This is a genomic window from Klebsiella sp. JN_Kp122 (genome assembly GCF_040062085.1).
Classification (GTDB): Bacteria; Pseudomonadota; Gammaproteobacteria; order Enterobacterales; family Enterobacteriaceae; genus Klebsiella; species Klebsiella aerogenes.
The window spans coordinates 230687-312417 of record NZ_JBEAHW010000048.1; the positions used below are offsets into that span (position 1 = coordinate 230687).

The 81731-nt window shown below is 56.4% G+C and carries 69 protein-coding genes (1 of these 69 cut by a window edge); 46 read left to right on the plus strand and 23 right to left on the minus strand.

Translation table 11 applies throughout. The features are described 5' to 3' along the window. The 3 genes in view from ABLU78_RS23645 to manX are tightly spaced (at most 55 nt apart) and all read right to left on the minus strand, a layout consistent with a single transcriptional unit that may run on beyond the window. Positions 1-372 carry the 5' portion of a PTS mannose transporter subunit IID gene (locus ABLU78_RS23645; RefSeq protein ID WP_015366038.1) on the minus strand. Its footprint begins 480 nt before the window's first position, so only the first 372 of its 852 coding nucleotides appear in the window; the start codon lies at positions 370-372; its stop codon lies off the left edge, out of view. A gap of 12 nt (positions 373-384) precedes the next feature. Continuing rightward, a complete protein-coding gene (locus ABLU78_RS23650; protein WP_015366039.1) occupies positions 385-1185 on the minus strand; it encodes a PTS mannose/fructose/sorbose transporter subunit IIC in 801 nt (266 codons plus the stop codon). Positions 1186-1240: 55 nt separating this feature from the next. Next, complete coding sequence (gene manX, locus ABLU78_RS23655) at positions 1241-2206, minus strand: PTS mannose transporter subunit IIAB (RefSeq protein WP_015366040.1); 966 nt, start codon at positions 2204-2206, stop codon at positions 1241-1243. A gap of 445 nt (positions 2207-2651) precedes the next feature. On the opposite strand from manX, the gene yoaE reads away from it, so the two are divergent. Then, positions 2652-4211, plus strand: a complete 1560-nt coding sequence (gene yoaE, locus ABLU78_RS23660) for a CNNM family cation transport protein YoaE (RefSeq protein ID WP_032711921.1) — start codon at positions 2652-2654, stop codon at positions 4209-4211. A 16-nt stretch (positions 4212-4227) separates the two neighbouring features. Here yoaE and ABLU78_RS23665 read toward each other — a convergent pair whose 3' ends face one another. The 4 genes from ABLU78_RS23665 to pabB all read right to left on the minus strand — a co-directional run bounded on the left by ABLU78_RS23665 (position 4228) and on the right by pabB (position 9419). Beyond that, positions 4228-5823 (minus strand): EAL domain-containing protein, encoded by a 1596-nt coding sequence (locus ABLU78_RS23665; protein WP_015366042.1) that lies wholly within the window; start codon positions 5821-5823, stop codon positions 4228-4230. A 130-nt stretch (positions 5824-5953) separates the two neighbouring features. After that, a complete protein-coding gene (gene sdaA, locus ABLU78_RS23670; protein ID WP_015705929.1) occupies positions 5954-7318 on the minus strand; it encodes an L-serine ammonia-lyase in 1365 nt (454 codons plus the stop codon). Positions 7319-7481: 163 nt separating this feature from the next. Then, on the minus strand, positions 7482-8060 hold the full coding sequence (locus ABLU78_RS23675) for a CoA pyrophosphatase (RefSeq protein ID WP_045387499.1): 579 nt from the start codon (positions 8058-8060) through the stop codon (positions 7482-7484). 3 nt (positions 8061-8063) lie between these two features. Further along, complete coding sequence (pabB, locus tag ABLU78_RS23680; protein ID WP_045387497.1) at positions 8064-9419, minus strand: aminodeoxychorismate synthase component 1; 1356 nt, start codon at positions 9417-9419, stop codon at positions 8064-8066. A gap of 85 nt (positions 9420-9504) precedes the next feature. Here pabB and ABLU78_RS23685 point away from each other — a divergent pair, with 85 nt between their 5' ends. Continuing rightward, a complete protein-coding gene (locus tag ABLU78_RS23685; protein ID WP_015366046.1) occupies positions 9505-9690 on the plus strand; it encodes a YoaH family protein in 186 nt (61 codons plus the stop codon). On the opposite strand, the gene ABLU78_RS23690 is transcribed toward ABLU78_RS23685, so the two are convergent. Next, positions 9691-10035, minus strand: a complete 345-nt coding sequence (locus ABLU78_RS23690; protein WP_015366047.1) for a RidA family protein — start codon at positions 10033-10035, stop codon at positions 9691-9693. It lies immediately after the preceding gene. 131 nt (positions 10036-10166) lie between these two features. Here ABLU78_RS23690 and ABLU78_RS23695 point away from each other — a divergent pair, with 131 nt between their 5' ends. From ABLU78_RS23695 to rnd, 5 genes are all read left to right on the plus strand, one after another. Then, positions 10167-12077, plus strand: coding sequence for an ATP-dependent DNA helicase (locus tag ABLU78_RS23695; RefSeq protein ID WP_015705926.1), 1911 nt, complete (start codon positions 10167-10169; stop codon positions 12075-12077). 145 nt (positions 12078-12222) lie between these two features. Further along, a complete protein-coding gene (gene tsaB / locus ABLU78_RS23700; protein ID WP_045387494.1) occupies positions 12223-12918 on the plus strand; it encodes a tRNA (adenosine(37)-N6)-threonylcarbamoyltransferase complex dimerization subunit type 1 TsaB in 696 nt (231 codons plus the stop codon). Positions 12919-12956: 38 nt separating this feature from the next. Beyond that, positions 12957-13538 (plus strand): Slp family lipoprotein, encoded by a 582-nt coding sequence (locus ABLU78_RS23705; RefSeq protein ID WP_015366050.1) that lies wholly within the window; start codon positions 12957-12959, stop codon positions 13536-13538. Positions 13539-13746: 208 nt separating this feature from the next. Continuing rightward, the gene (fadD, locus tag ABLU78_RS23710; RefSeq protein WP_045387580.1) at positions 13747-15432 is read left to right on the plus strand and encodes a long-chain-fatty-acid--CoA ligase FadD; all 1686 of its coding nucleotides are present in this window, start codon (positions 13747-13749) and stop codon (positions 15430-15432) included. An 81-nt stretch (positions 15433-15513) separates the two neighbouring features. After that, positions 15514-16629, plus strand: coding sequence for a ribonuclease D (gene rnd / locus ABLU78_RS23715; RefSeq protein WP_162182289.1), 1116 nt, complete (start codon positions 15514-15516; stop codon positions 16627-16629). Positions 16630-16725: 96 nt separating this feature from the next. Here the strand turns inward: rnd and minE are convergent, their stop codons facing one another. The 3 genes from minE to minC are packed head-to-tail and all read right to left on the minus strand — an operon-like array spanning position 16726 to position 18536. Then, on the minus strand, positions 16726-16995 hold the full coding sequence (minE, locus tag ABLU78_RS23720) for a cell division topological specificity factor MinE (RefSeq protein WP_015366053.1): 270 nt from the start codon (positions 16993-16995) through the stop codon (positions 16726-16728). 3 nt (positions 16996-16998) lie between these two features. Next, positions 16999-17811 carry a septum site-determining protein MinD gene (gene minD, locus ABLU78_RS23725; RefSeq protein WP_015366054.1) on the minus strand — a complete coding sequence of 271 codons (813 nt, stop codon included), beginning with the start codon at positions 17809-17811 and terminating at the stop codon, positions 16999-17001. A 23-nt stretch (positions 17812-17834) separates the two neighbouring features. Next, entirely contained in the window at positions 17835-18536 is a 702-nt protein-coding gene (gene minC / locus ABLU78_RS23730; protein WP_015366055.1) for a septum site-determining protein MinC, read from the minus strand. Between the two features lie 126 nt (positions 18537-18662). Here minC and ABLU78_RS23735 point away from each other — a divergent pair, with 126 nt between their 5' ends. The 3 genes from ABLU78_RS23735 (at position 18663) to ABLU78_RS23745 (ending at position 20161) form a co-directional block, all read left to right on the plus strand. Then, positions 18663-18944, plus strand: coding sequence for a YcgL domain-containing protein (locus ABLU78_RS23735; RefSeq protein WP_026612271.1), 282 nt, complete (start codon positions 18663-18665; stop codon positions 18942-18944). A 17-nt stretch (positions 18945-18961) separates the two neighbouring features. Continuing rightward, positions 18962-19621, plus strand: coding sequence for a fumarylacetoacetate hydrolase family protein (locus ABLU78_RS23740; RefSeq protein ID WP_045387489.1), 660 nt, complete (start codon positions 18962-18964; stop codon positions 19619-19621). A gap of 93 nt (positions 19622-19714) precedes the next feature. After that, positions 19715-20161, plus strand: coding sequence for a YcgN family cysteine cluster protein (locus ABLU78_RS23745; RefSeq protein WP_045360614.1), 447 nt, complete (start codon positions 19715-19717; stop codon positions 20159-20161). Between the two features lie 521 nt (positions 20162-20682). Here ABLU78_RS23745 and ABLU78_RS23750 read toward each other — a convergent pair. The 3 genes from ABLU78_RS23750 to nhaB all read right to left on the minus strand — a co-directional run bounded on the left by ABLU78_RS23750 (position 20683) and on the right by nhaB (position 23360). Beyond that, positions 20683-21027, minus strand: a complete 345-nt coding sequence (locus ABLU78_RS23750; protein ID WP_015366061.1) for a DUF1971 domain-containing protein — start codon at positions 21025-21027, stop codon at positions 20683-20685. Positions 21028-21146: 119 nt separating this feature from the next. Next, entirely contained in the window at positions 21147-21677 is a 531-nt protein-coding gene (gene dsbB / locus ABLU78_RS23755; RefSeq protein ID WP_015705844.1) for a disulfide bond formation protein DsbB, read from the minus strand. Positions 21678-21809: 132 nt separating this feature from the next. Continuing rightward, entirely contained in the window at positions 21810-23360 is a 1551-nt protein-coding gene (gene nhaB / locus ABLU78_RS23760; protein ID WP_042893438.1) for a sodium/proton antiporter NhaB, read from the minus strand. A gap of 235 nt (positions 23361-23595) precedes the next feature. Here nhaB and fadR point away from each other — a divergent pair, with 235 nt between their 5' ends. Continuing rightward, a complete protein-coding gene (gene fadR, locus ABLU78_RS23765) occupies positions 23596-24315 on the plus strand; it encodes a fatty acid metabolism transcriptional regulator FadR (RefSeq protein WP_015366064.1) in 720 nt (239 codons plus the stop codon). A 52-nt stretch (positions 24316-24367) separates the two neighbouring features. On the opposite strand, the gene ABLU78_RS23770 is transcribed toward fadR, so the two are convergent. Next, entirely contained in the window at positions 24368-25900 is a 1533-nt protein-coding gene (locus tag ABLU78_RS23770) for a SpoVR family protein (protein WP_015705842.1), read from the minus strand. Positions 25901-26221: 321 nt separating this feature from the next. On the opposite strand from ABLU78_RS23770, the gene ABLU78_RS23775 reads away from it, so the two are divergent. Further along, a complete protein-coding gene (locus tag ABLU78_RS23775) occupies positions 26222-27520 on the plus strand; it encodes a D-amino acid dehydrogenase (protein WP_015705841.1) in 1299 nt (432 codons plus the stop codon). 9 nt (positions 27521-27529) lie between these two features. Further along, on the plus strand, positions 27530-28600 hold the full coding sequence (dadX, locus tag ABLU78_RS23780; RefSeq protein WP_015705840.1) for a catabolic alanine racemase DadX: 1071 nt from the start codon (positions 27530-27532) through the stop codon (positions 28598-28600). 16 nt (positions 28601-28616) lie between these two features. On the opposite strand, the gene ABLU78_RS23785 is transcribed toward dadX, so the two are convergent. Both ABLU78_RS23785 and ldcA read right to left on the minus strand, forming a co-directional pair. After that, positions 28617-30350 (minus strand): potassium/proton antiporter, encoded by a 1734-nt coding sequence (locus ABLU78_RS23785; RefSeq protein ID WP_015366069.1) that lies wholly within the window; start codon positions 30348-30350, stop codon positions 28617-28619. Positions 30351-30440: 90 nt separating this feature from the next. Next, positions 30441-31355, minus strand: a complete 915-nt coding sequence (gene ldcA, locus ABLU78_RS23790) for a muramoyltetrapeptide carboxypeptidase (RefSeq protein ID WP_048228922.1) — start codon at positions 31353-31355, stop codon at positions 30441-30443. A 95-nt stretch (positions 31356-31450) separates the two neighbouring features. On the opposite strand from ldcA, the gene emtA reads away from it, so the two are divergent. Beyond that, positions 31451-32062, plus strand: a complete 612-nt coding sequence (gene emtA, locus ABLU78_RS23795; protein ID WP_015366071.1) for a membrane-bound lytic murein transglycosylase EmtA — start codon at positions 31451-31453, stop codon at positions 32060-32062. 46 nt (positions 32063-32108) lie between these two features. Here the strand turns inward: emtA and ABLU78_RS23800 are convergent, their stop codons facing one another. The 3 genes from ABLU78_RS23800 to ABLU78_RS23810 form a co-directional block, all read right to left on the minus strand. Next, positions 32109-34229: a TonB-dependent siderophore receptor gene (locus ABLU78_RS23800; protein WP_045387483.1), complete on the minus strand. Its 2121-nt coding sequence runs from the start codon at positions 34227-34229 to the stop codon at positions 32109-32111. Positions 34230-34451: 222 nt separating this feature from the next. Continuing rightward, positions 34452-36185: an alpha,alpha-trehalase gene (locus ABLU78_RS23805; RefSeq protein WP_047079653.1), complete on the minus strand. Its 1734-nt coding sequence runs from the start codon at positions 36183-36185 to the stop codon at positions 34452-34454. Positions 36186-36308: 123 nt separating this feature from the next. Beyond that, entirely contained in the window at positions 36309-37079 is a 771-nt protein-coding gene (locus ABLU78_RS23810; RefSeq protein WP_048228920.1) for a helix-turn-helix transcriptional regulator, read from the minus strand. 91 nt (positions 37080-37170) lie between these two features. Here ABLU78_RS23810 and ABLU78_RS23815 point away from each other — a divergent pair, with 91 nt between their 5' ends. The 7 genes from ABLU78_RS23815 to tdcG all read left to right on the plus strand — a co-directional run bounded on the left by ABLU78_RS23815 (position 37171) and on the right by tdcG (position 47290). Continuing rightward, positions 37171-38307: an MFS transporter gene (locus ABLU78_RS23815; RefSeq protein WP_047055898.1), complete on the plus strand. Its 1137-nt coding sequence runs from the start codon at positions 37171-37173 to the stop codon at positions 38305-38307. Between the two features lie 592 nt (positions 38308-38899). Then, positions 38900-39838 (plus strand): transcriptional regulator TdcA, encoded by a 939-nt coding sequence (gene tdcA, locus ABLU78_RS23820; RefSeq protein ID WP_048228919.1) that lies wholly within the window; start codon positions 38900-38902, stop codon positions 39836-39838. Positions 39839-39931: 93 nt separating this feature from the next. After that, positions 39932-40921 (plus strand): bifunctional threonine ammonia-lyase/L-serine ammonia-lyase TdcB, encoded by a 990-nt coding sequence (gene tdcB, locus ABLU78_RS23825; RefSeq protein ID WP_015366079.1) that lies wholly within the window; start codon positions 39932-39934, stop codon positions 40919-40921. Between the two features lie 21 nt (positions 40922-40942). Beyond that, complete coding sequence (tdcC, locus tag ABLU78_RS23830) at positions 40943-42274, plus strand: threonine/serine transporter TdcC (RefSeq protein WP_020078491.1); 1332 nt, start codon at positions 40943-40945, stop codon at positions 42272-42274. Positions 42275-42303: 29 nt separating this feature from the next. Then, entirely contained in the window at positions 42304-43512 is a 1209-nt protein-coding gene (tdcD, locus tag ABLU78_RS23835) for a propionate kinase (RefSeq protein ID WP_048228917.1), read from the plus strand. Positions 43513-43545: 33 nt separating this feature from the next. Continuing rightward, complete coding sequence (gene pflB, locus ABLU78_RS23840) at positions 43546-45840, plus strand: formate C-acetyltransferase (RefSeq protein WP_048228916.1); 2295 nt, start codon at positions 43546-43548, stop codon at positions 45838-45840. Positions 45841-45925: 85 nt separating this feature from the next. After that, the gene (gene tdcG, locus ABLU78_RS23845; protein WP_045387476.1) at positions 45926-47290 is read left to right on the plus strand and encodes an L-serine ammonia-lyase; all 1365 of its coding nucleotides are present in this window, start codon (positions 45926-45928) and stop codon (positions 47288-47290) included. Between the two features lie 4 nt (positions 47291-47294). Here the strand turns inward: tdcG and ABLU78_RS23850 are convergent, their stop codons facing one another. Continuing rightward, positions 47295-47981, minus strand: a complete 687-nt coding sequence (locus ABLU78_RS23850; protein ID WP_048229304.1) for an RluA family pseudouridine synthase — start codon at positions 47979-47981, stop codon at positions 47295-47297. Between the two features lie 191 nt (positions 47982-48172). Between ABLU78_RS23850 and ABLU78_RS23855 the strand changes: the two genes are divergently transcribed. The 21 genes from ABLU78_RS23855 to tssJ all read left to right on the plus strand — a co-directional run bounded on the left by ABLU78_RS23855 (position 48173) and on the right by tssJ (position 72218). Then, positions 48173-48961 carry an ABC transporter ATP-binding protein gene (locus ABLU78_RS23855; protein WP_098949183.1) on the plus strand — a complete coding sequence of 263 codons (789 nt, stop codon included), beginning with the start codon at positions 48173-48175 and terminating at the stop codon, positions 48959-48961. Positions 48962-48976: 15 nt separating this feature from the next. Then, entirely contained in the window at positions 48977-49933 is a 957-nt protein-coding gene (locus ABLU78_RS23860; protein WP_032708449.1) for an ABC transporter substrate-binding protein, read from the plus strand. Between the two features lie 8 nt (positions 49934-49941). Further along, positions 49942-50937 (plus strand): iron ABC transporter permease, encoded by a 996-nt coding sequence (locus tag ABLU78_RS23865; protein ID WP_072206526.1) that lies wholly within the window; start codon positions 49942-49944, stop codon positions 50935-50937. Positions 50938-51415: 478 nt separating this feature from the next. After that, entirely contained in the window at positions 51416-51694 is a 279-nt protein-coding gene (locus ABLU78_RS23870) for a hypothetical protein (RefSeq protein WP_045360639.1), read from the plus strand. A gap of 15 nt (positions 51695-51709) precedes the next feature. Next, the gene (gene tssK / locus ABLU78_RS23875; RefSeq protein WP_032714779.1) at positions 51710-53053 is read left to right on the plus strand and encodes a type VI secretion system baseplate subunit TssK; all 1344 of its coding nucleotides are present in this window, start codon (positions 51710-51712) and stop codon (positions 53051-53053) included. Further along, a complete protein-coding gene (tssL, locus tag ABLU78_RS23880; RefSeq protein WP_048228915.1) occupies positions 53050-53715 on the plus strand; it encodes a type VI secretion system protein TssL, short form in 666 nt (221 codons plus the stop codon). Before tssK ends, tssL begins: the two co-directional genes overlap by 4 nt. Further along, positions 53712-55394 carry an OmpA family protein gene (locus ABLU78_RS23885; protein ID WP_048228914.1) on the plus strand — a complete coding sequence of 561 codons (1683 nt, stop codon included), beginning with the start codon at positions 53712-53714 and terminating at the stop codon, positions 55392-55394. Before tssL ends, ABLU78_RS23885 begins: the two co-directional genes overlap by 4 nt. A gap of 200 nt (positions 55395-55594) precedes the next feature. Continuing rightward, a complete protein-coding gene (gene vgrG / locus ABLU78_RS23890; RefSeq protein ID WP_048228912.1) occupies positions 55595-57973 on the plus strand; it encodes a type VI secretion system Vgr family protein in 2379 nt (792 codons plus the stop codon). A gap of 39 nt (positions 57974-58012) precedes the next feature. Next, on the plus strand, positions 58013-58270 hold the full coding sequence (locus ABLU78_RS23895) for a PAAR domain-containing protein (RefSeq protein WP_015366096.1): 258 nt from the start codon (positions 58013-58015) through the stop codon (positions 58268-58270). After that, a complete protein-coding gene (locus tag ABLU78_RS23900; RefSeq protein WP_048228910.1) occupies positions 58267-59427 on the plus strand; it encodes a hypothetical protein in 1161 nt (386 codons plus the stop codon). The genes ABLU78_RS23895 and ABLU78_RS23900 overlap by 4 nt, the downstream gene beginning before the upstream one ends. A gap of 2 nt (positions 59428-59429) precedes the next feature. Continuing rightward, complete coding sequence (locus tag ABLU78_RS23905) at positions 59430-60188, plus strand: DUF4123 domain-containing protein (RefSeq protein ID WP_048228908.1); 759 nt, start codon at positions 59430-59432, stop codon at positions 60186-60188. A gap of 56 nt (positions 60189-60244) precedes the next feature. Next, complete coding sequence (locus ABLU78_RS23910) at positions 60245-60814, plus strand: DUF3304 domain-containing protein (RefSeq protein WP_048228906.1); 570 nt, start codon at positions 60245-60247, stop codon at positions 60812-60814. Beyond that, positions 60787-61038 carry a hypothetical protein gene (locus ABLU78_RS23915; RefSeq protein WP_048228905.1) on the plus strand — a complete coding sequence of 84 codons (252 nt, stop codon included), beginning with the start codon at positions 60787-60789 and terminating at the stop codon, positions 61036-61038. Before ABLU78_RS23910 ends, ABLU78_RS23915 begins: the two co-directional genes overlap by 28 nt. Before the next feature lie 203 nt (positions 61039-61241). Then, on the plus strand, positions 61242-61814 hold the full coding sequence (locus tag ABLU78_RS23920) for a DUF3304 domain-containing protein (protein WP_048228903.1): 573 nt from the start codon (positions 61242-61244) through the stop codon (positions 61812-61814). Then, positions 61787-62206, plus strand: a complete 420-nt coding sequence (locus ABLU78_RS23925) for a hypothetical protein (protein WP_348820669.1) — start codon at positions 61787-61789, stop codon at positions 62204-62206. Before ABLU78_RS23920 ends, ABLU78_RS23925 begins: the two co-directional genes overlap by 28 nt. Positions 62207-62369: 163 nt before the next feature. Next, positions 62370-62939, plus strand: coding sequence for a DUF3304 domain-containing protein (locus ABLU78_RS23930; protein ID WP_045387464.1), 570 nt, complete (start codon positions 62370-62372; stop codon positions 62937-62939). Then, positions 62912-65338, plus strand: a complete 2427-nt coding sequence (locus ABLU78_RS23935) for a DUF2235 domain-containing protein (RefSeq protein ID WP_048228899.1) — start codon at positions 62912-62914, stop codon at positions 65336-65338. The genes ABLU78_RS23930 and ABLU78_RS23935 overlap by 28 nt, the downstream gene beginning before the upstream one ends. Before the next feature lie 97 nt (positions 65339-65435). Continuing rightward, positions 65436-68819: an ImcF-related family protein gene (locus ABLU78_RS23940; RefSeq protein WP_048228898.1), complete on the plus strand. Its 3384-nt coding sequence runs from the start codon at positions 65436-65438 to the stop codon at positions 68817-68819. A 72-nt stretch (positions 68820-68891) separates the two neighbouring features. Continuing rightward, a complete protein-coding gene (tssF, locus tag ABLU78_RS23945) occupies positions 68892-70652 on the plus strand; it encodes a type VI secretion system baseplate subunit TssF (protein WP_047057961.1) in 1761 nt (586 codons plus the stop codon). After that, complete coding sequence (gene tssG, locus ABLU78_RS23950; RefSeq protein ID WP_048228896.1) at positions 70616-71701, plus strand: type VI secretion system baseplate subunit TssG; 1086 nt, start codon at positions 70616-70618, stop codon at positions 71699-71701. The genes tssF and tssG overlap by 37 nt, the downstream gene beginning before the upstream one ends. After that, entirely contained in the window at positions 71679-72218 is a 540-nt protein-coding gene (gene tssJ, locus ABLU78_RS23955; RefSeq protein ID WP_045413530.1) for a type VI secretion system lipoprotein TssJ, read from the plus strand. Before tssG ends, tssJ begins: the two co-directional genes overlap by 23 nt. A 94-nt stretch (positions 72219-72312) precedes the next feature. Here tssJ and ABLU78_RS23960 read toward each other — a convergent pair whose 3' ends face one another. Both ABLU78_RS23960 and ABLU78_RS23965 read right to left on the minus strand, forming a co-directional pair. Next, the gene (locus ABLU78_RS23960) at positions 72313-73578 is read right to left on the minus strand and encodes a Y-family DNA polymerase (protein WP_015366112.1); all 1266 of its coding nucleotides are present in this window, start codon (positions 73576-73578) and stop codon (positions 72313-72315) included. Positions 73579-73580: 2 nt separating this feature from the next. Next, complete coding sequence (locus tag ABLU78_RS23965) at positions 73581-74000, minus strand: translesion error-prone DNA polymerase V autoproteolytic subunit (protein ID WP_015705808.1); 420 nt, start codon at positions 73998-74000, stop codon at positions 73581-73583. Between the two features lie 653 nt (positions 74001-74653). Between ABLU78_RS23965 and tssI the strand changes: the two genes are divergently transcribed. The 4 genes from tssI to ABLU78_RS23985 form a co-directional block, all read left to right on the plus strand. Next, positions 74654-76870, plus strand: coding sequence for a type VI secretion system tip protein TssI/VgrG (gene tssI, locus ABLU78_RS23970; RefSeq protein WP_048228894.1), 2217 nt, complete (start codon positions 74654-74656; stop codon positions 76868-76870). 12 nt (positions 76871-76882) lie between these two features. Beyond that, a complete protein-coding gene (locus ABLU78_RS23975) occupies positions 76883-78436 on the plus strand; it encodes a hypothetical protein (RefSeq protein ID WP_047042034.1) in 1554 nt (517 codons plus the stop codon). Continuing rightward, positions 78433-78561: a hypothetical protein gene (locus tag ABLU78_RS23980; protein WP_015366119.1), complete on the plus strand. Its 129-nt coding sequence runs from the start codon at positions 78433-78435 to the stop codon at positions 78559-78561. The genes ABLU78_RS23975 and ABLU78_RS23980 overlap by 4 nt, the downstream gene beginning before the upstream one ends. Before the next feature lie 10 nt (positions 78562-78571). Continuing rightward, on the plus strand, positions 78572-81731 hold a 3160-nt coding region (locus tag ABLU78_RS23985; protein WP_348820670.1), incomplete at its 3' end, for a DUF6531 domain-containing protein.

Genomic DNA, 81731 nt, shown 5'->3' on the forward strand with positions numbered 1-81731 from the left:
CCAGAAGATCGGGTCGCCGACGCCTGCCAGCGGCCCCATCAAACCGACTTTGATACCGTTGATTGCGCCATCGTCGATTTCCGCGCCGTTAGCACGCTGCTCTTCCATCGCCAGCGTTACGCCGAGTACCGGCGCCGCGACGTACGGATGGGTGTTGAAGAACTCAAGGTGACGCTTAATCGCCTGCTTACGCGCATCGTTGTTCTCAGGGTACAGGCGACGGATTGCCGGAACCATAGAGAAGCAGAAGCCCAGCGCCTGCATACGTTCGAAGTTCCATGAACCTTGGAACAGGTTAGAACGAATGAACACGCCACGAATATCACTCTGAGTGAGTTTTTTCTCGGTGGTATTTTTAGTCATATCAACCATTTCGCTCACCTGTTAGTCCAGTTCGTTATCGAGATCGTTGTTACCAGCCGCCTGAGCCGGGGCACCCGCTACGCGGTTATATTTCGGGCTCAGCTGAATGTAGAGAATGGCCATAACGGCACCAATCACACCCAGCGCAACCAGGTTGAAATTGGTGAAGGCCGCGGTGACGAAACCGAGATAGAAGAACGGCATCAGATAGCCCGCGCGCATCATGTTGATGACCATCGCGTAACCGACGACGACGATCATGCCGCCCGCGATATTCAGACCGCCAGTCACGACTTCCGGAATGGCATTCAGCAGACCCTGAACTTCGCTGGTACCGACAGAGATGGCTACGATAACCGCCGGGATGGCGATACGCATTGCCTGCAGGAACAGCGAGGAAACGTGCAGCCAGGAGATGGCCGTCAGGTTACCGTTTTCAGCGGCTTTATCCGCCGCGTGCTGGAAGGCAACGGTGATGGTACGAACGATAATGGTCAGAACCTGGCCTGCCGCCGCCAGCGGGATAGCCAGAGCGATACCGGCGCCAATGCTTTGGTGACCGGCGATAACCAGTACGGTAGAAATAATGGATGCCAGCGCGGCATCAGGCGCAACTGCCGCACCGATGTTCATCCAGCCCAGAGCGATCATTTCCAGCGTACCGCCGATGATGATACCGGTTTTCATATCACCGAGAACGGCGCCAATTAACGTACAGGCGACCAGAGGACGGTGGAACTGAAATTCATCAAGTACCGACTCCATACCCGCAATACACGCGACGATGAACACCAGCACAATCTGAAGAAGGGTAATCTCCATTGTACTTCTCCTGTTGATTAAGTCTTAAAGTGAAGGTTGGCTCGCGAGCGCCGGGTTAATTACCCACCTTGGCGATCAAATCCATCATTTTCAGTTTCTGGTCGGTGGAAACTTTACGCGCTTCCAGTTCAATACCGCGGGCATTCAACTTTTTGAATGCTTCGATATCTGTCGCATCGACCGAAATCGCGTTATTGACCTGCGTTTTACCCTGACGGAAAGCCATACCGCCGATGTTGACGCTGGTAATTTTTACGCCGCCTTCAACAATACGTTCAACGTCCGTTGGGTTAGTGAACAGCAGCATGACACGCTCGCCGGCGTATTTCGGGTTGTTGTAGACGCGAATCATCTTCGCGACATCAACAACGTGAGCGGTCACGCCCGGAGGAGCCACCTGGGTCAGCAGCGTCTTGCGCACCGTGTCGGCGGCAACTTCATCGCTGACCACGATAATGCGGGTGACGTTGGTCTCTTTGGTCCAGCGGGTCGCAACCTGGCCATGGATAAGACGGTCATCGATACGCGCCAGGCCAATCACCATGTAATCATTTGGACCCATCGGTTTAGCGGGCGTTGCCGCTTTCGGCGCGGCAGCCTGAACCGGCGCCGCTTTTTCAACCGGTTTGGCTTTCAGCGCTTTCACGCCTTCGCTACCGGTTTCCACCGCCAGCGCCACCAGCTCATCAAACGACGGATCGTCATCGCGAGCCATGAAGGTTTCAACCAGCATCGGGACGTTGACGCCAGCGATCACTTCATAGTTTTCTTTATCAACAACAATGCGGCTTGCCGCGTTAAATGGACTACCGCCCCACGTATCAACGAGGAACAGCACGCCTTTTGTGGTATCCAGTTTTGCCAGCTGTGCATTGTACTTTTCGATCAGCGTTTCGGCATTTTCGCCAGGAACGAAATCGATCCAGCCAACGTTTTCCTGCTCGCCCAACAGCATTTCTGCGGTTTTCAGCAGTTGTTCTGCAGCCCAACCATGTGTGCCTATTACAATAGCAATCGTCACTTGCTACCTCCGTTATTATGGTGAATGCATCATCTGGTCTGATACATCCTGAATCACTCTTGTGGAAAAATCGATTCAGTAAGGGTGTAAGATCTAAATTAATTACTACCGGGAATTATTTTAGATAGTGAAAAAATAATTAATGTGATGGAGCTCCGTAAATTACGCTTCAATAATCAATAATTTCGCAGCGCAAAAAATAGCCTTAGCTATTGCAAAGACAGGTAAATTTTTGCCAATTCTGCGCTATATTTTGCTATGTTTAGCTTCCGTTTAATTACTCAGGAGTATAGGGCATAGCCCGCCGTATGGACCGTCATCGACGTCTTTTCACCCTCAGGCACTCGTCTGCCGTCTCAACCACACACGCTTTTTTACCAGCAACCATTGTTTCGCCGGTGCATGACATCGCGATGACTACCGCTGTCGTTAACGGGAGCCGCTCATGGAATTCTTAATGGATCCCACCATCTGGGCTGGCCTGCTGACGCTGGTAGTCCTCGAAATTGTTCTGGGTATCGATAACCTGGTCTTTATCGCCATCCTTGCCGATAAACTGCCGCCAAAACAGCGTGATAAGGCACGTATAATCGGCCTGTCGCTGGCGCTGATTATGCGCCTGGGGCTGCTCTCGGTTATCTCGTGGATGGTCACGTTGACCAAGCCTTTGATAAGCATAGGCGATTTTTCGTTCTCCGGGCGCGATCTGATCATGCTGGTCGGCGGTATCTTCCTGCTATTCAAGGCGACGACAGAGCTTCATGAACGACTGGAAAACCGCCAGCATGATGCCGGTCACGGCAAAGGCTATGCCAGCTTCTGGGTCGTCGTGCTACAAATTGTGGTGCTGGATGCCGTCTTCTCGCTTGATGCGGTGATTACCGCCGTTGGCATGGTAAACCATTTGCCGGTGATGATGGCTGCGGTCGTGATCGCGATGATCCTGATGCTGCTGGCCTCGAAGCCGTTAACCCGCTTCGTGAACCAACATCCGACGGTTGTCGTGCTGTGTCTGAGCTTCCTGCTGATGATTGGTCTGAGTCTGGTGGCAGAAGGCTTTGGCTTCCATATTCCGAAGGGCTACCTGTACGCGGCGATTGGCTTCTCGATTACCATTGAGTTCTTTAACCAGGTGGCGCGGCGTAACTTTATCCGCCACCAGTCGACGTTGCCGCTGCGTGCGCGTACCGCTGATGCGATTCTGCGCTTGATGGGCGGTCGCAAACAGGCGACCGTGGCGCACGATAGCGATAGCCCGGCGGCAGTGCCGGTGCCGGAAGGGGCGTTTGCTGAAGAAGAACGCTATATGATTAACGGCGTACTGACCCTGGCGCAGCGCTCATTGCGCAGTATCATGACTCCGCGAGGCGAAATTAGCTGGGTGGATGCTGAGCAGAGCGAAGACGAAATTCGTCGCCAGCTGCTTTCTTCCCCGCACAGCATGTTCCCGGTTTGCCGCGGTGAACTTGATGAAATCATCGGTATTGTACGCGCCAAAGAGATGCTGGTGGCGCTGGAGGCGGGCGAGAACGTTGCCGCGATGGCATCCGCTTCCCCGGCGATTGTGGTGCCGGAAACGCTGGATCCGATCAATCTGCTGGGCGTGCTGCGCCGGGCGCGCGGCAGTTTTGTCATCGTCACCAACGAATTTGGCGTGGTGCAGGGTCTGGTGACGCCGCTGGACGTCCTGGAAGCCATCGCTGGTGAGTTCCCGGACGCCGACGAAACGCCGGAAATTGTGCAGGATGGCGAAGGTTGGCTAATCAAAGGGTCAACCGACCTCCACGCGCTGCAGCAGGCGCTGGGGCTGGACGACCTGGTCAACGAAGACGATGATATCGCGACCGTTGCCGGGCTGGTTATCTCCGCGAACGGTCATATCCCGCGGATAGGCGATGTTGTCGAACTGCCGCCGCTGCAGTTCACCATCGTTGAAGCCAATGATTATCGCGTCGATCTGGTACGGGTCATTAAAACCGTCCACGATAACGACGAAGAAGAGTAATGCCGAACCCGCCGGGCTAAACTTGCCCGGCGGGTTGTTTTTTACCCCCAGTCGCCGCCAGACGGTGCTTCTCTTCCGCCAGCCAGCGCGGAAAATCCTCCACCGGCAACGGGCGGGCATAATAATATCCCTGTAGTAAATCCACGCCGTGGCTACGCATGTAAATCTTCTGTTCCTGAGTTTCGACGCCTTCGGCAATGGTGACGATTTTGAGCCGGTGCGCCAGGGCGATAATCATATCGGTCACCGTCGCGTTGACCCCATCAATGCCAATAGCACCGGTATAAGATTTATCAATTTTCAGTACATCCGGGCGAAGTTTTTCCAGCCAGGATAGCGAACTATTACCGGTGCCAAAGTCATCAATGGCCAGCTGGACGCCTTTAAAATGCAGGTGCTCCGCCATGTGATGATCGCCTTCACGCAGAACATCGCGTTCGGTCAGCTCGACCACCAGCTGCTGTACCGGATTAGCGCTGAACCAATAGGTGTGCAGATCGCGCAGCAGCTCGCCGTTGCTGAAATGACGCGCCGCCACGTTAATACCAATATGAAAATTGGCATCCTGCGGGAAATAATGCAGCCGGCGGGCGGTTTCAGCGATGACGTAGCGGGTCAGGGGGACTATCAGGTTGTAGCCTTCAGCAATCGGGATAAAAACATCCGGCGAGATATTTCCGCGGCGCGGATTGTTCCAGCGCAGCAAAATTTCCACGCCACAACACTCCTGAGTACGTAAATCCTGCAGCGGCTGGCACCATACCTCGAACTCGTGGGCGGCGATACCCAGGGTTATTTCGCGCGAGAAAGTCATTCGTCCTGCGGTCGTCAACCAGGCGATACCGGTCATCAACAGGCTGAACATCAGCGCCAGCGGTAATTCGGCGGGCAGCTCTTCTAAGGCTACCGCGGAGGCTCCCGGGCCGCTGATGTTGATGGTAAAGGGAAACTGGCTGGAGCTTTGCCGGTAAATTATCGGCAGACCCGGCAACCGATCGCTTGCAACGACGCCAACATCGCTGAGAAAACTCTTGTTGCCTACCGTGAGGCTGATGTCGCTTATCAACGATGATTTTTCTTTGAGAATCAATTCGCCAAGCAGCTCAATATTGATAATTAACAACGCGCCGTCGGCACCGCTTACGGAAGAGGGATACCACTGAATCAGTACCGGTGTGCCTTTGAGCAGCGAGTTATCGGTTGAAAAGGCCAACAGCGGGTTGACTGCCGGCAACGTTGGCTGCAGCTGATGAATGGCCACATGGCGTGGGCCAAAAATACTGGAGCAGTAGGCCATCCCGGATTGAACAAGGATGATTGAGCGTACGGTCTGCAGTGTGGCCGCGGTTTTACGCAGCTCAAGATGCACATCCTGACAGGGTTTGCCCACCATACTCAGCAGGGTAGCGTGTTTTGCCGCCAGCGGCTGCAGGATATTGTCCATCGCGATCACCATATTGCGGGTCACCGTCTGGATGCGCTGTTGATTTTGGCTACGCTGTGAAATAAATCGGATTGTCAGGGTGACGGCAAGGGTCAGAAATGCAACGGCCAGGCACACCAGAATGCGCTTGCGGCGGTATGTCGAAATGACCTTCTGTGCATTTTGCATGCGAGGCGCCCTGTCGGCTAAATAGAGGAATAAGAGTAACAGCCGGCTTAAAGCAAGTGTAGTGGGTAAGATAAGTTGGTGGGAGAAAAAGAAAAATGCGCCCGGAAAGGGCGCATTTCACAGACGTGTTTTAGTCACACTGGACTTTGATCGCCAGGCCGCCGCGAGAGGTTTCGCGATATTTGGCGTTCATGTCTTTACCCGTTTCGTACATGGTCTCGATAACTTTATCGAGAGAGACGCGCGGTTCGCTGGTGCGGCGCATCGCCATACGCGCGGCGTTAATCGCCTTCACGGAGGCGATAGCGTTTCGCTCGATGCACGGCACCTGAACCTGGCCGGCGACCGGGTCGCAGGTCAGGCCGAGGTTATGTTCCATGCCGATTTCCGCCGCCACGCAAACCTGCTCCGGGCTGGCGCCAAGCAGTTCAGCCAGGCCCGCCGCTGCCATTGAACAGGCGACGCCGACTTCGCCCTGACAGCCGACTTCCGCGCCGGAAATGGACGCGTTCATCTTGTACAGCGCGCCAATCGCGCCGGACGCCATAAAGTAGCGAATATAGATATCCGGGCTGACGGACTCGATAAAGTGATCGTAGTAGGCGAGCACTGCCGGAACGATACCACAGGCGCCGTTGGTCGGCGCGGTAACAACGCGGCCACCTGCGGCGTTCTCTTCGTTGACCGCCAGCGCGAACATGTTCACCCAGTCGACAACGTTCATCGGGTCATTAGACAGCTTATCGCTGGCGACCAGCAGACGACGCAGCGCCGAAGCGCGACGCGGCACGCGCAGCGGCCCCGGCAGCACACCTTCGGTGTTCATGCCGCGATCGATACAGGCGCGCATGGTTTGCCAGACGTTTTCAAAATAGGCCTCGATCTCTTGCTTGCTGTGCAGCGCCAGTTCGTTTTGCATCACCATGCCGGAGAGCGACAGACCGGTTTCTTTGCAGTAGCCCAGCATTTCCTGTGCCGATTTAAACGGATACGGAACCTGCAGTTCGCTCGCGTCTTCTTTGCCGAAATGCTCTTCGTCGACGATAAAACCGCCGCCGATTGAATAGTAAGTCTTGCTGTAGATTTCTTTCTCGCCGGCCCACGCATGGATAGTCATGCCGTTTTCGTGCAGCGGCAGGTTGTCGCTACGAAAACGCATGCCGTCATCCGCCGGGAAGTCGACTTCGTGTTGCCCGTTTGCCAGCAGCAGACGGCCGCGGGTTTCTACGTCGCGGATAAATGCCGGGATCGCGTCAATATCGACCGTCGCAGGCAGATTGCCCGCCAGTCCCATGATAATGGCGATGTCCGTGTGGTGGCCTTTGCCGGTTAATGAAAGCGACCCATAGACGTCAACGGCGACGCGCGTCACTTCATTAAGCAATCCCTTTTCGACCAGGTCATCGACGAACTGTTTACCGGCCTTCATCGGCCCTACAGTATGGGAAGATGAGGGACCAATCCCCACCTTGAACATGTCGAATATACTAATCACGATAACACTCCTGACAGGGTTACCGCGGTTGCGGTAACGATGTAATAACTGCGCATAGTGTAAGAGGGAACCGGGTTGTCAGCTTAACTATTCACATGAATTAAACTAATGGATAACCTTGGTTTTACTAATAGTGAGAGCGGCTTCTCATTACTTATTATAGCTAAGGGCGAGTGCCGATTTGCAGCGCCAGCTCGCGAATAATGCCGGCGGTCATTCCCCAGACAAAATAATGTTGGTACCACGATAGCCAGACGCGATGTGAATTACCGCGCCGATGGATGTCCAACGGGTGGTAACGACCCAGGCGCAACGCCTCTTCCAGCGGCATTTCAAACACCGCAGACACCTCGTCCTGACTGGCATGATAGTGCAGGTCCGGGGGGATTATGCCAACAACCGGCGTTACCTGAAAGCCGGTGACGCTGTCGACAGGCGGCAGCACGCCGATCACTTCAACGGCTTCCGGCGGGATCGCCACTTCTTCCTGCGCCTCGCGCAGCGCGGCGGCAATCAATGTAGCGTCGGTGTTATCTACTGCGCCGCCGGGGAAGGCGACCTGGCCCGCGTGCTTGCGCAGCAGCGGCGAACGCTGGGTCAGCAACAGTCCCGGCTGCGGCCGACGGACAATCGGCACCAGTACCGCCGCCTGGCGCTGGTTCAGCGCCTGCGGCGAGGGCTGCGGGCGCAGCAGTTGAAAACGGGATAGAAAGTCGTCCAGATCGAGGGCGTTAGCCGCCATGTTCTAGCTCTCCAGTTGATGCAGGATACGGTTAACTTTATCAAAAGTTTCCTGATATTCCGCGGCTTCTTCGCTGTCCGCCACGATACCGCCGCCCGCTGAGCAGTACAGTTGGCCCTGCCAGGCGGTGATCGTACGAATAGTAATGCTGGTATCCATATTGCCGCACAGGCTGAGATAACCAATGCTGCCGCACCATGCGTTGCGTCGCTGCGGTTCAAGTTCATCGATAATCTCCATGGCGCGAACTTTTGGCGCTCCGGTAATGGAACCGCCAGGGAAGGCCGCGCGCAGCAGATCGCTGGCATCAAGCGTAGCAGGCAATCGTGCGGTGATGGTGCTCACCAGGTGATGCACCGCCGGGAACGGTTCGACCACAAACAGTTCCGGTACGCGAACGCTGCCCGGTACGGCGACGCGGCCGATATCATTGCGCATCAGATCGACAATCATTAAATTCTCGGCGCGGTCTTTCGGCGAGTGGGCAAGCGTTGCCGCCTGGCGCGCATCTTCTTGCGGGGAATCGAGTCGCGGCAGCGTGCCTTTAATGGGGCGCGTCTGGATGTCACCCTGATGCAGTTGAATAAAACGCTCCGGAGACAGGCTTAAAATCGCCCCTTCCGGCAGGCGAATGAAGGCGCTGAACGGCGCGCGGTTGGCGGCATTAAGCTTACGAAATGCCTGCCATTCATCGCCGCGGTAGCGGGCCTGAAAACGCTGCGCCAGGTTGACCTGATAACAGTCGCCGCTGCGCAGGTACGCCTGTACCTGGCGGAATTTTTCGCCGTACTGCTGGCGGCTCATATTTGACTGCCAGCAGGAGGTCAGGGAGAAAGGTTCAGCCGGCTGGCATGTTTGCGATTCCAGCCACTGTAGGCGCCGTTGCGGATCGTCATAGCTCAGCAGCGACACCTGCTGGCGTTGATGATCGACGATCAGCGCCCAGTCATAAATGCCTACCGCCATCTCCGGCATGGCAATATCAGCCTGCGCTTGCGTCGGAAGACGTTCAAAGCGGCGGCCAAGATCGTAGCCGAATAGCCCCAGCGCGCCGCCGAGAAACGGCAGGTTATCATCGGCCTGCGGCGTTAACTGACAGCGATCCAACTGCTGTTGCAGCAGCTGCAGCGGATCGTCCTGCGAGACAAATTCGCCTTCACCGTCGTTGACCCAGGTTTGCTCGCCGCGGGTAACCAGCGTCGCGCGCGGTTCGGCAACGATAATATCGAAACGGCTATACGGATGGTCGGCGAAGCCGGAATGCAGCAGCATCGCCCACGGCGTGGCGCTTAACGGCGCGAAATAGCATTCGGCGGCATCCGGGCGCCAGGGCAGGGTGATAATAGCGGGGGACAACATTAACCTCGATCCTAATGTGCCGCCCACTGGCGAAATGGCGGACGGCGTGAAATAATTACGCCCCACAATGTAGCAGGAGTGAGTGATGTTTGCAGGTTTACCTTCGCTGAGCCATGAGCAACAGCAAAAAGCGGTCGAACGTATTCAGGAATTGATGGCGCAGGGAATGAGCAGCGGCCAGGCAATCGCCCTGGTGGCCGATGAACTGCGCGCCACGCACACCGGCGACCGGATCGTAGCGCGCTTCGAAGATGACGACGAAGACGAGTAATTACGCCGCGGCGATGATTTTAATCTCAACTTTATACTGCGGCTTCATCAGGGTCGCCTGTACGGTGCAGCGCACCGGCGCGTGACCGGCGACTACCCAGGCGTCCCAGGCTTTATTCATCGCCGCAAAATCATCTTTATTGGCGAGGAAAATGGTGGCATCAAGAATACGTGACTTATTGCTGCCCTGTTTTTCCAGCACCGCGTCAATTTGCGCCAGGGTGTTGGCAGTCTGCTCAAACGCGTCGGCGTCGAGGTTTTCCGGCACCCCGGTGTAGTAGATGGTCTGGTTGTGAATCACCACATCAGACCAGCGGGCTTCGGCATCAATACGCGTAATTGTCATTTATCTTTCCTCTTTGTTCTATCCATTTGGCTGCGGCAAGACTGCCACAATGTTCCGCCCGCGTCACTACCCGGGCTGGCGAAACGCCGTCCTCCCTGACATAATCACTGTCCAAATAACCAGGGGGCAACGTGATCGACGATTTTGCAGCAGACGGCCAGCTGGCCATGGCGATACCGGGATTTAAGCCGCGCGAACCGCAGCGCCAGATGGCGATAGCGGTGAGTGAAGCCATTGACGCCTCCCGGCCGCTGGTGGTGGAAGCAGGGACTGGCACCGGTAAAACCTACGCCTATCTGGCGCCCGCGCTGCGCGCGAAGAAAAAGGTGATCATCTCCACGGGTTCGAAAGCGCTGCAGGATCAGCTCTACAGCCGCGACCTGCCGACCGTCGCTAAAGCACTTAAATTCACCGGCAAACTGGCGCTGTTAAAGGGGCGCTCAAACTACCTGTGCCTTGAACGCCTTGAACAGCAGGCGCTGGCGGGCGGCGATCTGCCGGTACAAACGTTAAGTGACGTAATTCTTCTGCGCTCCTGGTCTAATCAGACGCAGGATGGCGATATCAGCACCTGCGCCAGCGTCGCCGAAGATTCTCAGGCCTGGCCGCTGGTCACCAGCACCAACGATAACTGTCTCGGCAGCGACTGCCCGTTATATAAAGATTGCTTTGTGGTGAAAGCGCGTAAGAAGGCGATGGATGCTGACGTGGTGGTGGTCAACCATCACCTGTTCCTGGCCGATATGGTGGTGAAAGAGAGCGGCTTTGCCGAACTGATCCCCGAAGCGGAAGTGATGATCTTCGATGAAGCCCATCAGCTGCCGGATATCGCCAGCCAGTATTTTGGCCAGTCGCTCTCCAGCCGCCAGCTACTGGATTTGGCCAAAGACATCACCATTGCCTACCGTACTGAACTGAAAGATACCCAACAGCTGCAAAAATGCGCCGATCGTCTGGCGCAAAGCGCGCAGGATTTCCGTCTGCAGTTGGGCGATCCGGGCTATCGCGGCAACCTGCGCGAACTGCTGGCGGATAGCCACATTCAGCGCGCGCTGCTGCTGCTCGATGACGCGCTTGAACTGTGTTATGACGTCGCCAAACTCTCGCTTGGCCGCTCGGCGCTGCTCGACGCCGCCTTTGAGCGCGCAACGCTCTACCGTGGACGCCTGAAGCGGCTCAAAGAGATCAATCAGCCGGGCTATAGCTACTGGTATGAATGCACGTCGCGGCATTTTACCCTCGCCCTGACGCCGTTGACCGTCGCGGAGAAGTTTAAAGAGGTGATGGCGCAAAAGTCAGGAAGCTGGATCTTTACCTCGGCGACGCTGTCGGTTAATGACGATCTCCACCACTTTACCGCCCGCCTCGGCATCGATGACGCACAGACGCTGTTGCTGCCAAGCCCGTTTGATTATCAACATCAGGCGCTGCTCTGCGTACCGCGCAATTTACCGCTGCCGAACCAGCCCGGCGCGGCGCGCCATCTGGCGGCCATGCTGAAACCGCTGATCGAAGCTAACGACGGCCGCTGCTTTATGCTGTGTACCTCGCACGCCATGATGCGCGACCTGGCGGAGCAGTTCCGCGCTACCATGACGCTGCCGGTACTGCTGCAAGGGGAGACCAGTAAAGGTCAACTGCTGCAGCAGTTTGTTAGTGCCGGCAATGCCCTATTAGTGGCGACCAGTAGCTTCTGGGAAGGGGTCGACGTGCGCGGCGACGCGCTGTCGCTGGTGATTATCGATAAGCTGCCCTTTACCTCACCGGACGATCCGCTGCTCAAAGCGCGAATGGAAGACTGTCGACTGCGTGGCGGCGACCCGTTCGATGAAGTGCAGTTGCCGGATGCCGTCATTACCCTCAAACAGGGCGTCGGGCGCCTGATCCGCGATATTGACGATCGCGGCGTTCTGGTTATCTGTGACAACCGGCTGGTGATGCGCCCTTACGGCGCCGTGTTCCTGGCCAGCCTGCCACCCGCGCCGCGTACCCGCGATATCCGCCGGGCAGTGCGCTTTCTCGCTGTACCGCCGGCAAGGTAATCCGTCGCAAAATGTGGTAAGCTGCGCGCCATTTTGTAAATCAGCTATCCCCAATGGATTTCGGGCGGTGCGGCGGCGGTGAGTCCGTCAGTCGATGAATTTACCGCCCTAAAGCCTGGAATATGTAACGAGAGCGTGACCACCCATGCGAATTTTGGCTATCGATACCGCCACGGAGGCGTGCTCCGCGGCGCTGTGGAATGATGGCGCCCAGAGCGCCCATTTTGAAATTTGTCCTCGCGAACACACCCAACGTATCCTGCCTCTGGTGCAGGAGGTCCTCACTGAAAGCGGCACTACGCTGAATGAACTGGACGCGCTGGCCTTTGGCCGCGGTCCGGGCAGCTTTACCGGCGTACGTATTGGTATCGGTATTGCGCAAGGACTGGCGCTGGGCGCTGAGTTGCCAATGATCGGCGTCTCTACGCTGGCGACGATGGCCCAGGGCGCGTGGCGCAAAACCGGCGCTACTCGTGTGCTGGCGGCTATTGACGCGCGTATGGGCGAGGTCTACTGGGCCGAGTATCAGCGCGACGAAGATGGCGTCTGGCACGGTGAAGAAACAGAAGCGGTCCTCAAACCGGCTGCGGTTGCCGACCGTCTGGCGCAGCTTTCCGGCGAATGGGCTACCGTCGGCACCGGCTGGCAGGCGTGGCCGGATCTGGCGAAAGAGAGCGGGCTGACCTTGAGCAGCGGCGAGGTCGAACTGCCGGCGGCAGAAGATATGCTGCCGCTGGCCATTCAGCTGCTGGCGGCGGGAAAAACCGTGGCCGTTGAGCATGCGGAACCCGTTTATTTGCGAAACGAAGTGGCGTGGAAGAAACTTCCTGGCCGCGAGTGAATCTCAGTAGAGAGAAGACTGAGAGAAGGAGTCGCATTATGGCGGGTCAAAAACAGGGCGTTCGTTGGCTGTTAGCCGCGGCGGTTGCCGTTGCGCTAAGCGGCTGCGTATCGGTGCCGGATGCTATTAAAGGCACCAGCCCTACGCCGCAGCAGGATTTAGTGCGGGTGATGAACGCGCCGCAGCTGTATATCGGCCAGGAAGCGCGTTTTGGCGGTAAGGTTGTCAACGTGCAGAACCAGCAGGGGAAAACCCGCTTAGAGATTGCCACCGTACCGCTGGATAGCGGCGCGCGACCGGAACTGGGCGAACCTTCGCGCGGCCGTATCCTCGCCGACGTGAGCGGTTTCCTCGACCCGGTCGATTTCCGTGGCCAGTTGGTCACCGTGGTTGGGCCGATTAGCGGCGTTGTCGACGGTAAAGTTGGCGCAACGCCGTATAAATTCATGTTGATGAACGCCACCGGCTATAAGCGCTGGAACGTGGTGCAGCAGGTGGTGATGCCGCCGCAGCCCATTGACCCGTGGATGCTCGGCCCTCGCCCCTGGGGCTACGGATACGGTGGCTGGGGTTGGTATAATCCGGGCCCGGCTGAGGTCAGAAATGTCGTAACGGAATGATTTTGTTGTTTTTATAATGGAATAGAAACAGCGGCTAGCCCGCTGTTTCGTGTTTTTAAGTCTCATAAGAAAAATAAATAGTGACGCGCTTCGCAACCTGAAAAACGCCTAATTAATAAACTGGTACGCTGAGTTAATATAATGTTAACAAAATGTTTGTTGATCAGGGGCTGTGATGACGACGAATAACTATTTCAGAGGTGAAGCAGTGAAAAAGGTTTGGCTAAACCGTTATCCCGCCGATGTTCCGGCGGAGATAAATCCTGACCGCTATCAATCCCTGGTTGAATTGTTTGAACACGCCACCACCCGTTATGCCGATCAGCCGGCATTTATCAACATGGGCGAGGTGATGACCTACCGTAAGCTGGAAGAGCGCAGCCGCGCTTTCGCCGCTTATCTCCAGCAAGGTTTAGGGCTACAGAAGGGCGATCGCGTCGCGCTGATGATGCCTAACCTGCTGCAATACCCGGTGGCGCTGTTTGGGATCCTGCGTGCCGGAATGATTGCCGTCAACGTCAACCCGCTGTATACCCCGCGCGAACTGGAGCACCAGCTCAATGACAGCGGCGCGGCGGCGATTGTGATCGTTTCCAACTTCGCACATACCCTGGAGAAAGTCGTTGATAAAACCCAGGTAAAACACGTCATCCTGACGCGGATGGGCGACCAGCTCTCCACCGCCAAAGGGACGTTGGTCAACTTTGTGGTGAAGTACATTAAGCGGCTGGTGCCGAAATATCATCTACCGGACGCCATCTCATTTCGTAGCGCCCTGCAGCATGGCTACCGTATGCAGTACGTGAAGCCGGAAATCGTCACGGACGATCTGGCCTTCCTGCAGTACACCGGCGGTACCACCGGCGTGGCGAAAGGGGCGATGCTGACCCACCGCAATATGCTGGCTAACCTTGAACAGGTGAATGCGACCTACGGTCCGCTACTGCACCGCGGTAAAGAGCTGGTGGTGACCGCGCTGCCGCTCTATCACATCTTCGCTTTGACCATGAACTGCCTGCTGTTTATCGAACTTGGCGGGCAGAACCTGCTGATTACCAATCCGCGTGATATTCCGGGTCTGGTAAAAGAGCTGGCAAAATATCCTTTCACCGCGATGACCGGGGTGAATACCTTGTTTAACGCGCTATTGAACAATAAAGAATTCCAGCAGCTTGATTTCTCTTCGCTGCATCTTTCCGCCGGCGGCGGCATGCCGGTGCAGCAGGTGGTAGCGGAGCGCTGGGTGAAACTGACCGGCCAGTATCTGCTGGAGGGCTACGGCCTGACGGAGTGCTCGCCGCTGGTGAGCGTTAACCCGCATGATATCGACTACCACAGCGGTAGCATCGGCTTGCCGGTGCCATCGACCGAAGCCAAGCTGGTCGATGATGACGATAATGAAGTCGCGCCGGGTGAGCCGGGCGAGCTTTGCATCAAAGGGCCGCAGGTGATGCTGGGCTACTGGCAGCGTCCGGATGCCACCGATGAAATCATTAAAGATGGCTGGCTGCATACCGGCGATATCGCGGTGATGGATGATGAAGGCTTTCTGCGGATCGTCGATCGTAAAAAAGATATGATTCTGGTTTCCGGTTTTAACGTCTATCCGAATGAAATCGAAGATGTTGTGATGCAGCACTCCGGCGTACAGGAAGTGGCCGCCGTCGGCGTACCCTCCGGCAGCAGCGGTGAAGCGGTGAAGATCTTTGTGGTGAAGAAAGATGCCGCGTTAACCGAAGAAGCGCTGATTACTTTCTGTCGTCGCCATTTGACCGGCTACAAAGTGCCGAAGCTGGTGGAGTTTCGTGATGAACTGCCGAAATCCAACGTCGGCAAAATTTTACGACGAGAACTGCGTGACGAAGCCCGTGCTAAAGTAGACAATAAAGGCTAAGCAACGAGTGAGTCGCCCTGCGCCGGCTAAGCCGGCGTTTTTTATGGGCGCAAGTTAAGAGAGTATGATTTGAACTATCAGATGATCACCACCGACGATGGCCTGCGCGCTATCTGTGAAGCGGCAAGTTCGGCGCCTGCGGTTGCGCTGGATACCGAGTTTGTTCGCACCCGCACCTACTATCCGCAGCTTGGTTTGCTGCAGCTGTTCGACGGCAAACAGGTTTCTCTGATCGATCCGTTGACCATCAACGACTGGGCGCCGATGCGCGAGCTGCTGCTTAACCAAAATGTCACCAAATATCTGCATGCGGGCAGCGAAGATTTAGAAGTCTTCCTCAACGCGTTCAACCTGATGCCACAGCCGCTGATCGACACCCAGATTCTGGCCGCTTTCTGTGGGCGTCCGATGTCGTGGGGCTTTGCTTCGATGGTTGAAGAGTATTCCGGCGTCGCGCTGGACAAAAGCGAATCACGCACCGATTGGCTGGCCCGACCGCTGACCGAGCGTCAGTGCGAATACGCGGCCGCCGATGTCTGGTATCTGTTGCCGATCGCCAGCAAATTAATGGCGGAAACCGACCATGCGGGCTGGCTGCCGGCAGCGTTGAACGAGTGCCACCTGATGCAGCAGCGCCGTCAGGAAGTCCTTGACCCGGCGGAGGCGTGGCGGGAAATCGGCAATGCCTGGCAACTGCGTACACGTCAGCTGGGCTGCCTGCAGTTGCTGGCGGAGTGGCGTCTGCGCAAAGCGCGCGAGCGTAACCTGGCGGTGAACTTTGTGGTACGCGAAGAGCATCTGTGGAGCGTGGCGCGCTATATGCCGACCAGCCTTGGCGAGCTTGATAGTCTGGGTTTATCCGGGAGTGAAATTCGCTTCCACGGCAAAACGTTGATTAGCCTGGTTGAGAAAGCGCAGGCCTTGCCGGAATCGGCGCTGCCTGAGCCATTGCAAAACCTGATCGATATGCCGGGATACCGCAAAGCCTTTAAAGATATTAAAGCGCTGGTACAGGAAGTGAGCGCTGAGAAGGGCGTGAGCGCCGAACTACTGGCGTCTCGCCGCCAGATTAACCAACTGCTGAACTGGCACTGGCAGCTGAAAACGAAAAACGGCGAGCCGGAGCTGGTTTCCGGCTGGCGCGGTGAATTGATGGCCGAGCGTCTGAACGCGCTGCTCAACAACTACCCGCGCTAATCCTGAGCGCCCTTCAGGCCATAAAAAAACCGGCCGCGCGTTGCGTGACCGGTTTTTTTAATACTACGGCGAGATGCCGTTAATGCGACAACAGGGTCAGGGTTTCGACTCTTCAGCTTCTGGCAGGGTCACGTTCAGCTCGAGAATCGAAATATCACCATCGCGCTGTTCCAGCTGTACGCTGACCATCTCTGGGTCTATCTGCACGTATTTACAGATGACCTCCAGGATATCTTTGCGCAGCTGCGGCAGGTAATGCGGTTCCGCGTCGCCGCGGCGGCGCTCCGCGACGATGATTTGCAGGCGTTCTTTCGCAATGTTAGCCGTGTTCTTTTTTCGCGAGAGAAAAAAGTCGAGTAATGCCATAATTTATCCTCCGAACAGGCGTTTGAGGAAACCTTTCTTCTCTTCTTCGATGAAGCGGAAAGGACGTTCTTCTCCGAGCAGACGATCCACAGTATCCGCATAGGCTTTACCCGCATCTGAAACGGTATCCAGAATCACCGGCTCGCCCTGGTTCGATGCGCGCAGTACAGACTGATCTTCCGGAATCACGCCCACCAGGTTGATGCGCAGAATTTCCAGCACGTCTTCCATGCTCAGCATGTCGCCTTTGTTCACGCGGCCTGGATTGTAGCGCGTCAGCAGCAGGTGCTCTTTAATCGGCTCGTCGCCATTTTCCGCGCGACGGGATTTGGAGGCCAGAATGCCAAGAATACGGTCGGAGTCGCGTACGGAGGAGACTTCCGGGTTAGTGGTGATGATGGCTTCGTCAGCGAAGTACAGCGCCATTAGCGCGCCGGTTTCGATGCCTGCCGGGGAGTCGCAGACAATAAAATCGAAGTCCATCTTTTTCAGTTCTTCCAGAACTTTATCTACGCCTTCGCGGGTCAGCGCGTCTTTATCACGGGTCTGAGAAGCCGGAAGGATATAGAGATTTTCAGTACGCTTATCTTTGATTAGCGCCTGATTGAGAGTGGCATCGCCCTGGATAACGTTGACGAAATCATAAACCACCCGACGCTCGCATCCCATAATCAGGTCGAGGTTACGCAGGCCGATATCGAAGTCGATAACGACAGTTTTCTTTCCCTTCTGGGCCAAACCAGTAGCGATGGCCGCGCTGGAGGTGGTCTTACCAACGCCCCCTTTACCCGAAGTCACAACAATAATGCGTGCCATAGAAATTCCTTGTTAAAAAGGGATTAATTGAACGGTTGAATTGTCAAAGCACCGTCGCCTAAACGCAGGCGCGCCGCTTTGCCATAAAATTCAGCTGGGATGTTATCGCTCAGCCAATATTCCCCTGCGATGGACACCAGTTCCGCCGAGAGGTTAGTACAAAATATTTGGGCATCTCTGTCGCCGCTTGCGCCAGCCAGCGCACGTCCCCGCATCATGCCATACACATGGATGTTACCATCAGCGATAAGTTCCGCTCCGGCACTCACATGGTTTGTAACAATTAGATCACAGTGTGGCGCATAAATGCGCTGACCGGAACGTACCGGCAGATCAATCAAACGCGTTTTTGTGATCGGCGTAGCAACTGGTGGCGGTTCAACGGGTTCCGGCGGCGGCGCCTGACGAACGATTTTCTCTTTTCCTTCCGTCAGTAGCGGGATCCCGGCGCGGTCGATTTCCGTTTTCAGGCGGGAAATTTTACAACCGCTCACCCCCATGATGCGTAAACCGGTGGCGACGATAGCTTCATGCATCGGGCGCCAGTCGACGCTCTCTTCAATACTGCTGATGTTGACCACGACCGGTGCATGACGTAAAAAAGCGGGAGCCTGGGCGATTTTGTCTTCTAACGCCTGACGAATAACCTCGGGATTTGCATCGTGCAAATGAACGACAGATAAGGTGAAGCTACTGCCCTTAAGTTCGATTGGCGTATTTGACATCCTGGCCTTACTCAATTTGCTGTTTATCATCCGCCGAAGTGCGGTGATATTCCGAAGACTAAAAGGCATGTTATAGTCACTCATATATTGAGGCAAGTGACCACGGGTCTAATTCCGAGTAAAACTATGTTTTGTGTGATCTATCGAAGTACTAAACGTGAACAAACCTATTTATATGTCGAAAAAAAGGACGATTTCTCGCGCGTCCCGCCGGAACTGATGGCAAGCTTCGGCACCCCGCAGATGACCATGTTGCTGCCGCTCGACGGGCGCAAGACGCTGGCTAACGCTGACCTCGAAAAAGTAAAACAAGCGCTCGTCGATCAGGGCTATTACCTCCAACTTCCTCCCCCTCCTGAGAATCTACTTAAGAAACACCTCGCGGAACAGGGGAATAAATCCGATTAACCCATTGAGGGAAAATAATGTACCAACATCATAACTGGCAGGGTGAGTTACTGGATTATCCAGTGAGCAAAGTGGTTTGCGTTGGCAGTAATTACGCAAAACATATTAAGGAGATGGGCAGCGCGATGCCGGAAGAACCGGTGCTGTTTATTAAACCTGAAACGGCGCTATGCGATATCCGCCAGCCGTTGGTACTTCCTGAAGGATTGGGCTCGGTGCACCATGAGGTTGAACTGGCGGTGCTGATTGGCAGTACTCTGCGTCAGGCCAGCGAAGACCACGTACGCAAGGCGATTGCCGGTTATGGCGTAGCGCTGGATCTCACCCTGCGTGATATTCAGGGCAAGATGAAAAAGGCCGGGCAACCATGGGAGAAAGCCAAGGGGTTCGATAACGCCTGTCCAATCTCCGGTTTTATTCCTGCCGCCGAGTTCAACAGCGATCCGCAAAATATGCCGCTAAGCCTGAAGATTAATGGTGAAGTTCGCCAGCAGGGGACGACTGCGGATATGATTCATAAGATCGTACCGCTCATTGCCTATATGTCGCGCTTCTTTACGCTGAAAGCGGGCGATATCATTCTGACCGGGACCCCGGAGGGGGTCGGGCCGCTCGCCAGCGGCGATGAGCTGGAAGTCCGCTTCAATGGTTTGACGTTATCCACCCGCGTGCTGTAACGTCCGCTTGCCGCCTTTTGGGGCGGCAAAACTTGCATCGGCGTGCCAGACTGGTTATAAGGTGCACCCTGAATTGTAATGACGGACATCCCAATGAGCGAACAACCTTTCTGGCAACAAAAAACACTGGATGAAATGACCGACGCGGAGTGGGAATCACTGTGCGACGGCTGCGGACAGTGCTGCCTGCATAAGCTAATGGATGAAGATACCGACGAGATTTACTTTACCAACGTCGCCTGCCGTCAGCTCAACATTAAAACCTGCCAGTGCCGTAACTACGAGCGTCGCTTCGAGTACGAACCGGACTGCATCAAACTCACGCGTGATAATCTGCCGACCTTCGAATGGCTGCCGCACACCTGCGCCTATCGCCTGCTGGCGGAAGGTAAAGCGCTGCCGCACTGGCACCCGCTGCTGACCGGCTCAAAAGTGGCGATGCACGGCGAACGTATTTCCGTGCGCCATATTGCGGTAAAAGAGTCCACCGTCGTCGACTGGCAGGACCATATTTTAAACAAACCAGGCTGGGCGCAGTAAACTCATCAAAATATTAGAACCGGGCATTCCCTGCCTGCGCGGCCCGGTTCTTTATTCGCATTAATATCCCATCATTCTCAATGCCAGCCAGATAATCCCTGCCCATAATAAAGCGCATGGGAAAAAAACAACACTAAGCGAACGCCAGCCGTTTCTACTCATCGGAAACCCCACATTTAAGTCATCATCACCAGGTGCGTTTGGCATTTCATCATCGGCGCGGGGGCGGGGAACTTTAGGAATATTTGTAAAGCAGATGTAGAAAAAAATAGACCCGGCGCGGTGGCCGGGCTGAAAGGGAGTTGACGAGCTGCCAGGTCTCCCCGGCGCGATGACTGCTTGCGGCGATCAGATGGGCAGGAAACTCATCATTAAATACGCGACGACAATGCAGATTAGCGTCATATACCAGACTATGCTCATGGTGACTTATCCCATTTCAGACTCAAACAAGACGAGCCTTTCGGGTAACGACTTTAAACATCCGGACGTCGATGATCAACCGCTTGCGCATCAGGGGATTAGCTTTTCTTTGCGTGGAACAGGCCGTCTTCGCCGTGGCTTTCATCCTCAACCCAGAAGTTAATATTGAACTGGGCATCATCGCTGAGCTCGATACGGTGCCAATACTGCGGTGGGCTGGTGGCGAACTGCCCGGCGTTAATGACGACCTTCACCTCCGGCTCGGTAGCCTGCTCGTCATGAAAACCGTAGTAAGTTACCGTTCCTTCCATGACGCACAGCTGACCGAAAACGTTAGCGGCAGTATTGTGATGGGTGAGCAGCGCCGCCGGAACATTTTCCTTAGTGAAGAACGGAGTGGAGCGTTTAACTTTCCAGTTAGCCGGGATACGCAGGTGAGACATGGTGAGCTCCTCAGTGGATGCATATAAGATGTATTTAATATGCATCTTTTAAGGGGCATCGTCAACTTACAGGCATAAAAAACGCCCCCGAAGGAGCGTTTACTATCTGGCAGGATAACTTAACGGCCGAACAGATCGCGTTTTTTAGCCTTAAATGGCTGAGCGATCAGCACCAGCAGACCGATGACCAGATAAGCGGCAAAGATGCCTACCAGCCACTGCGGCATCTCCAGCGTCAGGAATTCCCACTGGCGCACAGAACAGTCGCCGGTGGCGACGAATACCTGCGGCAGCCATTTATCCAGCGGCAGCCACGTCGGGAAACGCGCGGCGAAATCGCAGGTCTGGAACGGAGAAGGGTGCAGCTGAATCATGGTGTGCTCCCAGGCTAACTGTAGACCGCGCAGGGCGCTGTACAGCCAGATCAGCAGCGCGACGTAGCGCAACGGGGTTTTCGGCGCGATAGCGCCCACCAGTCCGGCGCCCATAATGCCAAACAGGGCGCAGCGTTCATAAATACACAACACACAGGGCTGCAGCAGCATCACGTGCTGGAACCACAGCGCCACTAATTCAAGTATAAAAGCGGTTAACGCCATCAAGAGCCAGGCGCCGCGTCCCCGTGAGCACTGGTTTAAGTATTGCAACATAATCATTTCCCTGGAACATGCTAAATCATGGCAGTGTAAACGAAAACTACCGCGACGCCATCCGCTAGTCGGAAAATATTACGTAAATGAATATTCGTTACCCGGGGTGAACCCGGGTAACGGGCTGCGCAATTACGGCAGTATTGGGGTGGTCAACCAGCCGTGGCTGAGCATCCACTGGGTGGCCGGCATCAACAGGGTTTCGACGCACAGCAGGCCGACCAGCGTTAACACGATGGTATAAGGCAGCGCCATCCACACCATTCTGCCATAAGAGAGGCGGATCAGCGGCGCCAGCGCCGAGGTCAACAGGAACAGAAATGCGGCCTGGCCATTGGGGGTGGCGACGGAGGGCAGGTTAGTACCGGTATTAATGGCGACCGCCAGCATTTCAAACTGCTGCAGGCTGATAACGCCATGCTCCAGCGCCGCTTTTGCTTCGTTGATATACACCGTACCGACAAAGACGTTATCGGAGATGGACGACAGCAGGCCGTTAAACAGATAGAACAGCGATAGCTGAGCGTGAGGCGAAGCCTGCAGGACGAACTCAATCACTGGGGCAAACAGATGCTGATCGATAATCACCGCCACGATGGCGAAAAACACCGTCAGCAGGGCGGTAAACGGCAGCGCTTCGGTAAAGGCTTTACCGATGGCGTGCTCGTCGGTCACGCCGGAAAAGGTGGTCGCCAGCACGATGACAGAGAGGCCAATCAGGCCAACTTCCGCCAGATGCAGGGCGAGGGCGGCAATCAGCCACACGCCGATGATCCCCTGGGCGATAAGGCGCATCCGATCCTGGCGGCTACGGCTCTGGCGGCTACGGTCGTCGAAATCCTGCAGGACTTTGCGCACGGGTACCGGCAGCGGCTCGCCATAGCCGAACAGACGAAATTTTTCCAGCAGCAGGCAGGTTATCAGGCCGCACAGGATAACCGGCAGGGTTACCGGCGACATACGAATGAAGAACTCACCGAAGTGCCAGCCGGCGGCTTTGGCGATAATCAGGTTCTGCGGTTCTCCGACCATGGTCATCACGCCGCCGAGGGCGGTACCGACGCCGGCGTGCATCATCAGACTGCGTAAAAAGCTGCGGAACTGTTCGAGCACGTCGCGGTAATGCTGATCGATGTGGCTGTCATCAAGCATGTCGTTATCATCAGGCCGCGCGGAGGCGACGCGATGATAAATGCCGTAAAAGCCTACTGCCACGCTAATGACCACCGCCACAACGGTGAGCGCGTCGAGGAAGGCGGAGAGAAAAGCGGCCGCAAGGCAGAAGGCCAGCGACAGCAGCATCTTGCTGCGGATCCCCAGCAACAGACGGGTAAAAATAAACAGCAAAAGCTGCTTCATGAAATAGATCCCGGCCACCATAAACATCAGCAACAGCAGGACTTCGAGATTATTGGCTATCTCTTCGCGGATATGTTCGGGGCTGGTCATACCAATCAGCACCGCTTCTATCGCCAGCAGGCCGCCAGGCAGTAGCGGGTAGCATTTGAGCGCCATCGCCAGGGTGAAGATAAACTCCACCACTAACAGCCAACCGGCAACAAATGGTTGCAGATAAAACGCCAGCGGGTTAACCACCAGGAAGATAATCAGGAGAAGCTTGTACCAGTCTGGCGACTGGCCAAGAAAATTGCGCCACAGGGCGCGGCCATAAGACATTTCCACGACAGAGGTCCTTCCGTCAAACAACATGATTTTATGCGTAACTATTGCAAGATTACCAGTTGAGTAAAAAGGGAAGCAACTTTCTTCGCGGCGCATGACAGGTAATGGAAGGCGTTAAGCAAAAGCTGAAAATGAAACAGCGATCCCCTTTTAATTACTTTCAGATGCTATCTGGCGTATGACTGCTCTGGTATGATGAGTGCAATTTGCAACGCTGTGTAATGGAAATCTTACTATGGTCATTAAGGCGCAAAGCCCTGCGGGTTTCGCGGAAGAGTACATCATTGAAAGTATCTGGAATAACCGTTTCCCGCCTGGATCTATTCTCCCTGCTGAACGTGAACTTTCTGAACTGATTGGTGTGACCCGAACAACTCTGCGCGAAGTGTTGCAACGTCTGGCCCGTGATGGCTGGCTGACTATCCAGCACGGTAAACCGACGAAGGTGAACAACTTCTGGGAAACCTCCGGACTGAATATTCTTGAGACGCTGGCGCGCCTCGACCACGATAGCGTACCGCAACTGATTGATAACTTGCTGTCGGTGCGAACCAATATCTCGACGATTTTTATTCGTACCGCCTTCCGCCAGCACCCGGACAAAGCGCTGGAGGTACTGTCTACCGCCCGTGAAGTTGAAGATCATGCCGACGCTTTCGCCGAACTGGATTACAACATCTTCCGCGGTCTGGCGTTTGCCTCCGGCAACCCCATCTACGGTCTGATCCTCAACGGCATGAAGGGGCTGTATACCCGCATCGGCCGTCACTATTTTGCTAATCCGGAAGCGCGTAGCCTGGCGCTGGGTTTCTATCACCAGTTGGCGAAAGTGTGCGAAGAGAGTCAGCACGATAAAGTGTACGAAATCGTCCGCGCCTATGGCCACAACAGCGGCGAGATCTGGCATCGGATGCAAAAAACGCTGCCCGGCGATTTAGCCATTAATATGCGCTAAGTACGGCTCACTCTATAAAAATGCCCGGATAATCCGGGCATTTTTTTCAGCCTTACAGCGCGTTCTGCCGCGGCGGCGTGCGATCCAACAGCTCAACGCTGCCGTCGGCATTCTGCTGCTCAAGGATCACGTCAAAGCCCCACAGGCGGTGAACGTGTTTGAGTACCTCGCGGCGGCTCTTATCCAGCGGCACGCGGTTGTGCGGCACATAGCGCAGCGTCAACGAACGGTCGCCGCGCAGGTCAACGTTCCAGACCTGAATATTCGGTTCGAGGTTGCTGAGGTTATACTGCGCCGACAGCTTAGAACGAATTTCCCGATAGCCTTCCTCATTATGAATGGCGGAAATCTCCAGGTAATTATTGTGGTCGTCGTCGAGTACGGTGAACAAGCGGAAATCGCGCATCACCTTCGGTGACAGGAACTGGCTGATAAAACTCTCATCTTTAAAATCGCGCATGGCGAAATGCAGCGTCTCCAGCCAATCGGAACCGGCGATATCCGGGAACCAGTAGCGATCTTCTTCCGTTGGCGACTGGCAGATACGTTTAATATCCTGGAACATGGCGAAACCCAGCGCGTAGGGGTTGATCCCGCTGTACCACGGGCTGTTGTAGGGCGGCTGGAACACCACGTTGGTGTGGCTGTGCAGAAACTCCAGCATAAAGCGCTCTGTCACTTTTCCTTCGTCATACAGATGATTGAGGATGGTGTAGTGCCAGAATGTCGCCCAACCCTCGTTCATAACCTGAGTCTGCTTCTGCGGATAAAAATACTGGCTGACCTTACGCACGATACGCAGGATCTCGCGCTGCCAGGACTCAAGCAGCGGCGCGTTCTTCTCCATGAAGTACAGCAGGTTCTCTTGCGGTTCGGAAGGATAACGGCGGCTCGCCTCGATGGCTTTTTCCTCTTCCCGTTTTGGCAGAGTACGCCACAGCATGTTCACCTGGCTTTGCAGATACTCTTCGCGGCTTTTCTGTCGCGCCTTCTCCTCCTGCAGCGATATTTTCTGCGGGCGTTTGTAGCGGTCGACACCGTAGTTCATTAGCGCATGGCAGGAGTCGAGCAATTTTTCGACTTCATCGACGCCGTAGCGCTCTTCACATTCGGTAATGTATTTACGCGCGAATATAAGGTAGTCGATGATTGAGCTGGCATCGGTCCAGCTGCGGAACAAATAGTTGTTTTTAAAGAAGGAGTTGTGCCCATAACAGGCGTGCGCCATCACCAGCGCCTGCATGGTAATGGTGTTCTCCTCCATCAAATAAGCGATACAAGGGTTGGAGTTAATGACTATCTCATAGGCCAGACCTTGCTGACCGTGTTTATACGCCTGCTCGGTTTCGATAAATTTTTTGCCGAACGACCAGTGGGGATAGTTGATCGGCATCCCGACGCTGGAGTAGGCGTCCATCATTTGTTCGGAGGTGATCACCTCGATTTGATGCGGATAGGTGTCAAGACGATACAGCTTCGCCACCCGATCGACCTCGGCGAGATAGGTTTCCAGCAGTTCAAAAGTCCAGTCGGGTCCATCGCTTAACCGGGTGGTGTCCCTGTTCATGGAATCAATCGTAGCCATTAGCGCGCCCTCGTTGTTGGTGGTTCTCTCTTTGTGGAGAACCTCTTATCAAGCATAGAACACGCCATAACAAACTGCGTCTGCGGGTAATTTCTTTTCTTCGCGATTTCACAATCCTAAAGGCCTTAATTTAACATTTGTGCAGCATTTTATACTGAGGAAAAATAAAGCGCAGCAGGAGATCGTAAATCTCTGGTGTCAGTGCTGGTGCGGTTTGGTGTGAGATAAGTCACCATAAATAAAGCGTATGTTGAATAATATTTTCATCTGGGTTATCAATTTGTAATTAGATGATTGTTCTTTAACTATTACGGAGTGGCTATGCGAGTCGTCATACTGGGAAGTGGGGTGGTTGGGGTAGCGAGCGCCTGGTATTTAAGCCAGGCGGGACATGAGGTGACGGTTATCGACCGTCAGCCAGGGCCCGCTGAAGAAACCAGCGCCGCCAACGCCGGGCAGATCTCTCCCGGCTACGCGGCGCCGTGGGCGGCGCCGGGCGTGCCGCTGAAGGCGATTAAATGGATGTTCCAGCGCCATGCGCCATTGGCGATTGGCCTTGACGGCACGCAGTTCCAGCTCAAGTGGATGTGGCAGATGTTGCGTAACTGCGATACCCGCCACTATATGGAAAACAAAGGGCGTATGGTGCGCCTGGCGGAATATAGCCGTGATTGCCTGAAAGCGCTGCGTGAAACCACCGGTATCCAGTATGAAGGCCGCCAGGGAGGCACCCTGCAGCTTTTCCGCACCGAAAAACAGTATGAAAACGCCACTCGCGATATCGCCGTGCTGGAAGAGGCCGGTGTGCCGTATCAACTGCTGGAAGCCAATCGCCTGCGCGAAGTCGAACCGGCGCTGGCGGAAGTCAGTCATAAACTGACCGGCGGCCTGCGCCTGCCAAACGATGAAACCGGCGATTGCCAACTCTTCACCACCCGTCTGGCGGCGATGGCCGAGGCGGCAGGGGTGACTTTCCGCTTTAATACCGCCGTCGATGCGCTGCTTTACGAAGGCGATCAAATCGCCGGTGTGAAATGCGGCGAGGAAATTATTAAGGGCGACGCCTACGTGATGGCGTTTGGTTCTTACTCCACCGCGATGCTCAAAGGGCTGGTGGATATCCCGGTCTATCCGCTGAAAGGCTACTCGTTGACTATTCCGATTGCCGAAGAGAGCGGCGCGCCGGTATCGACTATCCTTGATGAGACTTACAAAATCGCGATTACCCGTTTCGATAAGCGTATTCGCGTTGGCGGGATGGCGGAAATTGTCGGCTTCAATAAAGAGTTGCTGAAGCCGCGCCGCGAGACGCTGGAGATGGTGGTTCGCGATCTGTTCCCGCGCGGCGGCTACGTTGAGCAGGCTACCTTCTGGACCGGCCTGCGGCCGATGACGCCGGATGGTACGCCGGTGGTTGGCCGTACGCCGTACAAAAACCTGTGGCTGAACACCGGGCACGGTACGCTGGGCTGGACCATGGCCTGCGGGTCCGGGCAGCTTCTGAGCGACCTGATCTCCGGGCGTACGCCGGCGATCCCTTATGATGATCTGGCCGTGGCGCGTTACAGCCCGGGCTTTACGCCGGCTCGCGCTCAGCATCTGCACGGCGTGCATAACTAAGGAGCCTCCATGTCTCGTCCGGTAAAAGCCAGCATTGATCTGTCGGCTTTACGTCAGAATTTACAGATTGTTCGCCGCGCCGCCCCTGGGGCGCGCGTTTGGGCGGTGGTCAAGGCGAATGCCTATGGCCACGGCCTGGCGCGGATGTGGCAGGCGCTGAACGCCGCAGATGGATACGCATTGCTCAATCTCGAAGAGGCAATCCTGCTGCGGGAAAAGGGCTGGAAAGGACCGATTCTACTGCTGGAAGGGTTCTTTCACGCCGATGAACTGGCGCTGCTTGATAAGTATCGTCTGACCACCAGCGTACACAGCAACTGGCAAATTAAAGCCCTGCAGCAGGCTAAACTGCATGCGCCGCTGGATATCTATCTTAAAGTGAATAGCGGTATGAATAGGCTGGGCTTTATGCCCGAGCGAGTGCATACCGTCTGGCAACAGCTGCGATCGCTCGCCAACGTCGGTGAAATGACGCTGATGTCGCATTTCGCTGATGCGGAAAACCCGGAGGGCATCGCGGAGCCCATGCGCCGTATCGAACAGGCGGCGGAGGGGCTGGACTGCCCGCGTTCGTTGTCGAACTCAGCGGCCACGCTGTGGCATCCGGAAGCGCACTTTGATTGGGTGCGTCCGGGAATTGTGCTGTATGGCGCATCGCCGTCGGGCCAGTGGCGGGATATTGCCAATAGTGGCCTGAAACCGGCGATGACCCTCAGCAGTGAAGTGATTGCCGTACAGACGCTGAAAAGCGGCGAACGGGTGGGCTATGGTGGGCTGTATCAGACATCCGGCGAGCAGCGCATCGGCATTGTCGCCTGCGGTTATGCCGACGGCTATCCGCGCGTCGCCCCGAGCGGCACGCCGGTGCTGGTCGACGGCGTACGCACCACCACCGTCGGGCGTGTTTCGATGGATATGTTGGCGGTAGATCTGACGCCTTGCCCGCATGCGGGTATTGGCGCGCCGGTCGAGTTATGGGGACAGGAGATTAAGATTGACGATGTCGCTGCGGCCAGCGGCACCGTCGGTTATGAATTAATGTGCGCCCTGGCGCCACGCGTGCCGGTAGTGACAGTGTAACTTTGTGTGAGGCGGATCACTCCGCCTCATCTTCCGCGACCCGCACACCCACCTTCAGTACGTGATCGTCCTCTTTTTCCGCGACCGTCCACACCATACCGGCAAACTCCACCTGATCGCCAACGACCGGCGCGGCGCCTAACAGTTGCTGTATCACATCACCCAGCGACTGCTGATGCTCGCGAAACTCCTCGCCGCCGTCGAGGCCGTAGATCTGCGCCACGTCGGCGAATTTAGCTTCCGCATCGAGGATGAAGTCGCCAAAGAATCGCTGATCGAGAGAAACCGGCGGCGACTGGCTAAACATTTTACCCAGCGCCGGCAGGTCGCGCTCGCGGCCGATAACACAAAGAATATCGCCATCCATCAGCCGCGTGCTGCCGGTAGGATGCAGCAGTACGTTGTCGCGGAAGAGTGCCGCGATGCGCGTCTCCGGCGGCATGTGGAGGTCGCGCAACGCTGCGCCAACGCACCATTTATCATCACCCAACTGGTAGACAAACTGTTCCCACGGATTTTCCGGATGGATATCCAGCCCGACGCGTGAGATAGGCCAGCCGACCGGTGGTACTACGACTTTCGCTTTTTTCGCCGCCCAGGAGAGTGAGGTGCCCTGAAGTAGCAGTGAAATCAACACCACGAAAAAGGCGACGTTAAAGAACAGCCGCGCGTTCTCAAGCCCGGCCATCATCGGGAAAACAGCGAGGATAATCGGCACCGCGCCGCGCAATCCGACCCAACTGATAAACACTCGCTCGCGCAGATTAAAACCGCGGAACGGCAGCAGGCCGGCGAATACCGACAGCGGACGCGCGATGAAGATCATCCACATTGACAGCAGTAGCGCCGGAATCGCGATCGGCCACAGGTCGGACGGCGTCACCAGCAGACCAAGGACGAGGAACATGGCGATTTGCGCCAGCCACGCCAGGCCGTCAAAGTTTTGCAGAATGCCGTGGCGGTTGCGAATGGGTTTATTACCGAGCAGGAAACCGCAGAGATAGACCGCGAGGATACCGCTACCGTTAAGAGAGGTGGTGACGGCGAAAATCATGATCCCGCCGCTTAGCGCCAGTAGCGGGTAGAGCCCGGTGGGCAGGACAATACGGTTAATCATCTGCAGCAGCAAATAGCCGCCGCCAAGACCAATAGCGATGCCCAGACCAAACTGTTGAATGATATGCACCACAAACATCCAGCTCAGACCGGCTTCATGCTGCTGGATCATTTCAATCAGGGTAATGGTGAGGAATACCGCCATCGGGTCGTTACTACCGGATTCAATTTCAAGGGTCGAGCCGACGCGCTCGTTAAGCCCTTTACCGCCGAGCAGCGAGAAGACCGCTGCCGCGTCGGTGGAGCCGACAATGGCGCCGATCAGCAGCCCTTCGATTAAATCGAGCTTGAATAGCCATGCCGCCATCATCCCGGTAAGGGCGGAGGTTATCAGCACGCCGACCGTCGCCAGCGATAGCGCTGGCCAGAGCGCCACGCGAAACGAACTGGCCTGGGTGCGCATACCGCCGTCCAGCAGGATCACCGCCAGCGCGAGGTTACTCACCATATAGGCGAAGGGATAGTTATCGAAAGGAATGCCGCCGATACCGTCAACGCCTGCCAGCATACCGATAGCGAGGAAGATAACCAGAATCGGGATGCCGAGGCGCGAGGAGAAAGAACTCAATAAAATACTGCAGGTTACTAAAACAGAACCCAGGATAAACAGACTAATGACCGCAGCGGCGTCCAATGTTCACGTACTCCTTGTCAGCGTGAAGGGGTGAAAATTACACCATTTTAACAATCCGCGCGTTTTCAGGATACTCGCGGAGAGGAATTTTTATTCCGCCAGCACCGGATGGCCGCTTATCGTTAACGTTGCGACAGAGGCGTTGTTGACCAGCCGTGCCCGTGCGCCGAGAGGCAAAGTCACGGTGCGCTGTTCATGACCGAATTCGAGTCCGGTGAGCAGCGGGATGGCGAGTTGCTGACGTAGCCAGGCGTAGACGGTGGGTAGATCGTAACCGTCGTCGTAGTCGTTGGGTTGCGCCCCGGTAAAGCTGCCGAGCACAATGGCCCGTTGGCGAGCAAGGATCCCGCTGTTGAGCAACTGCAGCAGCATACGCTCTACGCGGAACGGGTGTTCGTTGATATCCTCAAGCACCAGAATACCGCCGTCAATCTGCGGTAGCCACGGCGTGCCGATGAGCGACGTGACCATCGCCAGATTGCCGCCCCACAGGGTGCCTTCGGCGCGGCAGGTTGGGCCATCGCTTTGCCATTCGAGGGTAAACTCCGGTTCGCGCAGCGCCTGCCAGAAGTGATGTTCAGTAAACGCATTCAGGGTTTCAGCGCCGAAATTGCCCGCTAACATCGGCCCACTGAAGCTGATAGCGTTGGCTTTAGCCAGCAGTCCCATCTGGATGGCGGTGAAATCACTGTGGCCGCAGATAAGCAGCGGATCCTGCCGCTGGCGCGCGGACAATGCCTGCCAGTCGATTTGCGGTAGTAACCGGGTGGCGCCATAGCCGCCGCGTACCGCCAGCACGATGCGGTTGTTTCCCTCGAGGGCCGCAAGTTGGTTAATATCGGCCAGGCGTTCGCTGTCGCTGCCGGCGAAACGCTGCTGTCGACGGGAGATCGCCTGTTGGTTCAGTACCTGATGACCGGCCTCCTGCAGACGGGCCACGCCAAGGGCCGCAGCCTGTTGATTGATACAGTAACCGGAAGGGGCGACCAGATAAAACTGAGACATGGCAATTCCTTGCAAAGAATGAAAGGGTTATCATGCCGCCTGGAACGTTTATTGTCATCTCCGTGCGGCAAACTTCAGCCAATAAGGATAGATGTGTGAAATTGAGATGGTTTGTTTTTTTATTTGTATTGTTGGCCGGTTGTAGCTCGAAGCACGATTACACCAATCCGCCGTGGAACCCGGAAGTCCCGGTGAAGCGGTCAATGCAGTGGATGCCGATCAGCGAAAAAGCCGGCGCCGCGTGGGGGGTAGACCCGCAGCTGATAACGGCGATCATCGCGATTGAGTCCGGCGGTAATCCTTCGGTGGTCAGCAAATCCGGCGCGGTAGGACTGATGCAGTTGAAGCCGTCGACCTCCGGGCGTGATGTCTATCAACGGATGGGGTGGCGTGGTCAGCCTTCGGTAAGCGAACTGAAGAACCCAGAGCGCAATATCTCGATGGGGGCCGCTTACCTGAGTATTCTGGAAAACGGCCCGCTGGCGGGGATTAAGGACCCGCAGGTGATGCGCTATGCGGTGGTGGTCTCTTATGCCAACGGCGCGGGCGCGCTGCTGCGTACTTTCTCGTCGAATCGCCAGGACGCTATTGACGAGATTAACGATCTCGATGCCGATGAGTTCTTTGAACACGTGGCGAAAAAGCATCCTGCCCCACAGGCGCCGCGCTATATCTGGAAACTGCAGAAAGCGCTGGACGCGATGTAATTCCTATCCTTGCGTTGCCTCCGGGAGGTGCCCGGAGGCAACGTTGTCAGAAATCGTAGCCCACGGTTGCCGTGACGCTACGTTCAGCCCCCCAGTAACAGTTGCCGGTGCCGTAGCAGCCGGAAAGATATTCACGATCGCCGATATTATTCGCGTTAACCTGAATATAGGCGCCTTTCATCGCTGTCGACCACGCTCCGAGGTCGGCGCGCGCCATCGCATCTATCAGGGTGACTGACGGTAAACGTTCGGTATTGGCGTCATCAGCCCACTGTTTACCGATATAGCGCACGCCCGCGCCAACAGTAATGCCCGCCGGCAATTGATAGCGCGCCCAGAAAGAGGCCATCTGATCTGGCGACAGCTGCGGCGTATTACTATCGGTGCCGTCTTTCGTGTCCTGGAAGCGCAGGCGATTCCAGGTATAAGAGGCAATAGTGCTCAATTGCGGCGTAATCTGGTTATGTGCTTCCAGCTCTACGCCCTGCGAATGCACTTTCCCGGCGGGAATATAGGTGGCGGTGGCAATGTTCGGGTCGCGGGTGGCGACATCCTTTTGCATCAAGTCGTATATCGCGATGCTATACAAATCGCTGCTGCCCGGCGGCTGGAATTTCAGGCCTGCTTCCACCTGTTCGGCGGTGGTAGGTTTTAATAACGTACCATCGGCGCCCGGCAGCATCGCCGGGGTAATCGCCTGGCTGTAGCTTAAGTAGGGCGAAAGGCCGTTATCGAGCGCGTACAGCAGCGAGGCGCGGCCGCTGATGTGATCGTCGGAGCGGCGGTTCGACGTGCCTGAGGTGTCGCTAACCTGCTGTGAAACGATGCGGTCGTAGCGCCCGGAAACATCAAGATGCCAGCGGTTCCATACCATCTCATCCTGCAGATAAAGCCCGGTCTGGTAATAACGGCGATTATTATTATCGCTGTAGGTGATGGTATGCCCCGTTTGCGGCGTATAGCCGGTGAACGGGTTGAGCGGCGCCGCGTTGCCGGCGCCGGTCCACAAATCGTTGCGGAAGCGATGATACTCAGCGCCGAGGATTAGCGTATGCGTCAGTTCACCGGTGGCGAAATCGGCGCGCAGGCGGTTATCGGTTGACCAGGCGTCCAGCGACCCGCGGGAACCGCTGTAGCCGCGGGAAAGCATGTCGCTGTCACCTACCCAGCCAACCTGATAAACCTGATCCAGCGAGACATTTGTATGGGTATAGCTGCCCGCGGAGTAGGCCGACCAGACATCGCTAAACTGGTGGTTGAACTCGTAGCTGTAGATCTGTTCGCGGCGCTGGTAGCCATCGCCCGGATCGCCTTCATTGGTGCTGGGTGAAAGTTTACGGCCGTTGTGCGCGTAACGGGTGCCATCCAGCGGCAGAGAGCCGTGGTAGCCGCCTGAGGGATCTTTTTGCAGGTAGGCGCGCAACAGCAGTGAAGTATCGCTATCCGGTTGCCACAGCAAGGAAGGCGAAATCGCGTAGCGCTCTTCGCGGGTATGGTCATACTGCGTATCGCTGCTGCGGGTCATGCCGATGAGCCGCCAGGCCCACTGGTCATTGATGGCGTCGGTATAGTCAAAGGCCGCGCCCTTGGTATTTTGCGTGCCGCCGGTCAGGCGAAAGTGACCCTGCTGGCTGAACTGCGGCCGTTTGGAGGTCAAATTGACCACCCCGCCCGGTACGCTCTGACCATAAAGGGCGGAAGAGGGGCCGCGGATGACGTCGACGCGCTCAATAAACCATGGATCGATCTGCAGCACGTTATGGCTGCCGCCGTCGCTCATCAGGCGCATGCCGTCAAGGAACAGGTTATCGACGTCACCCCCGTGGTAGCCGCGCAGCGAGATGGTATCAAAGCGCGTCGCGCCGCCGCCAAAACTGGAATAAACCCCCGGCGTATACTGGAGCGCCTGGCTTACGGTATTGGCGCCCTGATCGGCGATCTGCTGGCGGGTGATCACCGATACCGACTGGGCGGTAGTTATCAACGGCTGATCGGTTTTCGTGGCGCCGGTTGACGTTTTGGCGCTATAGCCTTGTGTCTGCGCGCTGGCGGAGTCGTCAGGCTTTGCGGTAACGATTAGAGTATCTTCCGCCTGCGCGGCGAGAGGGAAGGCGGCCGCGAGGGCGCACACCAGCGCGGAGCGTTTGAAGTAAACAGAGGAGATCATGCCATAATCCTGAATAGCGCGGTCTGGCACTCCTGTGCGCCGCCGCGGAAATAAACGAAATGCTTTTTCGTTAAAAATAATGCGAATTATTATCGTTTGCTTTTGCATGATCAAGCAAAATAGTCCTCCTCAGAGCAAGAAGACATTTTGCTGGCTGTCGAGCGGATGATGGGGTGACGTCGATGGAAAAGCGCGGCGAAGATATCGCCGCGCGCAGGGGGATTACTGGGCTTTTTTCTCCGCAGCCGCCACGGCATCGTTCGCGGCTGGCTGTTGGCCGGTGGCGCTTTCTGCCGGTGTCGGCCGGGTCGCCGGCAGGGCATCGCACGGTTTTTCCTGCGGGCAAACCAGGTCGAGCATCTTTAACGTCACGCCATTGGTCCAGCCAAAGCCGTCCTGCAGCGGGTATTCACCGCCGCCGCCGCCGGTACCTGTTGAACTCACGTCATATTTCTCTACCAGCTTCTGCTTGCTGTCATAGGTGTGCTGGACGTTGCTGAGGAAGCGCCAGGTGACCTCCATGGCCACCTTTTTCTGACCGTAGTTCTGCAGGCCTTCCACCGCCACCCACTGCAGCGGCGCCCAGCCGTTTGGCGCGTCCCATTGCTGGCCGCTATTGACCGTGGTCGTGGTGAGGCCGCCGGGCTTCAGCAGGCGGCTTTCGGCGGCGGCGGCGACTTTCGCGGCGCGTTCGCTGGAGGCCGCTTTGACGTACAGCGGGAACAGCGCCGCGGCGGTCAGCTGATTACGGACTTTATGGCTCTTCAGATCGTAATCGGCATACCAGCCTTCTTTATCGTTCCACAGATATTTTTCCAGCGCTTTCTGACGGGCGTTCGCCAGCGCATCGTACTGTCCGGCTTTGGCGCTGTCGCCAGCGGCCTTACTGGCGCGGGCGATGGTTTTTTCCATGTGGAACATCAGCGCATTGAGATCGACAGGAAGGATGCTGGTGGTGCGGATAGTCCCCAATTGCTGCGGATTATCCATCCAGCGAGAGCTGAAGTCCCATCCGGAAGCCGCGGCGGAACGTAGGTCGCGATAGATTTCGGTGGCCGGGCGGTTAGGATTGTTTTTGGCGGTGGTGACATCGTCCAGCCAGGACTCCGGGCGCGGCGTATCGTTATCATCCCAGTAGCGGTTAAGCAGCGCGCCATCTTCCATACGCACCACGCGTTTATTGGCTTTGCCGGGCGTTAGCGCATCGGCGCCTTCCATCCAATAGCGATACTCTTTTTCCATCTGCGGCAGCCAGGTCTTCAGCGCCCGATCGCCATCGTGGCTGGCCAGCAGCTCAACCATAAAGGAGAAGAACGGCGGCTGCGAACGGCTCAGATAGTAGCTGCGGTTGCCGTTTGGAATATGGCCCCAGCGGTCTATTTCGGCAGCGAAGTTGGCCACCATGTCTTCCACTTTATCCCAGTGCCCGCTTTCGGCGAGGCCCAGCATGGTGAAATAACTATCCCAGTAATAAACCTCGCGGAAGCGTCCACCGGGTACCACATAAGGTTTCGGCAGCGGCAGCAGCGAATCCCATTTCTCGACCTCGACGGTGCTGCGGGTTAAAACTGGCCATAGCCCATCGATGTGTTGACGCAGGGTTTGTCCTTTCGGCGGCACGTATTGATCGTTATCACGCGGCAGGGTGAAGTTGATCTCAACGAAATGGCGCAGATCGAAGCTGGCCTGGCTTTTTTGCATTCGATAGTCGGCAAGGATCATCAGCGGATCGCTGTTCGGTACCGCATCAGCGAAGGTTTTTTGGTCAGGGAATAGTTTCGCGCTCTGCACGTCGTTAAACAGCGGGCCTAATAGTTCATCAGGCGATTGCGGTACCGGGGAGGTGTTGTCATCTGCCTGCGCGGCGAATGTCGCCAGGCTTAATATTGCGCCTCCCAGTGCCAGTTGAATAAGGTAGGTCAGGGTTTCCGGGCGACGTAGAACCGATCTCGTCATCGATAATTCTCCATTTTTGCGTTTTGCTGACTTCGCGCCACTGCGAACGGCCATCAGAAAACCTTAGCCGAATATCGGCCGCTTCGCGTGTTGGAGTTAACATTTTGGCCGAAAACAGACTATTTACCTTGCGATGTATTGTCCGGGGGTTTTGCCGGTCTGGCTGCGGAAAAAGTAGATAAAGGCGCTATCGCTGGCAAACTCCAGCGCCTGGGCGACATCCGTAATGCGTTGACCGCTGGCCAATAGCTCAACGGCTTTCATCAACCGCCACTGTTGGCGCCACTGCTGATATGACATGCCGGTTTCACGTTGAAACAGGCGGCTGATGGTCTTTTCTCCGGCGCCGCATTGCGCCGCCAGTTGCTGAAGCTGCGGCGGGTGCCCATGGCCGTTGAGATGGCGCAGACGTTTATCCTGCGGCAGCGTTAGCATCATCGGCTCATGTTTTGCCGCGCCGATTTCCGCCACGCAGAGCGCCGCCAGGTGCCGGGCCGGACCCTGTTGCCAGTCAGTATCCCACAGGCTGGCGCTAATGCGTTCGAGCAACTCGCGCAGCAGCGGGGTAACGTTGAGGATGGCCGGGGCGGCGGGTAGCTCGGGATAATGCGTTTTGGCGAACCACACCGAACGGTAATCAACGATGTGCTGCATTTGGGCGCGGTGCGTCACGCCTGCGGGGATCCACGCCGCGCGGGTCGGCGGTAACATACACAATAGCGCGCCATCATTTAGCGTCAGCCGGATACAACCCTGACGGGTAAATAACATCTGCCCCATTTGATGACGATGCAGACCGTCGTCATGATCGCCGTTAAGCGTGGATTGCACGCCAATCAGCGGCGCACTGAGTGTATCAGGGTCAAAGGATGCATCCGCGCTGAGCCATGCCATAATGTCTGATTCTCGATGTTAAATGTCATTATATTTATAATCGCCGTTTTTGCCGCTCCCTACAATGGCGCCTTTGACGAGGGAGGTGGATATGTTAAGTCGTTCGGCGATGGCGCTGGTTACCGCATTACTCATGTTTCCGCAAATCGCGGAGACGATCTATAGCCCGGCGCTGACTGATATCAGCGCACATTTTTCCGTTAGCGCCGCCGATGCGGCGCAGACGCTGGCGGTCTATTTTATCGGCTTTGCCGTTGGCGTGCTGTTCTGGGGCTGGTTCAGCGACCGGCGCGGGCGGCGGCCGGCGTTATTGCTCGGTCTGGCGGTGTATACCGCAGGTTGTATGCTGGCGCTGGCGGCGCCAGATTTTAGCGTACTGCTGGCGGCTCGTATCGTGGCGGCTTTCGGCGCGGCAATCGGGTCGGTGGTTGGGCAAACGGTGCTGCGGGATGCGTTTGATGGCCGGAGGTTGGCGGCGATCTTTTCTTTTGTCGGCATGGCGCTGGCTATCAGCCCGGCAATTGGCGTTTATCTTGGCGGCGTGCTGACGGCCTGGCGCGGAATGAACGGCGTCTTCGGCGCACTGGCGTTGCTGGCGGCGGCGCTGTTGCTGCTGTGCGCGGTGATCATGCCGGAAACCCGGCCGCCGCGAACGGGGGATCAGGCGCTCTGGCCGTTAATGCTGCGCATGCTGGCGGATGCGAAAATCCGTTTTGCGGTGGCGCTGGTGGCGGCATTGAATATCGGTTTGTTCAGCTATTACAGCCAGGGACCTTTCCTTTTTGCCCGCCTGGGACTGGATGCGCGGACCTTTGGCTATAGCGGCATGGCGCTGGCGGTAGGGGCGTTGGTTGGCGCGCAGGGCAATCGTTTGTTGCTGCGACGTGGAGCAGGGCAGCGGCCTATTTTTATCTGTGCCGGTCTGCTGTTATTGCTCGCCAGCGCAGGCGTATGCCTGTTAGCGGATTCATGGTTCTTTTTGCTGCCGATGATCGCAGTGGCGACAGCCTATGCCATGGCGATCCCCGTAGTGCTGGGAACGGCGCTTAGCGACTACGCTGATTGTCGTGGTAGCGCCGGAGCGCTGTTCGGCCTGACCTATTATTTGGTTATCGGCTTGGGGCTGGCATTGGTGGGGTGGGGGCAATCGCTCGGCGTTGCGTTGGCAATCTGTGCGGTGATTTGCGCGTTAACCGGTTGGCGTTATCTGCGATACATTGATGATTAGTTTCTGGATTTGTGATGATTAGCACAAATCACTATTTAGCAGGTTTGTGAGTGGATGAAAAATCGATATTGATTTTAATCAAGGAATTACCTGCTGCAAAATAGCCAAAAAGCGAGGTTAAAATAATGTTGTAAATGATGCTTTATTGTTTGTTTTTGTTTTCATCTAGATTAATGAAATATATCTTTACATACAAATAAAGCGAAAAATTGTGACCTCATCCCGTAATAAATCGAAATAAATACAGTTTTCTCATTTTATTTGATTGTTTACACCTGAGTTTTAATCAAGAATTAATGTGAAATATCTCCTTTTATTGCTTGAAAATTACCCTTTCCCTGCTCGCATTTGGCTTAAAAATTAACCTTTTTTATCCCCATAAATATTTTTTATCCCCTCATATTTCTTTGACTAAAATCATGCTTAATTTCATGTTTTTGTTTTTATCTTGTTGATTTTAATTTCTTTGTTTTGTTTCATGGATGAGGTTGATTATAGGTGAAAGTGCTTTGTGAGTGGTCTCACACAACCATCGGATCATCATTTGATACACTTTCCGCCGTCAACAAAGTCATTAACGTGGATAACCAATATGAATACTATTCCGCTCCCTAAAACTCAGCACCTGGTTGTATTCCAGGAGGTGATCAGAAGTGGTTCGATTGGTTCGGCAGCGAAAGAGTTAGGATTAACTCAACCTGCAGTCAGTAAAACGATTAATGATATTGAAGACTATTTTGGCACTGAGCTTATTGTCCGTAAAAATACCGGTGTTACGTTGACGGAGGCCGGACAGGTGCTGTTGAGCTGGTCGGAGTCGATTACCCGCGAAATGAAAAATATGGTTAACGAAATGAACAGCATGACCTGCAGCACCGTCGTTGACGTCTCTTTCGGTTTCCCGTCGCTAATCGGCTTCACTATTATGTCGGATATGATCCATAAATTCAAAAAGTTATTTCCCAAAGCACAGGTCTCGATGTACGAAGCGCAGCTTTCATCGTTCCTGCCAGCGATTCGCGATGGCCGTCTCGATTTCGCCATCGGCACGTTGAGCGATGAGATGAAGCTGCACGATCTGCATGTCGAACCGCTATTTGAATCGGAGTTCGTGCTGGTGGCCAGCAAATCGCGAACGCGCAGCGGCAGTGCCACGCTGGCATCGTTACAGCACGAACAGTGGGTATTGCCGCAAACTAATATGGGTTACTACAGTGAACTCCTCGCCACGCTTCAACGCAGCGGCATCAACAATGAAAACATCGTTAAAACAGACTCTGTCGTTACTATTTATAATCTTGTTCTCAATGCTGATTTCCTGACGGTTATTCCTTGTGATATGACCGCACCTTTTGGCTCTAATCAATTTATTACCATTCCTGTCGAGGATGCGTTACCGGTGGCGCATTATGCTGCAGTGTGGTCGAAAAATTATCGCATTAAAAGCGCGGCCTCGGCGTTAGTTGAATTAGCGAAAGAATATTCAGCCCATAGCGGCTGCCGACGACGACAATTAATTACCGTGGACTAATTGTTTTTTATATTAATTGAAACTTAAGCTGCGATCTGTTTATCAATCGCTGCCCATTAACGCTATTTTTTAATTCCAGGTTAAGAGGTTCTCATGCATATTACATACGATCTTCCGGTTGCTATTGAAGATATCCTCGAAGCGAAAAAAAGATTGGCAGGTAAAATATATAAAACGGGGATGCCGCGCTCAAATTATTTCAGTGAACGATGCAAAGGCGAAATATTCCTTAAGTTTGAAAATATGCAGCGCACCGGTTCTTTTAAAATTCGCGGCGCGTTTAATAAACTCAGCTCGCTGACCGATGCCGAAAAGCGCAAAGGCGTGGTGGCGTGTTCCGCCGGTAACCATGCGCAGGGCGTTTCGCTCTCCTGCGCTATGCTCGGTATTGACGGCAAAGTGGTGATGCCGAAAGGCGCGCCAAAATCGAAAGTTGCCGCCACCTGCGACTATTCGGCGGAAGTAGTGCTACATGGCGATAACTTTAACGACACCATCGCCAAAGTCAGCGAAATTGTCGAAATGGAAGGGCGTATATTTATTCCTCCCTACGATGACCCGAAAGTGATAGCCGGCCAGGGGACTATTGGTCTGGAAATCATGGAGGATTTATATGATGTCGATAACGTTATTGTGCCGATTGGCGGCGGCGGTTTAATTGCCGGTATCGCGGTGGCGATTAAATCGATCAACCCGACTATTCGTATTATTGGCGTACAGTCGGAAAACGTTCACGGCATGGCCGCCTCGTATTACGCCGGAGAAATTACCAATCATCGCACTAATGCCACCCTTGCTGACGGTTGCGACGTTTCTCGTCCGGGAAATATTACCTATCAGATCGTGCGTGAATTAGTCGACGATATTGTGCTGGTTAGCGAAGACGAAATTCGCAACAGTATGGTCGCACTTATTCAACGCAATAAAGTGATTACCGAAGGGGCCGGGGCGTTAGCCTGTGCCGCATTATTAAGCGGTAAGCTGGACAGCTATATTCAGAACCGAAAAACCGTCAGCATTATTTCCGGCGGTAATATCGACCTGTCTCGCGTATCGCAAATTACTGGTTTAGTTGACGCTTAATCTTTTTGATGAGGATAGGATATGAGTACTACAGATAGCATTGTATCCAGCCAGACAAAAGAGTCGTCCTGGCGCAAATCGGACACCACCTGGACCCTGGGCTTATTCGGCACCGCCATTGGCGCCGGGGTATTATTCTTCCCGATCCGCGCCGGCTTCGGCGGCCTGATCCCCATCTTACTAATGTTAGTGCTGGCCTACCCGATCGCCTTCTATTGCCACCGGGCGCTGGCGCGGCTGTGCCTTTCCGGCTCAAATCCTTCCGGCAACATCACCGAAACGGTAGAGGAGCACTTTGGTAAAACCGGCGGGGTGGTGATTACCTTCCTTTATTTCTTTGCGATTTGCCCGCTGCTGTGGATTTACGGCGTGACAATCACTAATACCTTTATGACCTTCTGGGAAAACCAGCTGCAGTTGCCGGCGCTGAACCGCGGTTTTGTCGCGCTGTTCCTGCTGCTGCTAATGGCGTTCGTCATCTGGTTCGGTAAAGACCTGATGGTGAAAGTGATGAGCTATCTGGTATGGCCATTTATCGCCAGCCTGGTGCTGATTTCGCTGTCGCTGATCCCTTACTGGAACTCCGCGGTCATCGATCAGGTGAATTTAAGCGAGATCTCGCTGACCGGTCACGATGGCATTCTGGTGACCGTCTGGTTGGGTATTTCGATTATGGTGTTCTCGTTTAACTTCTCGCCTATTGTCTCTTCATTCGTGGTTTCCAAGCGCGAAGAGTATGAAAAAGAGTTTGGTCGCGAGTTCACCGAGCGCAAATGTTCACAGATTATCTCTCGCGCCAGCATGCTGATGGTGGCCGTGGTAATGTTCTTTGCCTTCAGCTGCCTGTTTACGCTGTCGCCGCAGAATATGGCCGATGCCAAGGCACAGAATATCCCGGTGCTCTCATACCTGGCGAACCACTTCGCCTCGCTGTCCGGCACCAAATCCACCTTTGCCACGGTGCTTGAATATGGCGCGTCAATCATTGCGCTGGTGGCGATTTTCAAATCCTTCTTCGGCCACTATCTCGGCACGCTGGAAGGCCTGAACGGTCTGGTGCTGAAGTTTGGCTACAAAGGCGATAAAACGCGCGTTTCCAGCGGCAAGCTCAACACCATCAGCATGATTTTTATCATGGGCTCAACGTGGATTGTCGCCTACGCCAACCCGAACATTCTCGACCTGATTGAAGCGATGGGCGCGCCGATTATTGCCTCGCTGCTGTGCCTGCTGCCGATGTACGCCATTCGTAAAGCGCCATCGTTGGCGAAATATCGCGGCCGCCTGGACAACGTCTTCGTCACGGTAATCGGTCTGCTGACCATTCTGAACATCGTTTACAAACTGTTTTAATTAAGCTCAGGACGAGCGGAGTGATCGACATGAATGAATATCCGGTAGTACTGGTCATTAACTGCGGCTCGTCTTCAATTAAATTTTCAGTACTTGATGCCGCCAGCTGTGAAGTATTAATGGCTGGTATTGCAGATAGCATTAATTCTGAAAATGCGTTCCTGTCAATAAATGGTGGAGAGCCGGCTAAGCTGGCTCACCGCAGCTATGAGGGCGCATTGAAGGCGATCGCATTTGAATTAGAAAAACGCGATTTAGTTGATAGCGTGGCGTTAATTGGCCACCGTATCGCGCACGGCGGCAGTATATTTACCGAATCGGTGATCATTACCGATGACGTTATCGACAATATTCGCCAGGTGTCGCCGCTGGCGCCGCTACATAATTACGCCAATCTCAGCGGTATTGAATCAGCGCAGCAGTTATTCCCCGGCGTACTGCAGGTGGCGGTGTTTGATACCAGCTTTCATCAGACGCTGGCGCCAGAGGCATTTCTTTACGGCCTGCCGTGGGACTATTACCAGCGCTTGGGCGTGCGTCGCTATGGTTTCCACGGCACCTCGCACCGTTATGTGGCTCAGCGTGCGCTGGCGCTGCTTGATTTACCCGAGCAGGATAGCGGGCTGGTCATTGCTCATCTTGGCAACGGCGCGTCGATTTGTGCGGTACGCAACGGCCACAGCGTGGACACCTCGATGGGCATGACGCCGTTGGAAGGCCTGATGATGGGTACCCGCAGCGGGGATGTCGATTTTGGCGCGATGGCGTGGATTGCCAGCGAAACTAACCAGACGCTCAGCGATCTGGAACGCGTGGTGAATAAGGAGTCCGGATTGTTGGGGATATCCGGATTGTCATCCGACCTGCGGGTGCTGGAAAAAGCCTGGCATGAGGGGCATGAACGCGCGCGGTTGGCGATTAAAACCTTTGTGCATCGTATCGCCCGCCACATTGCGGGTCATGCCGCCTCGCTACGCCGCCTTGACGCGATTATTTTTACCGGCGGCATCGGCGAAAATTCGGTATTAATCCGCCAACTGGTGATTGAGCATTTAGCGGTATTTGGCGTCAGCCTGAACGATGCGTTAAATAAACAACCCAACTCCGCCGGTGAACGCATTATCTCTTCCCGCGAGGCTCGAGTGATATCTGCAGTCATACCCACCAATGAAGAGAAGATGATTGCGCTCGATGCTATTCATTTAGGCAAAATTAATGCATCCCTGGAATTTGCTTAATTACGTTGTTGTCCTGTAGAGAGATTATTTTTCATGAAGGTAAATATCGATACCAGCGATATGCTGTACGCCGAAGCATGGCACGGATTTAACGGTACGGACTGGAAAGAAGAAATTAATGTCCGTGACTTTATTCAGCACAACTATACGCCATATACCGGGGATGAATCGTTCCTCGCACAGGCGACGCCGGCGACGACCGCGCTGTGGGAAAAAGTGATGGCCGGCATTCGCGTAGAGAACGCCACCCACGCGCCGGTTGATTTTGATACCAATATCGCCACCACCATTACCGCTCACGATGCCGGCTATATCGACCAGGCGCTGGAGAAAATTGTCGGTCTGCAAACGGATAAACCGCTCAAGCGCGCGCTACATCCGTTTGGCGGCATTAACATGATTAAAAGCTCGTTTGATGCCTATGGCCGGGAAATGGATAGCCAGTTTGAATATCTGTTTAGCGAGCTGCGTAAAACCCACAATCAGGGGGTATTTGACGCCTATTCGCCCGATATGCTGCGCTGCCGTAAATCCGGCGTGTTGACTGGCCTGCCGGACGGCTATGGCCGCGGGCGTATTATTGGCGACTACCGCCGCGTGGCGCTATACGGCATTCGCTACCTGGTGCGTGAACGTGAGCTGCAGTTTGCCGATCTGCAGGCAACGCTCGAGCGCGGGCAGGATCTGGAAGCCACTATTCGTCTGCGTGAAGAGCTGGCGGAGCACCGCCGCGCGCTGCTGCAAATGCAGGAGATGGCGGCGAAATATGGCTGTGATATCTCCCGCCCGGCGCGCAACGCCCAGGAAGCGGTACAGTGGTTGTACTTCGCCTATCTGGCGGCGGTGAAATCGCAAAACGGCGGCGCGATGTCGCTTGGGCGCACCGCCTCTTTCCTCGATATCTATATCGAGCGCGACTTCCACGCCGGGATCCTCAATGAACAACAGGCCCAGGAGCTGATCGACCACTTCATTATGAAGATCCGCATGGTGCGTTTCCTGCGTACGCCGGAATTCGACACGCTGTTCTCCGGCGATCCCATCTGGGCAACCGAAGTGATTGGCGGGATGGGGCTGGATGGCCGCACGCTGGTGACTAAAAACTCTTTCCGCTATCTGCATACGTTGCACACCATGGGCCCGGCGCCGGAACCTAACCTTACCGTATTGTGGTCTGAAGCGCTGCCGATTGCCTTTAAGAAATACGCCGCCCAGGTTTCGATCGTCACTTCCTCGCTACAGTATGAAAACGATGACCTGATGCGCGCCGATTTCAACAGTGATGATTACGCCATTGCCTGCTGCGTCAGCCCGATGGTCATCGGCAAACAGATGCAGTTCTTCGGCGCGCGCGCCAACCTCGCCAAAACGCTGCTGTACGCAATCAATGGCGGGGTGGATGAGAAACTCAAAATCCAGGTCGGGCCGAAAACCGCGCCGCTGATGGACGACGTGCTGGATTACGACAAAGTGATGGCCAGCCTCGATCATTTTATGGATTGGCTGGCGGTGCAGTACATCAGCGCGCTGAACATCATTCATTACATGCATGATAAATACAGTTATGAAGCCTCGCTGATGGCGCTGCACGACCGCGATGTATACCGCACCATGGCCTGCGGGATTGCCGGTCTGTCGGTGGCGGCGGATTCGCTTTCGGCTATTAAGCACGCGAAGGTGAAACCCATCCGCGACGACAGCGGCCTGGCGATCGATTTTGAGATTGAAGGCGAGTATCCGCAGTACGGCAATAACGATCAGCGCGTCGATAGTATTGCCTGCGATCTCGTTGAACGCTTTATGAAGAAAATTAAGGTGTTGCCGACCTACCGTAACGCGGTGCCGACGCAGTCGATTCTGACGATTACCTCAAACGTGGTGTACGGTCAGAAAACTGGTAATACCCCGGATGGCCGCCGCGCCGGTACGCCGTTTGCGCCGGGGGCAAATCCGATGCATGGCCGCGATCGTAAAGGGGCGGTCGCTTCGTTGACTTCCGTGGCTAAGCTGCCGTTCACCTACGCGAAGGATGGAATCTCTTATACCTTCTCGATCGTCCCGGCGGCGTTAGGCAAAGAGGCGAGCGTCCGGCAAACCAACCTTGTCGGTCTGCTTGATGGCTACTTCCACCACGAAGAACGGATCGAGGGCGGCCAGCATCTGAACGTCAACGTGATGAACCGCGAGATGCTGCTGGACGCCATAGCTCATCCGGAAAATTATCCGAACCTGACCATCCGCGTCTCTGGCTATGCGGTGCGCTTTAATGCGCTGACCCATGAACAGCAGCAGGATGTCATTTCGCGAACCTTCACCCAGGCGCTGTAACGCACGGGGCGACGATCATGGTCGCCCCATTTTTTTCGTGGCTATGAAACCTGGTCTTCACTACACGGTAAACCGAGGTGTGAATATGATTAGCGCTTTCGATATTTTCAAAATTGGTATTGGCCCTTCGAGCTCCCATACGGTGGGGCCGATGAATGCAGGAAAAAGTTTTATCACCGAGCTGGCGACCCGCGGCAACCTGGCGCAGACTACGCGCATTGTCGTCGATCTGTACGGTTCGCTATCGCTCACTGGCAAAGGGCATGCGACCGATGTCGCCATCATCATGGGGCTGGCCGGAAATAGTCCGCAGGATGTCGATATTGACGCCATCCCGGGATTTATTCAGCGGGTGACAGAGAGTGGCCGTCTACCGGTGGCGAAGGGGAGCCGACAGGTCGATTTCCCGCTGCCGGAGAGCATCGTATTTCATGATAGCGCGCTGGCACGCCATGAGAACGGTATGCGCATCAGCGCTTGGGATCATCAGCAACCGCTACTCAGTAAAACCTATTACTCAATTGGCGGCGGGTTTATCGTTGAGGAGGCATGTTTTGGCCAGACTCACGATGTTGCAACGCCGGTCCCCTTTGATTTCCGCTCCGCCCATCAACTGCTTCAGCTGTGCGAGCACAATGGCCTTTCCATCTCTGGCCTGATGATGCAAAACGAGCTGGCGCTGCGCGATAAGGGACAAATCGAGGCCGGTTTCGCCGCCATTTACGCGGTGATGCATAACGGTATTGAGCGGGGAATGAATACCGAGGGCGTGCTGCCGGGGCCGCTCAACGTACCGCGCAGAGCAGCTGCGCTGCGCCGACAGCTGGTGGCCAGCGACAGCCTTTCCCGCGACCCGATGAACGTTATCGACTGGATCAATATGTTCGCGCTGGCGGTGAGCGAAGAGAACGCCGCCGGCGGCCGGGTCGTCACTGCGCCGACCAATGGCGCATGCGGGATTATTCCGGCGGTTCTGGCCTATTACGACAAGTTTCGCCGCCCGGTCAATGCCAACTCGATTGCCCGCTATCTGCTGGCTGCGGCGGCTATCGGTTCACTGTATAAGATGAATGCCTCTATATCTGGCGCAGAAGTTGGCTGTCAGGGCGAAATTGGCGTGGCCTGCTCTATGGCGGCGGCAGGGTTGACAGAACTGCTTGGCGGCAGCCCGGCGCAGGTATGCAACGCCGCGGAAATTGCGATGGAACATAACCTCGGTCTGACCTGCGATCCGGTGGCCGGACAGGTGCAAATTCCCTGCATCGAACGCAATGCCATCAATGCGGTGAAGGCGGTAAACGCCGCGCGGATGGCGCTCCGTCGTACCAGCGAGCCGCGGGTCTGTCTCGACAAGGTTATTGAGACGATGTATGAAACCGGCAAAGATATGAACGATAAATATCGCGAAACCTCGCGCGGCGGGCTGGCGATAAAAGTGATTTGCGCCTGACGAATCAAAAAGGACTGGGCTGGCACGCCGCTATCGCTTTACCGCTGACCGGATGATGAAAATGCAGTTCACTGGCGTGGAGCATCAGGCGTGAGGCCTGATGCTCCACCAGCCCTCCGTAGAGATCGCAGCCGAGAATCGGATAGCCGAGATGCTGGCAGTGGATGCGTAGCTGATGGGTGCGTCCGGTTTCCGGCAGCAGCCGCACGCGCGTTACCGCCAGCGAACCACCGGCTATTGGCAACCATTCCCGTGATAGCACCTGATAGCGCGAGCGCGCCGGTTTACCATTACGCGCGCTAATCGCCATGCGCGGAAACAGCGCCGGATCCTTGGCAATCGGCGCGTCTATAATCCCTTCATCTTCCTCTGGATGTCCGCATAACAGGGCGTGATAGACCTTGCTTACCGCCCGCTGGCTGAACTGCTGACACAGCGCGGCGTTGATCGTTTTGTTACGTGCGACCACCATCAGCCCGGACGTCCCGAAATCGAGTCGATGCACCAGCGTGCATCCCGGAAAATCCCGCACCAGGCGATGATGAACTGAATCCTGGTTCTGCGGGTTCTTACCCGACAGGCTGAGCAGGCCGCTGGGTTTGTCGATCAACAACAAATGCGCGTCCTCGTAGAGGATCTTAATCTGCGCGGAACAAGGTGGGGCGATAAAGGTATCAATGACGGTGGACATGGGCAGGCGCTGCATAAGGGGGAGGGGGGATGATAGCGAATCTCTGTCCGGAAGGCGACCTGGGAGTGTACGCTCCGGCACTGAAGACCTTTTTTAAAGTATTGCGATAACAAATTATGCAACCCCCTTTGCAGAGACGAGCTGGCTGTGGTACATAGTTGTTATGTTATAACATAATAAAATCGATAAGTATGCTTAAGAGTGATACTGAAATACTTAGCATCAAGGGGCTGAGTCTGACTGTCAAAAAGGGGACGGTAATACTTGACGGTATTCATTTCTCACTCCGAGCCGGGGAAAAGTTGGCGGTTATTGGACCTAACGGCAGCGGTAAGTCGAGCCTATTAAGAGCCATTATTGGCGAAGTCAATCCGGATAAAGGAACGCTGTACTGGCAGGGGTGTCAACTACGGCATCTGTCGCCACAAGCGCGCGCGCGGAATATTGCCTTCCTGTCGCAAAACGATATCCCCGATTTGCGCCTGACGGTGGAAGAGTATGTTCAATTGGGCCGTTTACCGTATCGCGAATCACCGTCCTCGGCGCAGGGACGGCGCATCGTGGATAGCGTTATTAGTGATACGGGTCTGCAGCCTTTACGCCATCGCCCGCTGGGCAACCTCTCCGGTGGTCAGCGTCAGCGCGCCGCGCTTGCCCGCGCGCTGGCGCAATCCCCCGAATTACTATTGCTGGATGAGCCGACCAATCACCTCGATCCGCTGGCGAGAAGCGAGTTGCTTACCCTGGTAAAGCGCACAGAGGTGGCGGTGATTGCGGTGTTACACGATCTTGCCGCGGCTGAAGCCTTTGCCGACCGAATGCTGGTTATCCACCACGGCAAGCAGGTGATTTGCGACGTACCCGAGGCTGCGCTGCACCCCAGCGTAAGCTATCCGGTTTTTGGCATGACCAGTTTTCGCGTGGCGCATCCCGTGAGCGGTAAAGCGCTGCGCATTTTTGAAGTTCCTCATCACGCTTAATGACCTCGAGTAAATATGAATAGACTTTTAACTATTTTATGGCTGCTGTTAAGTAGCCCGTTCGCGTTAGCGAATCCATTTCCCGTTACCGTGGACAGCTGCGGTAAACCCATCACCTTTAATCAACCCCCACAGCGTGCGGTAATTAACGATCTTAATATGGCGGAAATGGCCTTCGCGCTCGATCTCCAGGATCGGATTGTGGGGCTAACCGGCATCACCGGCTGGTATAAACTAACACCACAGTTCAAAGCAGCGATGGGGGCCATCCCCGAGCTGGCGCCTAAATACCCGTCGCTGGAAACGCTGCTGGCGGTCCGGCCGGACTTTTTCTTCGCCGGCTGGAACTACGGCATGAAAATTGGCGGCGATGTGACGCCGCAGACGCTGGCGCCATATGGGATTAACACGTTGGTATTGAGCGAGAGTTGCGTACAGGCCGGTGGGCAGGCAAAGAAAGCCGACATGAGTTTGCTTTATAACGATGAACTCAAGTTGGGTAAGATTTTTGGCAAGCAACAACAGGCCGAGGCGCTGGTGGAAGGGTGGAAACGTCGGCTGGCGAACCTGCCTGTCAGGCCAGCAAATACGCTGCCTCAGCGGGTCTTTGTCTATGACTCCGGCGAGGATAAGCCCTTTACCAGCGGCAAGTACGGGATGCCGACGGCCATTATCGAGGCGGCCGGGGGACGCAACGTGATGGATACTCTGGACGCGAACTGGACCACGACGAGCTGGGAGGCGGTGGCGGCCAGCGAACCACAGGTGATTATTCTGCTCGATTACCAAACCGGCACGGGAACCGCGGCGCTGCAGCGTGTACTCGAATCTCATCCCCTGATGAAACAGACGCCCGCCGTCCGGCAGCAGCGTTATCTTAATCTACAGTATGCTGAATTGACTCCGGGTCCGGCGAATATTGCGGCGGTTGAGAAGCTGGCGCACCTCTTATATGCCACGGACGTGAAATGAGGCCGTCAATGCAACGTTTTGTTCTATGGACGGCGCTGGCATCCGTCGTTTTATGCGGCATGATGATAGCGAGTCTGCAGTGGGGGAGTGTGGAACTCTCGTGGCGACAGGTGCTATCCGCGTTGGGCCTGGCATCCGCTCCCGTTGCCGAAATAGTGAAAACTATCGTCATTGACTTACGCCTACCGCGAGTCCTGCTGGCGGCGCTAACCGGCGCGGGGCTGGCGATCGTCGGCTTGCTCTTACAGACCACGACACGCAACGAACTGGCCGATCCGTTTTTGTTTGGCCTGTCTTCAGGCGCTTCCGCTGGCGCGGTGCTGGTGATCACCCGCTTCGGCGATGTACTGGGGCCACTCACGCTGCCGGGCTCGGCTTTCGTCGGCGGGATATTATCCGCGCTGGCGGTGATGATATTGTTTCGCGTCAACCAGCTAAGGCGAGCGGAACAGTTAATCATCTGTGGCCTGGCGGTGTCGTTTCTTTTCAGCGCGCTGACCAGCTATCTGGTCTTTTCCGGCGACCAGCGGGCGGCTGGTTCGTTGCTATTCTGGTCATTGGGCGGTCTGGGACTGGCGCGATGGGACAACCTGTTCATTCCCTTATTGAGCCTGGCGTTGTTGAGTGGATTTACCCTGCGCCGCTGGCGGGCGCTGGATGCGCTGTTGGCGGGGGAACAGACGGCCTGCTCGCTGGGCGTCGAGGTTGAGCGGTTGAGAAGCGAAACCTTCCTCTGCTGCGCGTTGGCTACCGCTTTGCTGGTTTCTATAACCGGGGTTATTGGTTTCGTCGGCCTGATGGTGCCTTACCTGGCGCGTCGGGCCGTTGGCGTCAGGCATCGAATGGCCGTGCCGATGTGCGGTTTGCTTGGCGCGATATTGCTCACTGGCGGCGATATACTCAGCCGAAGCCTGATAGCGAATCAAGAATTACCGATTGGTATTATCACTGCCGGGCTTGGCGGCGCGTTTATTGTCGGGTTGCTGATGCGGGCAATAGGATAAGCCGAGTCAAGGGAAAAAAAGAGATTGACCCATTATTGCGCGTAAATAATGGGTTCTATTATTTAAATGAATATTACTTGCCGGTAATAAAATCATTCTCCACTGTAGAAGGGAGATTTCTCCGGCTAGTGCGCTTTAAGACGAGGTAGAGTGTTTGTAAATAATTCGCCAAAAATATAATTGTGACAAAAAGCCTTTCAGGCCAATATTGCTGCGGCCTGGCGATAAGTGATGATTTATATCAATGGAATAGGCATCATTGGCGCATGCCCCGTCCGTTAGTAAGTTTCTGGTTTAATTTACCGCGAAAAGCACCTATTGCAACGCATTATATTGTCATATTGCAATTGTCAGTTGCTTTGTTTTTTATTCTCGCGGTGAATATTCTTGATATCAATCTAAATATAGTTCATTAATCTGGGTGGTTAACTAAAACCAGCGATTCATTCTGAAACGGTTCGGATATATAAGGAATGTAATGAACGACGCCTTTCCGGGTGAGCGACTCAGTGCCCGTATTCATTCACAATTGGCACTGCATAACGAAATTGAACAGAGGGTTGTCGAGCTGTTGCTTAAATCCCTGAGCGTGAGTCGTTTCAGTAATATTAAAACCCATCCGCTAATCATTCAAGAAAAAATAAATATCAATAATAATAATTCAACTTTTCTCTTTCGAAATACCGTTCGCCAATCAGTTAGCGTGGTGAAATTAAATATCGGATTGATGAACACCTTATTGAAGAAGCAAGAGTAACGCACAGGAGGTGCGATGAAGACATTACGACCACTGTGGGGCAGGGGCCAGATGATCTCCCCACAACATTTTCAACAACAGGTGAATCAGGCGGCCTGGCAAAGCGAATGTATCGCCCGTCTGGGCGTGATGAATCCCTGGGGGATTATCCGCGTCGAATTTGACGCCGCATTGCTAAAACAGGGGAAGCTGAAGGCCAGCCACCTCTACATACGCTTTCCTGATGGAACGCTTATCGACAGCGATAATGCTGATGCGCTGCCTGAGGTCATGGTGTTGCCGCAAGCGGAAAGCCGCGAATTAACGGTGGTGCTGGCGCTGCCTCATGAGCATGAAAACGGCGGCAACTGCCTGCAGATGGAACAACGCGCAGAGCGGCCGGTACGTTGGCGTTTGGCCTGGCGAGAAGTACGCAACAGATACGGCGAAGACAGTCGACAAATTGCGGTGATGCTTGCGCAACTGACGCTGCGCACAGCGGATGACAATAACGGCGATTATCAAACCGTCGCCGTCGCCAGATTACGTCGCGACAGTCAGGATTGCTGGTCGTTGGATGAGGACTTTATCCCGCCGCTGCTGAAAGTGTTGGCCAGCCGCTGGCTGCACGAACAAACGGAACAGCTGACGAATCAACTGGGTGTGCGCCTGCAACGCCTGATGGCCATGCGTAGGGAAAGCAACGCCAGGATGGCGGATTTTGCGGTAGCGGATGTATCGCTGTTTTGGCTGCTGAACGCGCTTAACAGCGCGGAGCCGGTGTTGAACCATTTCCTGCGCCATCCGCAGGTACATCCGGAACGGCTGTATGAAGCGCTGGCCAGCCTGGCGGGCAGCCTGTTGACCTTCTCCCTTGACCATACCACGGCGGATATTCCGCCCTATCGCCATCAGGCGTTGACGGAAGTCTTTCCACCGCTGTTCAAATTACTCGGCGTACTGCTCGAAGCCAGCCTGCCATCCCGGGTTGTGGCGATTGAAATGACGCACGATGACCGGCGTAAGCGCTGGCATGCCCGTCTGCACGATCCAAGGTTGCGCGAAGAGGCCGATTTTTATCTCTCGGTGCGTTCCGCGCTACCTGCGGCGCAACTGCTGGAGCAGTTTCCGCAACAGTGTAAAGCCGGTAGCCCCGATGAGGTTGACCGGGTGGTCAACGGTTCGCAGCCCGGCATTCCGCTGAAAGCCATGAGTCATGTTCCCGCCGCTATCCCGCTGCGCCTGGAGAATCAGTATTTCACCCTTGATATGACTCATCCGGCGGCGCAGGCGATGCTGGCGGAAGGGAGTTGCGTCTTTTACGTGCCCGGCCTGCTGGGCGACCCTGAACTCGAACTCTATGCGGTGCTGCGCTCATGACCCAGGATATCAATATTGATGCTCTGCTGGCGGATAGCTGGCTAACGGTGACGGAACTGCGCCTTGGCGCCAAACTGGCCGAGGGGGAGGGGAAACATCTCTGGCAGCGTTGTGTAGACAACATTGAACAGGTGATGGCGCAGCTGGTGACCGCTGATATCAGCGAGGCGAACCGTCAGCATATCCTCTATGCGTGGTGTGCGCTGCTGGATGAAACCGCGAAAGGGCGCAATGAGGAAGATGACGCCTGTATCGCCTGGTACGATCGGCCGCTTGAGGTTAAATATTTTGGCGGCATGGAAGCCGGAGATGCGCTCTATGAGCGCATCCGCCAGGTGCTGCGCGAGCCGGCGCCGGATAACGCCGTTCTGACTTGTTTCCATCGGGTGCTGGCGCTGGGGTTTAAGGGGCGGTATGGCCTCAATGATCCGGCGCGCACAGCGCTCGTCAGCGCGCTTGGCGAGCGGGTACCGCCGTTTGCGGGCGATCCTCAGCAGCCGATTCTGGCGAATCTATCCGGCCGCCGCGGTCTGGCAGACTGGTTGCGCCGTTGGCCGATTAGTATTGGCGTGTCGCTGGTGCTGGTGGCCGCGTTGTGGTTGGGGTTGAACTACTGGCTGGATGGCCTGGTCGCGGCGTTGCGACAGGGAGGCGGACAATGAGCGCGCGCTATCAGCGCCTGCTCTGGCTGTGGAGCGGTCTGCTGGTGGTGTTGATGATCCTGCTGTTTCTGCCGTTATCCACCGGTAGCCGGGTGCTGGCTGTTGGGTTGACGGCGGCGGGCGTAGCGGCCGGGCTGGTCTACGTCGGGCGCCAACAACGTGAACGGCCTGCGGATGCCGACTGGCTGGTTGAGCTACCGTCGGCGCCGTATCGACTGCCGATTGTGCTGGTTTGCGGCGACACGGCGGACTGGCCGGGAGAAGGAGCGGTTTACCGTACGGCTCAGGGGTGCTGGCTGAGAGTCGCCACCGCCGCGTTGCAGCAGACGGTGCGTTATGTGCGCAATGAGCGCCCGGCGCTCATCGCGCAACTGGCGGTGATGTTCTGCATGCAGCCGCAACAACATGATGATGACGCGGTGCTGGCGACGCGGCTACGCGAGTTGCGCTGGCAGCTTGCCCAGGTGCGGGGCGATACCCGTCGGGCGATACCGTTACTGCTGAACAGCTCTCTGTCCGGCGCATCGCTGGAACCGTTATGGCAGACAGCGCGTGCTGGAGAGACGTTGCAGGTGTGGCTGCCTGACGGCGTGCCGTGCAGCAGCGCAAGCTGGTTGATGCAGGCTGATGGCGCTCATCGCCTGGCGGCGCAGCTTAGGATAAATGCGCTTGCCCGCTTTACGCAGCAGATAGCGTTGAGCGTACTGACGGCGGCCACCGACGATGTTCCCCCGATCGCTCCGGCGGTCGTACTGTATCATTTCACGCCAGCCGGGGCGCCTGCCGTGGCGGATAATCTATGGCAGCGTTGGCTGTCTGAGCATACTTCCCTCAACTCACTACCGGGCTGGTTACCGGAAATTGCTGCAGAAACGCGGAAACTGCCGGATTTCATTTTACCGATACTGCCGCAGGGCGGCGGCACCACGCCGAAAAGCCGTGCTCTACGGCGGGCATTCTGTCTGTTCTCCCTCGCGGCCCTGATTGCGCTGTGCTGCAGCGCATGGAACAACCAGCAACTCCTCCAGCGGGTTGGTTTTGATGTTCAGCGCTATGAACGGACGGCGATGGACGACCATGCCGCAAAAGCCCGCGCCGTACAGATTTTGCGTCAGGATGCGGCGCAACTGGACGCCTTCGCGCGTGATGGCGCGCCGCTGGCGCTGGGCCTTGGGCTCTATCGCGGCGAGCGTCTGCGTCAGCCGGTACTGGCAGCAATTCGTTCCTACGTCCCTCCGCCTCCGCCGCCGAAAGCGGTAGAAAAAATCGTACCGAAAATTGTCCGTCTCGACAGCATGTCGCTATTCGACACCGGCAAGTGGACGCTTAAACCGGGGTCCACCAAGCTGCTGGTGAACTCGCTGGTGGGGATCAAAGCCAGGCCCGGTTGGCTAATCGTCATCGCCGGACATACCGACAGCGTAGGCGATGATAAATCCAACCAGACACTCTCCCTGAAGCGTGCCGAATCGGTGCGTAACTGGATGCGCGATACCGGCGACGTGCCGGAAAGCTGTTTTGCGGTGCAGGGTTATGGCGAAAGCCGTCCGGTTGCCAGCAACGATGCGCAGCAAGGCCGGGCGCTGAACCGCCGGGTCGAAATTAGCCTGGTGCCGCAGGCCGACGCCTGTCAGGTTTCGACGAACTCCGCTTCAACTCCGGCGGATGGCGCTTTCTAAACCGACCATCTCATGACTCTTCGTACGGACAGGTTTTCCTGTCCGTCGTTTTTGTTGCCGGGTACCGGGGTCAACACGATCTGCCCAACCTTGTGCGCTTTTGGGCTCCTTATCAACAGGAAACAGCGATGGGCGGTAGCGTGGCCGAAGGCGACGGAAGGGAGATAAAGAGCATGGCGTTTGATACAGGAAAATAAATCATGAGTGACATAAAGCCTCTGTTGTTCAACCACAGCCATCATCTGTTACAGGTGCATGGTTGTAACTCGTTGCTGGATGTTCTGTGCTTTGAAGGCGAGGAAAACTTAAGTGAGCCTTTCCGCTATACCATTGAATTTACCAGCAGCGATAAAGCTATCACCCCGCAGCAGATGTTGCTGCAAAACGCCTCGCTGACCTTGCAGGCGCCGGTTGACCAGGGATTTGGCATTAAGATCCAGCAGCCGGTGCGCGTTCTTCAGGGAGTGATCACCGCTTTTGAACGGCTTTCCACCGCAAAAGAGGAAACGCGCTACGCCTTGACGTTACAGCCGCGTCTGGCGCTACTGTCGAAGAGCCATCAGAACCGGATTTATCAGGATATGTCGGCGCCGCAGATTGTGGAGCACATTCTCAGAACCCGTCACCAGATGCGCGGGGAAGATTTTGTCTTTCAACTGGCGCATGAATACCCGCGCCGTGAACAGGTGATGCAGTACGGCGAGGACGATCTGACCTTTATCTCCCGCCTGTTGGGTGAAGTGGGGATCTGGTTTCGCTTTACCGCCGATACCCGGCTGAATATTGATGTGGCGGAGTTCTACGATGACCAGCAACACTACGAGACGGGACTGTTGTTGCCTTCGGTCGCTCCCTCCGGGCAGCATGACGGCGGGAGCGAATCGGTGTGGGACTTACAGAGCCGACACCACGTGGTTGAGCGTTCGGTCTTTACTCGTGACTATAACTACCGTAACGCGCCAGAGGATATGAATCTCAACGTCAATGTCAGCCGTGGCGATAGCACCACCTATGGTGAAGCCTATCACTGGGCGGACAACTATCTGACGCCGGGTAATCGCTTCCAGCATACTCCGGACCCGGAGAGCGGGGCCTTTTATGCCCGTATTCGTCATGAGCGTTATCTCAACCAGCAGACGCGGCTGAATGGGGAAACCAACTGCGCGGCGCTGGCTCCCGGCCAGCAGCTAAAAGTGAGCGGCGGCGAAGAGGTGACGGACGTCTGGCGGCAAGGGGTGGCGATCGCTGCGATTCACTGTCGCGCCCGTCGCGACCGCAGCTTCGTCATGACGTTTCAGGCTATTCCCTGCGTAGAGACTTACTGCTTTCGCCCGGCGGTCATCAGCAAACCCAGAATGGCCGGGACGCTGCCGGCGCGCGTCACCAGCACCAAAATCAACGATCTCTATGGCCATATCGATCGCGACGGACGTTATCGGGTGAACTTATTGTTCGATCGCGATCGCTGGCAGCCGGGGGAGGAAAGCCTGTGGGTGCGCCAGGCGCGCCCTTACGCCGGTGAAACCTTTGGCCTGCATCTGCCGTTGTTAGCGGGCACCGAAGTGGCGATCGCTTTTGAGCAGGGGGATCCCGATAGGCCCTATATTGCCGGCGCGCTGCACGACTCCACGCACCAGGACCTCGTGACGCTCTACAACTACAAGCGTAACGTGCTGCGCACGCCGGCGAACAACAAGATTCGCCTCGATGATACACGGGGTAAAGAGCACGTTAAGGTCAGCACCGAATATGGCGGCAAGAGCCAGCTCAACCTCGGCCACCTGGTGGATCATCAGAACACGCCACGCGGTGAGGGATTTGAGTTACGCACCGACAGCTACGGCGCGATCCGCGGCGGGAAGGGAATATTTATTACCGCCGATGAACAGCTGAAAGCGATGGGCGCGACCGTGGAAATGGATCCCGCGAGTCAATTGCTCGGCAGTGCCGTTGTTCAGCTCAACGACTGGCAGGAGATAGCCCGCACCCACTACAACACCCCGCCGGATGTCAGCACGTTAAAGCAGTTCGTCGGCAAAGCCGTCAACCTGGCGAGCCCCGTCCTGCTGATGAGCGCGCCGAAAGGCATCGGCATCGTGACGGCGGAAACGACGCTGCTACAGAGTGGTAAAGGGTTGTACCTGCAAAGCGCCAGCGATATTGCGCTGGCCGGCGGCAACCGGCTGTCGGTGAATAGCAAAAACGCAATCTCGCTGCTTTCCCACCGCGAAGGGATGCGTATGGTATCGGTGAAAGGACCGCTGGAGATAGAGTCGCACGGCGACACACTGGCGCTCACTTCACTGAAGGATATTACCGTTCAGTCAACGCAGGGACATCTGCAGCTTACCGCCAAAAATGGCATCACCCTGGGCTGCGGCGGCGGCTACATTCGCCTGACGCCGCAGGGAGAAATCCATCTTCACAGCCCGAGTCTGCTCAGTTTTAAAGGCACGCATAAGATGCAGGGGCCGGCCGGCGAGACGTTTCCGCTTCCCGATCTTCCCACATCGATATGTAAAGACTGCCTGATTCGTGCGCAAGAGCTGGCTCAGGCTTTTGTACCACGTGCCGCCTGACAATCGCTCATTGATATAACTTACCCGGAGGAACAGATCTTGAAACCCATTATTCGGCAGGGTGATACCTTGCGTGAGCATGGCGGTACGGTGATCGGCGGCCATTATCTCTGTTTTGGTAAAGGCATCGCCTGCAAAGGCGACCAGGTGAGCTGCAATGAACATGGCCTGACGGTCATAGCCGAAGGAAGCTCGCTGTATGAAGTGGATGGTTCTCCGGTGGCTCTTGACGGGCATCATTGCGCCTGCGGCTGTACGCTGGTGAGTTCACGCCCTGATTGCGAAGTCGCGCTATGAGACAGCTAACCGACTATCTGCCTTACAAAACCGCCACGCCGCCCCACAACGGACGGTGGTTGTCCGTCGGCGCGGGGATGACGCTTATCAGCGGAGGAGGCGCGGCGTTAATGCCTGCCGAAGCGCGTGGCGGGGCGTTAATAACCGTCGCAATCGTTAGCGCCATGCTTTTGGTCCTCATCATCTGGATGCTGCGTCTGCTTTATTACCGCCTGTCGGTTCACTACACCCAGTACTACCAGCGGTTGATCGATTTCGATCATCAAACGTGGTGGGCCCGGCATCAATATAGCGTTGGGCTGGTGGAAACGGTGCTGCTGGGGCCGGTGGGATGTGAACCCGAGCGCTGGCAGACGCTGCTGAAGCGAGAACATCAGCCGCCAAAAGAGAAACTGGAGTCCGGTGCGCGGGCGCTGCGACTGATCCACTCGGACATCGTCGATATCGACCTGCGTGAACAGCAGCTAGCCCGAATGCTGGCGCAACAATGGCTGGCGCAACGTGGCGAACATCAACTTCCCGGCCTGAGCGGCTGTTACTGGCAGGGCAGCGAACCGGCGTGGCGAGAATTTTGCGCCGAGCTGCGCAAGCGCTGTCCCACCGCTCAGTTGCCGCATATGGCGGAACCCTGGCAGGGCGAGGCCAGCTTATCGGAGATTACCGCGCGCATTAATGAGTCCGGCGACGAATGTTTCATTCTGGTGGCGGGGTGCCAGTCGGTGGCGGCGACGGCGGATTCGGCGAGACCGGCGGGGGAATCCGCCGTGCTCTGGTTACTGGCCCGGGAGGGGGAGGCGCGGCTGACCCGCGGCGAGGTTTATGAAGGCGCCGCGGTGGAAAATATCCAGCAGGTCTGTCAGCGGGCAATGCAGCAAAGCGGGGCTGAACGTCCGCCCGATCCCTGTATCGCATTCACACAACCGCAAATCCCGGAACTGGCGCAAAGCGGCTGGAACAGCAACCAACTGCTGCAGGATGAAAACTGGGGTGAGACGGGGCAGATGGAGCAGCTCATCACCATCGCACTGGCGGCGATATTTGCCCGCCACTTTCATCAGCCTTGCGGCTGGATCGCCCGCGATCCGCGTCACCCTCTCTCACTAGGCATCGTCACCGCAGCAGTCCCGTCACCGCAACCTCAAGACAAGAAGGAATGAACATGTCGTTAATGAATCAGGAATGGATGAGCAAGCTGGAACAATTTGCGCGCAAACTCGCGCTGCGCGACGTCTATCTCATTGCCGATCAAGGCGTTTTAGACAACCCGTTATTGGATGGCTTAAATAGACTTTCTCCTCCGGTGCAGTGGTTCTCACTCTATCAGGGGCAACCGGAAGAGCCGCTGCTGGAGATGGCGCCTTTATTGATGCGGCTGGAGCCAGCCTGCTGGCAGCATCGTCAGTGGATCGCCGATCTGATCGCCGCATTTTCCTGCAAGCCGGGTCTGCTGATCTTCCTCTCACCGCTGAGTTTTTCAACGCTCGCCGCCCACCTGCGCAACCTGGCCGACGGCGCATGGGAAGACCGTTCTGGCCTGGTGCGTTATTACGATACCCGTATGTTCCCGTTGCTGATGCAGCATGTGCTCACTGAAGAGCAAAAAGCATGGTTTTTAGAACCGGTTTATGTCTGGAGCTATCGCGATAGAGACAACAAGATCTGCTGGCTGGAAGGCGAGTGCTCGCCTGTTCAGGCAACGATCCCGGAGGCGATCAAGATTAATTTCAGCGATGAGCAAATGATGAAACTGGATGTCGCTATCGATGCCCAGCAATTTACGGTTTCTGAAAAATTCAGCACCTTTTTTACCACCCAGGAGGACAAATTTAACACCCTTTGGCAGCTCGGCTGGCAGGCGCATCAGCAGAATTTTATCGGCGATTTAGCTTCCTGGTTCGAAAGCCACTTTAAGGAATGAAATATCCTCCCTTTTGATCATCAATAGGCGATTATCAGTTCTGTAAGGACACATTAATGATAAAGCATATCCGTATTTTGCCCAGCGGGCTGGCGGTGCTGGCCGCCGTTTTTCTCTACCTGCTGACGGCCTGTCGCGATCACAGTCGCGACGGCATGAGCGCCGCCGACATAGCTGTCTTAAACCACGGTCCGGACGCCATCGTTTCGGTGGAGGTCAACGGCTACGGCGGGCCAAGAGCGAACTCCTACGGCGGCGGCGGCGGCTTCTGCTGTGTGATGGTGCCAGATGTCTGGCGTCCGGGCCTGACGGCAAAAATCACCTGGACCTCTGACCCTAACTCCTGGATGAAATCCAGTGAGATGCCGGATGATTATGAAACTCACTATCAGAAACATGGGCCGATTACTGTCCCTATCGAACGTTGGGATAAAGAACAAGGATGCGGCTTTGATGTGCATATTTTCCCCTGTGATAAGGTGCGGATAGTGCGTTCCTGCTATGGTCGAGCGGCCCCTGAATATCCGATACAGCCTGAGACTGACGGACTAAAAAAAGCGCAAAACGTGCTTATAAATCATATCAAGGAGGAGATCGTATGTCCGACACCGCAGACTCCACGCTGAATGCCCTGAAGGCGCTTATTGCGGCCTTCCAGACCGGTGCCACTCCGGTCGCTGTTAAAACCTCCACCGCAGAAGCGGCCAGCTTACCACCGAAGTTTCCCGGGCCGGATGATGAAAAGGAGAAAACGCCCGCGGATAACTCCACGCAGCAGAAAACCGAATACAACAAGCGCGGCCGTCTGCCGGCGAGCAGAACGCAGACCGAAGGAAACTATGCCTCTTAGCATACACAATTCGCTGTTGACTAATATTGCCCGGCTCTAGCCTCTGGAAAACCGGTATTAATGTCTGTAGCGGCCCATTTTATTTGACCGCTACAAATATCATTACCAGTTATATATGGGGGTTCATCTATTAGCATAAATACAAGCATTTAATGACGTCATTTATTAATAAGTCATCACTTTAAATTTGTAAGGACACATCAATGATAAAGCATATCCGTATTTTGCCCGGCGGGCTGGCGGTGCTGGCCGCCGTTTTGTTCTGCCTGCTGACGGCCTGTCGCGACCACAGTCGTGACGGCATGAGCGGCGCCGATTTAAACCTCTACAATCACGGTCCGGATGCCATCGTTTCGGTGCAGGTGAATGGCTACGGCGGGCCAGGCGCTAACTCCTACGGCGGCGGCGGCGGCTTCTGCTGTGTGATGGTGCCTGATGTCTGGCGCCCGGGGCTGACGGCAAAAATTACCTGGACCTCCGATCCCAATTACTGGATGAAATCCAGTGAGATGCCGGATGATTATGAAACTCACTATCAGCGCCATGGGCCGATTATTGTACCTATTGAACGTTGGGAAAAGGGACAGGCTTGCGGCTTTGACGTGCATATTTTCCCCTGCGATAAGGTGCGGATAGTGCGTTCCTGCATCCCGCCGGGACAGCCGGGATATCCGGTACCCCAGTCGCCGCCAGACTGGAAGGAAAGAGCCAAAAATATACTTTATAAACATATCAAGGAGGAGATCGTATGTCCGATAACGCAGACTCCACGCTGAATGCCCTCAAGGCGCTCATTGCCGCCTTTCAGACCGGCGCCACTCCGGTTACGGTTAAAGCTTCCACCGCGGAAGCCGCCAGTTTACCGCCGAAGTTTCCCGGACCGGATGACAAAAAGCCCACGGATAAAACCATGCAGCAGAAAACCGAATACAACGAGCGCGGCCGCCTGCCGGCGAGCAGAACGCAGACCGAAGGTAACTACGCCAGGCAGTACCTGGAAGGATATGTCGGGGAGTCAGAAGATCCCTCGGACAAAAAAACGGAACCGGGCTGCCCGGCCAGCCTGCATATCAGCCTGTTCTTCGACGGTACCTGTTGTAATGAAGAAGGGGCTGATGAGGTCTACGGTTCGCGAAACCCGCCGCTGACCAATATTGCTCGGCTCTAACCTCTGGAAAACTGGTATTAATGTCTGTAGCGGCCAATTTTATTTGACCGCTACAAATATCATTACCAGTTATATATGGGGGTTCATCTATTAGCATAAATACAAGCATTTAATGACGTCATTTATTAATAAGTCATCACTTTATATTTGTAAGGACACATCAATGATAAAGCATATCCGTATTTTACCCGGCGGACTGGCGGTGCTGGCCGCCGTTTTGTTCTGCCTGCTGACGGCCTGCCGCGATCACAGTCGCGACGGGATGAGCGGCGCTGATATAAACGTCTTAAACCACGGTCCGGATGCCATTGTCTCGTTGCAGGTGAACGGCTATGGGGGACCAAGGGCCAATTCCTACGGCGGCGGCGGCGGCTTCTGCTGTGTGATGGTGCCTGATGTCTGGCGTCCGGGACTGACGGCAAAAATTACCTGGACTTCCGATCCTAATTCCTGGATGAAAATAAGCGATATGCCTGACAACTATTCACAATACTATCAGCGCCATGGACCGATTACCGTGCCTATTGAGCGCTGGGAGAAAGGGCAGGGTTGCGGCTTTGAAGTGCATGTCTTTCCCTGCGATAAGGTAAGAATTGTACGTTCCTGTTACGGTCGTTCATCTCCGGAATATCCGATACAGCGTGCGCCCGATGAGGATAAAAAAGCAGATAACGTCATTTTTAAACATATCAAGGAGGAAGTCGTATGTCCGACACCGCAGACTCCACGCTGAATGCCCTGAAGGCGCTTATTGCGGCCTTTCAGACCGGTGCCACTCCGGTCGCGGTCAAAACCTCCACCGCAGAAGCGGCCAGCCTACCGCCAAAGTTTCCCGGGCCGGATGACAAAAAGCCCGCGGATAACTCTGCGCGGCAGAAAACCGAATACAACGAGCGCGGGCGCCTGCCGGCGAGCAGAACGCAGACCGAAGGCAACTACGCCAGGCAGTACCTGGAGGGATATGTCGGGGAGTCCGAAGATCCCTCGGACAAAAAAACGGAACCGGGCTGCCCGGCCAGCCTGCATATCAGCCTGTTCTTCGACGGTACCTGTTGTAATGAAGAAGATGGTGATGAAGTGTACGGCTCGCGAAACCCGCCGCTGACCAATATCGGCCGCCTCTACCATGCGGCAAACTGGTTAGATAAGGCGGAGGATGATGGTTACTTCAGTTATTACTTTCCCGGCTGTGGAGCGCGCTTTCCGGAGATTGGTGAAGAGCACTACTCGCTGGACGGCGAGCTGTTTGCCAACGGCGGTGAGGACCGTATCAACCAGGCGCTGCTTAAAACCTACAGCAGCATCTGCTATGCGGTGAATAAAAAGGCAATTGAGGACAGCGAACTGGATATCTTTCGGCCTCAGATGGCCACCGTCTGGCCCTTCTCGCGGCTGACCCAGAAGTTCAACCGTAAAAGCGCGCTTGACAAATTCTGCGACGACCATCTGGGGGCTGTGGTCAACCAGTGGCCGAGGCAGCCGACGCGGCTGCATATCCAGCGCTCGCAGCGGCGCATCGCCAAAATCAAGCTCTTTGTCTACGGCTACTGCCGGGGGGCCTCCACCGCCCGCGCCTTCGCCCGCGGGCTGGAGTCGCTGCTCGATGATGCAAAGATGCCGCTCGATGCGACAAATATGCTGCCGGCGGGCACCGTGGTACCCGGCGGCCCGACCCTGATGGGCATCCCCATCAGTATCGAGTTTATGGGGCTGCTGGATTCGGTCTCCGCGGTTGGCGTGCCGCATATCCTGCCGTCGGCCACCGGTCATCTGGGCTGGGCGGCCAACAGCCTGCGGCTGCCGGCCACCAAAGGCTTCTTAAAAAGCTGCTACCACTTTGTCGCCGGCCACGAGCAGCACGGCGACCTGCCGCTGGATTCCATCCGCGGTCCGGACGGTAAATATCCTGCCGGGGCGGTGGAGGTGGTCTACCCCGGGATGCATGCCGATATCGGCGGCGACTGTAAACCCACAGAACTCGGTAAGGTGCAGACCGATGCCGCCAGCCTGCTGTCAAAGATTGTGCTGCACGATATGTATGCCGCCGCCTTCGATGCCGGAGCGCCGCTGAGCGTACCTGAGGAGGTATTGCCCGGCGGCGCCAAAGGTAAAAAATATCGGGTAATGCAAGGGGATGTCGCAGATCAATTCAAAATCTCCGCCCAGGCGATCGCCCTGTTTAACGCCTGGCAGCAGGCCGGGGCGCAGCAGGCGGGGGCGAAGAGCGAAACGCCGGCCGTCAACGAAGCAGAGGTGGTGGCCATCGCCGTAGCTCAGGGCCGGGATCCGGTCGCCGCGCTGAAGGCGGCTCACGACAAGGCGGATGGCGATAAGGCGAAAGCCGCGGCCGCCGCCGCGAAGCCGCCGGAGAACGGCCCGCTGGGCAAGCTGCCGGATCCGGTGTATGTGCCGCTGAAGGCCAAAGCGCTGGAGGTGATGCTGGCGGACCAGCTGAGCTGGATTACCGCCTGGCGCACCGAGCGCTTTGCCAGCCCGCAATACGCCGATAAGTATTATCAGCGTAAGCCTTTTTATCAGCAGGCGCTGAATGAGCAGACCGGCGCGCTGCCGTCGGCGGCGGCGCCCGCGGAAAGCGAAGGGCCGCGTGAAGTGCCGTTTATCGATAAGGATCGGCTGGACCGCGCGGCGTGGGGCTATGACTTTGCCCATACCGGTATCGTGGCGCTGCTGGCCCAGGTGCTGCTGGATGTGATCCCCACCACGCAGACCAACCAGCTCGGTGGTCCGCTGGTGGCGGCGCAGGAGTCGGAATATATCCAGATCAAGAAAAGCGGCGATGCCCGGCGGGCGGCGCTGATGGGCTCGCCGACGATGCTGGATTTTTACGATAACTACGTGCATGACACGCTGGCTAAATATAATCACGACCCGCTGCACTCCTCGTTTTCACACGGTTATTTTGCGTCGCGGACGATTTACGATAACGATGACGATACGTGGGATTCGGTGAAACAATTTGGCCAGCGGGTAAAAGCGATTATAGATATTAATGTTGGCGATATATTAGTGCAGGCGCGAACGGATATGAAAGATCTGAATACGGTATCGGGCGTGTTGGGTAAAATATATCGCGATATAAAAAGCGAGGCTTTTAAAATACTGCTGCCTTAATTCGTTATCGCCATATTCATTATATCCGCTAAGTATCCTTAATAACGCTATACGGGCGTGATGATGCACGCCCGTGGCTAAGGGAATCATCAATTTTATGTTCAAGGAAAAAAATGCCGCGGTAATGACCGTAGCGGCTACCGCGACCCTGTGTCTTGCCGTCTGGACAATTGTGGTCCTGCTGAGCGGTCTGGGATGGTGGAACTGGCACGCCAACCGCACGCTGCAGTGGACGGCGATCCGCGAGATAGTGACCGTCTGTGGCCTGATCTGGGCGTATGGTCTCTGTCTCTGGATACTGGGCTTTATTGCTTTCCACCTGTTTATCAGGCAAAAAGCCGATGGGCAACAGCGTCAGACGCGGACTTTTATTAGCCAGCAGACAAAACCGGCGCAGCCGTTTGCGTCCTTAAAGCACTTTCTCCGTCGCCGCTACGGCCGATTGTGGCGCAATAAGGTCCGCCTGCTGTGGGTCGCTGGCGAGGCGGCGCAGATTGCCGCCATCGCTCCAGGCCTTGCGCAACAGCAATGGCTGGAGGGCCGCGGTACGGTGCTAATTCACGGCGGTAGCCTGTCGGCGACTGTGGATAACGAGCGGCTCAGCGCCCTGCGTCGGCTGCGCGGCCGCCGGCCGCTGGATGGTATCGTGCTGGCGCTGGACAATGCTCAGGCCACCGCCGCGACCCTGGACGGGTATTTGCGTACGCTGGAGCAGGTTACGCAGGTCCTGTGCTACCAGCCGCCGGTCTATCTGTGGCAACTCCACGACAGCGACTGGCCGCAGGATACGCGCATTACCCAGACCCTGGGGGCGTTGTTCCCGCCGCGGGCCGTCCCGCAGGATGTTGAACGGCAGCTTCGCGCCATTCTGCCCGCCATGCTGGCGCAGGGGACCCAGCAGTTGTGCGCTGATTCGTCCCACGATTACCTGCTGCGTGTCGCTAAATGGCTGAAGGAGGGCGGTATCAGCGGCTGGAAGACGCTACTGACGCCGTGTCTTACCGGGCATCTGCAACAGATCCCGCTCCGCGGTCTGCTGTTCAGCCCCTCGTTAAAGGCGGAAGAAGCGGTGGACAATGGACTCTATCCCCACCGTTGGCCGGCCCCGGCCGTCTGGCAGGGGATCATCGCAGACTGCGGCCGCGCGCGCGGCGTGCCGGTGGGGGTGGCGTGGCGCCGCTCCCTCGGCGTCGGCCTGCTGACGCTGATTGCTCTGTGGGCGGCGGGAAGCCTGCTCTCTTTTATCGTCAACCGCCAGCAAATTGTCAGCGCCACCCAGCGGGTACAGCTGCTGCGGCAGCCCGTCGTTAACGACCAGCAGCTGATCGATTTGCAGGTGCTGCGCAACGATATCGGCCGTCTACAGAATCAGCTCGCCAACGGCGCGCCCTGGTATCAGCGCTTTGGTCTTAATCATAATGCGCCGCTTTCTGCCGCGCTGCTGCCGTGGTATGGGCGGGCTAACCAGCGTCTGATCCGCGACGCCGCGGCAGAAGCGCTCACCCGGCAACTGACGGTGTTGGTCAACCTACCGCCGCGCAGCCCGCAGCGGGCGCAGCTGGCGAAAGCGGGTTATGACCAGTTAAAGGCCTATCTGATGATGGCGCGTCCGGACAAAGCCGATGCGGCGTTTTACCGCCAGGCAATGACCGCCGCGCAGCAGACGCGTCAGGGAGTCGCCCCGGCGCTATGGCAGAGCATCGCCCCCGATTTATGGGGCTTCTATATGGACAACTTGCCATCGCAGCCGACGTGGAGAATCACCCCGGACGCCGCGCTGGTGACGCAAGCGCGTCAGGTGCTGCTGGCGCAAATCGGGCGGCGCAACGCCGAAAGCACGCTTTACGAGAACATGCTGCTGCAGGTGCGCCGTAACTATGCCGACATGACGCTGGAAGACATGACGCCGCAGACCAATGCGAGCCGGTTGTTTACCACGGAAGAGGTGGTGCCGGGGATGTTTACCCGTCAGGCGTGGGAGGGCGGCGTGCGCGAGGCGATCGATAAGGCGGTGGCGACCAGGCGCGATGAGATCGACTGGGTGCTGAGCGATAGCCGCCAGACCGTCAGCGGCGACGTCTCCCCGGAGGCGTTGAAACAGCGGCTGACCGATCGCTATTTCACCGATTTCGCCGGGGCGTGGCTGGGTTTTCTCAATAGCATCCGCTTGAATCCGGCGCGCAATATTGCCGATGTGACCGATCAGCTGACGTTGGCGGGCGACGTTCGTCAGTCGCCGCTGATTGCGTTGATGAATACCCTTACCTGGCAGGGGCAGACCGGGCAGCAGCGTGAGGGCGTGGCGGATTCGCTGGTGAAATCGGCAAAAAATCTACTCGATAAGGATAAGCAGCCGTTTATCGACCAGCAGGCCGGCGGCGCGCGCGGCCCGCTGGAGAGTACCTTTGGGCCGCTGCTGGCGCTGATGGGCAAAAATCCCTCTCAAAGCGTGGTCGCCGCAGACAGCACCCTCAGTTTACAGACCTGGCTGACGCGCCTGACCCGCGTACGCCTGCGGCTCCAGCAGGTGGCAAACGCCCCCGACCCGCAGGCGATGATGCAGCAGCTGGCGCAGACCGTGTTCCAGGGTAAAAGCGTCGACCTGACCGACACCCAGGAGTACGGCAGCCTGGTGGCGGCCAGCCTCGGCGAAGAGTGGAGCGGTTTCGGCCAGACCATGTTCGTCCAGCCGCTGACGCAGGCCTGGGAAACGGTGCTGCAGCCATCGGCTGCCAGCCTGAACGAGGCGTGGCAGCGTTCTGTGGTCGCTAACTGGCATTCGGCTTTCGACGGCCGCTATCCGTTTGCCGCGGGCAAAAACGATGTCTCGCTACCGATGCTGGCGGCATTCATCCGTCGCGATAGCGGGCGAATCGACCAGTTTCTTGCCCGACAGTTGGGCGGCGTGCTCAACCGGGAGGGTAGCCGCTGGGTGGCCGATAGCGCGCACAGTCAGGGGCTGACTTTCAATCCGGCCTTCCTGAAGGCGATTAATCAACTGAGTTCCTTGTCCGACATCCTGTTTACCGACGGCAGTCAGGGAATGGGGTTTGAACTACAGGGGGTGGCGACGCCGGGCATTGTTGAAACGCAACTCACCCTCGACGGCCAGAATCTGCACTACTTTAACCAGCTTGCCGAATGGAAAAGTTTCCGCTGGCCGGGGACTATCAACAAACCCGGCGCGATGCTGAGCTGGAGCTCAGTGGCGGCGGGCGCCCGGCTATTGGCGAACGACAGCGGCCCGTGGGGCACGCTGCGTATGCTGGAGAGAATGAAGCGCCAGCAGATCGGCGATGGGCTGTTTCGTCTGACGGTCAATACGCCGGATAACCGGCAACTGCAGTGGCTGCTGCGTACCGAACTCGGCGATGGCCCGCTGGCGTTGCTGAAACTGCGAAACTTCACGTTGCCGACACAGATTTTCATCGTGGAGGCCCACCGAGCAGAACCGTTTGCCGACGGTGACGTAGAGGAATAAGGGGCGACATTCACTCTGCAAGCGCTGCTTTACAAGCAGCGAGTTTTTCAATTCTGACATCTGAGATATTCCATGGACGATTTAACTCTGCGTTATTTTGACGCTGAAATGCGCTATCTGCGCGAGGCCGGCGAGGAGTTTGCCCGCGCCCATCCCGATCGCGCCGCGGCGTTAAACCTCGATAAAGCCGGCGCCCGCGATCCCTATGTTGAGCGCCTGTTCGAAGGTTTTGCTTTCCTGATGGGGCGGCTGCGCGAAAAGCTCGATGACGACCTGCCGGAGCTGACCGGCGGGCTGGTGAGTATGATTTGGCCGCATTATCTCCGTACCATTCCGTCATTGGCGATGGTGGAGTTCAGCGTCGACTGGCGGGAGATGAAAGAGCCGCAGCGGCTGAAGAAGGGAACGGAAGTGATCTCCCGGCCCATCGGCGAGACGGGCACCCGCTGCCGTTACACCACGACCCAGCCGCTAACTTTACAGCCGCTCGCGCTCTCCCGCGCCAGCGTCAGGGCGCAGGCCGACGGCCGCCAGGCGATTTGTCTGCGTTTTGACTGTAGCGCGCTGGTGGACTGGCGGGTGCTCGACCTGAGCCGTATTCCGTTGTATCTGAATGCCGACGCGCCATTGGCCTGCGCGCTGCATGAAGCGCTGACCCTGAATGTGGCGCGCATCGGCATACGTCTGGCGGGGGAGGCCGATAGCAGGCCGCTGGCGGCCCATTTTGCCGTTTGCGGTTTTGGCCATGATGATGCGCTGCTGCCCCAAAGCGGCGGGTTCAGCGGCTACCAGTTGCTGCTGGAGTATTTCAGCTTTCGTGAAAAATTTATGTCGGTCGCGCTGTGCGGGCTGGAGAATATGACGTTTCCTGATGCGCCGGGATGGTTTGAGATCGAGGTCGTGCTGGATAAACCGTGGCCGCAGGAGTATGCGTTGTCAGAGAAACATCTGCGTTTACACTGCAGCCCGGTTATTAACCTATTCCCGCTGGAGTCGGATCCGCTGCATCTGGATTCACTACAAAGTGAGTATCTGCTGCGCCCCATGCGCGTCCAGGATGGACACACCGAAATCTATTCGGTGGAGTCCGTCACCTCTTCACGTCTTTCCGGCACCCAAGTGTATGTGCCGTTTACCAGTTTTCGCCACAAAGGCGGCATGTTGCGCCATGATGCGCCGGAATATTATTACCACACGCGCGTTAAACGTGGCCCGTCCGGGCTGCATGATACCTGGCTGACGCTGGGCGGCGAGGCGTTTGACCAGCATCGCGTGCCGCAGAATGAAACCCTGTCATTGAGCCTGATCGGCACCAACGGCCAGTTGCCGCGGCGGGCGCTGCAAAGCACGCTGCTGGACACGGTGGTCAAATCCACGACGTCGCGACTCCAGGTGCGCAATCTCAGCGCGCCGACGTTGCCGTGTTATCCACCGGATCGCGACCGTTTTCACTGGCGGGTACTGAGCCATCTCGGTAGCAGCTTCCTGTGGATGATGGATAACGCCGAGGTGTTGCGCGGCGCGCTGGCGTTGTACGACTGGACGGACAACGAAATGAACCGCCGTCGCCTGCAGGCGATCGTCGACGTGAGCCACTGTGAGGTGGAACGTTTTGCCGAGGGGCACTTTCTACGCGGCGTGCAGATAGAGGTGACGCTCGACGGTAACGGCTTCGCCGGGCACGGCGACATCTGCCTGTTTGGCGAGATGCTCAACCGCTTCTTTGCCCTGTATACCGACATCCATCTGTTTAATCGTCTGATTCTGATACTGCAACCTACCGGAGAGCGTCTCGAATGGCAGGAGAACCACAAACGCCGCATTCCCGGCTGAGCCCGCGGCTGGAGCGGGATATTCAGCGCATCAACTTTTACCGCTTCTGCCAGCTACTGGAAAAATCGCGACCTGGCGCGCCGGAATTAGGCCGCACGCTAAACCCGGCGGATGATCCGGTACGCTTTCGCCCGCATCCGGGGATGGGTTTTCCGGTCAGCGAACTCAAAGCGGTGGAGTATGATGAGGCGCATCCCGACGCGCCGCCGACGCTGCGCACCACCTTTATGGGGCTATACGGTGTCGATTCGCCGTTGCCCACCGCCTGGCTGGATGATATTGCGCAGCAAAGAGAAGGGCATGAGGCGCAGGAAGCATTTCTCGATATTTTTAACCACCGCATTCTGAGCCAGTTTTATCGCATCTGGCGCAAATACTCGTATCCGGCAACCTTTGAAGACGGCGGTCGCGATCGTACTTCACAGAGCCTGCTGGGGCTGATCGGGCTTGGCATTCCCGGCACCGCTCAGCATATTGCCGCGCCGGTATCTCGCTTTCTGGCATTACTCAGCGTGATGCGCCTGCCCGCGCGTACCGAAGAGGGGATTCAGGCGCTGGTACGATTGTTGGCGCCCCATACGCGGGCGGAAGCGTCGCCGCACTGCCCACGGACGGTGTACCCGGCGCAGCCGCTGGGTTTTTACGGCGATAACGATTTCCTGCTTGATGGCTACACGGTGCTGGGCGATGAAACGACCGAGATTGCCAGCCAGTTGCTGATCGCGCTGTACACCGATGATATCGCCGAGGCCGCAGGCTGGATGCCGGAGGGGCAAATCTATGCGGACTTTCTGGTTCTGCTGCGGGTTTATCTCGGCTGGCGCTATAAGGCCAAAATCACCTTAACGCTTCCCACGCCGCTGTTACCCGCGCCGGTACTCGGTGAATCGCCGTTTATGCTCGGCATAAGCGGCGTTCTGGGCATGGAGGGGGACGCGGTTCCGCCGGATTTACCGGCCACGTTTACCACGGAACTGGGCGGCTACCGCGGCATGCCGCTTGCATCATTATCACAAGGAAACCAACGTGTTGCATATCACTTCGCTTAAACTATCCGCACTGATTCTTCTGCCATTCATGCTGGCGGGTTGCGGGCTAACACAGAAAATCAGCGACGGCGCTTCGTCCGCCGTAAAGTCAGTATTTTATCGCCAGGTGAAAACGCTGCGTCTGGATTTTAGCGCGCGCAATGCGTTAAACACCGATAACCGTGAGGATAACAGCGCCTCCCAGCCGGTGATGGTGCGGGTCTATGTGCTGAAGGATCGCAAGACTTTCGATAAGACGGTTTACCAGCAGCTGGCGGCGGAGGGGGAGGAGATATTAAAAGACGACCAACTGGCCAGCCGCAGCCTGGTGCTCAAACCGGGAACGGAGATGAGTCTCACCATGCCGCTGGATGAACAGGCGCAGTATGTTGCCGTGGTGGCGCTGTTCCGGGCGCCGGATCTGACGAAAAACGACTGGAAGCTGGTGCTTGCCCGTGAGGATCTTGACCCGGACCGCGCGCGCGTCATTGAGGCCAGCCATCATCAACTTGTTCTGCAACCGCGGAAGGACAAGTGAGAAACGCGCTGCGCAATTTTATATTCCATAAATACCCTCACGGACGCCATGATGGCCAAACCTGATTTTATTTAAGGTTTGGCCTGTCGGGGAATCATTTAACCGTGGGCAGATCGCTATATCGGGTGGTGTATCGCGGGGAGAGCATTTCCCGCTTCATCTGCCACGGTTGCTGGATACCCTGGCCGGCGAAGTAAAGCGTCCCACGTCCGTCCTCAGCATTCAGGCGGTCCAGCACCTCCATCAGTTTTTGGCTATTTTTTCGCGGCGCATTTTCGTCAAACAGATTAAGTTGCGCGACGCCCTGGCTATAAAAATCGCCCAGCATCACCCCGGCTTTCTGGTACCGACAGCCACTTTGCCAGATGGCATCCAGACAACGCGTCGCGGCGGCGATAATATCTCTGCTGTCCTGCGTTGGGGTAAGCAGGGTGACCGAGGCATTATTGGCGTAATACCGTTCATCAGGCGCGAAGGGCGACGTTTTTACAAAGACGGAGATAAACCGGCAGTATTGATGTTCCTGACGAAGTTTCTCTGCGGCCCGGGAAGCGTAACTACAGATGGCCTGGCGCATTTCTTCGTACTCGGTGATGCGATGGCCGAACGAACGGGAACAGATAATCTCTTGCTTTACCGGGGCAAACTCTTCCAGCTCGAGACAGGGCTCGCCGCGTAATTCACGGACGGTTCTTTCCAGTACGACATTAAAGTGTTTCCTGATGAAGCGGATATCCGTGTCAGCCAGCTGCAATACCGTCCGGATCCCCATCGTTTCAAGCCTCTTCGCTATGCGTCGACCCACTCCCCAAACCTCTTCCACCGGTAGCGCCGCCATCAATTTTCTTTGCCGCTCCGCATTCGACAGGTCAACCACGCCTCCTGTCTGCTGTTGCCAGCGTTTTGCCGCATGATTCGCCAGTTTAGCCAGCGTTTTTGTCTGGGCTATTCCGACGCCCACCGTCAGGTGTGTGCGTTGCCGCACCGTGGCTCTGAGCTCATGTCCAAATTCGGTAAGAACGCGGCAGTTACGCACGCCGGTAAGATCGCAAAAAACTTCATCAATGGAGTATTTTTCACAGCGAGGCGACATCTCTTCAAGCGTCGTCATTACCCGGTTGGACATATCGGCGTAGAGTTCATAGTTGCTACTGAAGCAAACCACGCCATGATGTCTGAAGATATCTTTTTGTTTAAAGTACGGTTCACCCATTTTCACAAACGGTTTGGCTTCCGCAGAACGTGAAATCACACACCCGTCATTATTGGACAAAACAACCACCGGGCGGCCGCGTAAGTCCGGGCGAAAGACGGTTTCACAGGAAGCATAGAATGAGTTCACATCACACAGGGCAAACACGATCAGCCCGCCGATTTCACGATGTAGGTCACCACGCCAAAAATTTCCAGACACTCTTCACTGCCTGGCATAATCGGCTGGTAGGCGGGATTATCAGGTTTGAGCATGACAACAGGATGTAACTGGAGGCGCTTAACCGTGAATTCTCCATCCACTGCGGCAATAACGATGCTGCCATGGACGGCCTTGCGGGAGCTATCCACCACCAGTAAATCACCATCGCCAATGCCAGCGCCAATCATTGAGTCACCGCTTGATTTCACAAAGTAGGTGGCGCCTGGATGCTGAATCAGCAGTTCATTCAGGTCGATACGCCGTTCAACATAATCCTGCGCGGGGCTAGGAAAACCGCAGGGAACAAGATCGCTGAACAGGGGGAGTGCCACGATCTGGCGTAGTTCGGTTAGTGTGAAAAACTGCATGATGATCACCGATTATCTTTACTGTATGTATATACAGTATTGTAGATCGATGGCAGAGATCAAGAGGGTCGTACATTATCAAAACCTGCGCCAGCGCCCGGCAGGCGGGGGTTTTATGTCTGAAGCCGATTGATAAACAATAGATTATCTCATCGCTAATATTAGCGACTGCGCCGTTTAGCGGGCGAAAATAGCGCGACGATTTTATGTAAAAACAATCTGAATATGACTGAGGTAAAGGATCTGATATTAACGAGACAGGGGATGTCTGAGCGATTAACGACCAGGGATTGCTCACCGGCCGACCGTATGCAAGAGCAGGCCGGTGAGCAAATGGCTGTGATGGCAGTTCGCAGCCGCGGTTATTTTAAAGCGTCCGGGCCGGTTTAAACATATTTCTTCGCGCCAGGAGACTATTTTCAGACTTACCTCATTACCGTTTCTAATAAGTCAAACCAGTAATTAACGCCTGTTAAGAAAGCTCCACTACTAATAATGACGGTATAAAGATGAACAAAAGCACAGAGTTGAATAATTAAGAGTATTCCTGGGTGAAATCTCGGGCAGAGAGATGACTTCTGATAAATATTCAGGATAATTTATTAATCTTAAGGAATTAGCCCCGCGGCTGCCTGCACCATAAAGGAATCCATATGGTTAATCGGATATCGATCCTGTCATCTGTCGACAGCTCCTCGTTATTATTCTGGAAATTCAGCGGGCAGGAGAAATTGTCCGAACCTTTCCACTTTCAGGTCGATTTACTCAGCCAGGATTTTGCTATCGACCGTCAGGCCATGCTCGGCAAAAACATGACGGTGGCGGTTCCCGGCCAATGGGGACAGGTGCGTTATCTTTCCGGCAAAATCACCGCCGTTACCGTACGCGCCGAAGATCTTGGCGAGACGCGCTACGCCGTCTATCAGACCACGCTGGAACCCGATTTCTGGCCGATGATGCGCGACCGCAACTTCCGTATTTTCCAGCAGCAGCGGGTGCCGGATATCGTGGCCAAACTGTTTAGCGAGCATAACGTTAAGTTTGAGGACAAACTTACGCGTAGCTACCGGCAGTGGGATTATTGTGTGCAGTATGCGGAAAGCAGCTTCCATTTCATCAGCCGTTTGCTGGAGCTGGAAGGTATTAGCTATCTGTTCCGCCACGATAAAGACGGCCATACCCTGGTGCTGATGGATGACTATCAGCAGGCTGAATCCTTCCCCGGTTATGAAACTATTCCCTGGCATGCGCAGCCGGGCGGCGGCGCGGTCGGCGAAGAGGGCATTAGCCAGCTGATGGCGAGCCACGTCGTCACGCCGGGGCTTTACAGCACCGATGACTATGATTTTCGCAAGCCCCACGCCTGGATGCTGCAAACGCTGCAGAATCCGGTCTCGCCGACACCGGGCAAAATCGACGTTTACGACTGGCCGGGGCGCTTTATGGAGCACGGCGACGGCGAAGCCTACGCCCGTATTCGTCAGCAGTCCTGGCAGGCCGAACAGCAGCAAACGCAGGGTATCGCCACCGCGACCGGTATCGTCCCGGGACACACGTTTACCCTGACGCATGCGCCTAACATGGCTGATAACGCTAAATGGCTGGTGGTGGGCGCCCGCTATGATTTTGAAGAGAATCAGTATGCCTCCGGCGGCGGAAATACCGCGCAGCACCGCATCGCATTCACCGTTATTCCCGCCGCGACGCCATTTGTCCCCGCGTCAAGGACCGACTGGCCGCGCACCTACGGGCCGCAAACCGCCCGCGTGGTAGGGCCGAAAGGAGAATCGATCTGGACCGATAAATATGGCCGGATTAAGGTGAAATTCCACTGGGACCGCGAAAGCCAGGGCGATGAAAATAGCTCCTGTTGGGTGCGCGTTTCCAGCGCCTGGGCCGGCCAGGGTTACGGCGGGGTGCAGATCCCACGCGTCGGTGATGAAGTGGTGGTGGACTTTATTAACGGTGAGCCGGACCGGCCGATTGTCATTGGCCGCGTCTATAACGAAGCCAGTATGCCGCCGTGGGCGCTACCGGCGGCAGCCACGCAGATGGGTTTTATGAGCCGTTCAAAGGATGGTTCGCCGGACAACGCCAACGCCCTGCGTTTTGAAGATAAACCCGGCGAAGAGCAGCTCTGGCTGCACGCCGAGCGCAACATGGATACTGAAGTCGAAAACGACGAGACCCATGATGTCGGCAATAACCGCACCAAAACCGTCGGCAAAGACGAAACCAGCCATATCAAACAGAACCGAACCCGCACGGTGGATGGCAATGAAAGCGTTACCGTCGGCAAAGATCGCAGCAAAACCATCAATGGTAATGAAACCACCACCGTTGGGCAGAACCGTACCGAAAGCGTGAAGGGGAATGAGACCCTAAGCGTTGAGCAGAACCGCGATGAAACCATCAGCGGCAACCATACCACCACGGTGAAAAGCGACCATACCGCGACCGTCGAAGGCAAGCAGTCACTGACGGTCGTACAGGATCGCACCCGTCAGGTGCAGGGTAACGAAAGCGTCAGCGTCCAGCAGAACCGTAACGTGCAGGTCACCGGCAACCAGACGCTGGGAGTGACCGGCAATCACGATATTTCCGTGACCGGTAAGCAAACGCAGACCATCACCAGTAAGCAAGAGGTGACGATCGGCGCCGGGCGTACCCTGAGCATCACCGGCGGTGATACCCGCTTTACGCAAGGGAGCGTAACCGACAGCGCTACCGATACCGTACATATCAACGTGGGCGAAAGCGGCATTCTGATAAGTAACGGCAGCGTGGAGATTACCGCTGGCGGGTCGACGATCACCATTAACGCCGCTGGCGTGATGGTGAATGGTAAAAAGATTGAGCTCAATGCCTGACAGGGAAAGGGAATGAACGCGGCGAAGAATCCGACCGAAAAAGTAATGAGCGAGCTTGAGCTTAGCTGGCTGGACGCCAGCGAGCAGGCGGAGCAGATCCGCTTATTTATCTGGCGGACGCCTGCCGGCGGCGAGTCGCTGCTTGATGGTTTTATCGCGCTGCAGCAGCATCCTGAAGGCCGCTCGCTGCCGGATCTGCTGCTGGGGTTAACCACGCCGTTCGAGACCGGCTATGGCTACAGCGAGGCGCTCGGGCGCGAGTTTGTGGAACACTACGAAGCGACGCCGGATGCCGCTATATGGGATGCCGAACGCTTTCTCCCAACCTATAGCCCGGCGCAGTTGCGGCAGATGCTGCAGGATTTTGCGACGACATTTCATGACGATTTACGATATCTGGTATTGGTGCTGAAACCCTCCGCCGTCAGCGATGAAAAGGCGTTGAACCGCTGGTTGAACGGCTGGCTGGCGCAGGAGGCGTGCAACGCCAGACTGTTACTTATCGACACGCTTGAGCAACCGATTTGGCAGCCGCTGTATGAGGCGCATCCACGCAGGGTACGGCTGCTGACCGATGACGTCGACAGTATGAAAGTGATGCATCAAACCGCGCGCGGGCAGAGCGATCCGAATCCCGATCGCCTGTTGTTTCGCCGCTATCTGGCTGATGCCATGCTGCTGCTGGAAAAAGGCAGCGCCGCGCAGGTGGCCGCGCGCGGCGGTATGGCGCTCGGCGTCGCCCAGCGCTGCGGTTGGGCTGACCAGCAGGCGATGATGCATAACCTGATCGCCGGCGGTTGGTTGAAAGGTAACGATCATCAACGGGCCGTCGATAACTACCGCCAGGCGCAAACCATCAGTGGCGAAATTGCCGACCCGGCGCTTAAAGGACAACTGCGTACCCAAAGCACTTTTGGCGAGGCCGGCGCCTGGTTCGCGCGTAAAGAGTATCTCCAGGCGGCGAAAGGCTATCGGCGGGCGGCGGGCGAAGCGCAAACCATTCCACACCCGGTATTTGCCGTAGAAGGCTGGCGGATGTCCGGTTTTTGTCTCAACCTCGCCGGGCACCGGGCAAAAGCGATGGAGGAGTATGCCCACGCCATCCAGGCGGCGGAGCCGATCCCACGCCAGGAGCGCGCCCAGACCACGCTGCCGCTGGCATTCCAGGATCTGCTGCGCATCCATGATAAACGACGGACCGAGGCGCTTGAGGCCTGCGCGACGCGCTGGCAAAGCGAAAAACAGCGCTTAATCCAACAGGCGGAAGACCGCTTGCCGCGGGAACCCGCCGTCGAACAGGTAAAACGCGTGGACCGGCAGTTACAGCTACAGCTGGAAGCCGCGTTCGCGCTGATCCGCGAAGCGCGGGAAAAACTGATCCGCGGCGGCGATGACAGCTTTCGCCGCGTGATCCGCCTGGCGCGGGAGAAGCTGCATCCGCACTGGAACGGCCTGCCGGAGATCGCCCACCCCTTTGATGCCCCGCCGGGTGAATGGCAAAGCCTGCCTGCCTGGGGAAATACCGATGCATCATCCACTGAAAATGCAGGGAGCAACCCGCTATGAAGACCCGGATTATTATTATTGTTGCCGTGACGCTGCTGGCAATCCTGTTTTTAAGCCTTTCGGACGGCGGGTTCGCCACCGAAGTGCGCACCTTCCTGCGCGCGCTGCTGCGCGCCATGTTCTGAGGCGCGTCTGATGCACTCCGGGGCTCACTTCGACCCGCAGCTTGGCCTGGATATCCATACTTATCCCTGGCCGCTGCCGACGCCGCATATCGGCATCGTTTTCGACGTGTTTGATTATCTGCCGCTGCTGGGCACTACCGTACACGTCAACAGCATCAAACGCGCCAGCGCGGGGACCGGCGGTATTGCGGTACATATCCCGGTCGGCGGCGTGTGGGTGCCGCCGCTGCGCGCGCCCGGCGGCCCGCAGATGGAAGACGAGCTGTTTATGGGCAGCAAAACCGTCGCCGTCGATGGTGAACCGTTTTCCCGCATCGGCATGCCGGTACTGAGCTGTAACATCCTCGGAATGGTGCCGCCGTTCCGCCTGAAGCGGCTGAGCAAACCAAAGCCGCTCTCGCTGACGCTGCCGCTGACGTTTAACCTCGCGATTCCCAACAACGTGATTGTCGGCGGGCCGCCAACCATCAACCTGATGGCGCTGCTGATGCGCGCCGGGTTAAGCGGGTTGGGCAAGGGGTTGAAGAAAGTTAAAAAAACGCCGCAGTGGCGGCTGTTTATGCGGCGGTTTAAAAAGCTGCGCCAGAAGCTGTTTCGCAACATGGATCCCGGCGTCCTGAAATGCCGGGTGCTACGCGCCGAACCGGTTGATATCCGCGACGGTAGCGTGAGCCTGGAACATGAGGATTTTCTGTTACCCGGCCGCCTGCCGCTGGCGTGGACGCGAAGCTACTCGTCGGCGGATCTCGATGAAGAAGGGCTGTGCGGTTACGGCTGGTCAACCCCGGCGGACACCCGCCTTGAAATACTGGCCGATGAAGGCGTCGCGGTGCTGACTCAGCCGGAAGGGATGACGCTGTTTGCGGCGCTGCCGCAGTCCGACGGGCGCGAGCAGGGTATTGTCGGCCTGCCGGACGGCAGCCGCCTGTGGCGGGAAACCCGCAATGGCGAATGCTTCTGGCATGTTGAGCAGGAAGGGAGCGCGCGGCTGCAATTTCGCGGTAAGCGCGGGCGGCTGGCGATTTACCGGCTGGCGGACCGTAACGGTAACGGCTGGCAGTTCGACTGGCAGGGGCGCGAGCTTGAGCGTATTCGCGAGTTCAGCACGCGAGGCATGAGCGGCAGGGAGATCCTCGTCACCTGGCAGGATGGCCGCCTGCGGGCGCTACGCCTGCGCAACGCGCTGGATGACGAGATCACGCCGCTGACCCGCTATGAATACGATAGCGATAATCAGTTGAGCGCGGAGATCGATGCGCTTTCGCATCCGCGGCGCTTCTACTATCAACTGCGCCATATGACCAGCCATGTCGACCGTAACGGCCAGGGCTTTCACTACCAGTTCAATGACGAGTGGCGGGTGGTTCACGCTTGGGGCGACGGCGGCGTATGGGATTACCATTTCGCCTGGCACGACTTGCTCAACGAAGTGGAAATCACCGATTCCAACGGCCATGTAACGTCTGTCAGCTTTGATGATAACGGCCTGCCGGTTTCGGAGATCGATCCGACCGGCGGCAATACCGTCTTCCACTACGATGATTTTGGCCGCACCGTCGAACTCATTGAGCCGGACGGCAGCACGCGTCGTTGGGAGTATGATGAACAGGGGCGAATGATCGCCGAACATCTGCCGGACGGTAGCCAGATTCAGGCGGCCTACAATGAAGACGGCGATGTGCTGGCGCTGATTGATGAGAAAGGCGCCTGCTGGCGTTCGGACTATGACGAACGCGGCAACCTGCTGGCGGGAACGGACCCTACCGGCGTCACCTCGCGCTATCAGTATGATGAGTACGGGCAGCTGAGCGCGGCGGACGTGCCGGGTTCCGGGCAGAGTCGCTATCGCTATGATCGGTTTGGTTTTTTGCAGGCGCTGAGCCAGGCCGGCGCGGGAACCACTCAACTGCGGCATTCCGCGCGCGGCACCCTGCTGGAGCGTATTGACGCAGGCGGCGGCAGCAGCCGTTTCCACTGGGACAGCAAGGATCGGCTGGTGGCGATGGTCAATCCGCAGGGCGGCGAAATTCGCGTCGCTTACGACCGGGAAGATTCACCGCTTCACTTCACCGATGAAGCCGGCCAGATAACCCGTTTTCGTTATAACCGCACCGGAATGCTGGCCGCCTGCGAGACGCCGGATGGCGCGACGCTTGGCTATCAGTACGACCTGGAAGATCGCCTGCTGGCGGTGATCAACCAGAACGGTCAGCGCTGGCAGCTGGACCGCGACGTGCTGGGGCGCATCGCCGCGGAGACCGATTACTGGGGACAGGTAACCCGTTATGGCTGGGATAAAGGCAACCGGCTGATCAGCCGTGAGGATCCGCTGGGGCGGCTGGTGCGCTACGGTTACGACCGCGGCGGGCGGCTAAGCGAGCGGCGCAGCGGCGATACCCTGCAGGCGAAGTATCATTACGATCCCTGCGGACGGATGGTGCTGTGTGAGAATCCGTGGCGGCGGCTGGCGTGGCGCTATGATGACGCCGGGCGGGTGCTGCTGGAGGAGCAGGACGGTTTTCAGCTGCATTATGGCTATAACGAGCGCGGCCTGCTGGTCTCCCGGCGCAGCGACAGCGGTCATCAGGTGCGTTACGCCATGGATGAGTATGACCGGCTGAGCAAGATCCAGCTGAATGACGATGCGCCGATCGTGCTGGGTTACGATGAGGCCGGGCGGCGGGTCAGCGAGCAGCTGTCGGCGGAGGTGACGCGTCATTTCACCTACGACCGGCTCGGCCAGCTGACGTCGCAGCAGGTGTTGCAGAATGATTTACCGCTGTTCGCCAGCGGCTTCAGCTGGGATAGGCTGGGTAACCTGACCCGGCGCGATGACAGCCTGTGGGGCAGCGATCGTTACGCTTACGATCCGGTGGGGCGCTTGACGGCCCATACCGCGCCGGACGGTACGCTGCGGCAGTTTGTGCAGGATGCGGCGGGCAGCCACCTGCAGACGCAGACCCGGGCGGTGAATGAGAGCGCCGGGGGCTGGTTCCGCGAGGGGCAGCAGCACGGGATGCGTTATGTATTCGATCGCGCGGGCGAGCTGCGACAGCGGCGCGATGTCCGGCATAACGGCGAGAAAGAGGATTTCAGCTGGGACGATAACCGCCAACTGGTGGCGGTGCGCAAGGGCGAGCGGCTGGTGCGTTACGGCTATGACGGGCTGG

What these genes read in the sequence shown, in the direction of transcription:
- tssI (WP_048228894.1), top strand. Translation starts at nt 74,654, where the DNA reads ATGGTTAATCGGATATCGATCCTGTCATCTGTCGACAGCTCCTCGTTA.
- ABLU78_RS23665 (WP_015366042.1), bottom strand. Translation starts at nt 5,823, where the DNA reads ATGCAAAATGCACAGAAGGTCATTTCGACATACCGCCGCAAGCGCATT.
- ABLU78_RS23775 (WP_015705841.1), top strand. Translation starts at nt 26,222, where the DNA reads ATGCGAGTCGTCATACTGGGAAGTGGGGTGGTTGGGGTAGCGAGCGCC.
- ABLU78_RS23980 (WP_015366119.1), top strand. Translation starts at nt 78,433, where the DNA reads ATGAAGACCCGGATTATTATTATTGTTGCCGTGACGCTGCTGGCAATC.
- vgrG (WP_048228912.1), top strand. Translation starts at nt 55,595, where the DNA reads ATGAGTGACATAAAGCCTCTGTTGTTCAACCACAGCCATCATCTGTTA.
- tdcB (WP_015366079.1), top strand. Translation starts at nt 39,932, where the DNA reads ATGCATATTACATACGATCTTCCGGTTGCTATTGAAGATATCCTCGAA.
- pflB (WP_048228916.1), top strand. Translation starts at nt 43,546, where the DNA reads ATGAAGGTAAATATCGATACCAGCGATATGCTGTACGCCGAAGCATGG.
- tssL (WP_048228915.1), top strand. Translation starts at nt 53,050, where the DNA reads ATGACCCAGGATATCAATATTGATGCTCTGCTGGCGGATAGCTGGCTA.
- ABLU78_RS23810 (WP_048228920.1), bottom strand. Translation starts at nt 37,079, where the DNA reads ATGGCATGGCTCAGCGCGGATGCATCCTTTGACCCTGATACACTCAGT.
- tsaB (WP_045387494.1), top strand. Translation starts at nt 12,223, where the DNA reads ATGCGAATTTTGGCTATCGATACCGCCACGGAGGCGTGCTCCGCGGCG.
- ABLU78_RS23885 (WP_048228914.1), top strand. Translation starts at nt 53,712, where the DNA reads ATGAGCGCGCGCTATCAGCGCCTGCTCTGGCTGTGGAGCGGTCTGCTG.
- dsbB (WP_015705844.1), bottom strand. Translation starts at nt 21,677, where the DNA reads ATGTTGCAATACTTAAACCAGTGCTCACGGGGACGCGGCGCCTGGCTC.
- yoaE (WP_032711921.1), top strand. Translation starts at nt 2,652, where the DNA reads ATGGAATTCTTAATGGATCCCACCATCTGGGCTGGCCTGCTGACGCTG.
- dadX (WP_015705840.1), top strand. Translation starts at nt 27,530, where the DNA reads ATGTCTCGTCCGGTAAAAGCCAGCATTGATCTGTCGGCTTTACGTCAG.
- ABLU78_RS23800 (WP_045387483.1), bottom strand. Translation starts at nt 34,229, where the DNA reads ATGATCTCCTCTGTTTACTTCAAACGCTCCGCGCTGGTGTGCGCCCTC.
- ABLU78_RS23925 (WP_348820669.1), top strand. Translation starts at nt 61,787, where the DNA reads ATGTCCGATAACGCAGACTCCACGCTGAATGCCCTCAAGGCGCTCATT.
- tssG (WP_048228896.1), top strand. Translation starts at nt 70,616, where the DNA reads ATGGCAGGAGAACCACAAACGCCGCATTCCCGGCTGAGCCCGCGGCTG.
- ABLU78_RS23915 (WP_048228905.1), top strand. Translation starts at nt 60,787, where the DNA reads ATGTCCGACACCGCAGACTCCACGCTGAATGCCCTGAAGGCGCTTATT.
- ABLU78_RS23855 (WP_098949183.1), top strand. Translation starts at nt 48,173, where the DNA reads ATGCTTAAGAGTGATACTGAAATACTTAGCATCAAGGGGCTGAGTCTG.
- ABLU78_RS23650 (WP_015366039.1), bottom strand. Translation starts at nt 1,185, where the DNA reads ATGGAGATTACCCTTCTTCAGATTGTGCTGGTGTTCATCGTCGCGTGT.
- ABLU78_RS23930 (WP_045387464.1), top strand. Translation starts at nt 62,370, where the DNA reads ATGATAAAGCATATCCGTATTTTACCCGGCGGACTGGCGGTGCTGGCC.
- ABLU78_RS23770 (WP_015705842.1), bottom strand. Translation starts at nt 25,900, where the DNA reads ATGGCTACGATTGATTCCATGAACAGGGACACCACCCGGTTAAGCGAT.
- ABLU78_RS23920 (WP_048228903.1), top strand. Translation starts at nt 61,242, where the DNA reads ATGATAAAGCATATCCGTATTTTGCCCGGCGGGCTGGCGGTGCTGGCC.
- ABLU78_RS23905 (WP_048228908.1), top strand. Translation starts at nt 59,430, where the DNA reads ATGTCGTTAATGAATCAGGAATGGATGAGCAAGCTGGAACAATTTGCG.
- ABLU78_RS23865 (WP_072206526.1), top strand. Translation starts at nt 49,942, where the DNA reads ATGCAACGTTTTGTTCTATGGACGGCGCTGGCATCCGTCGTTTTATGC.
- ABLU78_RS23940 (WP_048228898.1), top strand. Translation starts at nt 65,436, where the DNA reads ATGTTCAAGGAAAAAAATGCCGCGGTAATGACCGTAGCGGCTACCGCG.
- ABLU78_RS23675 (WP_045387499.1), bottom strand. Translation starts at nt 8,060, where the DNA reads ATGGCGGCTAACGCCCTCGATCTGGACGACTTTCTATCCCGTTTTCAA.
- tdcC (WP_020078491.1), top strand. Translation starts at nt 40,943, where the DNA reads ATGAGTACTACAGATAGCATTGTATCCAGCCAGACAAAAGAGTCGTCC.
- rnd (WP_162182289.1), top strand. Translation starts at nt 15,514, where the DNA reads ATGATCACCACCGACGATGGCCTGCGCGCTATCTGTGAAGCGGCAAGT.
- ABLU78_RS23850 (WP_048229304.1), bottom strand. Translation starts at nt 47,981, where the DNA reads ATGTCCACCGTCATTGATACCTTTATCGCCCCACCTTGTTCCGCGCAG.
- ABLU78_RS23870 (WP_045360639.1), top strand. Translation starts at nt 51,416, where the DNA reads ATGAACGACGCCTTTCCGGGTGAGCGACTCAGTGCCCGTATTCATTCA.
- ABLU78_RS23735 (WP_026612271.1), top strand. Translation starts at nt 18,663, where the DNA reads ATGTTTTGTGTGATCTATCGAAGTACTAAACGTGAACAAACCTATTTA.
- tssK (WP_032714779.1), top strand. Translation starts at nt 51,710, where the DNA reads ATGAAGACATTACGACCACTGTGGGGCAGGGGCCAGATGATCTCCCCA.
- ABLU78_RS23705 (WP_015366050.1), top strand. Translation starts at nt 12,957, where the DNA reads ATGGCGGGTCAAAAACAGGGCGTTCGTTGGCTGTTAGCCGCGGCGGTT.
- ABLU78_RS23690 (WP_015366047.1), bottom strand. Translation starts at nt 10,035, where the DNA reads ATGACAATTACGCGTATTGATGCCGAAGCCCGCTGGTCTGATGTGGTG.
- minC (WP_015366055.1), bottom strand. Translation starts at nt 18,536, where the DNA reads ATGTCAAATACGCCAATCGAACTTAAGGGCAGTAGCTTCACCTTATCT.
- ABLU78_RS23745 (WP_045360614.1), top strand. Translation starts at nt 19,715, where the DNA reads ATGAGCGAACAACCTTTCTGGCAACAAAAAACACTGGATGAAATGACC.
- ABLU78_RS23900 (WP_048228910.1), top strand. Translation starts at nt 58,267, where the DNA reads ATGAGACAGCTAACCGACTATCTGCCTTACAAAACCGCCACGCCGCCC.
- minE (WP_015366053.1), bottom strand. Translation starts at nt 16,995, where the DNA reads ATGGCATTACTCGACTTTTTTCTCTCGCGAAAAAAGAACACGGCTAAC.
- ABLU78_RS23805 (WP_047079653.1), bottom strand. Translation starts at nt 36,185, where the DNA reads ATGACGAGATCGGTTCTACGTCGCCCGGAAACCCTGACCTACCTTATT.
- tssF (WP_047057961.1), top strand. Translation starts at nt 68,892, where the DNA reads ATGGACGATTTAACTCTGCGTTATTTTGACGCTGAAATGCGCTATCTG.
- minD (WP_015366054.1), bottom strand. Translation starts at nt 17,811, where the DNA reads ATGGCACGCATTATTGTTGTGACTTCGGGTAAAGGGGGCGTTGGTAAG.
- ABLU78_RS23750 (WP_015366061.1), bottom strand. Translation starts at nt 21,027, where the DNA reads ATGTCTCACCTGCGTATCCCGGCTAACTGGAAAGTTAAACGCTCCACT.
- pabB (WP_045387497.1), bottom strand. Translation starts at nt 9,419, where the DNA reads ATGTTGTCCCCCGCTATTATCACCCTGCCCTGGCGCCCGGATGCCGCC.
- ABLU78_RS23910 (WP_048228906.1), top strand. Translation starts at nt 60,245, where the DNA reads ATGATAAAGCATATCCGTATTTTGCCCAGCGGGCTGGCGGTGCTGGCC.
- tdcA (WP_048228919.1), top strand. Translation starts at nt 38,900, where the DNA reads ATGAATACTATTCCGCTCCCTAAAACTCAGCACCTGGTTGTATTCCAG.
- ABLU78_RS23815 (WP_047055898.1), top strand. Translation starts at nt 37,171, where the DNA reads ATGTTAAGTCGTTCGGCGATGGCGCTGGTTACCGCATTACTCATGTTT.
- ABLU78_RS23740 (WP_045387489.1), top strand. Translation starts at nt 18,962, where the DNA reads ATGTACCAACATCATAACTGGCAGGGTGAGTTACTGGATTATCCAGTG.
- ABLU78_RS23860 (WP_032708449.1), top strand. Translation starts at nt 48,977, where the DNA reads ATGAATAGACTTTTAACTATTTTATGGCTGCTGTTAAGTAGCCCGTTC.
- tdcD (WP_048228917.1), top strand. Translation starts at nt 42,304, where the DNA reads ATGAATGAATATCCGGTAGTACTGGTCATTAACTGCGGCTCGTCTTCA.
- ABLU78_RS23975 (WP_047042034.1), top strand. Translation starts at nt 76,883, where the DNA reads ATGAACGCGGCGAAGAATCCGACCGAAAAAGTAATGAGCGAGCTTGAG.
- tdcG (WP_045387476.1), top strand. Translation starts at nt 45,926, where the DNA reads ATGATTAGCGCTTTCGATATTTTCAAAATTGGTATTGGCCCTTCGAGC.
- ABLU78_RS23685 (WP_015366046.1), top strand. Translation starts at nt 9,505, where the DNA reads ATGTTTGCAGGTTTACCTTCGCTGAGCCATGAGCAACAGCAAAAAGCG.
- ABLU78_RS23935 (WP_048228899.1), top strand. Translation starts at nt 62,912, where the DNA reads ATGTCCGACACCGCAGACTCCACGCTGAATGCCCTGAAGGCGCTTATT.
- ldcA (WP_048228922.1), bottom strand. Translation starts at nt 31,355, where the DNA reads ATGTCTCAGTTTTATCTGGTCGCCCCTTCCGGTTACTGTATCAATCAA.
- fadR (WP_015366064.1), top strand. Translation starts at nt 23,596, where the DNA reads ATGGTCATTAAGGCGCAAAGCCCTGCGGGTTTCGCGGAAGAGTACATC.
- ABLU78_RS23965 (WP_015705808.1), bottom strand. Translation starts at nt 74,000, where the DNA reads ATGCAGTTTTTCACACTAACCGAACTACGCCAGATCGTGGCACTCCCC.